We start from the raw sequence: 115343 nt of genomic DNA, 5'->3' as shown, positions 1-115343 counted from the left end.
AAGTTTCATAGAATTAGATGATTTAGAAAATGCTGAAAAAGTTCTAGATACAGTAATCATGGAATTGGATTCTGTAAAACGACAAAAATCAGAGCCTTTAGCGACTTTGGCACAAATTAATATCCTTCAAGAAAATGACAAGCTAGCCATCGAGTATTTAGAGAAGGCATTAAAAGCTGGCCCTACATCTTTAAATAAACTAAGATGGACCTACACTCTGGCCCAGCTCTATGAAAGTGAAAAGGAATACGAAAAAAGTTTAGCGGCTTATCGAAAAATAGAAAAAAGCAATGCTGCTTTTGATATGTATTTTAATGCCAAATTGAGTAGAATCAGAATAACCGAAAATTTAAATGGCAAGGAATTCGATAGAAAATTAGCACTCAACAAATTGCTAAAAGATGATAAAAATGCGGACTTCAAAGACCAGATTTATTACGAAATAGCCGAGGACTATTATGCTGGAAACGATTACGGAAAGGCAGAAGAATTTTACAACTTGTCTGTAAAAAACAGTACTGTAAACAATACTCAAAAAGCCTTGTCATATCTAAAAATTGCTGACTTAAATTTTAAGCACTATAGTGATTATGTAACTGCAAAACTTTACTATGATAGCACTGCCTTGACCCTTCCTAAAACAAACCCGCTGTACAATTCTATTGTCAATAAAGCGCAAAACTTGGCTTATCTTCAAGAAAGATACGAGACGATTAATTTGCAAGATACGTTACAGAAAATAGCACTTCTGTCATCCACTGATAGACCAATTGCTTTAAACAACTATTTTGCTGCGCTAGAAAGTAAAACAGTTACCAACACTAATGCAAGCACTGATGCAGGCACTACTGGCCGAGCAAATGTGAATTACCAATCTCAAACCGGTAGTAGTTTCTATTTCGCTAATTCAAATGCCATTAGCAGAGGTTTTAATGAATTCAAAAGACGCTGGGGTAATAGAAAATTAGCTCCAAACTGGCGACAAAGCACGAAATCGCAACAAAATCAGCCAGACATGACCAGTCCAACAGATGCCGGACCTGGAGCTTTGCCTTCTAACCCAGATGAAGTTGCGGCTACTGCCCCGAAAGCCTCTAATAAAGCTACAGCTTATCTAGATTCGATTCCATTAACTCCTGCACAGCTAGAAGCATCAAACCAAAAAATTATTGGTGCATATTTAGACATGGGTAGTTTTTATCAACAAGTGTTAAATGATAAGCCAGAGGCGATAAAGACGTATCAAACCTTATTAAAAAGATTTCCTAACAACGGAAAACTAGATATGGTTTATTACAGCTTATACTTAGCTTATCGTGGCACAGATAACACCAAAGCTAACGAGTATAAAAACCTGGTATTAAGCAATTTTCCGAATTCTGTTTTTGCAAAAACTATTTTAGACCCTAATTTCTCTGCAAAGCAAAATGAGCTAGAAGCTACTTTAAACAGAGAATACGAAAGCATATTTAATAAATTACAGGATAAAGATTTCAAATCCGTAATTGCTGATGCGACAAGCATTGGTCAGCGTTTCCCTGGACACAACATGGAACCTCAATACGATTACCTGAAAGCTATTGCTGTTGGTAGAACGCAAAATGTAGATTACCTAATAACTGCTTTTAAAGAAATTACTGAAAAACACAAAACCGACCGATTAATTAAGCCCTTGGTAGACCAACATTTGTTATATATCAATGCTCACTTAGCGGAATTTAAAAAGAGAAAAATTGCTCTAATCAGTTACGACCCTAACGAGCTTCCATTTGCAGAAAACAAAACTGGAATAAGACTGAACGAGCCAATAATTGCTAACGTTATTGACCCAACAGGCAAGAAAAAATTTACGCAACCAGCTCCACCACCGGTTAAACAACCTGTTGTAGAAAAGCCTGTTGAAAAACCAATTGAAAAGCCTATCGTTAAAAAACCTGAAGAGAAACCTGTTGTTAAAGAAATCAAGAAAGACACCGTAATTGCTAAAACACCAACAGTTGAGCCTAAAAAAGATACTGTTGTTACACCTCCTATCATTGCAAAAAAGGATTCGGTTATCATTCCTCCTATTGTCAAGAAAGACACAATTGCTAATCCGATAGTTATCAGCAAACCTATAGATACAGTAGCTAAGCCAATCGCCAAACCTGAACCTGTAAAAGAGACCTTGTTTAATCCGGCTTCGTCTAGCAATTATTACTATGTAGTTGCCGTTAATGACGCCTCTTTAAGCGTAAGTACTTCTCGTTTTGGTATCGGACAGTTTAACAGAGCAACTTATGCCGGCACAAACCTCCGCCACCAGCTTAAAGAACTAGACCAAGACCAGCTGATACTAGTTGGAGATTTTGGAAGCGTGTCTGATGTGAAGGAGTACCAGCAAAATATAAAATCACAATTAGGCAGAATTATCAAAATACCTGCCGCTAATTATACTACTTTTGCAATAAGCAAAGAGAACCTCGAAAAAATCACTAACCGTGACACTTTAGAGAGGTATATTAGATATATCAGCAACAATGAACTATAGAAATAAAAACACCAATTCACTACCTTCAGAACTGATTAAAAAATATAACTGGCGCATTTGGAAAGTACTTATTGCGGGCATTATCGCTTTTGCCATATTCATTGTCATGATCAGTTTTGGCATTTTCGGAGAAATACCTTCGTTTAGAGCCATAGAGCATCCTAAAAGTAACGAGGCCACAGAAGTAATTTCTGAAGAAGGTAAGGTGTTGGGTACCTACTTCGTAAAAAATAGATCAAACGTTAACTATAGCGAGATTTCGCCTAACGTAATCAACGCTTTAATCGCTACCGAGGATATACGTTTCCGTTCTCACTCCGGTATAGATTTTAGGCGTACTTTTACTATTTTCCTTTATGCTCTAATTGGCAAGAAACAAGGTGGAAGTACCATTACACAACAACTGGCGTTAAATTTATTTTCTGAGGAAGGAAGAGCAAAGAATTTTTCTAAACGAATTATCCAGAAATTTCAGGAATGGGTTATTGCCATCAAATTAGAACGCAATTATACCAAGGAAGAAATCATCACGATGTATTTAAATACAGTTGATTTTGGAAATAATGCCTATGGAATCAAATCTGCCGCTAGAGTATATTTTAACACTACGCCAGAAAAATTAACGGTACCACAAGCAGCAGTACTTATTGGCCTACAAAAGGGTATCACTCGTTACTCGCCTACCAAAAATCCAGAACGTTCTTTAGACAGAAGAAATACCGTTATGGCTTTGATGGTTAAGGAAGGATATATTACTGAAGACCAGTTTGCAGGAGAGAGAGAAAAACCTTTAAACTTACATTTCAATGCTGCTACAAATAATGATGGTATTGCACCTTACTTTAGAGCTGTATTAAAAACAGAGGTTAAGAAGATTTTAGAAGAACGCTCAATCAACAAAGCAGACGGTACTCCTTACGACCTAGATAGAGATGGATTGAAGATTTATTCGACGATCAATTATGACATGCAGGTTTACGCCGAAGAAGCGCAGAAAGAATACATGAAAACACTGCAGGCGCAATTCACCAAAAGCTGGAAAGGACGAAATCCTTTTAGAGGGATGGAAAAATTGATTGACCAAGGTATAAAAAGATCAGACAGATATAAGGCATTAAAATCGGAAGGCAAATCGGATGACGAAATTACTACCGACTTTAACACTCCTGCGAGGTTAACCATTTTTACTTGGAAAGGAAACATCGACACCTTGATGAAACCTATTGATTCAGTTAAATATTACAAATTGCTATTGCGTAATGCGATGATGGCCATGGATCCGAAGACTGGAAATATCAAAGCTTGGGTAGGTGGAATTAATTTCGAGCATTTCAAGTACGATCAGGTTAAAATGGGTAAAAGACAGGTTGGCTCTACAGCTAAACCTTTCACCTATGCTGTTGCTATAGAAAATGGATATTCGCCTTGCTACGAGGTTTTGAACGAACCGGTAACTATTTCTAGTCCTGGTAGCCCAGATTGGACACCAAGAAATTCTGGCACACCACTTCCTGGAAAAATAACTTTACAAAAAGGCTTAGCTTATTCTCAAAACTATATTGTTGCCTACTTGATGAAACAGGTTGGACCTACAGCAGTAATGAATGAGATCAAGAAAATGGGTATTACCAGCGAGGTGCCTGCTGTACCTTCTATTAGCTTGGGCACTTTTGATGCTTCCGTGTACGATATGGTAGGTGCTTATGGTGTTTTCGCCAACAAAGGTGCGTGGACACAACCTAACTTCATTACTAAAATAGAAGATAAAAACGGAGTGGTACTTTATGAAAGTAGACCGATTATCAAAGTAGCCATGAATGAGGAAGTAGCTTATGTGATGACTCGAATGTTGCGGGGTGTTGTTACAGGGGGAACAGGATCTCGTTTAAGTTACAAATACAAAGTTAATGGCCCAATTGGCGGTAAAACAGGTACCACGCAAAACAACTCCGATGGTTGGTTTATGGCAATTAGCCCAGATTTGGTTGCTGGCGTTTGGACAGGCTGCGAAGACCGTGCCTTCCACTTTACAAGCACACGAGATGGCGAAGGTGCTAATTCGGCGCTACCAATATATGCGGGTTTCATGAAGAGAGTTTATGCCAATCCCAACTTAAAAATGAGCAAGAACGACTTTGAAGCTCCTACTGGCGGTGTGAATATTGTGTATGATTGCAATCAATATCAGCCACAAGAAGAGACCACTTCAGAACTTGATAAGAAATTAGGATTTTAATTCTCCAAATCATTATTAATTAGACCTCGTAAGTTTCGAAAACTTACGAGGTCTAATTTTTTAGTGTAAATTTGTAGCCCCAATGAGCAGTTTCGATTATAAAAAAGCATTAAAGGATATTCCTCACAGACCAGGTGTTTACCAATATTTTGATGTGGATGACAAGCTCATTTATATTGGCAAGGCAAAGGATTTGCGTAACCGCGTGAGTTCGTATTTTGTACAGGATAAACAGCTCAACGGAAAAACTAGGGTACTGGTTTCTAAAATTAGGCGCATCCAATTCACCATTGTTGATACAGAGATTGATGCCTGGCTACTCGAAAATAGCTTAATTAAAAAACATCAGCCTCGCTACAACATTATGCTTAAAGATGACAAGACTTACCCATGGATTGTCATCAAAAAAGAACCATTCCCCAGGGTTTTCTCTACTCGAAGAATGATTAAAGACGGATCAACCTACTTAGGTCCTTACGCTTCTGTGGGTATGATGCATACGATTTTAGACCTTATCAAGGAAACTTATACTTTGCGCACTTGTAATTTGGCATTAACCCAAGAAAACATCAATGCGAACAAGTTCAAAGTATGCCTAGAGTATCAGATTGGTAATTGCAAAGGACCTTGTCAGAATTACCAATCTAAAGATGATTACGAAAACAATATTGCCGAAATTAAAGACATTTTAAATGGCAAAATCGGTAATGTAATTAAAGAAGTAAAACAAGTAGTTAAAACCGCTGCCGAGGAGCTCAACTTCGAACTAGCACACAATTACCAGAAAAAACTCAGCGTACTAGAAAAATATCAAAGTAAATCTACGGTAGTGAGCAGCGCCATTACCAATATTGATGTGGTAAGTATTGCAAGCGATGAACGATACGCTTTTGTCAACTATCTAAAGGTTATGAATGGCGCCATTATCCAAACCCAAACTATAGAAATTAAAAAACGTTTGGATGAAAGCGATGAAGAACTACTCTCTATCGCTATTGCAGAGTTTCGGAGCAGATTTAAAAGCACTTCAAGAGAGATTGTTGTTCCCTTTGAAATTCCATTAGAAGACACCAATCTTAAACTTACCTTGCCTAAGTTAGGCGAGAAAAAAGCTTTGTTAGAACTTTCCCAAAAAAACGTACTGTTCTTCAAAAAAGAAAAGCTAAACCAATACGAGAAGTTAAATCCGGAATTAAAGACAGACCGTGTGTTAACGCAGATGAAAAACGATTTGAGGTTAACGCAATTGCCATATCATATCGAATGTTTCGATAACTCCAATTTTCAAGGAAAATATCCAGTGTCTGCCATTGTGGTATTTAAGGACGCCAAACCTAGCAAAAAAGATTATCGCCATTTCAATGTGAAAACCGTAGAAGGGCCTAACGATTTTGCAACAATGCAGGAAGCCGTTTACAGACGATATAAGCGCATGTTAGATGAAAATCAGCCATTACCTCAGTTGATCATTATTGATGGAGGAAAAGGACAATTGTCATCGGCTGTAAGCAGTTTAAAGAAGCTCGGCATTAATAAGAAGGTTACCGTTATTGGCATTGCCAAAAGATTAGAAGAACTTTATTATCCTAACGACAGTTTGCCACTTTATTTGGACAAGAAATCGGAGACCTTAAAGATCATTCAACATTTAAGAGACGAAGCCCACCGATTCGGAATTACCTTCCACCGTAAAAAACGTGATCAAGGAACATTAAAAACTGAGTTGGAAGAAATAGAAGGCATTGGCAAAAGCACAGCTGACAAACTACTTCAGCATTTTAAATCCGTGAAGAAAATCAAGGAGGCCAGTACTGAAGAATTAGCTAAACTCCTGAATAAAAAACAATTGACTACGCTTGTCAATTACTTCAACAAACTTGAAGGAAATTAAACAAAACGTTCATTTTTACAATTTATATAATGATGAACATATAAAAAGCATATGCTATCAACAAAAAAAGTCCCGATGAAATAACGTCAGGACTTTTTTATAAATTTTTTTTTGAATTAATATTCCCAGAGACCTTGTTCCATATCAGCCATTTTCTTTTTGATACGTTCGCTTTCTAACAAACGTTGTCTCGGATCACCAACTAAATCTTTCACTTTATAATCTCCAGCATTTGTTTGTTTAACTACATGACTAGAAAACAATCTATGAATGAAGAAATCGTCCAAACTTAGAGGAGAAGAATCATTTAAAGGATTGAAAAGTCTTTTCGTAGAGAGAATATCTCTTGCTTCTTCGTAGGCAATCCAAAAAACTGGCTGCCAATCTTTACTTTGATCGTTAAATTTCAAAGGTGCCAAAGCAACGATACGAGGTTCGAAAACACCTCTCTTTCCATCAAAAACCCAATCTTCTTTAACTCTGTATTTTAAAAACAATGCTGGGTTAAATTCTCCAGCTACTTGAGTAACTGTACCTGTTTTGTTGTTGGTTACGTTTACAACGCCGTTTGCCAATCTTATAGCCTCTGTTGTATCTAAAGGAAAATTGAAAGAATCATCATCATCCAAAGTAGTTGGATTCTTTGGATTATAAGCTGTAAGCTCTTCGTTTCTCACATGAGTTAACAGCACATCAATCAATCTCGATTTAGGATAGTTAAGCACACCATTAATGGTATCACGCAAGTCTATATCTCTCCAAACACGCTTGGTATAAACCACATCTTCATCCTTAATTACAGGTAGAAATGCTTTTTCCGAAGCCGTGTCTCTAAGCTCCTTTTCCATCGCATAGCCATCTTTCGGCTTCACCCTGATTTTCTTTTTAGCTACCGTTTTAGTAGTATCTACTTTTGGAGTTTCCGCAACGGCAGTCGAAGTAGTCGGTTTCTTTGCATTGGTTTTTCTAGTATTGCTTTTTTGAGCAAAACTTACCGCAACAACCAACATCATACATACAAACGACAACGCAATCTTTTTCATCTTCAATTATTTTACATTAAACACCAATGCCGGCAACACCTTTTGTCTACCATCAGGGCCCTGAGATACAATATCGCTAAAGATAACCCTTGTTCCAGGAGACACCGCATTAATTGCACTTCTTACTGCTCCTACAAAGTTACCGCCTTGTCCAGATATGGTTATTGCGTCAGAGCGTGGCTTAATCACTGTCAATTCGAAACGAATAATTCTAAATTTCACATCAAAAGGGAAATCATCCAAATCAGCTTCAATTTCAGATTCGCTCTTTAATTGTACCGAAGCAATATCTCCGCCTCCGTAACCACCAACTTTTGCAATTGGAGCAGGAATAGCTTTAACCCTAAACTTAGGAGCTCCCAAGTTTACCGTTTTTCCATTGTTAACACCGCTTACACTGATAGAAACCTCTTTGCCTACCATCGAACCAGGTACGTTGATCATGTATTTACCATTACCGCCAGTTAAAGAACCACCAGTGATAGATGCATTGATACTAGGGAAACCTGCTGCAGAAATAGTAAACGGATTTGGAATACCTGCGTAGATTACATTCAACTTATCAGAAGAAACTGTTGCCGATGGCGCAGCTACTTGATAAGTTTGAGGTTTGGTCTCGTAAGTTTTAATATTTCCGTTTCTCTCTTTAACTCTAATTGTACCTTTCCAAGTAAAAGTACCTACACTTCCTGTACCGCCGGTATAAACACCTTTGCCATTATCAGTTGGGACTTTATTTCCATTTACACTCACATCTGGCGAAGATTTAGAATCACTTGCCGTTAGGTAAATTTCTGCTTTGTATGGCTGTCCTTGAATTACATAAGAAGAAGGAGCTACTGCCACAGCCTCAAATTGATCCAATACTACGATAGGCTTATCAGCTAAGATCTTGTTGATGATATCAGCTTCCATATTCTTAGCATCGTTTTGAAGCATGGTTAAGATAGTTCTAAAAGCGGCCAAGGGAACACCCTCACCGAACATAGAACCAGTCCATGTTTTAGGTTCTCCAGCTTTAGGTTTGGCAGGGTCTAAAGCCTGCAAAACAAACGTTGGTTTACCTTCATCTTCTTGTAAAAGTGAAGCTAATTTTTTCCCTGTTTTATTAATTTCCTCTTGCAACTTCTTACCTTCTTTAGAAGAAGCATCGTTACCCATGATATTTTGACCAATATCTAGGTTGTTCTTTTGCACTAAATCGCCATCTTCGTCTAAACCATCAGCAGCAATTTTAGCTTGAAGCTTATCAATATATTTGATTAAATCTTCACCTACCTTTTGCGCCTCTTTAGCTCTATTTAGCTTTAGCAGGTTATCCCCGCCTTCTTTAGCTTTTGTATTTTCGTAATTTCTCAACAGTTGAGAAATATTACTTTCAACGTTATTTTTAGATGTGTTTAAGCTATCATTAATATTCTTGAAAGCTTTTAACACCAAATCCGAAACGTTAAGGGCAAGCATAGCTAATAGTACCAAATACATGATACCTATCATCTTCTGCCTTGCTGTTTCCTTACCTCCTGCCATATTATCTCAATATTTAATAGTTAATAATATGACTGATTATGCACGTGGTTGATTCATTGCCGTTAACATGTTGCCATAAATAGCATTTAACGACGATAAGTTTTTAGCTAGTTTACCAACTTCTTCTTTGAACTGCTTCGAATCTTCCATAGAATCGTTGAAGTTGTTCATGGTTAAAGCCAAGTTTTGGTAAAATTTATTCATTGATTTTAAGTGAGCGCTAGAATCTTGTAGCTCTAACTCATATACTGCATTTAATGCCGATAAGTTTTTAGCCAAGTTATTTACTTGCTCATGGTAAGCTTTAGAATCAGCATGACTAGCTCCTAATGCAGCCAATTGCTCTGTAGCTTTGCCAAAGGCATTATTCATGTTTCCAAGGCTATCACTAGCACCTTTTACTTTATCTGTAAACTCCGTAGTAGCAATAGAAGCATCTGCTACCTTAGAAATATTTGCAACTTTATCTCCGAAGGTACGTAAACCGTTACCTAAGCTTTCTATCAATTCTGGACCAATTTTTTCATTAACCAATTTATCCAAAGCACCTGTTGCACCAACATTAACTGGAGCAGCCTGCGGAATTGCATCTTGAGGTGTAGGCTTACCATCTTTACGCAATTGCGGATAAACTTTATCCCATTCTACATCTGCGTGTGGTGGAAAGAAACCTCCTAATAAGAATAGAAATGCTTCTACACCTAGTCCCACACCAATCATAATACTTCCCCAAATACCTCCCAAGTGAAGGATTTTAAATAATGCACCAACAATTACGATAGCTGCACCCACAGAGGTTGCAAGGTGTAATTTAGCTTCTTGAGTGGCAAATTTTCCGGCCATAGTTCTTAATAGTTAATTTTAGTTTTTTGGTTTTTATATTATATTTTTTTTGGAAAAAGCTACATTAATCTGTTTCCAGGATAGTGAGATACACATCTGAAACCAATGTAAGATCTTGGCACATTCTGATACTCGTACTGTGCTACAGAATTTTGAAGGAAAAAGCCTATATCTTTCCAAGAACCGCCTTTAACTGTTTTACGGGTTCCTTTTCTAAAAATTGGGTTTCTGTCTTCTGGCAAAGAAGTATTATAAGAGTTTAAAGTCCATTCTGCTACGTTTCCAGCCATGTTATATAAACCGTAATCGTTAGGCAAATAAGCTTTAGCCTCCACAGTATAAAGCGCACCATCATCAGCATAGTTACCTCTACCAACTTTAAAGTTAGCTTGCAAGCAACCTTTCGCATTCATAATGTATGGACCACCCCAAGGATACTTGGTTTGTGTTCTGCCACCACGTGCTGCATATTCAAATTCGGATTCTGTTGGCAAATCGTATTTCAACCTTGAATTGGCAGGAAGTTTTCTTTGACGTGCTACATTTTCGTAGAACTGTGTACGCCAATTGCTAAAAGCTCTAGATTGATCCCAAGTTACACCAACTACAGGATATTTATCATAAGAAGGGTGGTTAAAATAACCCTCAACCATAGGATCATTATAATCGTAGGTATAATCTTTTCTCCAAACCAAGGTATCTGGATAAACCATGATAGAAGGGAATTCATTAATTTTTCCTGGTGTTGGACTATCCGTATAGATATCGTAATCATCGATACGCTGTCTTTCTGCTACACCAGCATTTTCAACTGCTCTATCTAGGTTTTTTTCTACAAAAGCGTATCTCAGTAATTTGATATCAAGATCTTTATCATTTTTACCTTGAGTAAAACTAGATAAATTGTCATTAACGTACATCGTTTTTAATTTTGTTTGTACGTCAGGTTTTTTATTACGCCATAGATTAGAACCATTTCCGACCTTTTTCCAATCAATATTTTTGAATTTGGCTGGACCAGCGGCTGCATTTGCTTTTGGCTTAATGAAATAATCATCAATATTGCCTTTGGTGATTGCTACCGAATCTCTCACCCAATTTACAAATTGTCTATATTCCGCATTTGTAATTTCGGTTTGGTCCATAAAGAAAGGGCTCATAGAAACCATCTTACTTTGTTTGCCCTGATAAAACGTAATATCTTCATCAGTCATTCCCAAAAGGTTTCGACCACCAGGAACATAAACCATTCCCAAAGGGATTGCCGTATTTTTGAATTTTCTGTTATAGGCACCGACCAATTCCCCTTGACCGCCTTTTCCACAGCTCGAAAGCATTAAAGAAAGCAGGGTAACGGCAAGAAAGTATAGTTTCTTCATATTTCGTCTAAGCAATTTTACAGCAATTTTATTAATTAACATTGATATTAACAACTATTCGCACAAAAAAATCCACACTTTTTAAGAGTGATTTTTTTTATTAACATTTCGTTAATCTCAAAACTGAAGGTTTTAAAAGCCAAAACACGAAAAACCGGCTTTATTACTTGACCAACAAACCTACGCTAATCATCAAATAAAACGACTTTATATACCCGTTACCTGATAATCAGTACAGATTAACGTTACAAACCTTACTTTATTGTGAATAAAGCAAAAACATCAATCATTTATAACGCCTTACCAGATAACAGATTGCTTATCAACACCTATAGATGGGTATTTTTATAGAATTACTTGTTAGACTTCTTGATGTAATTCTCTAAAGCCATAATCATAGATGGAGCCTCAGGATTTGGAGCTGCGATATCAACAATTAGCCCATTATCAGCTACTGCTTTTTGAGTATTTAAACCAAAAGTTGCTATCCTTGTATTGTTTTGTAGAAATTTGGGGAAATTTGTATACAGCGACTGAATACTCGAAGGACTGAAGAATGCCAACACATCATAAAATACATCAGCAAGGTCTGACAAATCACTTACTACTGTTCTGAACAATACAGCAGGGGTTACATCGTAACCGTTCTTTTGAAGGAAATTCATGGTATCCTCTGTAGCCACATCCGAACAAGGGTACAAGAATTTTTCAGTAGCATGTTTTTTCAGCACCTCTGCTAAATCGGCAGCAGTTTGCTTACCGAAGAATATTTTACGCTTTCTATATTGAATATACTTTTGCAAGTATAGTGCAGTAGATTCTGAGATACAGAAGTACTTCAAATTAACGGAAACCTCAAACCTCATCTCCTCACAAATCCTGAAGAAATGATCCACGGCGTTTCTACTTGTAAAAACTACAGCAGTAAAATCAGCTAGGTTAATTTTTTCTTTTCTAAAATCTTTAGCAGGAACGCCTTCTACGTGAATAAAAGAGCGGAAATCTATCTTTAGATTATACTTCTTTGCTAAATCAAAATATGGGGACTTTTCAGTTTCTGGCTTAGGCAGGGTTACCAATATGCTTTTTACCTTGCGTAGTCTTTCGTTGTTTTCTTGCATTTTCCTAATTAGCACTTATAACCCTATTGCCTTGATTAATATCAATATAGGGCAAATTTCGAGGGTGCAAAAGTACAAAAATAAATACAATTTAGGAAACCTATATTGTGATAAAATATTTATTGCCGCCCTTATAAACTGAAAAACAAAGATTAGAATTAGTGCAGATACACCCAAGAAGATATAACCAGAGCCATATTCTTTCGCAGAAAGCGCAAAAGCAATGATAATTGGGACAAACAATAAAGAAGTATTAAAATAACTTAAATATAATATTGACACATATTGGTGGAGTGCCCGCTGCACATCAAACACAAATCCGATAAATCGTAAACAAACTATTTTTAGTAGATATAATAAAATCACGATTACCGATATGGTGACGAAAAATGTAAACCCACCTTGATGAACCTGCGGCAAGCCCCGATATTGCGCAGCAAGATAAAAGAACATCCCTATGGTAAAGCCGAACTGGATAAATAACAATAAAAACGACCAGGAAGTAACCAAATTATCTTCCTTATTAAGATTAATGAGCGCCCTATTGCTATAAAAAGATTGTACCACTGCACTGAGTTGCTTACCAAAAGTATTTTTTAGAATTGCAAAAAGCACCAACAAAAAACCGATGATACCTAACACCCAGACATCGCCTTTTGGCAACAAATCTCCATGCTGATACACTACTTTTTCCTGGGAGTTGCCTGCCAATTCAATCCATTTTTTTAATGAGAAAACTTCGAAACCATAACCAGCATTTAAACTATCGAGCCATTTTGCATTGGTTAACGAATCTCTAATCTTCAGAATATCTGGCGTTAGCGTATCTATAGCTACCACATTAGCAGTGTCTATAATGGTTAAACTATCTTGTAAAGGAATGGCATTGTTTAGGGTATCGACCTTTGTTGTTACCTGCGCCTGAGCAGCGACCATCAATACTGTAAAAACAAGAAACAATAAGTTTTTCTTAGCCATTTTAAAATAGTGCGGTTATACCGAAGTGTATTTTTCCTTGGCGCAAATTTAATGGATTATTTTTTTGTTTCCCTAAAGCATAACTCACAGAAAGAATTCCGAGGTTAGTTTCGAAGTTAACGCCAGCCCCAAAACCCAAAGGAAAATCAGCATAATCTAGTTTAGCGGTTTTATGTTGAAGATAAGCTTGGTTGTAAAATGCGAATAAAAATGAATTTTGCTCTAACAAATATCTTATCTCGGCATTACCGATGGTGTAACCTGTTGCCAATATGGATAGTTCGTTAAAACCCCGAAGGCTTCTTTGTCCGCCGATGCGAAAAACCTCATTATCTAACAAATACTTACCACTAAGGAAAGCTGTTTGATTGGATGCAGTAAAAACCAGCTGCTTAGCCAAGGGCACATAATAGTTGATTTGACTGAACCATCGATAAGATGTGCTACTTAGCGGTATCCCTTGGTATAAATTCTCTGGAATGGCCGCATTACGTTTAATCTTCTTACTTCCAACCGCAGCATCAAATGAAATACTGTAACCTTTTTGCGGATTGTACCTGTAATCTAGATTTTCGATATTTAACCCTAAGCCGTAAAAAGTAGTGCTAGCATCTAAAATTGCAGGCAGTATTGTTGCATTTTCGTAAGCTTCTACCGAAGAAAGGCTTGTAGAGCGATTTTCTATAAAAAACTGAAAAGTATTGTTTCCTTTTAGCAAGTAATTGAAGCCTAACTTAGTATCTACATTTAAAAAAGACGAATCTTGCTTGTACAGGTATAAGCTTGGACTTAAACCAAAATCTGTATTGAGCACATGAGGAAAAGCGGCTTTAATATCCAACAATTGGCTCTGTTGTGCCAAACCTTGATAATTAAAATTCAATTGCTCTCCCCTTTTAAAGGCATTTTGCAAATGAAGCTTTAAGTTACCCACCAATTGCGTTTTACCAGAACTTCCATTTTGCTGTAGTCCTAGAATACCGTCAAATTGGTTTGCATTCTTTTTATTTATAAATATTCGAGCCGAAGCTTTTTCTGTAGAGAAAACTATTTCGGTTGGCTTTACAACTTCTAAAAATGGCAATTCCCGTAATCTATTTTCTATTTGAGAGATTGCTTTTTCAGAATAAAGCATCCCGCTTTTGGTATTGAGGTAAGACTGAAGATATTTTTGTGCAATTTGAGCAGTACCTACTACCTGTAATGTATCAAATAGAATTTTTTGATTGGGTTTTACTTCAATTCTTGCTGAGATAGCGCCAGTATCAATCTCAATTTGTTGCAAGCTTACACTAGCGAATGGATATCCGTTATTTTCGTAATGCGTTAATAGTATTTTAAATAGCTGTGTTAAACCTTCAACATCAAAATTTACCCTTTCGTAATTTCTTTCACGAAAACCCACACTCTGCTTAACTGCAGAAGGTAAATTTCCGCTAGAGAGTTTAACCCATTGGTATAACTGGTTTGGCCTAATCGCTAGCGAAACTTCTTTCCCTTGAAAATCTAAAGCAGTAATCTCTGCCAACAAGTACCCTTTAAACTGCAACTGAGAGAGTAATTTATCCGCTTCTTTGTAGACTTCTAGACTATCCTTAATTTCTTTCGGCAATTCAAAATCCTTCGATAGGGACTTAAAATTATCTGGCAATGAAATCTTTAGCCTATAGCCTTGTTGGGCAAAAATACTTCCGCCGCAGAAACAAAATATAAGCCAAATGATAAACCTCATATACTTTCTCAAAAGTAAATAAAAGCATTAGGTTTAACGCAAATACTAATTGTATTTACATAGGTAAGAAACCTGCCCTACCACTTTTACTTTAAAAGAAGAATTTGCGTCTACCTCAAATTTTTCTCCTGCATTAAAGTTTTTCCAGTCAGTTTGCCCATCTAATAAAACTTGCATTGTACCTTCTACAATAATCATGGTTTCGTGGGTAGAAGTTCCAAATTCGTATTCGCCGGCATCAATTACGCCTACGGTAGATTTTCCATTGTTTTCGTAACCTAGAGACTTTACGGCTCCGTCAAAATATTCGTTTACAGTTATCATATTGCTAAAATAGCAACATTGCGCATAAAAATTCTACTTACCAGAAAATTTAGCCCATTAACCCTACCTTTGTGGCAATGGCTGGCATCTATATCCATATTCCTTTTTGCAAAAAGGCTTGTACTTATTGCGATTTTCATTTTACCACCTCTACAAAATATATGAACGAGATGGTGGAAGCAATTTGCAGGGAAATCATCCTTAAGAAAAACAGATTAGAGCACCAACAAATTGGCAGCATCTATTTTGGCGGTGGCACACCTTCAGTTTTACCAACGGCAGCGTTGCAGCAAATTTTGGCAACCATAGAAAAGCATTTCTCTATTTCTTCTGATGCAGAAATCACGATAGAAACCAATCCCGACGATTTAACAGCTTTGAAAATTAGCCAAATTAGAAAACTACCCGTGAATCGTTTCAGCATTGGCACGCAATCTTTTTTTAATGAGGATTTGGTGTGGATGAACAGAGCGCACAACTCGCAAGAAGCTTCGGATTGCATCAAAAGAAGTCAGGATGCAGGCTTTGAAAACTTGACTATTGATTTGATTTACGGCTATCCCCTGCTCACCAACGAAAAGTGGAAAACCAACATACAAACAGCTATCGAACTCCAGATACCACATTTATCTGCTTACTCGCTTACTGTAGAACCGAGAACAGCTTTAGCCCACGCCATTGAAAAAGGCAAACAGCCAGATGTGAGCGACGACCAAAGCGCTGATCAATTTATGATGCTGATTGATACAGTTACGTCAAATGGTTTTGAGCACTACGAAATTTCAAATTACAGCTTGCCCCAAAAATATGCAGTTCACAACACTAATTATTGGAAAGGCGTACCCTATTTAGGAATTGGTCCTTCGGCACACGGCTTTGACGGATACGATAGATATATCAACGTTGCCAACAATGCAAAATACATGGAAAGCCTTGCAAAAGGCCAGTTGCCCGAAACGTTGGAACAGTTGAGTACAACTGATAAGTTTAACGAGTATGTGATGACTTCCCTAAGAACCATGTGGGGCTTAAACCTAGAAAAAGTAGAAAAAGATTTTGGCAGAAGCTATGCAGAACAGACTAAAAAATTAGCTAAACCATTCATTTTCAACGGGAAATTATTTAAAGAAGACGACATTATCAAACTCACTAATAAAGGAAAATTATTTGCAGACGGCATTGCAGCAGAGCTTTTTGCAGAAAACGAATAAAATGTTTTAGTAGTTTTTTGCGTACTTTTGTACAAATTATTCTTTTATGACTTGGGAAAAGCTCATTAGTTTCTCTTTGGAGGTGGCCATTAGATATTTCGTAATTGCAGGCCTTGCTTTCTTAATTTTCTATGTACTGTTCAGCAAAAAACTTGGTGGAAGGAAAATACAAAGCAAAAAACAAAAAGTTTCTGATTACAAGAGAGACATTTTTTACTCTATTATTGCCATTCTAATTTTTGGTGCGCAGCCAGTTATATTTTTAGAAAACGATGCAATAAGACCTTACACCACCTTATACACTGATATTTCACAGTACGGCTGGGTGTATTTCTTCTTGGCTTTTCCAATCATGTTCTTCGTTCACGACACTTATTTTTATTGGACGCACAGAATAATGCACCATCCAAAACTGTTCAAGTGGTTTCACTTAATCCATCATAAAACTACTAATCCTTCACCTTGGACTGCCTATGCTTTCCATCCATTAGAAGCATTGGTTGAAAGTGGAATCTTCATTATTTTCATTTTCTGCATGCCTGTACACGTGGCGCATTTGTCTGTTTTCTTCTTTCTGATGTTTGTTTACAATGTATATGGGCATTTAGGCTACGAACTTTATCCGGCAGGCTTACACAAAACAAAAATTGGCAAGTGGGTAAATACCTCTGTAGCACATAACCAACACCATCAGTTTTTTACGGGCAATTATGGCTTGTATTTTCTTTTTTGGGACAGATGGATGGGAACTTTGAGAGCTAATTACGACGAGAAGTTTGAAAGTAGAGTAATAAAAGCACCAGAGGCCGATACTGTTGTAGAACAAGAACTTGTTGAAACTATTGTTGCCCATGAAAAATAAAGTTGTTTGGATTACAGGAGCTTCTTCAGGAATTGGTGAGGCATTGGTTTATGAATTAAGTGCTGCCGGCGCAAAGCTGATCATTTCTTCACGCAACCGAGATGAACTTTTTCGAGTAAAACAGAACTGCAAAAACCAAATTGACTTACATGTACTCTCTTTGGATTTGGAGGATAGCGAAAACTTGACCACAAAAGCACAAGAAGCAATTCGCATTTATGGTCATATCGATATTTTGATTAACAGCGGTGGTATCAGTCAGCGGGCACTAGCTTTAGAAACTGATTTTGCAACTGAAAAACGTTTCATGGATATCAATTTTTGGGGTACCGTAATTTTAAGCAAGGCGGTACTTCCTCAAATGATAAAACGAAACACGGGTTCTATTGTATGCGTGAGCAGCTTAGTTGGTAAATTTGGTACTAGGTTGCGTTCGGCTTATTCAGCTTCGAAACATGCATTACATGGTTATTTCGAATCTTTAAGAATAGAACTAGACAACCCTAACATCCACATTTTGCTAGCTTGTCCAGGCTTTATTAAGACCAAAGTAACCATTAATGCCTTAACTGAAGATGGAAGCAAGCAAGGCACAATGGATGAAGCACAAGAAAATGGCATGCCAGCCGAAGAATGTGCCAAGCAAATCATCCGGGCTATCGAAAAGAAAAAAGACGAAGTTTATATAGGTGGCAAAGAAGTGAAAGGCGTTTTGTTGAAACGTTTATTCCCTTCTTATTTTGCTAAAATCATTAAAAAAGCAAAAGTTACCTAGGTTTTATAAGTATTAGCCACAGATTATTTACATGTGAAATTGTAAAAAGAAATTTTAAGATTTGTATCCGTACATCTGTGGCCAAAAGAAAGTGATTTAAATCATTTTATTCGCAACTTTTATATAATAGTCATACATCTTAACGTTTTTTATCACAACTTTGTACAGTTTAATTTAGCAGTAAGTTAACCGAAAGTTTATAAATCACACCAAATGAGCTTTAACTTAAAACCCGTAGATACCGTAGAATCTATCACTCCAGAGGACTTCAAAAAGAATTATTTGAAGAAAAAACGTCCTTTGGTAATTAAAGGACTTACCAAAGATTGGCCAGCAAGAGAAAAATGGACTACCGAATACCTTAAGGAAATTGGTGGCGAACTTGAAGTTCCACTTTACGACAACTCGAAAGCAGACCCAAGCAAGCCCATTAATGCGGCTACGGCACACATGAAATTTGGCGAATACCTAGATTTAATTAAGCGTGAGCCTACCGAATTAAGGATATTTTTCTTCAACTTATTCAAGAAAGTACCAAGCTTAATTAACGACATCAAAATCCCTAAAGATTTGATGGGTGGTTTTATAGAAAGTATGCCAGCCATGTTTTTTGGTGGTTCAAACTCAGTAACTTTCTTACATTACGATATCGATTTACCTCATATTTTCCATACCCATTTTGGTGGTCGCAAGCACATTATCTTATTCGATTATAAATGGAAAAAACGTCTTTATTGCTTACCAAATGCCACTTACGCTTTGGAAGATTACAAAGTAGACAATCCAGATTTTGAAAAATTCCCTTCTTTAAATGGCATTGAAGGTTACGAGGTTTTCTTAGAGCACGGTGATACTTTATTTATGCCAACCGGTATGTGGCACTGGATGAAATACGTTGACGGTTCGTTCTCGTTAAGTTTAAGAGCTTGGGACCAATCCATCAGTCGTAAAGCCGCTAGTGTTTGGAGTTTGTTTAGACACGGCGCAGTAGATAGCTTAATCAAAATGGCATTTAAAGAAAAATATGCACATTGGAGAGAGAAGAAAGCCGTAAAAAGGGCAGAGAATGCTTATGCAAAAGGCAAACTTTAAAATATTGTAGAAAAAGCAAATACAGCGGGGCATCGGTTACGATAGCCCCGCTTTCACTTTTATCTTTTTTGTTGACATTACCTCTATCTTGTGTCACACTGAGTTTATCGAAGTGCTTGCAAGTAACAAACAAATCCTTCGACAAGCTCAGGATGACAAGCATCAAAAAAGTATAATCGTTCAATCGGGTTTATTAAACCAAAGCTTACGCAAAACTTCGCATTCTTGGAGTAGCTCTTCTTTACTTTGCGTTAAAATTGAACCGCAAAGGTTTTGGAAGTTTCCGTAAAGAATGCAAAGACTGATTTCTTCAAAAGTTTTCCTTCCCAGCAATTAGACTTATCACAAAAACCTATAAAAACACCCAAATCTCATAAATTCAAATATTTTCGTACTTCGAAAAGCCTTTAGCTAATTTTGCGGTTAATGGAAAAGCAACTTACCGAGAAAGAAAAAATGTTGGCTGGCAAAGCATATCAAGCTGGCGACAATGAATTAGCTAACGACAGGCTAAATGCACGTGAAATTGTTTTCGAATTCAACAATCTGCCTCCAAAACAAATTAAACAGCGCAAGCAGCTCATCAAAAAACTGTTCGGCAAAACTGAAACCATGTTTTACGTAGAACCACCGTTTCGCTGTGATTATGGATATAACATCGAAGTTGGTGACCATTTCTATAGTAATTTCAATCTCACCATTTTAGACTGCGCTAAAGTTTCCATCGGCAGCCACGCTTTTATTGGACCAAATGTGTCTATTTACACTGCTGGTCATCCTTTACACCAACATTTACGCGACCAAGAACATGAATGGGCGCAACCGATTACTATTGGCGATAGCGTTTGGTTGGGTGGAAATGTGGTAATTAATCCAGGTGTTACTATTGGCAGCAATGTGGTTATCGGCTCTGGAAGTGTTGTAACAAAGGATATACCCGATAATGTATTTGCGGCAGGAAATCCATGTAAAGTAATTAGAGAAATTACCGATGCAGACAAAGACTTTTATTACAAGAATTTCAAACTAGGCGAATAACAAAACTTACATCATAAAAATAAGACTTACGAAGTTGATGAAACTTCGTAAGTCTCTCAAAATACCAGCATGATAGAAAAAATAAACCAAGAAGCTGCTCATCTAAAATCTCAAATTGTTAATCACAAAGTATACGCTCAAATTAGTGATTTACCTGCACTTCGTATCTTCATGGAGCATCATATCTACGCCGTTTGGGATTTCATGTCACTTTTGAAAGCATTGCAAATTAATCTTACCTGCACTACGTTGCCTTGGTTTCCAGTAGGCAATTCCAAAACTCGTCAGCTAATTAATGAAATTGTAGCAGGCGAAGAATCGGATTTAGATGCAGATGGCGGTATTAAAAGTCATTTTGAACTTTACTTAGATGCCATGGAGCAAGTTGGTGCAAATACAAAACCCATTTCAACGTTCATAGATACTTTACAAAAAGGAGCTACTTTTCAAGAAGCTTATGCAAAAGCACAGGTTCCATCAGCTGCGCAAAAATTTATGGACAGCACTTTTGCGGTAATTAACGCTGGTAAAAACCATGCTACCGCAGCCGCGTTTACTTTCGGCAGGGAAGATTTGATTCCTAATATGTTCCACACCATGGTAAACGATTTGAATAGTAAACATCCCGCTCAGGTAACTATTTTCAAATATTACCTAGACAGACACATCGAAGTAGATGGCGACCATCACAGTCATTTAGCCTTAACCATGACTAGCGAGTTGTGCGGCACCGAAGATAAAGCTTGGAACGAAGCCTCAGACGTGGTAAAAGAAGCGCTACAGCAACGAATTAACTTGTGGGATGCAGCACTTCTAGAAATTGAACGGCTAAGCGAAACTACAGTTTCACTTCAGGCTTAAATCTTTGACTTCTAACATAATTAGGTTATCTTCATTTTAAGATTAACCTTTTATGCACCAAACCAATTCTAGCAAATCCATCAAAACTGGACTATATGCCGCCGTAGTGGTTTTCTTAGCCTACACCATGATTTTTGGTTTTAGAAAAACTTTCACCGTAGCCACTTTTGATGGTTTAACCATTGCAGGTTATAGCTACAAAACGGTTTTGGTAATTAGCCAAATGTTGGGTTACTTATTGGCTAAGTTCTACGGCATCAAATATATTTCTGAACTAAAGCGAACGGGCAGAGGAAAAATTATTCTGATACTGACAGGCATTTCTTGGTTGAGTTGGTTGTTTTTTGCCGTAGTTCCAATGCCTTATAATATTGTATTTCTATTTATAAACGGTTTCCCGCTGGGTATGCTTTGGGGCGTGGTATTTTCTTATGTAGAAGGTAGGAGAAGTACGGATTTTATTGGTGCAACCTTGGCGGTGAGTTTCATTTTTGCTTCTGGTTTTGTAAAATCTGTAGGGGCTTGGTTAATGTCTAACTTTGGTATTTCCGAGTTTTGGATGCCTTTTTATACGGGCCTAGTTTTTTGTATTCCTCTAGCGGTATTTGTATTTCTGATGGAGAAAATTCCACAACCTGACGAGGAAGACATTAAATTTAGAACCGAACGTGTAGCCATGACTTCCGACGACAGGAAGAAGTTCGTCAAGGAGTTCTTAGGTGGAATTATTGCCTGTATTGTGATTTATTGCTTCGCTACCATCTTTCGAGATCTCAGGGATAATTTTAGCGCCGAAATGTGGAAGGAAATGGGCTTTTTTAACCAACCAGCAATATTCTCAAAAACAGAAACGCCAATTACCATTATAGTGCTAGTTCTTATTGGCAGCATGGTCATGATCAAAAATAACTTTGTTGCCTTAAAAACTGCACATTGGTTTATTGTCATTGGTTTTGTGATAGCGGGAGCTTCCACCTTAGTTTTCAAATTCAATCATATTAGTCCAATTGCTTGGATGACTTTAGTTGGTCTGGGCTTATACATGGTTTACATTCCTTTTAACGCCATCTTTTTCGATCGACTGATTTCTACCTTCAAATACGCAAGCAACGTAGGTTTCCTCATTTACATTGCCGATGCTTTTGGTTACATAGGCAGTATTGGTGTTTTACTAAGCAAAGAGATTTTTAAAGTGAAACTGAATTGGGTGCCTTTCTTTTCGAGCAGTGTGATGATTTTATCGGTAGTTGGTGTAGTACTTACTTTTTATTCGCTGTATTACTTTTCTAGGAAGTATAGGAAGATGATTGAAAATTAAAGGGTATTAATTGCTCTTTGGGATTTACTTTAAAGGCACACCCTACAGGCGTGCGCCAGCGTGGGTTCGACATTACAAATGTCGAACAGCGAGAAAAGAATATAACTAGCTAGCTAATTTTGGATTAAAAATCCAATGTTAATCAAATCGGGATTACAAATCCCGACTAGCGAAAACCAGGAAAACAGGGTACTATAGAAAAGAGATTGCTTCTTCGTTTCTCCTCAAAAGACGTGAATACATGCGTCATTGGTAGTTCACCAAGCAATCTTAAAGCACGCTCTATTCTACTTTTAGTTTTACCACCATACCGCTCTACATTCTAATGCTAAGAACTATGGTCTACCACAACCTTCCACTCCCCACCAATCTTTCTCAACAGCAAAGTAAAATAACCTTTCGGCTCATCTTTTTCTCTTTTCAAATTCCAACTACCCAAAACGAAGGCTTTGTCTTTCGCTAAAAATTCCACTTTCTTAATCCCGAAAGTTAAAAAGCCCATGGCACTCTTATCTGGATAGCCTTTTTTATAATTATCCAAAGTTTTTTGCCAGCCGTAAGTTGGACCGTTTTTGCCGACAAACAAAAGGCTATCACTTTTCCAGTAACCTTGCATATAGTTTTCCATATCACCTTTATTCCAACCTTGGCGTTGATTTTCTAACACCTTTAAAATGGCAGCTTTATCTTGGGTGGTTTGAGCCATCAAAGTATTTGCGCAAATAACTAATAGTAATAATATAATTTTTCTCATCAGCTTCGTTTAATTCAAAATCTAGATTAAATTAGGTTTTTAATACTATCTCACCAAATGGAGAAAAAAGAAAACGCTTTTAGGTTCGATAAAAAGAGCTTCCTTATTGCTGCAGCTATATTTATCATCGAAGTTTTAATTGCACTGTACATTACCGACAACTTTATTCGTCCTTACGTTGGCGATGTTTTGGTGGTGATACTCATTTACTATTTTGTAAAGGCTTTTGTACACATTGGGGTTTGGCCTTTAGCCATTGCTACACTTTTGTTCTCCTATCTGATAGAAACATTACAATATTTTCACATCGTAAAACTGATAGGATTAGGAGATAACAAGTTCGCCAACATTGTAATTGGAAACTCTTTTGCTTGGGAAGATATCATGGCCTACACAATTGGAATAACTATTGTTGTTTTGATAGAAACATATTCTATAAAACGCAAAACCGCCTCCAATGAACGACTTTTATGAAAAATTCAGAAACAGAACCAGTTTTGATGAACATGCTGAGGCAATTTCAGCACACCTAGATGAAAGATACACCTCTGAAGAGCTAACCGTTTTCCACGAAATATTCTCTCCAGATATCCATCTTGATGTTTATTTCGTACAATCTGAAAAACACAACTTCAATATCTTACTTACCGCTGGGATGAGTACACTAGCAATGACCGTTCCCGCAGCTGTAGAAAATCCACAAGATTATCAATTTACAGAGCTGATGTTATTGCTACCAAAATCAGTAACATTTGGCAAGGTAACTGGCGACAACCCTAACGATTGGCTCATTGCGATGCTTAAAGAAGTTGCCCGTTTCCCACATCATTACGATACTTGGTTAGCGATTGGGCACACCTTACAAGCTACAGCAGATATGGAACCTTATGCCGAAAACACCGATTATACAGGTGTGGTCGTTCTACCTTCGGTAACTTTTGATGAAGAGTTTACTTCGGTACAGGCTGGTGAAAACTTAATCAACATTTACTCCATTTTTCCATTGTATGCCGATGAAATGAACTATAAAATAGAAAATGGGTATAATGCGCTGTTAGATAAATTAATAGAAAAAAATGCGCAAGAAATTTTCGACGATAACAGACCCAATTTACTAGTCTAAATTAAATGCAATGGATAAACGAATTGAAAAACTAAAAGAGATTAACATCACCCTTTCGAAGGCGATTTCGAAAAGTAATAAATTTTGGTTCGAACATATTCTGCCCTCTCAATCAGCTACACCTTTATTTGAGGAAGCCGAAAAAGAACTAAACGCCATTTTAAGCGAACGTCCAAACGATGCTAACTTTTGGCGGATGTTGAGCAACGTAAAAACCTACACCATGGACTACGCCGAAGCTATTACTGCCTTGGAAAAAGCCATTGCTCTAGAAAACAAACAGAAAGATAAAACACAGTTGATAGAACTTGCGGCTCATAAAGATGTACAAAAACCTAAGCCAAAGGTTAAGAAAACCAGCAGCGACGTAGCGAAGAGAGACCTGCCTTTTTTCAAATATCACCCAGAACCTACACTTACTGGAGCTTTTGAAACCGATACCGTAGTTACCTGCGACTGCTGTAAAAAACCGACAGATGTTTACTACACTAGTCCATTTTATGCAATTGATGATATTGAAGCGCTCTGTCCTTGGTGCATAGCAGATGGAAAAGCAGCAAAGAAATTTGAAGGCAGCTTTCAAGATGATGTAAGTGTAGATGACGTTAATGACCAACAAAAACTGATAGAACTCACTGAACGTACTCCAGGCTATCGAGGTTTGCAACAAGAGTATTGGCTGGCTCACTGCAACGATTATTGTGCGTTTAAAGGCTATGTGGGTTGGCAAGAAATTGAGCCATTGCTAAGCGAATTTGCCGATATTGAAACAGATTTAGCCAATGCTGGCGGCATATCTCTTGCTGATTTACCAAAATACCTGCAAGACAATGGTTCTTGCCAAGGTTATCTTTTTCAATGCACTTGCTGCAATAAGTATAGGTTGTATTACGATTTTGACTAAACAATTATGAAAAGCAGTTATAAAATTTTGTTAGGAGGTCTGGCTCTTTTTGGTATCATCACATTGGCAACATCGAGTTTGCATTATGATGCCGATGGAGCCGATGAGTACGGTTTTCCTTTTAACTTTTACACCAAAGTGAGTGGTTATAGTTTAATTACAAAACAAGGAAATACAAGTACAGATTTTAGCCCCTTAGCGCTCATTGGCGATATTGCTTTGGCTTTTCTTACCAGTTGGCTCATCCTTAAATTAACCAATAAATTCAACGCAAAAAAAATCCGATCTAAATGAAACCTTTCCTATCCTTTGCTACTCTCCTACTGTTTATTAGTTCCTCTGTTATGGCTCAAACCACTAAAAACGATATCAAAAATCAGTTTAAAAACAAATCGTTAACTGAAGTAAAAGAATATTTAGAAAGGCAAAATAAAGAAATTGAAAAGTTGATTAGACTATCCTCAACTTCCTTAAAAATAACACCTGGAGATGTTGATTTGAAAGAAGTAAAAACTACAGAAAAATTCGATAACTCCCCTAAAGAGCAAATCATCAAACAATTCAACAAAACACTCGATAGGCTATATTTTAGTCCGCAGGTAGTATACCCAAATACCGATTTAAACATTAACTATAGTGCAGGAAGCTTAGTTTATAGTGCCAAAGATTACGATGATTACAAATTCCCAGAACCAGTTTTAAAGCTAAAAAAAGTATATTTCCAAGATGGAAAAACTTCTAATTTTGATAAAGAGATACACGGAAGAAATGATAAAACTACAGATGAAATTAAAGGCACCAAGTGGATTGATAGCATTGAACTAGAAGCAAGCTATCATTATCCAGAAGCTATGCCAGTGATTACTTTAAGTCCAGAAAAACCCCTACAGCAATTTACAGATGGCAAAATTCAGTTAATTTCTGTTAATGATGGCAAAGCCAATTTGAAAGTATCGCCAGCAGTAAAAGAAAAAATAATGAAGGTGGAAGGTATCAACTCAGCTGGCAAATCGATAGAGCAATATGGTTCTTCATCTTCCAGTAATTCGTCTAATTTCTCGGTAGAATTTTTAGCGCAATATTACGAAGCAGGAAAAAGTGTCATCGAAAAAATCGACAAATCGGCTTATAAAGATGTAGATGAACTTACAGAAGATTTGTACTCAAAAATTCCGAAAGAGGATAAGAACAAACCTGAAAATTTGGTAAATGCTACCTACAATTTTAGAGGAAACATTACACAAATCAACGTATTCCTAAAACCAGAGCAAAGTGCCATAAATAACTACAGGTTTGTATTGCAAAACAGCATCAAATATCCTGATGGTTTTGGTGTAGCTTATAACAAAAACGAGCTAGCGGGCATTTTAGATAAAGATGGCAAATGGATAGTACAGCCAGTCCACGATAGGTTATCTCATTACAAAGGCAATTATTTTATGGGCGAGGTAGCAGATGATGGTTACCGCACTGTGCTTTGGCTCGATAAAGCAAACCGCAAATTGGTGCCTTTCAACTATCGTTTTTATCGTGACGAATCTATATTCGATAAATATTATGCGATAGAAGATGGCATAAACGGCCCTAAAGGCTTAATCGACATCAAAACCAACAAAGTGTTAATTGAGCCAACGTTGAATAACATTGTGGTAAAAGGGAACTACATTGTGCTGAGAGATCACAACGAGACCAATACCATTATCAATAAAGATTTAAAAAAGGTGCTAACCGTAGAGGGTTACAACTACAAAATAAACGATGATTTTATATTCATAAGCAAGCCTTATACCTCTAAAGAAAAATTTGCAGACTACTCTGTGCTCAGCAATATAGATGACATTTACAATGCCGAAGGCAAAAAGATAAACAAGGAAGATTATGTTATAGAAACTTTCGACTTTTTTGGAATAGATAGCCTGCTGTTAGTGAAGAATAAATTAGGCAAAAAACTATTCATTAATACCAAAGGCGATGTGGTGATAGATGGCTCGAAGTATAAAGATGTAAGACCTTTTTCTAGTGGACTAGCTCCTGTTAAAAATGCAGAAGGAAACTGGGGTTACATCAATAGCAAGAATGTTTTAGTAATTCCGTTTATGTATAACGAAGCTAAGAATTTCTCAAAAATCAGTGCCATGGTACAAACCAATAAGGGCTACCAACTGATAGATCACAACAACAACGTGATTAAGAAGTTTGATGACGGCTTCAGAAGCTATTCGGTAAAGAAAGATGCTGATAACCTCACTTACTATAACTACAACGGTAATACTTATAATTCTCAAGGAGAAATTCATAAGGGAGACAGGTAAGCACTTTTCGTCACTGCAAAGCAAAATCTTAATTTCGTTATAAAATGTTTCCTGCCTTGCAGATTTAAGTCTTGCATCCTTGCTCTTTACTCTTTATTCCTTTCGGCTCAAAAATGACACACGTCTTAAAATAGTCCATCGTTAAACCTTTACCTTAGTTGTTATGTTAAAAAAGTAATTTGAGCTGCGAGAGATATGAAAGGTTATCAGTTTTCTAAATTTTTACCCAACGAATTGCCCAAAGGCGGTTTTGACGAGTTACTGAAGTTATTTACGCAACTGCTGAACTACACCGCGGGCGATGCCGGCGAAGCCTTGGCCTGGATGAACGAACTGGACAAGCAGTACAAGTTTACCAACAAAGATTACGGCATGGGCGATTTCATTGAGGACCTGAAGGAAAAAGGTTACATTAACGAAGAAAATGGCGAAACGAAAATTACTGCAAAGACGGAACAGACTATTCGTAAATCTGCCTTGGAAGAGATTTTTGGCAAGTTAAAGAAGGCTGGAAAAGGCAATCACAACAGTAATACTTCGGGCATTGGTGAAGAAAAGAATGCAGACAGACGCGAGTTCAGTTTTGGCGACAGCCTTGACCAGATCGATATGACGGCTTCTATCCATAATGCGCAAATTAACCATGGCATTGGCAACTTTACACTTACCGAACGAGATTTGGAAGTAGAAGAAAAAGATTACAAAACTTTAACTTCTACCGTGCTGATGATTGACATTTCGCACTCCATGATTTTATACGGTGAGGATAGGATTACGCCTGCCAAGAAAACGGCAATGGCTTTAGCAGAGCTGATTAAAACAAAATACCCAAAAGACACTTTAGATATTGTGGTTTTTGGTAACGATGCTTGGCCCATCACCATTAAAGATTTGCCTTATCTGCAGGTTGGACCGTACCACACCAATACTTTTGCTGGCTTAGAATTAGCTACTGATTTGTTGCGCAGAAGAAAAACGCATAACAAACAAATCTTCATGATTACGGATGGCAAGCCGACTTGCTTGAAAGAAAACGGCAGATATTACAAAAACAGTGTTGGTTTAGATAGAAAAGTGATTGGCAAAACACTAAATATGGCGGCCCAGTGCAAAAGATTAAACATCCCCATCACTACGTTTATGATTGCCAAAGACCCTTACTTGCAACAATTTGTGAGGCAGTTCACCGAAGTAAACGGTGGAAGGGCATTTTACAGCTCACTTAATGGCTTGGGCGAATACATATTTGAAGATTATATTAAGAATAGAAGAAAAACAGTGAGGTAGTCAGTAAAGCTGATAGTCCGAAAGACGGAAAAGATATTACGCTTTAAACTTACGGACTTCACTGACTTTACAGACTTCCCGACTAAATAAAACATATGCAGGCAAAAACACTAGGCGAATTAAAAGCAACATCATACCAATCTTTAAGCGTTAAAGACGAGCTGAGGAAGAATTTAATTAAACAACTACAAAATAAGGAAGCGGGTTTCGAAGGAATTTTAGGTTACGATGATACGGTAATTCCTGAATTGCAGACAGCGATATTGGCTCGTCACAATGTGCTGTTGTTAGGCTTACGTGGACAAGCGAAAACCCGTATTGCCCGTTTAATGGTAAACTTGCTAGACGAGTACATTCCCTACATTGCTGGAAGCGAAATTTTTGACGACCCATTGAACCCGATTTCGTGGTTCGGTAGAAATGAAATTGAAACCAAAGGCGATAAAACACCTATTGCTTGGCTACACCGCAGCGAACGTTATACTGAAAAACTGGCTACGCCAGATGTAACCGTGGCAGATTTAATTGGTGATGTTGACCCGATTAAAGCAGCAAACCTAAAACTGACTTACAACGATGAACGTGTGATCCACTTTGGTTTAATACCAAGGGCGCACCGCAGCATTTTTGTAATTAACGAATTACCAGATTTACAGGCTCGTATTCAGGTGGCTTTGTTTAACATGTTGCAGGAAAAAGACATCCAAATTAGAGGTTTCAAGTTACGTTTACCTTTGGATATCCAGTTTGTATTTACCGCAAACCCCGAAGATTACACCAACCGTGGTAGTATTGTAACTCCGTTAAAAGACCGTATCGAAAGTCAGATTTTAACGCACTACCCTAAAACAATCGAAATTTCTAGGAAAATCACTTTCCAAGAAGCAAAACTAACGGAAGAACAACGCTTAATAGAAGCGGATGGATTGGTGAAAGATTTGGTAGAGCAAGTTGCTTTCGAAGCACGTAAAAGCGAATACATCGACCAAAAGTCTGGTGTTTCTGCCCGTTTAACTATTTCTGCTTTCGAGAATTTAATTAGTAACGCAGAGCGAAGAATGTTGGTAAGCAGAGAAAAATCTACCTTTGTGCGTATTTCTGATTTTAGTGGAATTATTCCTGCTGTGACTGGGAAGATTGAGTTGGTTTACGAAGGCGAACTAGAAGGTCCGGCGAAGGTAGCGCATACGTTAATTGGAAAAGCGATTAAGCATTTGTTTGCAAGATATTTCCCTGACCCTACGAGAGCGAAGAAAAGCAAAACCGCTAATCCATACACCGAAATTACCGAATGGTTTACCGAAGGCAATACCATTGATGTGGATGATAACCTGACTTTAACGAACTATAAAAAAGAACTGCAAAAGGTAAATGGCTTGGAAGCTTTGGTAAAGAAATTTCATCCTAAATTGAGCGCCAACCAAACGTTGTTATTGATGGAGTTTGTGTTGCATGGTTTATCAGAGTTTTCGCAGCTAAATAAGAATTACCTAAATGGTGGTTTCGGCTTTTCGGATATGTTTGACAGTTTATTCAATGCCGATTTAACGGATGACGACGAGGATTTTGGATAGCTAATAATCCCGTCATTTCGAACGCAGCGCAGCGAGAGAGAAATCTAACTCCTAAACAGCCAATTGCTAGATTTCTCCTCGTTCCTCGTCGAAATGACGGCAGAGCAAAGACTTACGAAATTTTCAAACGGAGAAGCCCTCAACTTTTCCATTAGGAACAACAAAACTTCAAAGTTAAACTTCGTAAGTCTGAAAAAAGTAAACCATGAAACAAATCCCCAAAACAGACATCTAACAAAAACACATTAACTTTACACCCAAACATGGGAAGAACAGGATTTTTAACAATACTGTGTCTAATTGTTATTCTATTAGACATTTACTGCTATAAGGCTATCATTAGCGTTTTCAAAAATTGGAAACCAAGAACAAAGAAAATTTTTACCTACACTTGGTGGACTATTAATTCTCTATTGATTATTGGCGTATTCGCAGCCATCTTTTTAAATCTCTTTTTAAGTGCAAGAGCAGTTATTCTAGTGGCCTTTTTCTTAATTAGTACAGGTAAGATAGTTATGCTACCGTTTTTACTAGTAGACGATTTAAGAAGGTTTGGCATTAAGTTCTTTAGATTGTTAAAACGTAAACAACCTACCGAAGCCGCCAAAGAAACGATAGCAGGCGAACCCATCAGTCGTTCTTCTTTTTTAGTGAAAGCAGGTTTGATTGCAGGTGCCGTACCTTTAAGTTCTTTAAGTTGGGGCATCATTTCTGGTGCTTACGATTATCAAATTAGACGGGTTAATTTGAAACTGCCTAACCTACCGAAAGCTTTTGATGGTATCACTTTAGCACAAGTATCAGATATCCATTCGGGAAGTTTTTACAATAAAACTGCAGTAAAAGGTGGCGTAGATATGTTATTAGCAGAGAAACCTGATTTCGTTTTCTTTACAGGGGATTTGGTAAATAATTTAACGAGCGAACTTAAGGACTATCAAGATATTTTCAGCAAGGTAACCGCACCTTTGGGTGTTTATTCTGTATTGGGCAACCACGATTATGGCGATTATCATTTCGGAAGAGAAACATCCCCCGCAAAGGTGAAGAACCTCCAAGACATGGTAGCTTCTCATAAAATTATGGGTTGGGATTTATTGATGAACGAAAATCGCAGGCTGAAAGTTGGCGGTGAAGAAATTGGAATTGTCGGCATTGAAAACTGGGGCATGGGTCGCTTTCCTAAATACGGAAAAATGGAACTGGCGATGCAAAACACCGAAGATTTACCTGTTAAACTATTACTTTCTCACGATCCATCGCACTGGCGTGGCGAAGTTTTGGAGAAGTACAAAGATATTGATGTTGCCTTTGCTGGTCATACCCATGGAATGCAGTTTGGCGTAAGATTAAAAGACACCCAATGGAGCCCTGTACAATACATCTACAAAGAATGGGCAGGTTTGTACCAAGAACAACAGCAGCAATTGTATGTGAACGTAGGTTATGGCTTTTTAGGCTATCCAGGGCGTGTTGGTATGTTGCCAGAAATTACGATATTTACGTTAAGCAGAAGTTAAAAGTTGCAGGTTGAAAGTTAAAAGTTACAGGTTTGGATTCATAACTAGTAGCTCAAAACCGGTAACTCGCAACTCATAACCAACCCGTAACCCATAAATGTTAAAAAAACTAGGCTTATCTATTCTTGATTTTTTGCTGTTCAGCAATTTTTTTATTGCTATTTGTGCCGTTGCCCAAGGTCTGGTTACCTATCATTTATTGGGAGCAAAACCCAGTGAACATGTGCTGGCTTTCCTGTTTTTCTCTACTTTGCTGATTTATAACTTAGCGGTATTACTGGCTAAGCCTAAAGAACCACAGAAATCACCTTTTAAGCGAGTAAGGTGGATTTTTGCACATCATCGGCTAACGATATCCACCACTTTAATTTCGGTGCTTTGTCTCATTCCTTTAGGCTTGCTCTATCTAAGCTTTGAATCGAAGTTATTGATGATATTCGTAGGCTTATTAGCCATTGCTTACAACATACCATTCCTCACACTCAATAATAAAAAAATAGGTTTACGGAATATTCCTGGAATTAAGCTTTTTCTGATCGCCTTTGTTTGGGCAAGCAGCTGTGTGCTACTGCCCATTGTAGAACTAGAAAGTATGCATCAAATACAGGTACCTTTAAGTGAAACTGTATTATTATTGGCAAAAAGGTTTTTATTTGTTTGTGCCATTACCGTTCCATTCGATATCAGAGATTTATTCCAAGACAAGCTTTACGAACTTAAAACCATACCTGTTGTATTGGGTGAAAAAAAAGCCTGGATTTTCTGCCAGGCCTTATTAGGGATTTATCTCTTACTTTTAGTGTTGTTTACAAAAGGCATCAACATTGATGTAATTGGATTAACCTTAACTGTAATTCTTACGGGATGGTTAATCTTCAAATCAAACATTAAAAGAAACGAGTATTTCTATTTCTTTTACCTAGATGGAACTATGTTGTTGCAATATGCGATATTGGTTTTGTGTAGTTGGATGAGTGTTGCACTTGCTTAACCAAGCTCCTCATTTCGAGCGAAACGAAGTGAAGCCGAGAAATCCTTGAACTTTGTTTTACATCCAAAGATTTAGCTTTGCTGATTTACAATTCTCCGCGAGGCCGAAATGACGAACTTATTAGGTACCAATGCTATGATTAACTCCCTACATTAAACCTATAGCCTACACCTCTTACCGTTTGCAATAACTGCGGATTATCCGGATTAACTTCAATTTTCTTACGCAAACGAACGATGTGCATATCTAATGTACGAGTATTTACATCGGAGTTATAACCCCAAACTTCCAACATCAAATCTTCTCTACTAATTACCTGATTTGGGTTACGCAAGAAGTAAAGCAATATCCTGTTCTCTAAGATAGTCAACTCAATTTTCTTGCCCTCACGAAATAAGGTATGTACGTTTGGATGATGCTCCATATTGCCGAAGCGATGGATTTCTGAGCGTTCTGCATTAAGCAAAAACTTTACTTTGCTTTCTAACATCGCTACCAAAACGTCCATGCTAAATGGCTTGGTTACATAATCAGAAGCACCAAATTGATAAGCATCAATTTTATCTACGTCTTGTGCTTTGGCAGTCATCATAATTACCAAACCTTCAAAACCTTGCTTACGAACTTCTTCGCAAACCTCAGAACCTTCTTTTCCTGGAAGCATCCAGTCTAACAATACGATATCTGGTTTTTCTGTGGTGATGGTTTGGATAGCACTGATGCCATCAGCTTCTTCCAATACTTGGTAGCCTTCCGTTTTCAAACGCATTGCTGCTAAGAAACGTAGGTTTTCATCATCTTCAACAATTAATATTTTGATATCTTTTGACATGTTTTTGAAATTTTGAATGAGTAAACGAGTGAATGAATGAATTACCACTCAAACAAACATCCCCTCACTCCATTAACTTTTATTTAATCATTTAGTCAATTCATCATTCAATCATTCTCTAATTGAATCATTGTATGTACGGTAATACTATTTTAAATTCTGTTCCTTTACCAACAACACTACGAACACTAATTTCACCTTTCATAAAATTAACAAGTTCCTTACAAAAAGCCAAACCTAAGCCTACACTTCCTGCTTGGTTGTATTGGTTTTGTACACGATAAAACTTTTTAAAGATATTGTTTATTTCCGAAGCTGGAATGCCAATACCTGCATCTTTAAAGCGCAACACAATTTTATCTTTAATTAAACGAGCAGTAATGTGCATTTGTTTTTTATCTGGTGGCGAATACTTGTAAGCATTCTCCAACAAATTATCGAATAAGCTTCCTAAAAGCACAGGGTCTGTTGTAAAATGGGTAAGTTCAGTTACTTCATAAGTAAGTTTAAAATCTGGATGTTTTAATTGATGAACATCAATAGTGCTTTCAATAAATTCGGTAATATCTACTCTATCTTCGTTTAGCTTGATGGCTTTATTCTCTATTTGCGTAAATGCCAGCAACTTATTCATCAAACCATTCAGCTTGTCGGCTTCTTCATCCAATATTTTACCATAAAGTTTTTGCTCTCTCTCGGAGATGCTTGCCGCACTTTTAATATTATTTCCGGCAATCTTAATGACACTGACTGGCGTTTTAAACTCATGTGTCAGATTGGTAATGAAATCATACTGTAGCTTAAACATTTTATGGTTGATGTTCAAGTTTCTGTAGATCAGAAATGCAACCAAAAGTAGCAAGCCATAAAAAATCAAAATCAGCGCTGCTATGGGGAAGAAATAGCTAAAAATTTCCTTCTTGATGAAAGACTTAGCTGAAATAAAATACAATTTATAAGCAGAAAAGGGACCTCCTAGAGTAATTTCACCGGTAACATACTCCGAAGAAGTTTCTAAGGGGTCATAAGTTACAGGTTCTATGCGCACAGATTGATAAAGCAGAGGTCTATTGTTCTTGATTTTGATCTTCATCGGATCTAGCTCAAAAGAAAGCATATCTTGTTGATAAACTGGTTCAGTTGGCAATTTAGTGCCAATCATCTGCTTGTACACCTTCAAGTCTTCAAACCTAGGGATATTGAAGTAATCGATTCTATTGGGTTTGATATTCGAGAAATTACTAAACAAATCCTCTTGTGTAGGCACTCTTGTAGTATCTAACTTGTGTACAAACGTATATAACTTCAGCGCTAGTTCATTAAAGTTCTCTAGGGTAGTATTGCTAGGTATTGAATTTTCACCGAAAATCTTTACCGAATCTGCAGAAATATACGTACCAAATTGGTACACACTTTTCATTCCTGCAGAGAAGTTCCCTACGTTTAAGCCGTTCTCTTCGTACCTCGAATTGCGCACCTCAGCATCGAAAAAAACCACTCTTTTGATGAAAGGATATTTCAATAGAATGGTATCAACAAATTTTGCTGCAGTAGTAGAATCTAGGTAACCGTTGTAGTAAGAAATTTCGGGCAGTTTATTTAGGAAGAAATCATTGTAGGGCTTAATACTTTCTTCTAGTACATTTGTTTTTGCCGATACAAAGTCGCCTTCTATCTTTTTCTTGCTAAAATTAAAAGCCAAGAATAGTGAAAGTATAAACAGTGCAGAAATTAAGCCTATGAAAGTTACAATCAGGGAGAAATTCTTGCGGTAACCACTTTCTTTTACAGATTCCTTAGGCATAATTAGCGCTTTCTAAGGTTATCTTGTAAGAAAAGCTCCAAAGCTGCATAAGATTTTTTCCTAGCCTCTTCCCTATTCAATACTGATTTATTATCTTCTTTCTCTAGATAAGTTACTGGCGAATTCAATTTCTTTAGTTCTTTTACAAATTGAACAGCATCGTTTCCGTTAATTCTAGGGTCTTTAGAGTTTTGGGTAATAAATATCGGAATTTTGACTTTATCGGCATGAAAAACTGGCGAAGCTTGTCTCATATATTCTGCGTCTTTATCTGGATTACCAACCATTTCATAAAACATCTGTAAATTAGACGTCAAGAACGGAGGTATTGTTTTCAAATAACTGAAAAGATTAAGCACACCAGCGCTAGAGCCAGCACATTTATACATTTTTGGATTAGCCACAGCACTGTTAATTGCCACTAAACCACCAAAACCATAGCCATAAATTGCCACACGTTGCGGATCAGCAATTTTCTGGTCAATTAACCATTGTACACCTGCGTCTACATCTTTCTGGATTTTCTGCCCCCACTCCTTGAAACCTGCAGCATAAAATTCCTTACCATAGCCCGTAGACCCTCTGTAATTTACCTGCAGCACAGCATAACCTCTGTTAGCTAAAAACTGTACATCAGAATTAAATCCCCAGCTATTTCTTTGCCCAGGCCCATTATGAGGTATTACCACCACTGGCAAATTTTCTGGGTCTACACCTAACGGCAACGTTAAATAACCATCTATTTTAAAACCATCCGTTGTAACATAACTAATTGGCTTCATTTCGCACATTTCATCTTCTTTAATAGAAGTATTAATGTCGCTCAATTTCTTCAATGAATTGTTTTCTGCATAATACAAATAATACGCTCCCGGACTACGGTCTGTAAATGTTCTTACGATGAAATGTTGCTCATTTTTATCATTATGAACAATCCTTGATTCTGCATCCGGAATTAGCTTATCTAAATTCCCGAACAGCTTTTTTGCTTCGTCATTTAAGTAGTGCTTTTCCTTTTTCCAAGTTTCGTACACTACAAAATCCATTTTACCCCTACGCTTGGAATATTGCGCTTCAACTACGTTTAGCGTATCATCAGCAAACAGTACATTTTTTTCTTTACCGTTAATACAATCTATTTCTATTAGCGCATTCTTATCACGGTTAACATTAGAAATAGCGTAAACGATATTTGGTTTATTTTCTGAAAAAGCAACAGGCCAAAGCGTTGTTTTGAAATTATTGGTAATGATTTTTTTGAAAGGCTTGGTTTCATTCTCTCTGTACCAAAAAGATTCATTTACACCATCGCTAGAAATCGCCATGCGTAATTTACCTTTGCTGTCGGTTAGCCAATTGGTAAAGTTACCTGGATTTTTCGCAGCAACAAGCATCTGTCCGTTTCTCACGTTTAATCGGTAAACATCAAAAACGGTAGAATCTCTCTTATTACTTGTTACCAGAAGGAATTTATCTTCAATCAGCTGGTCATCCAAAAGGCGTACTTTGCTTTTTTCGTCAGCATTTAACAGGCGCTCTTCTGTGCCATTTTTGTTAACGATGTATAAATCGGTTTGAAACCTACTGTCGTCTTTCTCTTTGTAGTAGATCAATTCATCGTTGCTTACCCAACAATAGAAATGAATGTTGCGCTCTTCCAATTTAGAAACTTCGGTAGTTTTACCATGTTCTAAATCTTCTACAACTAAATGTTGTTTCTTGTCTTTAAGCGTTAGGTATGATAAGTATTTGCCATTGGGCGATAAACGATACAATGCCCTGTCCTGCGTTTTAAAGAAATCGTTAACAGGAATTTCCCTAACCTCCTTCTTCTGATTGCAGGCAAAAAGCATCACCACCACCAATAACCATATATATTTTTTCACAGCAACCTTCATATCACAAAATTACACAACACTATTACGGTTAAGCTATAAGCATTAACATTGTTACTTATTTCAAATTTTAAGTTAATACCAAATAAAACAAAAAATAGTACTCGTTAAAAATACAACGCGTAACATTTAAAATACAGTGATCTGTAAAACGTTATTTTAATTTGAATACCTAATTATGACTTAAAAAATTTAATTTTAGCAAAGCTGATGGCTGGCTAGACTAATCTCTAACCACTAATAATTGATTTCTGAAACAGATGAAACATTTTTTGCTCCTTCTAATTACTTGTTGCCTATCATCCACTATATGGGCTCAAAACAATACGGACGAGGCATTAGCCTATCAATATTACCAGCAAGCTGATTACGAAAAAGCTGCGGTGCTGTTAGAAAAACTATTTAACGGTACTAGAAATGACGGTTATTTCGACTTATATTATACTTCTCTCCTAAAAATAAAAAAATACGACGAGGCAGAAACTTTAGTTAAAAGATTGATTAAGCAATCGCCACAAAAATTAACCTACCAAATTGCATTGGGAAGAATTTATCAGGAAAGTGGCAAAACTGCCCAAGCTGATAAAATTTATCAGATAGCTATACAAAACATCCCTAAAAACGAGTTTATGTTCAGGGAATTAGCTAATTCTTTCTATAGGTTTGAGGCTTATGATATGGCTGTGAGTACTTTTTTACAAGGCAGAAAGGTATTGAACGATGAACAGGTTTTCGCCTTCGAGTTATTGAGTATCTACCGTTTTAAGAAAGACAAGCCAGCGTTAATTTACGAATATCTAAATGCGCTACCTGCCAATCCTCAACTTTTGCCTCAAGCACAAAGCATACTTGCCAATCTTTTCGAGAGCAACAACGATTATCAAGCGCTACAATCAGCCCTGCTAAAAAAGATTCAAAAAGCTCCGGATAATGAGATTTTCACAGAATTACTCATTTGGCAATTCATACAGCAGCAAGAATATGAAATGGCGCTCCGTCAGCTTATTGCACAAGATAGACGTACCAAAACAGCAGCTAATCTGCTATTTAACACTGCCAATACTTTTGTGGCCAACAAAGCTTATCCTACCGCAATTAAAGCTTACGAATATTTGATTACCAAAGGCCCAGAAAATGAATTATACCTTCCATCAAAGATTCAGTTGATTAATGCAAAATATGAGCTGGCCATGCAAGGCAAAACGGATCAAATAGCTATCAAGGCATTGGCCAATGAGTTTTCGCAAATCATTACGCAATATGGCATCAACAATCAAACAGTTTTTGCACTAAAAAAACTGTCTCACTTACAAGCCTATTACCTTAACGATTTATCTGCCGCCGAAAAAACTCTAGAGCAGGCTTTAAAAGTTCAAGGTTTACCAGCCATGGAAATTGGGCAGTTAAAAATAGATTTGGGCGATATTTATGTACTGAACAAACAACCTTGGGAGGCGGTACTTATTTACGAGCAAGTATCCAAACAGTACGATAATTTACCTGTAGCTAGTGATGCCCGTTATCGTTCGGCAAGGCTTTCATTCTATCAAGGCAACTTCAAATTTGCTAAATCGCAGGCCGATGTATTGAAAGCCTCAACATCTCAGTTAATGGCCAATGATGCCTTAAATTTAAGTCTGTTGATTTCAGACAATCTGCAGAGCAAAAACGACAGTTTAGCGCTAATGATGTATGCAGATGCAGAAATGTTGCAGTTTATCAACAATAATACAGCAGCGTTAAAAAAATTAGACAGCATCGATATTGCCTACCCTAAAAATAGTTTGGCAGATGATATCTTGATGGCGAAAGCAAAAATCTTTATCAAAAACAACGATTTCTCTCAGGCAGAAACCAATCTTAAGCAATTAATTTCTTCGCATTTGACTAGCATTTGGATAGATGATGCCATTTTTACCCTTGCAGAACTGTACGAAAGCAAACTCAACAACACAGAGGAAGCGAAAAAACTATACCAACAACTCATTACTGATTTTCCCGGAAGCATGTTGAATGCCGAAGCTAGAAAAAGATACCGGAACCTACGTGGAGAGACCGTTTAGTAAAGCTACTTTAGTCTTTCCGCTTTAGCCTTTATAGAGTATCTTTGCCACATGTTATTATTTAACGTTACTGTCATTGTAGAAGAAGCTTCAGCAGCAGATTGGTTATCATGGATGAAGGAAGTCCATATCCCTCAGTTAATGGAAACAGAAAGTTTTGTTTCTCATAGACTTTTGAAAATTGTAGACTCTCCAAACGAAGGAGTAAGCTATTGTGTCCAGTTCATTGCTGAAAGTGAAGAAAAACATCAATCTTTTTTGGCTTTACACGAAAAACAGTTTATCGCCGACATATACGCAAAGTACCCCAATAAATTAGTTGTATTTAGTACCTTAATGGAATTTGTAGCATAAATTATGAACTTAATAGAAACACCAATAAACGACCTTTTTGTATTAGAACCTAAAATCTGGAAAGACAGTAGAGGATATTTTTACGAAAGCTTTAGCCAGAGAGTTTTTGACCAAGCAGGCATCGCAGTAAACTTTGTACAAGATAATCAGTCGTTTTCTCAAAAGGGAACTTTGAGAGGATTACATGCACAAGCAAATCCGTTTGCGCAGGGCAAATTAGTAAGGGTAATACAAGGCCGTGTGGTAGATGTTGCTGTAGATATCAGAAAAGATTCTGCAACTTATGGGCAACATTTTGCCATTGAGCTAAGTGGCGAGAACCATAAACAATTATGGGTTCCACCAGGATTTTTGCACGGTTTTTTAACTTTAGAAGATAATACTATCTTCTGCTACAAAGTAACCAATTACTACGATAAAGCTTCAGAGATTGGCATTATGTGGGATGACGCAACCATCAATATCGATTGGGCTTCTTACTTAGACCCTAGTAATTTCTTATTATCAGATAAAGATCTGGTATTAGCTGATTTCGCTTCTTTCGACTCGCCGTTTTAACATGAAAGCCACAGCTATACAAATCAACTTTGTGCAGCTGTGGCTTTTTATTCCTATAAACTTACGAAGTTTAAATTTAACAGTTCAAAAACTTCGTAAGTCTTCAAGCCTCTAGGTTACTGTTTAATCAAATTGTATAGTTCATCCAATTTTGGAGAAAGCACAATTTCAATCCTACGATTTTTGCTTCTACCGTCGGCAGATGTATTTTCTGCCAAAGGTTGAAACTGGCCTTTACCAGTAGCCGTCATTCTTACACTCTCTACTTTTTGTTCTTCTGTAAGAAAACGAACCACAGAAGTAGAACGTAGTACACTCAAATCCCAGTTATCCTTAATTTGCCCCAAATTGCTTATTTTCTGCGAATCAGTATGACCTTCTACCGCAATATTAATATCAGGCTGTTGTTTTAAAACTCCTGCTAATTGCGTTAATGCTTGTTTACCTTTCTCATCGATAATAATACTACCAGAAGGGAACAGTAACTTATCGGTTAATGAAACATAAACCTTTCCATTTTTCACTTCTACAGTTAAACCGCTTTTAGTAAAGCCCAATAATGCCTGCTGTAATTTTGCTCGTAATTGATCGGTAGCCTCATCGCGTTTACGCAATATCTCCTCTACTTCCTTTAAACGTTTTTCACGCTTTGCCAAATCACCTGTTAACTTGTTAATTTCAGAAGAGCTATTGGTTCTTAATTTCGAGTAATTTGCATCTAAATCAGTGTACCTGTCGTTTAGTGCAGCCAATCTGTTGTTTAGCGCTGCAGTATCTGCTTGCAAACGTTTAAGTCGTTGCTCCAAACTTTCATTATTTACCTGCGATGTATTCCATCCTGTATTTAACGAATCTTGTTTGGCTAAAAGCGATTTATATTTCTTGGTAGAAAGCACTACACAAGAACTAAGCGTAGCGGCAACTAGAAAAAGAGCGATAAAAAGGTTCAGTTTTTTCATCTGTGTTAATGTATATGGTTTATTATTGAGATACAGCTTTTCGTAAAAATGTAATGAACGGCTGTACGGCTTTGAAGGCATCCGTCAGCTTATCCACAATATCATTTTTGTAAAATTCTTCTTCTTTTAAAGGATAGATAGCAATGAAGCTCTTCAATCTAAGATACTCAATCATTGGGTGATCCATTTCATAGCCTTTTGGTGCTTTTTTCAAGGTATCATCTTTGCTTAGTGAGAAAATAGCCTTATAGTCCTTGCCATTAATAGCTTCTAAAAATTCATTCCCACTGTAATCTATTTCCTCACGGATACTTTTCACCACTTTACTTTCTGGCATCCAAAAACCTGCACCAAAGAAACAATTATTTGGCTCTAAATGTAGGTAATAACTCGGAGTGGTTGGGCCGTAACCTTTCACATCGAAAGCGATGCCATAGTTTTTCTTATATGGATCTTTGTTCAAACTGAACCGAACATCTCTGTAAATTCTCAGCAGACATTTCTTGGGTTCAGTATCTGCAGAAAACTCTGAATCTATTGCAGCAAGCTCTTTAATCAATGGAGCGGTTAAGGCAAATAAATCTAATTTAGCATCTTCATACAGATGCTTATTTTTAGCAAACCATTCTCGGTTATTATTCTCCGCCAGTTCGCGTAAAAAGTTTAAAGTCGATTTCTTAAGCATAAAATTATCTCATCAGCAATTGCAGCCAATGTAGGAAATTAATAGGTATTTCAATAAATTTTAAAGGTATTTAACAGTAGAATTTAGGCTACGTTTGGTGTGCTTTTCTTACGATAGCTAGTATACCAAACCATTCCTACCACTCCAGCTAATAGAAATGGAGCCGCTAACAAATACAAAACACCGGTGTTTAGCCCCTTAGTTTGTGTATTGCCATTCTTTACACCCATTTCTGCATTTGCAGTACACATCGCACATTGTGCCTTTGCTTCTGGTTGTGCAGCAATCATCACAAAGATGAAAAGTAGAATGGATAGTGCCTTTTTCATGATGTAAAGGTAAGGGAAAAATAGAAAAAATTATTTCATACGTGAGTAAAGTTTCTATTTCTTAAAAAAGAAACCCCTCAACCGAAGTTGAAGGGCTCGAACGTATAATTAACTATTGACTATCTTGTTTATGTTAAAGTATGACTACCTGACTAACTCAATCTTGGTACCTATCAAATATTAGAAATAAAGACAAACCTACCCCTAGTGTCAATTCCAAGTAATTAACAATTTGGAGGCTTGAATTTATGAACAAAGGATATAAACCTATGAGCAGCCAAACCGGTCCCATTAACCAGATTAGTTTTATTCTGTATTTTTTAGTTTTTCTCATTTGGAAAAGTTTTAATAAAACATAGTCGTAATACAGTTAGTTCTTAATCATTCTTCCGTAATAAAAGTTGCTTGGATCACTCACTTTATACAAACCACCTATGTTACTAACAGTAGGATCGCTACTAGGAACCCAATCCATTTTAAATGAAGGACTAGTTGTAAAGTAGTTTTTTATAGCTGTAGTAACCCATCCATTATTCCAGTTTGTATTAGAAACCGAAGGGATATAATTGGATAGCGTAATTACATCGTCAACAATGGTGTAGGTATAAGAAGCATCAGCTAAATATCTGGTAGTACCAGATACGAACCAAACCTCTAACTTGGCAGTTGTAGCATTTATTAATCTAAATTGCATAGACTCCATAGTAACATTATTTAATGCGTAATTTGCAATTTGAGCCGACCATAAAGTGTTCCAGCCAGATGTAATACCTGCCGGAAGTACGCTACCCGTTATCATTATTCCATTATAAGTACCGTTATAAGCAAAAACCGTTTTAAACTCAATTAGTGGAATAGGATTGCTTTTGATAATATATTCCTTACCATTGCTATCAATTAAGATTAAAGTCGCTGCATCTTTCCAAACAAATTTTGTAAAAGTAATACCTTGGTAAACTAAAGGTGCACCTAAGATATCCGCTCCATTAATGGTTAATCCAAATTTCCCAACAGCTGTAGATATCTTTCCATCAGCTAAAGGGCCAGCAAAACTCACCCTTTTACCAGTAGCTAAAGTATTATTAAAGTCAAGAGAAAGACCTACTTTCAACTGCGTGTTTCCAGCAGTATACTCTATGTAAGGGTTTTTTGTAGCAGTGAAAAAATCCTTAAACTTGTCAATCGCAGTTTTATACCCCCCATTTTCATAAGCAGTTTTTTGTGCGGCGGTAGCTTTGACCATTTTCATCACCTGTCCATACTTTTTACCGGTCAAGACTAGCGTGTCAGCAGTCGATTTCGTGAATAAAAACTCTATGTCACTTTTATAACCGGAACCTGCAGCACCGCCAAATACGCCTGGCACAGGATCAACCAGTAGCGAGATATAGTTGAAAGTATCAAAAATTAGTTCTGTACCTAGTACCGCTTTCAATCTGTAGGTAGATGTTGCAGATGTTGAAATAGCCGCAGCATTTAAATCGCCTAACATTTTTACATTTTCAGCAGCATCGAAAGACATGTAAAATCCGTAGCCACCTCCAGCAGAAGTGGGTAAGGTTGCAATCCAACCATTCTGAGCACTGAGCAAAGTAGTTTTTGCTTCACTTACAGATATACTCAACCTTTCCTCAGGTTTTTTATCGAAAACTTCCACATTCGATTTTTTGCAGCTAGCTAAAATGGCCAGCAACGCAACTAGTATTAATATCCTTTTCATGTATTACTTCAGGGTTATAGGTCCATAAAAATAGTTAGTCGGTGTACCTTTCTCATAGAATCCAGCAAATGTTCTATACAAAGGATTTGTTGATGTAATACCTACTGGCAACCAATCTGCTACAAATACTCTATTCACAAAATAAGGCAGCAAATATTGTTCAAAATATGGTTTGAATATTGTAAGCTGACCATTATTGTGTGCCGAAGTGGTACCTTCAGGCATTGTTTTTACAAAAATAACATCTCCAGTTGCCGCATTTACATTAATACTAAAATCATAGTCTGCTGAATTTGCTGCATTAGAAGCATTCAAATAATTTACACGTATTGTCATCGTAGTTGCTGATGTGAAAGTGAATAACAACGATTGAGGGAAACGTCTATTAGCTACTACGCTCTGTGTTTCTACAGCATTTTTAAAATTGGTCCAAGCAGTATTAAAAGTTGTAGAGCTTCCATAAGTAGTGTAGTGTGTTGCTGTTGGGTTAAAGGCCAAAGTACCAACCCTATTGTTTTTCAAATAGTTAGAAAAAGTCTGCGTATTATCCGCAGGGTCAGTAGCACCATAAGTATTTTTCAAGACACTTTGCACCTCTATTTGCAATTGCTTAAAGTCTATATTAAAGTAATCCTTGTAATATGCATAAACCAGTTTTTCTTTTTCACGCAGCTTTGCGGCTGCTGCTGGAGTAGCTGAGACCAAATAGTTATCAAAATACACTTGCCCTTCTACTAAGAGGTGAGCAACCATTTCTGCAAAATCTTCCCCGAATGAACTTCTAGCATACCGAGAAATAAAACCAAGGTCTCTAGATATCTCGGCGGTATTAGCTGATGATGTCCAATCTGCATAATAATCTGCTTTTGAGACTTGCTCAAAGGCTGGAGGAATAACAATGTTTTGGTTCAAAATATGCGTAAACTCATGATGAATGGTTCTTATCTTACGCTTTACATCACCTGCACTCGTAAAATTCAAACTGTTCAATTCGTAAAGAATTACAGTTCTTCCTGCATCTGCAGAGCCTAAAGTTACCGAACCATTGGTATTATAAGATGGAGATCCATATAACACAAATTGTTTAGGCGTATATTTTTTAATAAAGCCTTTACCTGCTAGTTTTTCAAAAGGCTGTAAAAAGCTTACCAATACAGCATTCATCATTGGCTGTACCTTTTCCACAGAAACAGGTGACAAATCTCGGTTCACATCTGTTAAATTTCTTTCGAATCTATAAACAGTGGATATGTTGTAAGGATCTTCTAAATTCGTTTTTAGCCAAGTATCAATTGGTCCTTTAACATAATCATCAGTATTGAATTTTGACAAATCCACTTCTAAATTCTCATTCTTTTTACAAGAGAAGAATAAGACTAGCATCATCAATGCTAAAACTTGATATAATGTCTTTTTCATAATCTAATTTATCTAGGATTTAATTCCACTCCAGCTATTTGAGCCTCTCTCGGAATTTGAAACATTCTTCTGTTATCAGTTGGAGACAGAGTCATAAAAGTTTCTGTACCATCTACAGCTAAAACATTATGTCTAACTGGTAAGTGATGCCTTAAGATATCCATCCATCTCATGCCTTCACTCATCCAACCAATTTGCTTAAACTGCAACACAGTCTTCAAAAGAGCATCTTTATCGTCAGTTACATTAAAGTAAGCCTTAGCTTTATCAATAGTAACGGCATGTGTAGTAGCGTTGTAATTTGCAATCCGTACCGATGCAAAAAGATTTAAATCAGCTAAGCCCTCATTAAATTGGCCTTTTTGGATGTAAGCTTCGGCCCTATTGATCAAACCTTCATCTGTCAAGAAAAGGGGTTGCATAATATAGGGAAAACCTATACCGGCAGCAACATTGGTATAATGAAAATATTCTTTTAATGTGTAAGTAACATAGTTATTATCAGACCATCTTAATCCCTTATTCACAAACCTTGCGCCCGTAACAGTAATACCATTATAAATATTTTGGAATATGGTAGTTCCAAATCCGTAACGGGTAGTACCTCCAACAGTATTTCTTTGATAAGTAGAGTAAGTTTCTCCTAATAAAATATTGTAATTTTTATCAGCTTTCGTTATTTCCGTTCTAAATTCTTCAGAAGTATAGTTTTGTAAAGTAGTATTCCATGGACGTTGATTGTTTACGTAATTTCCATTAGCAACAACCAAGTTTGAATGTCCAATTACCTTGTCCCAGTCACCTTTAAACAAGTAAAACCTTGAAGCAAAAGCATTGGCTGCCGCTGGAGTAAAGTGATATTTAGGCACTTGCCATGTACCACCTGATAACAAAGGTAGACCTTCTGTTAAATCTTTCTCTATTTGAGCATAAACCGAAGCAACCGTACCTCTCGAATACTGAGGCAATGTAGTTGTTTCTGGCTTTAACATGTAAGGTATTCCAGGCGAATCATTAGCTGCACCTATAGTATATTCCTTCGCAAAAAAGGTAACCAACATAAAATGAGCATAAGCCCTTGCTATTAAAGCTTCTCCTTTATATTGATTAGCACTAGTACCAAAATTATTTTTTTCAATGGCATCTAACGCTTGGTTAGCATTATTTATAGCCTCGTAACATCCATTCCAATATTGAGTTGGAGTATTATTGCCAGTATCTTCAATATCTTTCCAATTATACAGACTTACAAATGGTTCATTAAGATGGCCAACGCCGAAGCCTTTATCCACCACATTATCTGAATAGGTTTCCGTCATCGCTAAATAATTGTATTTAGGGTATGCAGAAACTATTAGTTGTCCAACTTTCTCAACCGTGTTAATTTCGGCTCTCATGTCAGGATTTTGATCTAAGTATTTCTTACAAGAAGAAAATAATAAACCAGCTCCAACAAGTGCTATTATATATTTTTTATCAAATCTCATGTTTCAAATAATTAAAATCCAACTTTTAATGAAAGAGTATATTGTCTAGGGATAGGCATTGCAACGCCTCCATTGTTGAAAAACTCTGGATCAGCGCCATTTAAAGCTTTATCAGAATACAACAATGCTATATTATTACCTACAAAAGATATTTGAGCGTTAGATAAACCCAGTTTTGACGAAAACTTTGCAGGTACCTGATAAGCCAAGCTAATATTCTTCAACCTTACAAAATCACCTTTTGCTACTCTTTGATCTGAATAGTTATATGCATTATAAGGATATACCGCATTTACTACTGTACCATCTGGTCTAGTAACTTTTGCTGCTGCAGTAAATCTATCCAATATAGCTGGTATGTTGGTAAATTGCTCGTCTCCAGGCATCAACCATCTATTTAAAATATCTCGAGACATCGCTGTCATGTCATTATATGTCGCTGTAACTGTAGGCTGCATCCTTACATAATTTCCCATCGAAAATGTAAATAATGCAGAAAAAGTAAAGTTCTTATAAGAGACCTGATTCCAAAAACCTCCCGTGAAAGTCGGATCAACTGGACCATGGTAAACCAAACTTTCCACGTTAGTATCCTGCAATTGAATTTGGGTTTCATTTCTACGTCCATTAAGACCTACAAATGTTGGATAACCGTATTGAGGATTTAAGCCATCAAACTGAATAGAAAACAGTCCTCTTTGCGGATATCCTTGTTTTGGAGCACCTTCGGCTCTAACTAAACTCCAAATATTTTGATTTACGTCTAAGCGTGTTACCTCATTTTTATTTAAACCAAAGTTGAACTGAGTTCTCCATCTAAAAGCAGCAGTTTTAATCGGGTTCCCAGCTATAGTTAGCTCTACACCATTAGCTTTCATTTCGCCATAGTTAGCAAACTTAGTAAACTGGCCTCCAATACCTGAGGTCCTGATAGGTCCAATAAGGTCAAAGATATTGCGTTTATAGTAATCGAATGTCAGGTTAATTTTGTTGTTAAAAAAGGTCAAATCCGTACCTATATTCAACTCATAAAGTTTCTCCCAGGTTAACTCAGAATTCTCTAAGCTAGAAGTATAAATTTGCGACTCTTTTTCATTTTCATAAGGCCTATAGGTAACCCTATTATAAAAAACAGATGTTGAATTTGTAGCTGCACCTAGACTTCCCACTAGTCCATAGGTTGCTCTCAACCTAGCTCCAGAAACATAAGGCTTAATGCCTTCAAAAAAACTTTCTTGGTCTACATCCCACGCTCCAGATACATTCCATGTTGGCAACCAACGTGCAACTTTTGATTTACCCATTAAATTAGAACCATCATTACGTACAGTAGAGTTAAAGCTGTATCTGTCTTTATATGAATAGGCTACTCTACCCATCATTGCCAAAAATCTATCATATCCTAACCCCATACCAAAATATGGATTACCACCTTCTATAGCTTTCTTAAAGTATCTATAATTAGGATTAACTAGTCCTCCGTTATCATACTGATAACCAACACCATCAAAATTACTGTTTTGACGATCTGTGTATCGCATTTCGTAAGATGCAAATACGTTTAGACGGTGATCTTCTCCGAACTTAGAGTCGTATTCTAGGTTATTTCTTAAATAATAGTTTAAAATATTATTATTACTAGCATTAAAAAATCCACCTTCAGGCAATATTACTACTGCAGGCTCATTCGGATGATCTGGATCTTTATATAGTAATATGTTGGCATCATTTACAGCTGGATTCGGATTAGCTCTGAATGCCATTGCCATATTTGAGTTACTTGTAACGTAATGTTGTCTTTCTGAACGAGCATAACGATATGCACCATCAACAGAATATGTTAGTTTTGGCAATATTTTATACTTCACCCCTCCTTGCACTTTGATATCAAGCATTTTTAGCGACAAGTAGTTATTATCTAATTCATTTAAAATATTAAATGGAGCATAAGTTCTTGTAAAGTACTCCAAGTTTCCATCAGCATCATAAGGAGTTAATACTCTACTAGTGTTTAGTGCATAAGAATATGGATTAATATCAAAATCTCTAGAATATTGACCAAAAACGGGATCAGACTGCCTGGTAAGTGTACCAGGAGATTTTTGATCACGAATTGAAGCATTAGCCAACAACTCCACACTTAACTTTTCATTTAACTGAACAGTACTTCGAAGGTTTGCAGTAAAACGTTTTACATTATCTCCTAAAGTTTGTCCGCCATCGTGAGTGTAGCTTGTCGAAAAATAATTTTGCACTTTTGCGGTTCCACTATTAACGCTTAAAGAATGCTCTTGTAATAGAGAGTTTTTAAACAACACATCAAACCAATCAGTGTTAGCTCTAGCATATCGGTCTAAAAAGTTCAATCGACTTTGCAAATTATTTTTCAAACCGAATGTATCGGTATTCGGATCATATTCATACATCTGGTTATACATTTTGTTAAATACACCACCATTTGCAGAATTGGCCAATGAACTATGTGAGTAGTACCCTTTATTTTCCATCTCCAACAACACCGACATTTGCTCAGCCGAATTCATAATATCGAAATTATCGTATGTTGGCTTAAGATAAGTGGTAAATGTTCCTGAGTAATTGATATTAGCTTTACCTTCGGTATTTCGGCCTTTTTTAGTCGTTACAACAATAACACCATTCATCGCCCTAGCACCATACATAGCCGTTGCCGCCGCATCTTTAAGAATTGTAAATGATTCTATATCATCTGGATTTAGACCAGCTACTGAAGAGCCTATAAGTGTATTTGCATCACCAGTTGATAACGCTTCATTGGAGATATTTACCACATCCTCCAAGATAATACCGTCAACAACCCATAAAGGCTTATTATCACCAGATAAAGAAGTAGCTCCACGAACACGGATTTTAGGCGCTGCTCCAAATGTACCTGAAACGTTTTGAACAGATACACCTGCAGCCTGCCCTTCTAGCATTCTCGAAATATCAGGCACACCACTTCTTTCTGAATCCTTCGCACTAATTTTAGTAGTTGATCCAGTAAATAACTTTCTATCTAAATTTTGATAACCCGTAGAAACAATATTTACCTCTTTTAGCTGAGAAGCATCCTCCTCTATAGAAACGTCTATTTTCGTTCTACCATTAACTCCCAGTTCTACCGTTTTATGCCCAATATATCTAAACACCAATACCGCATCCTCTGGTGCTGTAATTTGATATTCGCCTTTTTCATTGGTAATTACGGTAGTGTTAGTACCTTTAATCGTAACACTAACACCTGGCATTGGTAAACCATCTCCCTTGCTTTTTACGACACCTGCTACTTTTACTGCAGCAAAATAATCTATAATCTTATCAATAAATGACTTTTCTTTCTGCTTTACAAGAATTGTCATATCCTCAATAATATACGTAAGGTCTTTACCTTCTAACACTTTGTTCATCACATCCTGAACCGATTTGTTCTGGAATCCTGCATTTACTAAAGTGCTACTCTTGATTTTGTTAGTAGATAGCAATACGTCGTAACCGGCTTGCTTTTTTATCTCTTTAATGATTTTTTCGAGCGTAACCTTTTTATCTTTTATAGTTACCGATTGACCAAACGAAGCAGCACTCACTTGCACAAAAGACACAAGTAAAATAACTGTTACTAACTTCATCATAAGCAATAATTTTGGTACATAACCAGGGTGGTTACATAGAAGTTTGGTATATTTTCTATACATTTGATAGTCTGTTTTTTACGCGAAATACAACTTTGTTTAAGTTCTAAATTGCATCTCGCAGTTAATCCAATAAAAATTGATTTCCAAATCGATTTCCGGTTAAACCGGAGGGCAAACAGATAACGAAAAGGGGTGTTCCAGCATCCCTTTTCTGTTTACTGCAGAATGCAGTATTTAAGTAATTGTTTTATTCTTCTTCATTCTTAATAGTTTTTGGTTAGTTGATAAATAATTGTTAGTTCTTTTTTAACTAAAAGTTGGTTAATCTTCTAGTTTGCATTCTTTTCTTTAAATACGATGACTTTATTTTTTATAATTTCAAATCTCACTTCTCCAGTTTGCTCGAATTTCCTCAAGACTTTAGATATATTGTCGAAACGGCTAATACTGCCGTAATAAGTTACATCCTTCGCCTCTTGATCGGCGTATTCAATTTGCACATTGTACCATCTAGCAATTTTCCTCATGATACTTTCCTGCTTCTCATTGTTAAACATGAAGTATCCGTTTTTCCAATCAATTGCCTCATCTACATCAACTTCTTTCACATCAAAAGCTTTTTCTGTTAATATAGATTGTTGCCCAGGCTTTAAAATTTCACTTCTATTTCCATTAGAGAATAAGTTCACCCTCACGCTTCCTTCTAAAAGGGTCGTTTTTACAGCAGTTTCATCTGCGTAAGAGTTGATGTTAAAATGTGTACCCAAAACTTCAACTTCTTGTTTTCTGGTTTTTACCACAAATGGGTGAAGTTTATCTTCGGCTACCTCAAAATAAGCTTCGCCTTTAAGCTCTACTACTCGCTTTTGCCCCTTAGAAAAAGAAAGTGGATAAGTAAGAGAGGAGGCTGCGTTTAGCCATACATTAGAACCATCTGGTAATTTTATTCGCCACATGCCTCCTTTTGGAGTTTCAATTGTGTTTACGGCATTGTCATCTTCATTGGTTTGCCCAGTTTCAGAAACGGTATACACTAATTGCCCATCAGCTGTTTTCGTGATTGAAAGTCCCGCTTCTTTGGCCACATCGCCGTTATTAATATCAGTTAATGAAACTTTACGCCCATTTGCCAGTACCAACACAGCCTTATTGCTACCAGGTAAAGCATCAGAGGCATAAGTATGTGTTTTTGCCCCGCTTAGGGTTTCAGTATTCTTATAGAAATAAATAGAAGAAGCAACGACCAAAATGACTGCAGCGGCGGCAGACCAACGTAAAAATGAAAATTTAATAGTTTTCTTTGAACCATCCTTATCTTCAAAAGATAAACGCTTTTGAAATCTTGCGACGGCTGCATGCTCATCAAACGAATCAAGTACACTAGATTGACTAGACAACAACCAAACCTTCTCTATTTCTTTAAAGAAAGCTTCATTTTTAATCGATTGCGATCTAAAATCATCTACAGAAGACTTTAATTGTAAATCTTCTGGGTTATTTAGATACATAGCAATCAATTCCAGTATTTCTGGTTTGCCTGTCATTTTGTTTGTTTAGTTATATCCCTAAGACAAACGTGATTCAAAAAACCCCTAGTTATTTTTCACTTTTTCCTTAAAAAAAGAAAAAAACCTTTAAAACATTTAAATGAGACGATTTAAAATTGCTTTCTTTATTGCTCAACATCGCCTCTCGTAAGATTTTAAGTGCATTTGAAATGTGATTTTCAACAGTCCTTTCAGAAATATTAAGCTTTAGGGCTATCTCTCTATATTTCAGTTTTTCGAATCTATTTAACTTAAAAATTTCTTTGCATTTTGGTGGCAACTTCTCTATTTCATCAAATAGCATTACAATTAATTCATTCTCCTGATCAATTTCTTCAGTTTCTGTTTCGCTAAAATCTCTAACTATTTTTTGATGATGATACTCTAAACTTTTCTGTCTATTTACATAATTAATAGACTGGTTAATCACCGATCGATAGAGATATGACTTAATCGACTGAATATTATTTAAATCTGCTGAGCGTTCCCAAATCTTCACGAAAACATCTTGGACGATTTCTTCGGCGACTTGTATATCTTTTACATATTTATCACTTTCGATAAGAAGTTTCTTAAAAAACAGCGTATAGAAATTGGTGAAGGTAGTAATATTACCTACGCCCAGCATTTTTTTTGCCTCTTCTATGTTCCCGTTTCCCTGCACTTAGAAATTATTTGCTTGTTAGTAATTCTAAGATAAGAATTATAGCAACTTTAGCACAGAAATTTTACAAAAATACGTAAAAAGTGCAGAGGATTAAGTTGTAGCTAAAAATGGGTGTATACTAATTAGCGTAATAAGGCGAAATCATTAAGTAAACAATAACACCAGTTACTGCTACATATAACCACATTGGAAAAGCAATTCTGGCAATTTTTCTATGTTTATCAAATCTTTGCGACAACGCTTTTACATAGGTAATTAGCACAAATGGAATAATGATGATTGACAATAAGATATGAGTGATTAAGATCAAATAGTAGATGTATTTGATAGCGCCCTCTCCTCCAAACTTAGTAGAATCTGAAGTCATATGATAAGCTACATACATCCCTAAAAAAAGTACCGACAAAACGATGGCAAACTTCATTAGGTTTTCGTGTAGTTTACGTTTACCATTTTTGATGGCCCAAACAGCGGTAACTAGTACTACAGCGGTTACGCCATTAATTGCGGCGTAAATTGGAGGCAAAAAGCTTAATGGCTGTACGTCGTAACCTAGCTTCCTTAAGTTCACACCAAACAAAACAGCAACCACTACTGGAATGGCTATGGAAAGAATCCAAATCCACTTGTTATATTTTTGTTCTATGGTATTTTCTAGTTTGCTATTTATATTTTCCATCTTTATTAAAGTTGATTAGGCTATATTCAGCCTGAGAGCGGTTAACTGAGAGCTGTTAATTGAAAACTCTAAACTATCTACCGTCTTTAATATTCCTTAACTCTTCGGCAATTTGCACTTTAATTTCATCATCTAGCTTAGAGAGCGCTTCTTTATTACTCGCTTCGTAAAAACCTCTAATTCGATGTTTTGTATCTAATAGAACGATTTTATTGCTATAAATAAATTTACGTTCGTTGGGGGTACTTTGATTGACCGCATCTAGCAGTAAGGAATTTTTAACCAACTTACGTACATCACTTGTATCGCCTTTTAGAATATCCCATTTTTTTGATTCTGCCGACCACGTTTTAGCAAAATCGGCTAGGTCATTAGTGTTATCTTTGTCGTCGATACTGATGCTAGCCAAATGTACCATGTCGTTCTTCTGATAAAGTTCGTTAAACTGATGCATTGCTTTCAAAGCCAATTTAGAACCGTCTGAATTTACCTTGCTATAAAAAAGATTCAAAACAACTACTTTACCTTTCCAACTGTTTAATGTAACAGTATCTCCCACTTGATTAGTCAGTGAGAAATCATCCACAATGTGATAAATTGTATCTGGAATTTGCTTCCCTCTCACGGAGTGGAAAGTAGAGGATACTACCTTAGGGCCAAAAATCGGCAAAGGTCTGTACCTATTTTTGCCTTGATCCTGTAGTAAATAATATAAAAATCCCGGCATAACTAGTATAGCTGCCAGGATCAATATAGTTGAAATCTTTTTCTTGTTAGAACTTCCGTTCATTATTATTTATTTGGATAAACAGGGTGTTCTTGAAGATGGTTTAACAAATAACCGCCTTCTATTAACATCAATACAATGAAATAAATAATGAATATGAATACAATTGAACAACAGATGATGAAGCTCTTTTTTTCAAACTTTAAGTGCATGAAGAATGCAACAATATAATAAGCTTTAATTAGCGTAAGTACAACGTAAAATGCATATAAAGCTGGTCCTTTTACTACAAGCTGCCAGTGGTGTACAAAGCCTAAAGCTACTAAGAACTCAATTGCTGTGATGAACAAAAGGATACCGAATACTTGCCAAATGCGCTTTACTCCCATGCCTTCGCCGTGTGCGTGAGCGTCATGAGAATCTAATGTATGATCGTGGTTTGCCATTATCTTTAAATAAATATGATTAGGTAATTAGATTAAATAGAAGAAGGTAAATACAAATACCCACACTAAATCTACAAAGTGCCAGTAAAGACCTACTTTTTCAATCATCAAATATGATCCTCTTTTCTCAAAAGTATTATTCAATACCATAAACAAAATGATGATATTTAAAATGATACCTACCGTTACGTGGAAACCGTGGAAACCTGTAATGGTAAAGAATAAGTTAGAGAACTGCAATGCCGCTGTATACGAAATATCGTTGGTAAAATACGGTTGTAATGCTGCAGATATAGCCGCTGGATCAGTTAAACCTGTAGCTGGGTTAGTGCCAAACCAAAAGCCCATGTGGTGCAAGTGAGTCCACTCTAATGCCTGACAGCCAACGAAAGCAATACCGCCTAAGATGGTCCATATCATCCATTTTACCACTTCTTTTTTAGAATTACGATGACCTGCCTCTACTGCCAATACCATGGTAACTGAAGACATAATCAAAATAAATGTCATGATACCTACAAAAACCAAAGGTTGTCCGTGATCTGCAATGCCTGGGATAGATTGGAATATTTTATCCGCATCAATCCATGTTGGCTGAGCAAATTTTTGAGCACCGTAGTAAATCAAAAATGATGAAAATGTAAATGCGTCTGACACAAGGAAAAACCACATCATTATTTTACCATATTCTATCGACCATGGTTCACGACCACCGCTCCACGGTGTGGTTTTAACTTCGTCTAATTTTGATAATGAATCCATTTAATAATTAGTATAATAGTTTGTTAAAAAATTAACTGTTCAAAAGTAAAAAAACATATAGATAAATCCATAATATATCTATAAAATGCCAAAATATAGAGGTAATATCTTGGCGATATTCTGCAACATCTTGGGTTATATTTTTGTAGCTACCAATTAAGCTGCTCAATACAAATCCTAAACCTGCAACAATGTGTAACAAGTGAAAACCTGATACTACATAAATCATTGAGATTGCAGCATTATTATTTACCAATACCGCACCTGTTTGATATAAGCTAGTCCAACCTTGAAATTGCATTACGCCGAAAACAATTCCTAAAATGAAAGTAACCCATAAAAACATGCGTTGCTTACTTCTATTACCACTTTTTAAAGCTCTTGCTGCTAGAAACAGACAAACGCTGCTAATTAGCAATGCACCTGTACTATAGGTAAAAACTTCAGGCAACACCAAACCGTGACCTTTGCCTTTAGATGCCATGAAAACCAGGTAATAACTGGTCCAACCACCAAACATAATGGTTGATGATACCACGAACAACCAAACTAAGAATTTCTTAGCTTTAAAGTTCACTGGTATATTTTCTTGTTGTAATGTACTCACCATCTTATACTACTAAATCAAACAATAAAATTAATTGTACCAAAGGGATGTAAAAGAAAGAACAGAACATCACTTTTTTGGCACTTGCTGTATCCATTTTTACTACCAATTGATAAGCATACCAACTAAATAATAAGCCCAATACTATGGAAGCTCCAGCTACGTAATAACCTCCAAATCCGTAGAAAGTAGGCAATAAGCTCACCGGAATTAAAATTAAAGTGCCCACAAAAGTGAAAATTGCACTTGTCTTATCTTTTTTCTTGGTAGGCAACAACCTAAATCCAGCTTTACTATAATCCTCATCCAACACCCAAGCAATTGACCAAAAGTGTGGAAACTGCCATACAAATTGTATCGAAAATAGAATGATGGCAATTAGATAATCCATAGGCACGTAACCTACAGGAGAATGACCAATTGCTGCGATATAACCAATCAATGGAGGAAACGCACCTGGTAATGCCCCAACGAAAACCGCTATTGGAGATTTTCTCTTCAGCGGCGTATAGGCAAATGCGTAAAGTAAAATCGAAAAAACAGAAATCAACCCAGTTTCTAAATTCAACTTCCCAAGTAACCAAGTTCCGGCAATACCCATTACTAAACCGGAAACCAATCCTTGTCCAGTAGTCATTCTACCAGCTGGCATAGGTCTATCCTTGGTCCTAGTCATCAACTTATCTAAATCAACTTCAATAATCTCATTAAAGCAATTTGCTGCACCTGTAACTAAGAAACCTCCAACAATTAGAATTAGCCAGTTCATCCAGTTAATTTCATCGATGATAGCACGTTCCACCTGTATTTTCGAGCCTATTAAGAATGCAATAGATGCCGAAAATACCACTGTAAAAGTTAAGCGGAATTTGATGAGCTTCGAGAAATCAGAGAAAAACTGTTTCAATCTTTAATTTTTAAGTTGTTTTATAGGTTGCTGTTCTATAAACCAACAGGTATAAATAATATTGCAGGCTAAACATAATTGTAGAAAACAAGATATGTATCGCTTGTGCATAAGGTGGCAGTCCTAAATAAGATAGCAAAAAGCCCGAAGCAATTTGTACCAAAAGTACGACCATCAAATAATTTGCAGTAATTAACGGCCAAGCTTTTCCGCTGAACCTATCAATCACCATTTTGTAAACAATAAAATTGCTAATACCTACCAAAATAGCTAAATCTCTATGGTAAGAAAACACGCTTCCTATTTTAGAAATCCAAGTATTACGTCCATTATATTGCAATGATTTGGCAATACTATCTACCGCTTCCCTCACTTCAGTTCCTAAAATAATTTGTAAAATAGAAATGATGATGGTAAACAATAGAAAACCTTTCAACCAGAGGATACGGTACATAATTACCGAGGGCTCTTTATGTAATTGCTTTGCATAGTTATAGGTATATATTGCAATTCCTAAAATCACCAATGCCAAGAGCATGTGCACTGTAACTACCCATTGCGTTAAATTGGTAGAAACAACTATAGAACCTAACCAGGCTTGATAACCTACTACAATGATATTTAACCAACTTAATACAATAATTCGCTTTGCGCTTTTCTTGTAAGCAAATGAATAAATAGCAGTAAGTAGCAAAAATATACCGAGAATAGCTCCGGTAAGCCTATTTACATATTCTGTCCAGGTTTTTGCGGCATTAAACTCTTCATGCACTAAAATCGACTTGTCTTTTCTAAGACTATCTGCCAATTGGTGCTTGCCCATACTTTCCAAGTATTTGGCGAACTTCTCGTTTTTCTTCTTTCTGCCTGCTACGTATTTGCTTTCGTAATCTGCTGGAAGTTGACTAGCGGAAGTAGGTGGAATATATTGATCGAAACATTTAGGCCAGTCTGGACATCCCATTCCCGAACCTGTACTACGAACAACGCCCCCCGCCAAAATCACCACCAAAGTGGCAATAATGGTTATTAAATTTATTCTAATAAATCTACTTTCAGATTTAGCAATCATTGATATGTGATAGATTTATAAAAATAAGGTACCTGTAAGTGTTTAAACAATTGCAGATACCTTATTACATATTTTCGACAAAGTCTGCGGCAGTACTACTCTTGTACTGGCTTATTCTTTGCTTCCCACTCTTTTTGGATACGCTCAGCTTCTTCGTTACCTTCAAAATCATGAGGTAAGTTAGAGCTCATTGTCTCAGAAAATGGAGTTGTTTGAAGGATAAAGTCTTGATCTGCTCCTGGTTTGCTATAATCATACGGCCAACGGTATACAGCTGGAATCTCTCCTGGCCAGTTACCATGTAAGTGCTCAACTGGAGTAGTCCACTCTAAAGTATTTGCTTCCCAAGGGTTTTGAGTTGCCTTTTTACCTCTAAAGATAGAATAGAAGAAGTTAAACAAGAACGCTACTTGAGCTAAAGCTGCAATGATAGCAGACCAAGTTACAAATACGTTAACGGTCAACCATTTGTTCATGAATTCAAACTCAGTAAATGCATAGTAACGACGAGGTACACCATCTAAACCTAAGAAGTGAAGAGGGAAGAATACCAAGTAAGCACAGATGAAAGTCAACCAAAAGTGTAAATAAGCTAACTTAGGATTCATCATTCTACCGAACATTTTAGGGAACCAGTGGTAAACACCAGCAAGCATACCAAAAATAGCTGCAGAACCCATTACCAAGTGGAAGTGAGCTACTACGAAATAAGTATCGTGTAAGTTAATATCTAAAGAAGCATTACCTAAGAAGATACCGGTTAAACCACCAGAGATAAAAAAAGATACTAAACCAATTGCAAATAACATTGCTGGTGTAAATCTGATATTACCTCTCCATAGGGTTGCTAAATAGTTAAATGTTTTTACCGCCGATGGTACCGCAATGATCAATGTGGTAATCATAAATACACCACCTAACAGCGGGTTCATACCAGTAACGAACATATGGTGACCCCAAACGATAAACGATAATACCGTAATACCGATTAGAGAGTAAACCATTGCATGGTAACCGAAGATTGGCTTTCTTGAGTTTACTGAAATAATCTCAGAAGAAATACCTAAAGCTGGCATAATTACGATATATACCTCTGGGTGACCTAAGAACCAGAATAAGTGTTGCCATAAGATTGGAGAACCACCTTCGTTTGGCAAAATCTCAGTACCGAATACTAAATCTGATAAGTAGAAACTTGTTCCAAAACTACGGTCGAAGATTAACAATACCACACCTGAAACTAATACAGGGAATGACAAGATACCTAAGATTGCAGTTAAGAATAAAGCCCAGATGGTCAAAGGCATTTTCCAAAGGTCCATACCTTTAGTACGCATATTCAAGATTGTACTTACGTAGTTAAGGGAACCAATTAGCGATGAAGCTACGAAAATCACCATACTGATTAACCATAAAGTCATACCTAGTTGAGAACCTGGCATTGCTTTAGGAACTGCAGAAAGCGGAGGATAAATGGTCCATCCACCACTAGCAGGGCCAGTTTGAATAAAGAAGGAACTCATCATGATGATACAAGCTACTAGGAAAAACCAGTAAGATAGCATGTTCATGAATGGAGAAGCCATATCTCTAGCTCCAATTTGTAAAGGGATTAAAAGGTTACTGAAAGTACCACTTAAACCAGCTGTTAATACGAAGAATACCATGATGGTACCGTGTATGGTTACTAACGCTAAGAAAAAGTCAGGTTTAATTCTACCTCCTTCAGCCCATTTTCCTAAAAATGTTTCTAATAAAGGAAAAGTTTTATCTGGCCACGCAAGCTGAAGTCTAAATAAAATAGATAAAAGCATTGCGATAACTGCCATAATGATACCAGTTATTAAAAACTGCTTGGCAATCATTTTATGGTCCTGACTAAATACGTATTTAGTTAAGAACGTTTCATGGTGATGGCCATGTCCATGATCGTCGTGGTGTGTATCGTGTAATGATATTGTTGACATAATAAGGTTTTTCCAGTATTATTATTTTTTTAAAGCTATTTGGTTCTTCACATCTAATTTTACCGCTGCTGCAGTAGCTGTAGTATCAGCTGCTTGCGCTTCTTCTGTAGCTGCTGGAGTTGCCTCTACCGGGATTGGTAAATTAAATGCCTTTCTTAAGTCGTTAGTTAAGTAAGGAGTTTGTGCAGCTAACCACTCTTTGTATTCTGCATCGCTAACTATTCTAACATTTTTCTGCATGTTAAAGTGGTTGGTTCCACAAATTTTAGCACATAGTAAAATGTAGTTAAACTTAGGATCGTTAGTTTTAGTTCTCATCTCCTCAGTGGTAACCGTAGGTGTAAACTCGAAGTAAGAAACCATACCAGGTACAGTATTTAATTGTACTCTGAAGTGAGGCATATAAAAACTATGGATAACATCTTTACTAGCTAATGTAAAACGAACTGGTTTGCCTACAGGTAGTACAATTTCATCAGCGATTAAATCATCTAAACTGTTTTTATCGTTGAAATCGATACCTAAACCGTTGATAGCAGTAGTTAACTTATAGTTTCTTTTACCTACAATAGCATCTGGTCCTGGATAACGGATATCCCATAAGAATTGAGAAGAAGTTACCTCAATATTGATAGGTCTGTTATTTGCATCTTCAGCTTTGTAAAAGATAGATCTCCAAGTTAAGAAACCTTTCAATACCAATAAAGTCAACACTAAAGCTGGTACAATAGTCCAAATTTTCTCGATAGTGTTGTTATGAGGATAGTAATAAGCTTTTCTTTTATCAGAACTTCTGTAGATGTAAGCAAATACAAAAAGTACAATGTGAGTAAGAATAAATACAATTGTAGTGATGATCAACGTTAAGTTAAACATCTCATCAATTCTAACTCCGTGTTCTGAAGCTGCCTCTGGCAAAATCATACTACCGTGTACTGTATATTCCCAATAAACGCCATATAAACCTACTATTAAAAATAGGGCAAATAAAACTGCGTTCACAGTGTTCCAGTTTATTCCTTCTGACTTGCCTTGCGTTTCGCGGGTTAATTCATAAACTTTTAATGCTTTACCTACAATTGCAATAAATAAACATAAAAGCAAGAACAACAATACATAAAAAGCTGCTGTTTTATGTATTGGCCCCATATCTACAGGTTTAGCCGTAGCGGCTGCTGCTGCTTCTTGAGCAAAGGCATTAGCGCTAGAGAATACGGTAAATATCACCGCTAGTGCTGCCATTGTTTTATTAACTATTAATCTTCTTAAACTCATTTTCTTTAAAAGTAGTACTACGTACTGTTTTATATTAATGTTTATTGTAATCGCAGTGATTATAATTGGTGGTGTAAACTCTCTTGTAAAAACGGATGGTTTTTTGCCACCAATGGCTTTTTGCTCAATGCACTTAATGTAGTATAGGTAAACAAACCTACGAAACCTGCTGCAATACCAATTTCCAAAATTCCGAAACCGCTACCATCTTTAGGACCAAATTCAAATACACCTGGCATAATCATTTGGTAGTAATCTACCCAGTGACCACATACTACGATGATAGACACAGTCAATAAGATGTTTACACTTCTCTTGTTATCACGATCCATTAATAATAATAACGGCGATAAGAAGTTCAGTACCAAGTTAAGGTAAAACCAGAACTCGTAGCTGTTGAAACGTTTGTGGAAGTATACCGTTTCCTCAGACATATTCGCATAGTAGATCAATAAGAATTGAGCGAACCATACGTAAGTCCAGAAAATGGAGAAACCGAAAATAAACTGTCCCAGATTATGTAAGTGGCTATTGTTAACCCAGCTCATATAACCAGCTTTCTTCAATAAGATGATCACGATAGCAATGATAGCTAAAGTACTCACCCACATAGAAGCGAAGTTATACCAACCGAACATAGTTGAGAACCAGTGTGCTTCTAACGACATGATCGTATCGAAAGCGAAAACTGGTGTAGTAAATCCGTAGATTACTAAGAACACACATGAGTATTTGAAACTCTTGCGATACGATTCCAAACCTCCAGATAAATCTTCATTGTAAGACCATTTGGTAACAAAGTACGAGAAGATTGAATACGATCCTAAGAACAAGAACTGTCTTGTTAAAAAGAAAGGGATATTCAAAAATGCCGATTTACCATCAATAAGTTTGTCGTAGCTATCGCTGCCTTTATCTAGTAACGCTGGATCAGCCCAGTGGTGATAAAGGTTGTGCGTAAACAAACCAGCTGAAATAATTGCAATCAGAATTATAGCTGCTAAAGGTAAGTTTTTTGCCATTGCTTGAGGTACACGCAATATAGATGCTGACCATCCTGCTTGTGCAACAAACTGCACTGCCAAGAAGAAGGTAGCAGACATACATACGCAAGCGAAGTAATAACCCATCAATAATAGATTGGCATAGGTACGCTCGTGCATTGCATGTGCATGCTCGTGATTAAAAAACAAGCCGTAAGCGATTGTTAAAATACCAATTACGATACCAACAATACTCAGGGTTTTTGCTTTTCCAGTAAACTCAAATTGTTCACTTAAATTATAATGATGAGTTCCCATTTATATCTGCTTTTCTTATTGTATTTTTTGTAATTGTTGAACATACATCACTACTTTCCATCTTTCTTCAGGACTAAGTTGTGAAGCATGAGATCCCATTGCATTTAAACCATACATAATGGTATGATAAACTTTTCCGGCTGGCATATCTTTCATTAAACCACCACGAGATGAGTTTGCGTCAGCTCCATGATAAGCAGGTACACCTGAGATACCTTTATCTAATTTAACGATATGACCTTGGCCATCACCTTTCTCGCCGTGGCAAGGAGCACAGAAAACAGTATAAAAATGCTTTCCTTCTGTAAGGTTCTTTTCTGTTAATGCCAATGGATTTACCAATGCTACAGATGCTTCATATCCTTCTTTAGTATTAGGATATTCATATCTGATATAATCAACAGGGTTCGTATTTGGAGGTGGCGTTTGTGACGTTGCTCCGTTAGCAAAATTTTTATTTGGTTGATCTTGATTGTAAGCAATCGGATCATACATATTTCTTGCGTATTCTAAACCTGTACTTTTGTTATCGTTACAAGCCGAAAGCATCGCTACAGAAGCCAGTAAGCTAAATGCTCCTAAAACAATTCTATTCTTATTCATAGCTAAGATACTTCCTTTCATTATGTTTAACTTCTAAAGCACCTGCTCCTTTTAAAAGTTCGTCAATTTTTTCGTGTTCAGTATTTTGCTTTGCATCAATCGCAATGATGAAACGATCATCAGTTGCACGTAAATCCATTACTCTTGGTGCTCTTCCTGGAAACAAGTGGGTAGAGGCATAATAAGAACCTACTAAACCAAAAGCACAGAATAGAATTGTTAACTCGAAAGTAATTGGAATAAAATCTGGCAAAGCAAAGTGCGTTTTACCACCAATATTTACTGGCCAATCTACTGCTGTAGCTAAGTAAACTCCGGTAAGCATGGTAATTGTACCTGTAATTCCGAAAAAGAAAGCGGCTACATCTAACCTAGATCTTTTAACGCCTAATTTTGCTTCGATACCGTGAATAGGCATTGGGGTATAAACATCGTAAATAGCGATGTTATTTTCCTGCAATTTCTCGATGCCGTGTAGCATCTCATCAGGATCACCGAAACTGCCTAAAATATATTTGATATTACTCATTGTTATATTTTTGCGTAATCTTCTTGTTTAACACTATCAAATTTCTCTAAAGACTCTACGTATTCAGCTACGTGTTCTTTATCTAAATGACCTTCTTTGATCAATTTCATTTTAGACTGCTCACTTGCAGTTTTCAATATCATTTTAACCTCTGCAATTGCGATAGAAGGTAATACTCTTAAGAACAATAGGAATAACGTAAAGAATACACCTATTGAGCCAACAAACACGCCCACATCTACCCAAGATGGATAGAACATCGTCCAACTTGATGGCAAGTAATCTCTGTGTAATGAAGTTACGATAATTACGAAACGCTCAAACCACATACCGATGTTTACTACGATAGATAAAATCCAAGTAGCAGGAATGCTTAAACGAACCTTTTTGAACCACAACAACTGCGGAGAGATTACGTTACAAGTCATCATCATCCAGTAAGCCCACCAGTATGGTCCAGTTGCACGGTTAATGAAAGCATATTGCTCATATTGTGAACCTGAATACCAAGCGATGAAGAACTCTGTTAAGTAAGCCACACCCACGATAGAACCAGTTAAGATGATAATCTTGTTCATTGACTCGATGTGGAACATGGTGATATAATTCTCCAGGCCTAATACTTTACGTACTACCAACATTAGGGTTAATACCATCGCGAAACCTGAGAAAATCGCACCAGCAACGAAGTAAGGAGGGAAAATTGTAGTGTGCCATCCTGGAATTACTGAAGTTGCAAAGTCCATTGATACAATAGTGTGTACCGAAAGTACTAGTGGCGTTGAGATACCCGCTAAGATTAACGAAACGGCCTCAAAACGTTGCCAAGTTTTCACGCTACCACTCCATCCGAAAGAGAAGATAGTATAGATTTTTTTACGAACGCCTGTTGCTCTATCTCTAATTGTTGCGATATCTGGTAATAAACCTGTGTACCAGAATAATAATGATACAGAGAAATAAGTTGAGATCGCAAACATATCCCATACCAATGGTGAGTTAAAGTTTACCCAAAGTGATCCAAATTGATTTGGTAAAGGTAGTACCCAATAAGCTAACCATGGACGGCCCATGTGTGATACAACGTATGTAGCGGCACAAATAACGGCGAAAATTGTCATCGCCTCTGCCGAACGGTTGATGGAGTTACGCCAGTTCTGACGGAAGAGTAATAGTACTGCTGAAATTAGTGTTCCAGCGTGACCAATACCTACCCACCATACGAAACCGGTGATATCCCAAGCCCAACCTACTGTTTTATTTAATCCCCAAGCACCAATACCAAACCAGAAGGTGTAACCTACAGAAACGATCCATAGGGTAGCGCCACATAGTGCAAGGATAAATCCAATCCACCATGCCTTGTTAGGTTTGTTTTCTACCGGTGATAGAATTTCTTCCGTAATTTGAGCATACGTGATATTCTGGCCGGTAATTAACGGTTCTCTTAAAATTGATTCGCTATGTCCTGACATAATTTATATTGCTGTAAGTAAAGCCTAAGCGTGTACTTCTTTTGTTGTTGAATCTATATTTCTAATCTTAGTCATGTAGCCAATTCCTGGCTCAACGTTGATCTCTTCTAATACGTAGTAAGTACGCTCGCTACGTAGGGCTTTAGAAACTTCCGAGTTAGGGTCGTTTTTATCACCGAAGATAATTGCGTTTGCAGAACAAGCTTCTTGACAAGCCATTTTGATATCGCCATCTTTCAATGCACGTTTCTCTAATTTGGCAGTTAACTTACCAGCTTGGATACGTTGGATACACATTGAACATTTCTCCATTACACCACGTGAACGTGTAGTAACATCTGGGTTCAATACTAATTGTGTAAACTCATTGTTCAAGTAGTTATCAAAACGTGAATCATTCCAGTAGTTGAACCAGTTGAAACGACGAACTTTGTATGGACAGTTGTTTGCACAATAACGAGTACCAACGCAACGGTTATAAGCCATATGGTTTAAGCCGTCTGATGAGTGTACCGTTGCCAATACTGGACATACAGTTTCGCAAGGAGCGTGATCACAATGTTGACATAACATTGGTTGGTGCACTACAGAAACGTTCTCTAAGTTATCTAAGTGAGCAATTTCTTTCTCCTCAGTTACCGCACCATGTTGCTCATCATTGAAGCTATAGTAACGGTCAATACGTAACCAGTGCATTTCACGACGACGGCGAACCTCATCTTTACCTACAACTGGGATATTGTTCTCTACGTTACAAGCAACAATACATGAACCGCAACCAGTACAAGCATTCAAATCGATTGCCATTACCCAGTTGTTACCCAACATTTCGTGCTTATCAGTAGTCCACAAGTCATAAACTTTATGTTTATGGTGGTTACCCGAACCAGCCATTGGATCTTTTAAGAAATCCTTAAAGCTAGCTTCGCGAACGATATTTCTACCCTCGAAAGAATAGTGAGTTTGTGTTTGTGCTAACTCTTCCCAACGACCTGTACCTGTTAAAGTAGCGGTAGTTGCATATTTTAAAGTACCGTTAGTATAAGTTACAAATGGGAAGGCATTTTTACCTACGTTGTTACCAGCTTTACCAACTTTAGTACGACCGTAACCTAAAGCTACAGAAGCTGTACCCATTGCTTGTCCTGGCTGGAACAATACTGGCAAATCTACAGTATAACCGTTTTCAGCTTTGATGCTTACTACATCAAATTCTTTATAACCTAACTTCTCCGCTTGGCGAGGATTCAGGGCTACATAGTTATCCCAAGTTACTTTGGTAATTGGACAAGGAAACTCTTGCAAGAATGCATTGTTGGCCTGTTTACCATCACGCATTGGAATGCTTTCAAAAATTTGAAGCTCGATATCTTTCTTTAACGCTTTGCTGCTTGCTACGATAGCCGCTGCTACTGCATCTAAAGATAAAGTGAAACCATAGCTACCTGCTGCTTTCGGCGCATTAGCGATTACACCTGTTTGTAATACATCATTCCAAGATTTACCTGCTGCTGGTAAAATATTTTTCTCCCAGAAGTTACGTACATATTGGTAGTAATCTTGTACCGGAGCATCAGCCCAAGTCAATAAGCTTTGCTCAGCTTGACGAGAGTTGAAAACTGGATTAATAGTAGGTTGAACGATTGTATAGTAACCTTCGTAAGTGTTGGCATCACCCCATGACTCTAAATAGTTAGGCGTAATAGCAACAACATCAGAAAGATCCGCAGTTTCATCTTCTCTATCAGAGAAAGAAACTTTCAAAGCAACTTTAGCTAAACCTTCAGTAAATGCTTTTGCGTTGATTGCATCGTAAGCAGGGTTTGAATTTAAGAAGAATACAGCACCTACTTCACCTTTGTTCATTTCGTCAACTAATAATGCAAATTCAGCATCATTACCTTCGTAACGTTTACAAGGGTTATCTAAATCGATAGTAGTACCGTAGCTACCAATAGCAACGTTGATAGCGTTAACCAAAGTTTGAACAGAAACATCGTTAGAACCAGCTACTACAACTGCTTTACCTTTGTTCTGTAATAATTCTTTAGCAACTAATTTAAGGGCTTTATCAGCATTTGCATTATCTGGCAAGCCAGCGCCTGGCAAACTAGCACCAGTAATTGCATTGTATAAAGCGATTAATGCAGGTCCTTCTTCCGATAATTTTAAAGCAATACGAGTATCAGCGTTTGTACCTGTTAAACTCATACCAGCTTCAAACTGGAAGTGACGAGACATTTTCTTTTTCTCTAACGATTTGTAATCTCTGTTAGAAGTATATTGAGCAGTAAATTCTTCGCCGCTGATCCAAGTTCCTAAGAAATCGGCTGCAAAGCTTACAATTAAATCTGCTTTTTCGAAGTTGTATTTTGGTAACACTGCTTTACCAAAGCTGTTTTGATTGGCTTGGATAATACCAGTGTAAGAAATTGGATCGTATTGAACCAATTTAGTAGTAGGATACTTCGCAGTAAACTCAGTAACTACCGCTTTAGCTGATGGGCTGTTCAAAGAACTAGCTACCACACGGATTTGCTTACCCGAAGCTTGTACTTTGTTCAATTCGCCTTTAACGAATTTGTCCAAATCAGCCCAAGTCGTCTCCTCTTTCTTTAATAAAGGAGTTTTAAGTTTAGATACATCGTACAAATCTAAAACCGAAGCCTGCGCTTGTGCATCAGTACCGCAGTTAAACGTTCCTGCATTAGGATTAGCCTCAATTTTAATTGGACGACCTACTACAGTTTTAACCATTACACTGTTTCCTTTGAAACTAGAAACATAAAAGTTAGGGATACCTGGAGTTACCTCTTCTGGTCTAACTAAGTAAGGAATTGATTTGTGTACCGGTGCTTTTTGACATGCAGCTAAAGTTACAGCTCCTAAACCAAAACCTAGTGCCTTTAAAAAGTCACGGCGTGGGGTAACTGTACTTAATCCTGCTTCACTTAAAACATCTTCTATTGGAAGCGGCTCGGCAAATTCGCTTTTGTTGTTTTCAACAAACTCGGGAGTTTTGTTCAACTCCTCCAAACCTTTCCAGTATTTTTTGTTGCTTTCCATTTAAGCTATATTACTGTTTATCGAACGTTCTTAAAAAACTCTATTAATTAATAGTGGCACTTACCACACTCTAAACCACCTAACAATGCTGGTGTAATTTTCTCACCTTTTTTGATTTTCTCGTGCGCAGCAATTACGTTAGCATAGAAAGCATCGTTTTTCTTACCAGAGATATCAGCATCTTTGTGACAGTTGATACACCATTTCATGGTTAATGGAGAATATTGATAAACTTCTTCCATAGTATTAACTGGACCGTGACAAGCGAAACAAACTGGATCTGTAGGTTTCAAACCTGCTTCTTTACGAATAGCTTCCTCACCTACTACTACGTGTTGAGAGTGGTTAAAGTAAGCGAAATCTGGCAAGTTGTGTACACGTACCCACTCCACTGGCTTCTCTTTAGTCTTGTCGTAAGTTTGAGTATCTGGGTTATAACCCAAAGCGTTATAGATTTTTTGAATTTCTGGAGAAATCAAACCATCATCTGTTCTTGCTTGTACGTTTTTATGACAGTTCATACAAACGTTTAACGAAGGAATAGTTGAGTTTTTAGATTTGAATGCACCAGTGTGACAGTACTGACAATCGATTTGATTGATACCAGCGTGTAACTCGTGAGAGAATTTGATTGGTTGCGTTGGCTGATATCCTGTGTGAACACCAGTCTCCCACATACCCATCCAACCGAATGAACCTAGAACCATAACCAAACACAATACAGTAAAGAATACAAATTTCTTGTTTTTGAACAAGCCTTTAACGCCAGCAACTAAAGAAACGTTTTCTTCTTCAACGATATCAATTCCTTGTTTCTCAAGAATTAAACGCTCCAACATTTTAACTGCTCTACCTAAAACTACCAATACTACGATTGACAGCACGATAATCGCAATTACACCAGCGATAGAAAGACCAGAAACGCCTTCATCTTTAACACCTGTTAAAGTAGGGTCCTCAGCTTTCTTAGGCTCGCCTTCTTTTGCATAAGCAATGATGTTTTTAATTTGATCGTCAGTTAATGTAGGGAAAGCTGTCATCTCTGAAGGAGAGAATTTAGCTGCCTCAATAGCTTGCGCATTACCTGATGCTCTTAATTCCACGTTGTTTCTAATCCAAGGAATCAGATAAGACTCCTCCAACGAATTCACTTTAGGAGTTAAGGCTGGGCCAGTACCATCGTGATCTAAGGCGTGACAAGAAGCACACTTAGACTTGAATAATGTTCTTCCCTCTGCAACATCTTGCGCTTTCGATACATTTACAATTAAAAAAGATAGCACAGCTAATAAAAAGGTCGCTTTTCTAAATTTTTTAAGTCCGAATGAGATATTCCTCATAATGAGTATTTTATGCTTTATTTTGAAATAAAATTGTTAATCTAAGTGATGAATGGTGATTTACCTCTCAGAAATAATGGGACAAAAGTAAGCTTTATTAGCATACCAATGACATATTAATGACAGTGAAATACAATTTATAATCATTCTAAACTATTGCCATTTTACCTACTAGAACCAAATAAATCAGCGATTTTTCGCAAAATCGCTGATACAATTAGTGTGACTTTCACACCTTGATATTTTGAATTTAAATTATTGTTTTAAAATCCAAGCAAACATTAATGGTGCTACGATTGTTGCGTCACTTTCTACGATGAATTTCGGGGTATTGATATCTAACTTGCCCCAAGTAATCTTCTCATTAGGAACAGCTCCAGAGTAAGAACCATATGAGGTGGTAGAATCTGAGATCTGGCAGAAATAGCTCCAAAATGGAATATTTTCCATCTCCATATCTTGGTAAAGCATAGGTACTACACAGATAGGGAAATCACCTGCAATACCACCACCAATTTGGAAGAAACCGATACCCTTACCGCCAGAATTAGCAATATACCAGTCAGCTAACCAACCCATATATTCGATACCGCTTTTCATAGTAGATGCATTCATTTCTTTTTTCATCACATAAGAAGCGAAAATATTACCCATGGTACTGTCTTCCCATCCTGGAACAACGATTGGCAAGTTTTTCTCAGCCGCAGCTAACATCCAAGAGTTTTTAGGATCGATCTCATAATACTGCTCTAGCACACCACTCAATAACATTTTGTACATAAACTCATGCGGAAAATAACGCTCACCTTTATCATCAGCATCTTTCCAGATGGCATGGATGTGTTTTTGCAAACGGCGGAAAGCCTCTTCTTCTGGAATACAAGTATCAGTTACACGGTTGTAGTGGTTTTCTAACAAATCCCACTCGTCTTGTGGACTTAAATCGCGGTAGTTAGGCACTCTTTTATAGTGTGAATGAGCAACAAGGTTCATGATATCCTCTTCTAAGTTGGCTCCGGTACAAGAAATAATCGAAACTTTATCTTGTCTAATCATTTCTGCCAACGAAATACCCAATTCAGCTGTACTCATCGCACCAGCAAGGGTAATCATCATTTTACCGCCCTCATCTAAATGCGTTTCGTAACCTTTAGCCGCATCCATCATTGCTGCAGCATTAAAGTGGAGATAATTAGTCTCCATGAATTTCGATATTGGTCCTCTGTTAATACTCATTTATATATTCATTTTGTTTTCGCCGCAAAAATACAAATGATTTATGATTTTAGGTTTACGATTTGATATAAAATCAAACCAATGAAACACATAGACACATAGGCTTCGGTTAAAAATGGCTTACTATTAATCATTTAAACTAGATACACAAGCAAGGCAACTATGTTTCTATGTGGTTAATTTAACCGAATTAAAGCTTACAACCGCAGCAGCAATAAAATACTTAGCTTTGCATAAACCATTCGTCATTATGAACTCAAACCCTTCAGACTTTAGCAAAACGAACGCAACCGTATTCCCAATTTTATTTGCTTTAAGTTTTTCGCACTTACTTAACGACACTATCCAATCTTTAATTCCAGCGATCTACCCTCTGGTTAAAGATTCTTATCACCTTACTTTTTCACAGATTGGGTTAATCACACTTACCTTTCAACTGGCAGCATCGCTATTTCAGCCATTTGTTGGTTTATATACAGACAAAAAGCCTCAACCCTACTCTTTAGCTATCGGCATGGGCTTTACCTTGATTGGACTTATCACTTTATCGCTATCAAACAGCTTTTACGTTATTCTATTTTCGGTTGCCTTGGTGGGCACAGGCTCATCAATCTTCCATCCGGAAGCATCGAGAATGGCACATGCTGCATCTGGCGGAAAAAAAGGTCTGGCGCAATCTGTATTTCAATTAGGAGGAAATGCAGGAAGTTCAATTGGCCCACTTCTAGCCGCTTGGATTATCGTACCAAAGGGACAGTTTAGCGTAATTTGGTTTTCGGTGATTGCACTATTGGCTATCATGGTATTGAGCTATGTAGGGAAGTGGTATAAAGGCTACATCATGAATCGCGAAGCTAAAAAAAGTGCCGCAGCTACAGAAGGTCATCAACTTTCTAAAAGAACCGTCATTTCTGCTATCGTGATCTTATTGGTTCTGATTTTTTCAAAATACTTTTACATGGCTAGCCTAACCAGTTACTTCACTTTTTACCTGATTGATAAATTCCATGTATCAGTACAAACCTCACAGATTTATCTATTTGTATTTCTGTTTTCGGTAGCCGCTGGAACTTTATTAGGCGGACCAATTGGAGACAGAATCGGTCGCAAATATGTGATTTGGGTATCGATTTTAGGCGCTGCTCCTTTTGCTTTGCTATTACCTCATGCCAACTTATTTTGGACAGGCATTTTAATTGTTCCTATTGGGATGATCTTAGCTTCTGCATTTTCGGCAATTTTAGTATACGCACAAGAATTGATCCCAGGAAAAGTTGGGCTCGTTGCAGGGCTTTTCTTCGGCTTTGCTTTTGGTATGGGTGGATTAGGCTCTGCGCTGATTGGAAATCTAGCTGACAAGACGAGCATCAACTATGTTTTCTCGATTTGCGCATATCTGCCATTAATAGGCTTAATTACCATGTTTTTACCAAACATTAGCACGACTAGGAAAGCAAAATAAAATCAGGAAATACAAGATTTAGCAAAGCACTGGCTCATCACCAGTGCTTTTTTTATTCTCTCCTTTTATTTCTGCTGGGCATCCTCGTAAGTTGGACCATAAAGTCCAGGAGGCTTGTTACCCGTACTACGCAAATACACTACCATTTCTCCTCTGTGGTGATAAACGTGATTATACAAAAAACTTCGCACTACCGCTGCTCTTGGCAAAGGACCAAGTACCGTCTTCTCACCGATCTTCATCGTCCACGGTTTTTGCAAGTCTTCTTCACTCACAGACTTTAGGACCTTTAGCGCTTTCTCAGTATTTTTTTCAAAAAGCTCAAGTGTAGCACCGATATCATCGGGACTCCCCCTTTCTAAACTATCGGTAGCCATATCGTAAACATCTTGGGTAAATACACCAACATACCAATAATAAATTGTCGCAATATGCTGAGCCAATTCGCCCATAGTCCACGAAACTGGAGAAGGCCTGAATCTTAAATCTTTTTCGGGCACAGCATGCAATAACTTACGCGTACTTTCTACCTCATATTCAAATTCAGCGATTAAGGATTGGAGAATCATAGTTTTAGGATTTATCACTAAAACATTGAAACGAAGAAAGTGTTTTAGAACGCGTTAAAATGTAAGAAGGACAAAAAAATTAGTAAAAACAAAAAAGCCCCGCTAGTAAAACTAACAAGGCTTGATGTGGAAAATGAGGGATTCGAACCCCCGACCCTCCCGATAAAATCGGGATGCTAAGAACTAGCTGAGCTGATTAGCTTTTCTATTGCTGTCCTGCTCTTCCAAGATTTAATTTGCTTTTCTCGTTTCGACGCTTGTTCCTTTAGTTCAAATGTTTCTGCGTATACAATTTTCCTATCTCCAGTCTTACCCGTGAAACCCTTGTGATTTGTATTATGTTTTGCCAATCGCTTTACCAAATCTGAGGTAGAGCCAATGTAATATTTGTTCCGAGAAGCCGAATAAAGAATATAGGTAGTGAACATATCTTAAATTTAGATATTTCGCCAAAAACAAAAAAGCCCCGCTAGTAAAACTAACAAGGCTTGATGTGGAAAATGAGGGATTCGAACCCCCGACCCCCTCGGTGTAAACGAGGTGCTCTGAACCAGCTGAGCTAATTTTCCAGTATTTTAATATTTCAACTCCTTTCTAACCCGACCCTCCCGATAAAAATCGGGATGCTCTGAACCAGCTGAGCTAATTTTCTAGTATTTTAATATTTCAACTCCTTTCTAACCCGACCCTCCCGATAAAAATCGGGATGCTCTGAACCAGCTGAACTAATTTTCTAGTATTTATCTATGTCGTTTACTATCCTGTAAACTTATTAAGTGGAAAATGAGGGATTCGAACCCCCGACCCCCTCGGTGTAAACGAGGTGCTCTGAACCAGCTGAGCTAATTTTCCAATATTTCAATTTCCTTACTTATTTCCGGACATCTATCCGTTTTCGTTTGGGAATGCAAATATAGTGTTATATTATTTCTTTACAATTCTTTTTTTCTTTTTTTTAAGAAAGCACCTCTTCTAAAATCTGATGTGACTTAACCTGACCAAAAGAAGCGGTATGCAACTGATAGTAAATCAATATTTTATCCAACAGCAACCTCCTGTAGCTATTAGGAAATTTTATTTCAGTATTTTTTTCAAAAGAAGTATTCAAAAGCTGCATTAACGAATTTCCTTCTTCCGCACTAGTAAAATATGGATGTATTGGAGATAAAGAAGTGAAGTTTCCATCTTGCAAATCGAAATACTTTTGGTCAACCCTCGCTTGGGGCTGTGGTGCAAAGCCTAAAAACCGCGTTAACTTCATTAAGAAAGACAAATGGAAATTCACATTTAGTCCTTCAGTTTCATCAAACCAAGAGATGGCATTATATAGGTATTCGAACAACTGTTCATCCACATGCTGCTGCCTGATGCTTTTATACAACACTTCATTTAGAAATTGGATAATGGTATTTTTAATGACATCGTAGGGAATGCTTTTGAACATTGGCATGGGCCTAGCCTCCTGCACCCTTTGTATTTGTGTATTCTGTTTATGGTAAACTACCATATCTAATAAATGCAATGGCTGTAATACATTCATTGGGATTTTCGCCTTTGGCTTTTTAACACCATTAATAAGGTAGGATTGGATGCCGAATTTCTCCGTAAACACCTGTACCACCACGCTACTTTCGCTATAGGTAGTAGTTCTTAATACAATCCCTCTGGTTTTATGCAGCATTTAAAAGATTTTAGGCACAAAAATAATCAAACCTACAACCAAACTCATTAAAGCAACAATTAAAACTGCCGCAGCAGCAATATCTTTAACCAAACCAGCTTTTGGATTAAACTCTGGAGAAACTAAATTCACCAGCACCTCAATAGCAGTATTGAATAGTTCTGTAGCCAAAACCGCACTTATACAAACAATTAATGCAATCCATTCTAAAAAAGAAACCTCGAAACACCAACCTGCAAGCACCACTACTACGACCGAAAATAGATGAACTTTAAAATTGAGCTCGCTTTTAAAGGCTTCTTTTAAACCGTTTGATGCAAATCTGAAACTCTTGAAAAACCGTAACATTTCGATTTAATTTTATCTGTTTAAAGTTAAACTAATTGTCACAACAATTAACTGAAAACCTTGTTTATAAAGGCAACGTTAACGAATATTTAACTTATCAGATTTTGCATTCCATCAATTTTATGCGTTCTTTACATTTTTTCAAAGATTTATATGTGGGTAAAACTATCTAATGCTATATTAAAAAACCGCGTTCTCCTTATCGTTTTATTTGTCGCTATTACCATATTCATGGGATGGCAAGCGAAAAACATCAAGCTTTCTTACTCTGGAGCCAAAATACTACCACTAACAGATTCAGTTTTTGTAAAATACAATGCCTTTAAAAAGCAATTTGGAGAAGACGGCAGCATTGTTGTGATTGGCGTAAAGAGCGAGAAAATCTTCCAAAAAGACACCTATAACAAATGGGCACAGCTTTCTAACGACCTACGAAAACTTAACGGTATTAAAGGGGTACTATCAATCGGAAAATTCTTTGAATTGCAAAAAGACACCACCAACCAAAAATTTACCGTTAAGCCCCTGCCAGGAAAAGTACTAGCTACTGATGCAGAAATGGACTCGTTGAAGAGCAAACTCAATCAACTGCCATTTTACAAAGGCTTACTTTACAATACGGAGAGCAACGCCACCTTGATGGCAGTAACTTTCGACCAGAAGATTTTAAATTCGGCCGCCAGAAATCCAATCCTTAAAGAAATTGAGGGAAAAGCACTGGCTTTTGGCAAAAGCGAGGGCATAGATGTTCATCTGTCTGGCCTACCTTATATCAGAACTGCAACCAGCAAGTTAGTGTCAAATGAATTTATCCTTTTCTTAGGTTTATCCATTTTAGTTTCCGCCCTGATTTTAGTGATATTCTTCCGTAGTTTCTCTGCAGTTTTCTATCCTATTTTAGTAGTGATTATGGGTGTAGTGTGGAGCATTGGAACTTTGGTTTTATTCGGTTACGAAATCACCATTTTAACAGGATTAATTCCACCGCTTATTGTAATCATTGGTATTCCGAACAGTATTCTATTGCTTAATAAATACCACAACGAACTCAAAAAACATGGCGACAAGGATAAAGCTTGGCAAGTTACTGTAGAACGAATTTCGGTGACTACTTTAATTGCTAATATAACTGCCGCTATTGGTTTTGGCGTATTATATTTTACGGGAAGCGAGCTATTGATGCAGTTCGGTAGTGTAGCCGCACTAAACGTGATGTTCACTTGGCTGATGAGTTTATGTTTAATTCCTGCGATTTTTAGCTACTTGCCCGCACCTAAAAATAAAACCAACGGTGTGCATGAGCCAAACTTCCTAGATAGACTCCTAATTAAAACCGACACATTAGTACAACACAAAAGCACTACGATTTACATTGTCACTATTATATTAACCGTAATTTCTATCATTGGCGTTTACCGCATCAATGTGAATGGCTATGTGGTGGACGACTTACCGAAAAGTTCTAAAATCCTTACCGACTTGAAATTTTTTGAGAAGAATTTTGAAGGAATTTTACCTTTGGAGATTAGTGTAGACACGAAGCGTAAAAATGGCGTATTGAGTATATCAACGCTTAATAAGATTGATAAAATGGAGGAAATGATTTCGGCCTATCCGGAGTTTTCTCGTTCTATCTCCCTAAATACTGGGTTAAAATATGCTACTCAAGTGTTCTACAATAGTGACACCAGCTTCTATCGCTTGCCAACTGATTTTGAGAAAAATTTCATCTTGATCTATGCTGCAAACTCTGGTAAGGGCAATGGCAACATGCTCACCAATTTTGTAGACAAGCAAAAGCAAACAGCTCGCATCAGTTTTCAAATGGCTGACATTGGTTCGAAGCGTTTAGACGAAGTTCTGGAAGAATTGAAACCGAAAATAGATTCTATTCTTTCGCCGAAACGCTTCAATGTTACTTTAACGGGCTCGAGTATCATTTTCGCCAAAGGCACCGATTATTTATTAGAGCATTTATTTGAAAGCATTGGCTTGGCTATCGTTTTGATTTCGTTGTTACGCTTAGCACAGTTCAAGAGTTTAGGCATCATGTTTATTTCGCTGTTGCCAAATATCGTTCCTTTGGTAATTACAGCAGGGCTGATGGGTTTCTTCGGCATTCCATTAAAGCCATCTACTATTTTGATTTTCACCATTGCTTTTGGTTTGGCATCCGACCAAACGATTTACTTCCTAACGAGGTATCAGCAAGAATTGAACTTGACCAACTATAGCGTGAGTAAAGTAATTACCGACACCATTACTGAAACTGGCGTGAGCATGACACATATTGCTTTGATATTATTCTTTGGTTTCGGAATTTTCACAGCTTCTACTTTTGGCGGAACGGTAATTTTAGGATTTTTGCTTTCTATTACCTTGATAGTAGCTTTGGTTTTTAACCTTACTTTATTGCCTGCATTAATGTTATGGTTGGATAAAAACAAAAAACGAAAGAAAATATCTGAAGCAGAAGTAGCTAAGAATTTAGAAAATTTAGACGACCATTAGAAATTAGTCATTTTCAAACCTGCAAGGTCTTGAAGACCTTACAGGTTAACCGACTACACCATGAACTTCCTTAACATCGAATATCTAAAAATAGGCAACACCAAGCAGCGATCAGCCTACCAAACGCTCGTTAACCTTCAAATATTAGAAAAACTTAAAGCTTATAAGCCCATTTTAACAGGTACTATTCCAATCAATATTGACATCGAAAACAGCGACCTCGACATTATTTGCTTTTGGGAAAACAAGCAAGAATTTTCAGCTACACTAACCAATTTATTTGGCGAAAAGAAAGAATTCAAAATTAGAGAAGGGAAAACAGGGGAACAAGAAATTGTGGTGTGCAATTTCAAATTAGATGATTTTGAAATGGAGATTTTTGGTCAAAACATTCCATCCGAACAACAGAACGCCTATCTACACATGCTGATAGAGCATCAAATCCTGCAAGAAAGAGGAGAAGGTTTTCGGTTAAAGATTATCGAACTTAAGCGTAGTGGATATAAAACAGAGCCCGCTTTTGCCAAATTATTGCGATTAGATGGAGACCCTTACGAAGCTTTATTAAGTTATTACATCCAGAAGTAAGTTATAATTTACACGAACTTATCAAGCAGATTCTTCCTCTATAACTGGCTCTTTGGACACAGGCTTTAACTCTACTACTTCTCCTTCGTTATCTGCTTTCTTAGCAAACACTATCGGATATAAGAACATTAGTGCTCCGGCAATAAAAAACACTCCAGAAAAGGCTAGCAAAATTTGATTGCCATCCACTCTGTTAGCTTCCATAATTTTTGCAGCAATCAATGCCACAATACCTAAAGCAATTGCTACAACAGCTTTAGTTAGCTTCAGATCCTTAATCATACTTATCGAATTTGATCTCGTCTTCGTTTTAATATACTGATGATAACAAAGACGAGCCCGATAAGTTCTAATATCATGCTTAAAAAAAGTACAGCTAGCGTCACATTTTCATTAATGCCCTTAAGCAACATCGCGGCTGGCATCAGTAAAACAGCTGCCAGCATGCAAAAAAGCCCTCTTTTAATAAATTTATCCATAAAACTATTTCAGGCGCAAAACTACCATTATTCATTCTAAAACCTTAACTTTGCAACCTTTAATTTTTGAGATACTTGATTGATGTATAGGGAATTTAAAACTTTAGAACTAGCTAAAATAGGAGAAGAAATACTAGCATTTTGGAAAGCACAAAATATCTTTGATAAAAGTATTGATAGCAGACCAAAATCAAAACCTTTTACTTTTTACGAGGGACCACCATCGGCAAACGGTATGCCTGGTATTCACCACGTAATGGCTCGTGCTATTAAAGATATTTTCTGTCGCTATAAAACCCTAAAAGGATATCAAGTTAAACGCAAAGGCGGATGGGACACCCACGGTTTACCTATCGAACTTGCGGTGGAGAAGAAATTAGGTATCGTTAAGGAAGATATCGGAAAGAAAATCTCGGTAGACGAATACAACGCAGCTTGTAAAGAAGAGGTAATGCGTTATACCGACGTTTGGAACGACCTTACCGAGAAAATGGGCTACTGGGTTGATTTGAAAAACCCTTACGTAACCTACGAAAACGAATACATTGAAACCCTTTGGTGGATTTTACAACAATTGTACAACAAAGGACTTTTATACAAAGGTTACACCATCCAACCTTACTCGCCAGCTGCTGGTACAGGCTTAAGCTCACATGAGCTAAACCAACCGGGCACTTACCGCGATGTAAGCGATACGACTATTGTAGCCCAATTTAAAGCAGTTGCAGAAACTTTACCTTTGTTTTTACAAGGTTTTGGAGAAGTGAATTTCCTAGCTTGGACAACCACACCTTGGACTTTACCAAGCAACACCGCTTTGACCGTTGGTCCTAAAATCGACTATGTATTGGTAAAAACTTTTAACCAGTACACCTTCGAGCCAGCTAATGTAATATTGGCAAAACCACTAGTAGGCAAACAATTTGGCGGCAAGTTTTTCCTAGCGGAAGATGAGGAAGCTTTTGCCAACTACAAAGCCGAAGACAAGAAAATTCCTTACCAAATTTTAGCCCAGTTTGTTGGTGCTGATTTGGTGAACATCAAATACGAGCAACTTTTACCGTTAGCATTACCTTACCAAAATGCAGAAAATGCTTTCCGTGTAATCAGTGGTGATTTCGTAACTACAGAAGATGGTACAGGTATCGTTCACACGGCTCCTACTTTTGGTGCCGATGATGCTCGTGTTGCTAAACTGGCTACACCAGAAGTGCCACCGTTGTTGATTTTGGACGATAAAGGCAATGCTGTTCCTTTAGTAAACCTACAAGGTAAATTTGTAGACTCGTTAGGAGAATTTGGCGGCAAATACGTTAAAAACGAATATTACATTGAAGGTGAAGCTCCTGAAAAATCGGTAGATGTAGAAATTGCTATCCGTTTAAAAGAAGAAAACAAAGCCTTTAAGGTAGAAAAATATGTACACAGCTACCCGCACTGCTGGAGAACTGACAAGCCTGTTTTATATTACCCATTAGATAGTTGGTTCATCAAAACTACAGCTGTTAAAGAAAAGATGGCTGATTTGAACAAAACCATCAACTGGAAACCTGAAGCAACTGGAACTGGTCGCTTTGGAAACTGGTTAGAAAACCTGGTAGACTGGAACCTTTCTCGTTCTCGCTATTGGGGCACACCTCTTCCAATTTGGCGTACCGCCGATGGTTTGGAAGAGAAATGTATTGGTTCTATCGAAGAATTAAACAAAGAAATCACCAAAGCAATTGAAGCTGGATTGATGCCTGCAGGCTTTGAACTAAAAGATATGCACCGCCCTTATGTAGATGATGTATTTTTAGTATCAGCCAAAGGCGAAAAAATGACCCGAGAAACCGACCTAATTGACGTTTGGTTTGATAGCGGTGCCATGCCTTATGCACAATGGCACTTTCCTTTTGAGAACAAGGAAGAATTTGAGAATGCTTATCCTGCAGATTTCATTGCAGAAGGTGTTGACCAAACTCGTGGTTGGTTCTTTACTTTACATGCCATTGCGGTAATGTTGAGCGAAAGCAGTGACGAAATCAAAGCCATCAACGAGCGTGTAAACAATCCTGGTGTTGCCTTTAAAAATGTGGTATCAAACGGATTGGTATTGGATAAAAACGGCAACAAAATGTCTAAACGTTTAGGCAATGCTGTTGATCCATTTAGCACTATCGATACTTACAGTGCCGACGCTACCCGTTGGTACATGATTTCAAATGCATCGCCTTGGGATAACCTGAAATTTAGTTTAGATGGGTTAGATGAAGTACGCCGTAAATTCTTCGGAACTTTGTACAACACCTACTCTTTCTTCGCATTATATGCTAACATCGATAAGTTTGAGATTGACTTGAATAATCAAACGCCTGTTGCGCAACGCAGCGAATTAGACCGTTGGATTTTATCGTTATTGCAAAACTTGATTGCCGAGGTTGATGAGGCTTACAATACTTACGAGCCTACCAAAGCTGCAAGAGCTATCCAAAACTTTGTTGACGAACATTTAAGTAACTGGTACATCCGTTTATCTCGTCGTCGTTTCTGGAAAGGCGAAATGACCGAGGATAAAAAAGCAGCCTACGAAACTTTATACACTTGCTTGGTAAATATCGCACAGCTGATGTCGCCAGTGGCACCGTTCTTCTCAGATTGGTTGTATCAAAACTTAACGGAGATATTACCAGCTGATGCAAAATCAGAATCGGTACATTTAACCACATTGCCAGACACAGATCAATCATTAGTGGATAATGAGTTGAACGAGCGTATGGAATTGGCGCAGAACATTTCTTCAATGGTGTTATCACTTCGTAAGAAAATGGGCATCAATGTTCGTCAGCCATTGGCAAAAGTATTGATTCCAGTTTTGGATGATAACTTTAAAGACAAGGTAGAATTAGTGAAAGATTTAATCCTTTCAGAAACCAACATTAAAGAAATTTCCTACATTACCGACACCGCTGGTTTCATCAAGAAAAAGGTAAAACCAAACTTTAAGGCTTTGGGTGCTAAAGTTGGAAAAGACATGAAGTTGGTTACCGAAGTCATCAATAAAATGAGCCAAGAAGAACTAGCTCAATTTGAAAAAGAAGGCAACTTCTCGATACCTGATACTAGTTACTCGATACTTTTATCTGATGTAGAAATCATTGCAGAAGATATTCCAGGATGGCAAGTAACCAACATGGGCAACCTAACAGTAGCCTTGGATATCAATATCACTACCGAGCTTAAACAAGAAGGCTTATCTCGTGAATTGATTAATCGTATCCAAAACTTAAGGAAAGAATTAAACTTTGAAGTTACCGATAGGATAACGGTAAGTTTACAGCAACATAATTTAATTGCAGATGCGGTAGCACAAAACAAACACTACATTTGCAACGAAATTTTAGCTAATGATATTTTGTTAACAGAAAGTCCGCTTAATGGAAACAAAATCATCATAGAAGATGTTGAATTGGATATTTTGATTGCCAAATTATAAACCATATGGGATAATCTTGGTTTAAAATCAGATAAAAACCATATATAGCTTCATACCACTAAATTAATTTAAGAGATGGAAAAGACTGAAAAAACACGTTACTCTGATAGCGAATTACAAGAATTTAAAGAGCTTATTCAAGAAAAATTAAAAAGCTCTAGAGAAGAATTACAATCGTTGACCTCATCGTTAAGTAATCCTAATTCTAACGGAACAGAAGATACTTCTGGTGCTTACAAAACCCTAGAAGATGGTTCTGCTACTTTAGAAAAAGAGCAAATCAATCAGCTGGCAGCCCGCCAGAAGAAATTTATAGATAACCTTGAAGCAGCTTTAGTGCGCATCGAGAACAAAACTTATGGTATTTGTAGAGAAACTGGTAAACTAATTCAAAAAGAACGTTTACGTGCAGTGCCTCACGCTACTTTAAGTATGGAAGCTAAATTGAAACAGAGTTAATGAAAGGCTATACAAAACCTTTACTTTTAATATTCCTAGTACTGCTGGCAGACCAAGCTTCAAAAACTTGGATTAAGACCAACATGTACCTTGGTCAAGAGTTTAAAATCTTGGGCGATTGGTTCATTATTCACTTTACAGAGAATAACGGAATGGCTTTCGGCCTAGAATTTGGCGGAGAGTTCGGAAAACTGGCACTTTCGTTATTTAGAATATTGGCAGTTGGAGGTATCGGTTATGCTTTGCATTACATGATTCAACGTAAATATCACCGTGGCTTAATTTTAAACGTAGCCCTGATATTTGCCGGAGCTTTGGGTAACATTATCGACTCTGTTTTTTACGGATTGATTTACAAATACGAGACTTTGTTTCATGGCCGTGTGGTAGACATGCTCTACTTTCCTATTTTCAAAGGAACTTTCCCTACTTGGTTTCCAGTTTGGGGAGGTGAACCATTTGAGTTCTTTAGACCTGTTTTCAACCTAGCTGACGCAGCTATTTCTGTAGGTGTAATTACCATTTTAATCTTCCAAAAAACCTATTTTAAGGAAGAAGTGAAAGATGAAATTGGCATTAACAACGAAAGTGTAGAAGACTAGGCATTGATAATTGTAGAATTACGATTTTAGATTTAAAACATAAAGTTAAAAACCTCGTAGCGTTTGTTGCGAGTTTTTTTGTTTTGCTTCCGTCATCTCGACTGAAGCGCAGCGAAATGGAGAGATCTTTGAATTTGGCGTTGTATGTTTCTACTTAAAGATTTCTCCACAAGGTCGAAATGACGACAACAACAATTTGTCTAATATCTAAATTTACCCGCAATTTAATTACATTTGATAAAATACCAAATTGTATGTTCAGTAAAAAACTCCTTTCTATCTATTTACTATTAATCAGTGTGAATTATGCAGCTAATGCCCAAAAAAGCATCAGTTTATTTAATGGTAAAGATTTAACAGGGTGGCATGCCGATGTTCCTGGTAAAGATAAAAACCCAGATACTGCAGCTTCTTTTATGGTTAGAGATGGTAAATTGGTAAGCATGGGTGATCCACGTGGGCACCTGATAACAGATGCTAGCTATGCAGATTACAGGTTGGATGTTGAATATCGCTTTGCTGGAAAACCTGGTAACTGTGGTGTCTTGGTACATGCTTCTATCCCAAGAGTGCTCTATAAAATGTTTCCAAAATCTTTAGAAGTACAAATGCAGCACCAAGATGCTGGCGATTTTTGGTGTATTGAAGAAGACATTACTGTACCTAACATGGAAGAAAGACGCGGACCAAAAGAAAAATGGGGAGCTAGTGCAGGAAAAGAAAGACGCATTAAAAACCTAACCGATGATTCTGAAAAGCCTTTGGGCGAATGGAATACCATGCGTATTGAATGTTTAAAGGATAAGGTTAGAGTTTGGGTAAACGGTATTTTAGTTAATGACGGCTACAATTGTACCGCAACTAAAGGTCAGATAGCGCTACAAGCCGAAGGTAGCGAAGTTGAATTTAGAAAATTGCAGCTAACACCAATTAAAAACCTGAGCAAGTAAGATGAGAGATCGGATAGCCCTAAGATATTTCTGCATTTACAACTTTATGACAATTAAACGATTAAGCATTTAACCAAAATCCAACCTTTCAAAACAATCCAACAAATTATTCGTATCTTTGCGCATCTTCAAAACATCCCAACGTAAATTGTTGGCTCAGGCACTGTCTTAAGATTAAATTATCGATAACGCTCCATTACCGGCAATAATGCCAATAACTATCCAATGTGCCTATCTGGATAAAAAACGAAATAATTAAATATGGCTAAATCTCAAGCAACTTTTAGTAAAAAAGAAAACGAGAAAAAACGATTAAAAAAGAGAAACGACAAGTTAGAAAAACGTGAGGAGCGTCAAGCTAATAAAAAAAGCATGAGCCTAGAGGACATGATGGCTTACGTAGATGAAAATGGTAACATCACTTCTACTCCACCAGATCCAAACAAAAAGAAAAAAGTAATCAATTCGGAAGATATTCAAATTTCTACTGCAAGACAGGAAGACATTATTGACGAAGATCCAATCAAAAAAGGTGTTGTTACTTTCTTCAACGACTCTAAAGGTTACGGTTTCATTAGAAATACAGAAACCCAAGAGAGTGTTTTTGTACACGTAAATGGCTTAAAGACACAAATTAAAGAAGGTGATAAAGTTACTTTCGAAGTTGAAAAAGGTCAAAAAGGACCAACTGCCGTTAGAGTTTCTGCTGTTAAATAACCTTTATATAACTGAAATAAATTCAATGGGACAATTTGGATTTATTTCAGACTTTAATTAGAGAACCTTTCTCTTTGTTATTTTTTAGCAGCATTTTCTGTTGTTAACAAACCTGATTGGAACGGCAGCTCCCGATTTTACATCGGGACTAAAGTGTAAAGCACGACTATATTCTACTAGTACCACTGCCCCATCTTTTCCAAAAAATAAAAAATAATCTACTCATTATTTGGCGTTTGGCTTAATTTTAGCTGACTGCATGAAAAATGTTTATGGATTTGTATGGATATTTACATCTGATTTATAAACACACATAAAAACATACAATATGAAACGTTTATTTGCAATAGCTATAGTGGCTTTATTTAGTTTAAATGCCGTAGCGCAACAAGTTGATTTAAGAAAGAAAATTACCGTTAGTGGTACTGCAGAAACTGAAATCACTCCAGACATTATCTATATCAATATTTCCTTAAAAGAATATTTGAAAGATGGAAACAGCAAGAAAAAGGTAGATATTACTACTTTGGAGACTCAGCTATTTAACGCTGTACAAAAAGCAGGTATCGCAAAAGAAAACCTAACAATTAACAATTTAAGTAGCTGGAACTATCAAACTACTAAAAAGAAAGACCCAGACTTTTTAGCGAGCAAACAATACCGCTTAAAAGTTACCGACTTAAACAAATTCAACTTGATTTTAGAGGCTATTGATGCTAAAGGAATTGCTAGTACTAACATTGACAGCTACGATTACAGCAAAATTGAGGTATTGAAAAAAGAGTTAAAAGTGAAAGCTTTATTAGCTGCGAAAGAAAAAGCTGCTTACATGGTAGAGGCCTTGGGAGATAAATTAGGTAGCGTTTTAGATATTCAAGATTTGGGTGATAACAACGGTGGCATGATGGTTCCTCAATACAGAAACTATGCAATGAAGGCAGAAATGGCGATGGATGCTTCTCAAGCTCCAGAAATTGACTTTAAAAAGATAAAATTGAGCTTTACAGTGAACACTGTTTTCGAGATTAAATAATTTATTTTGATAATTTTGTGAACCTATCAGCGTAATGTTGATAGGTTCTTTTATTTTATAACCAGTGCATACGCAAAGCTACCATGGCTTCGTAAATACTAAAAAGATATTACACAAATGAAAAAACTACTCTACACTTTAATCTTAGTTTTCACACTTTCGACTGCCGTTAATGCCAAATCGATTGTTAACGACAATCCTAAAACGGAACTTACTGCCGAGCAAAAGGCAGAGCTGGAGAGCATTACCAAACGTGTAGAAGAGATTAAATCTATGGATAGATCTTCTCTCACAAAAACTGAAAGAAAAGCTTTGAGAAAAGAGGTTAAGGAACTAAAAAAACGTGCTGATTTCTTAAATCAGAATGTGACACTTTCTTTGGGTGCTATCATCATCATTTTATTGTTGTTGATCATTATTCTTTAATTTTTAGATTCTTCTTGTTTGCGATAGAACAATTCACCCATGCGTTTGTTATTGGTGTTGAGTTATACACGGGCTCAAATAAAAATCGATAACAAAATTTAGATGAAACCGTTATGATTTCAAGATAAAATCAAGACAGCTTCAGCTCATTAAAAAAACAAATTTTAAACACATGAAAAAAATTATCTATCCTTTAATGTTATTGGTAACCTTAACATTTAACTTAAACTTTGCTGCTGCAGCAGACAACAAGCCAAAAACTGAATTAACAGCAGAACAACGTTTAGAGCTTAACCGCATTACTTCTAGAGTAGAAGAAATTAAGGCAATGGACAAATCTAATCTTAGCAGAGAAGAGCGAAAGGAATTGCGCAAAGAGCTAAAGGAAATGAAGAAAAAGGCAAGAGCAATGGGTGGAGGTGTTTACTTATCGGTTGGAGCCATTATCATTATCATATTATTATTGATTCTTATTTTATAAAAAAAATCAATAATTGAGAGCCAGGCACATGTGTCTGGCTTTTTTTGTGACTTTAATCACGGGCTTTATAAGCAGCATCATTTTATGAAATGAGTAGCATCAGGCTCGCACCTCTCAATTAGGCTGACCTTTATAGTATAAAAATTAAATGCTATGAAGACTTTTAAATCATTCTGGATTGTCTTAGCCGTCCTTCCGTTTTTTGCCTTAAATGGCAACGCACAAACCGCTAAATTAAGCTTAAAAGAAAGATCTATTATTGTTAAAGGCACCTCGTCGTTACACGACTGGCGCTGTAAGACCGAGCAAATAAGTGGTGATATTTCTTACGCCGCAAATGCACTTACTTTAAAAGATATTACTGTCGCTAACTTAGAAATGGTAGTGAAATCGATGAGAAGTATCAAAGAAAATGGGAATTACTACGAATCGGGCATGGACAAAAACATGTACAAAGCCTTAAACGCAGACAAGAATCCGAAAATCACTTTTGTACTTACAGATATTAGCAGCTTAAAAGCAAGCGCAGGCAAAGCCGATTTCATAGTCAAAGGAAATTTGACCATTGCCGGTAGCCAAAAACCAATCAGTTTTCCAGTAAATGCTACACTAACTGCTAACGGCATCACCTTTAAAGGAAGTACAACTTTTAAAATGACCACTTTCGGTGTAACGCCTCCAAAAGCTTTATTAGGCACCATCAAAACTGGAGATGAAATCACCATTGTGTTCAATACTTCTTTTAAAAACGATTAATCCGCTCACCATTCAAATTTTAACAATATGAAACGAATTTTACTTGCCGCAGTTTTTGTTACAGTAGCGGGGACTGCGTTTGCCCAACAGCCAAAAATCCAAAACTTTAGACCTTACGATAAATCTGGTATCAACGTTTTTGAAACTCCTAAAACCGACACCGTACCTTTTGATGATGTGAAAGTGAGAATTGGTGCAGGTTTTACACAACAGTTTCAAGCTTTGAAACACAGTAACAACTCTACAGGTACTACGCCTCTATATAACTTACGCAGTGGTTTTAATTTGGCTACGGCTAACTTAAATATCGATGCACAATTGGCTAAAGGGATTAGATTAAACTTGATTTCTTACTTATCTGCCCGTCACCACCAAGAAACTTGGGTAAAAGGAGGTTTTGCTCAAATTGATGCCTCACCTATTAATTCTCCGGTACTTGATGAACTATTTAAATACGTAACCGTTAAAATCGGTCACTACGAAGTGAATTACGGTGATGCGCACTTTCGCAGAACTGACAATGGGCACTCATTGTACAATCCATTCATTGGCAACTACATTTTAGATGGCTTTACCACAGAGATTGGTGCTGAAATTGATTTCCAAAAAGATGGTTTCTTAGCGGTAGTTGCTGTTCACAATGGTGAAATTAAAGGAGAAATTTCTGATGCTCCAACCCGTAATCCATCATTTATAGGAAAACTAGGTTTCGATAAGCAATTAAACAATGATTTAAGAGTACGTTTAACAGGATCAGTTTATCACAACAATGGCGCAGCTAGCAATACTTTGTATACTGGCGATAGAGGTGGCTCTAGATACTACATGGTTTTAGAGCCAAAAGCCACTGGTGTAACTGCAATCACCAACGCTTGGTCTGGTAGTGTACGCCCAGGATTTAGTCGCCAAGTAACTGCATTTATGATTAACCCTTTCATCAAATATCAAGGTTTAGAATTGTTCGGAACATTTGAAATGGCAAAAGGTAGATCAATTACCGAAATAGATAAAAGAGATGTAAGTCAGATGGCGGTAGAAGGTATTTATCGATTTGCTAAAAACGAAAATTTATTTGTCGGCATGCGATACAATACTGTTAAGGCCGAACTTGCAGGTATTGCGCAAGATGTAAAGGTAAATCGTATACAAGCAAGTGCCGGTTGGTTTGTAACCAAAAACATGGTGTTAAAAGGAGAATATGTACATCAAAAATACAATGACTACCCTAGCTCAAACATCTTAGCAGATGGCAAATTCAAAGGATGGATGTTGGAAGCAAGTGTAGGCTTTTAAAGATTAGTTAGTAATAGTTGAATAGTTATGGTTTGAGCCGCTCTTTATCTCGTTTAAGGGGCGGCTTTTTTGATAAACCATTAAGAAGTTAAGATCAATTAAGTCTTCATTCTTCTTAATGCCTTAATGTTTCGATTTAAAAATGAATACATTTCCCCATCAATTGCTAGGTATTTTTTTCCTTCTGTTCATCAAATTTGTTGATGCACAAGAATATCAGCTAAACATCCTTGCAGAAAGCAGTATTTTACTTAGAGGCAATTCTAACGTAAACAAATTCACTTTCACGTACGAGAAGGCTCTCAAATTAGGAAGCAGTTCGGTAAGAGCAATTGCCTCCAAAAACACGCTGAATATCAAAAATGCGAAGCTAGATGCAGAAGTAACAGCTTTTAGTTCGGGCAGTAATTTGATGGATAGAGATTATCGCAACATGATGAATTATCGCGTTCATCCGAACATCAGCATTGCATTAAATCAAATTAACTTTGTGAAAAATTACAGTGATGATAACGGAACGGCTTTAGCTACGGTAGACATTACCATTGCTGGAGAGAAACGCACCGATACGCTGCAGTTCAATTACAACAAATCAAAAGGGATTTACCGTTGCAGCAGTTCACATCAAATTTCGCTGAGGGATTACAAAATAAAGCCCCTCAAAAAAATGATGGGGCTTATTTCATTGAAAGACCAGTTGACCGTAGACATGATTATCTACCTTAAAGTCGATTAATCGATGATATCGAAACCTGTATATTTCACCAAGGCTTCAGGTATTTTAATTCCTTTATCTGTTTGATAATTTTCTAGGATAGAAGCTACAATACGAGGTAATGCCAAAGCACTTCCATTTAAACTGTGCGCCAACTGTGTCTTTCCTTCCTTGCCTTTAAACCTTAATTTTAAACGGTTACTTTGGTAAGTTTCGAAGTTAGAGACAGAAGAAACTTCTAACCAACGTTGTTGCGCTGCACTCCACACTTCCATATCATAAGTCATGGCAGAGGTAAAGCCCATATCGCCGCCGCATAAACGCAACACACGATAGTGCAAACCTAGCTCTTGCAATAATGATTGTACATATTGACTCATGTCTTCCAAAGTTTCGTAAGATTGGTCAGGATGTGTAATTTGTACAACCTCTACTTTATCGAACTGATGCAAACGGTTCAAACCACGTACATGCGCACCATAAGAACCAGCTTCTCTACGGAAACAAGGTGTATAAGCGGTATTTTTAATCGGAAGGTCTTCTTCCTTCAAAATCACATCACGATATAAATTCGTTACTGGCACTTCTGCCGTTGGGATTAAGTATAAATCGTCGATAGTAGAATGGTACATCTGTCCTTCCTTATCTGGCAATTGGCCTGTACCAAAACCCGAAGCAGCATTTACCAAATGTGGCACTTGCATTTCTTTATAACCCGCAGCAGTAGCATGGTCTAAAAAGAAATTGATTAAAGCACGTTGCAGCTTCGCTCCTTTTCCCTTGTAAACAGGAAAACCAGCACCGGTAATTTTCACACCTAACTCAAAATCGATGATATCATATTTCGCAGCCAATTCCCAATGTGGCAAAGCATTTTCTGGCAAAGCCGATGGCTCACCATGTGTATAAACTACTTCATTGTCATCAGCTGTGCTACCTGTTTTTACCAAATGATAAGGCAAATTTGGCAACTGTACAATTAACGATTGTTGCTTTTCTTCTAAAGCTGTTAATTGCTCGTTCTGTTCTTTAATTTTCTCCTTGTGAGATGCAGTATTGGCTTTAATTGCTTCGGCTTCTTCTTTTTTGCCACTGCGCATCAACTCCCCAATTTGTTTGGCTGCTGTATTAGCTTCCGCCTGCAAATTATCCAAAGAGGACTGCGTAGAGCGGCGTTCTTCATCTACAGCGATGATTTCATCTACCAATTCTACCTGTTTAAAGTTACGAACGCTCAATCGCTCTAAAACTTTCTCTCTATTTTCACGGATATAGTTAACTTGCAGCATTATTTATAATTTTTGACAAAGATAGCAAGAGTTTTCAGTTTTTAGTTTGCAGTTTTCAATAGCAACTGCACAATCTTGATACTTGATACTCGATACTCGATACTATGACTGGAAAACTTTACATCGTACCTACACCTATCGGTAACTTAGAAGATATGACTTTTAGGGCTATCCGGATTTTAAAAGAGGTGGATTTGATTTTGGCAGAAGATACACGTACCAGCGCACCTTTGTTAAAGCATTTTGGTATCGATAAACGAGTTTTTGCACACCATCAGCATAACGAACATAAGGCAACAGCCGAAATTATCAAGTTCCTGAAAGAAGGACAAAAAATTGCCTTAATTTCTGATGCAGGTACACCAGCCATTTCTGATCCAGGTTTTTTCTTAGTTCGTGAAGCGATTAAGCATGAAATTGAAATCACTTGCTTGCCTGGCGCTACTGCTTTTGTTCCTGCCTTGGTTAACTCGGGTTTACCTAACGACCAATTTGTTTTCGAAGGATTTCTTCCTGTAAAGAAAGGCCGACAAACGAGATTAAAGCAACTTGCGGAAGAAGAAAGGACGATGATTTTTTACGAAAGTCCGCACCGTTTATTGAAAACATTAACAGAATTTGCCGAGTTTTTTGGTGAAGACAGACCAGTTTGTGTGAGCAGGGAATTAAGCAAACTGTACGAAGAAAATGTTCGTGGCACAGTTATAGAAGTAAAATCACATTTCGAAAACAATATTTTAAAAGGAGAATTCGTAATTTGTGTTGGCGGAAATGAGAACAAGGATAAAAGAGCAAAGAACAAAGACAAATACGGAATAAAAGAAAACAATGATTAACATCGATAGATTTTTGGCTGACGAGCAAGACCCGAAAGCCGTAGAAAAAGTAGCTGGTAAATTAAATGACTTGCTAACCACCGGAGAAGAAATTTTATACCTAGCGGTACAGAAAAAACCAGCGGTAAATTTGTTACCAGACTGCATCGCGATCAGCAACAAAAGGATATTCTATTGTTCGCCCAGCAACTTAGGTTTAACAATGAACTTCAAAGATATTTCTTGGAAGAACATTAAAGAAGTCTCCTTTAAGGAAGGTTTGTTAGGTTCTAAATTTATTTGCGTACCACAATCGGGAGAGAATATCGTAACTGATTTCATTCCGAAAGTGCAGGTTCGTAAATTACACCAAGCGGCAAACCAACAATTGGAAGAGTATAAAGAATTGTTGAGACAGCAAAAGTTGGAAGAGAACCGAGCAACCGCATCTACATTTAATATTCCTGCAACCACTCCACAAATCATTGATTTGCCAATTGAGGAAGCTGTGGTTATTCCAGAGATTGCACCTGTTGTTGAAGTGAGTAAAGAAGATGAGATTGAGCAAAAACTCATCAAACTAAAAACTTTATACGACAAGCAGTTGATTACCCGTGAGGAGTATGAACATAAAAAAGCTGCGATTTTAGATAGCATGTAGGCAACTTTAACGTCATTGCGAGGCACGAAGTAATCTTAAAGCATAACTAAGAGATTATTTAATGCCCCATTATGACAACTTATTGGAATAGGTAGTTCAAAAAGCAAATTAATGGAACTTGGAGGTTGTGTTTATATCCTATCTAATTACAATCATAGGGTGCTATACGTTGGAGTTACTTCAGATTTATTATTTAGGATAAAAGAGCATAAAGAAAAGTGCACCTTGATTCTTTTACTGCCAAATATAACTGCAACATCCTAGTTTATTATGAACAATTCCCTAGTATAGAAGAAGCGATAAATAAAGAAAAACAGCTAAAGAACTGGAAGAGACAATGGAAATTGAATTTAATTAATGACTTTAATCCAAATTGGGAAGACCTTTTTCACAAACTAGACGAAGAACTCTAACTTAAATAGCCGTCATCCTGAATTTATTTCAGGATCTACCATGCTAAAAAGATGCTGAAATAAATTCAGCAGGACGACATAGGAAAGCTAATGCAAATGACAAAAAACCTAAATTCGAAGACCTTTTAACAAACTAGACGAAGAAACCCTAACTTAAATAGCACGTCATCCTGAATTTATTTCAGGATCTATCATGCTAAAAAGATGCTGAAATAAATTCAGCAGGACGACATAGGAAAGCTAATGCAAATGACAAAAAACCTAAATTCGAAGACCTTTTAACAAACTAGACGAAGAAACCCTAACTTAAATAGCACGTCATCCTGAATTTATTTCAGGATCTATCATGCTAAAAAGATGCTGAAATAAATTCAGCAGGACGACATAGGAAAGCTATTGCAAATGACAAAAAAAAACACCCTCTTATCGCTACTTAGTGCTTTTATCATGTGGTTGGCTTGGCCACCGCACAATTGGCTGGCTCCATTACTTTTTATAGGTTTAGTGCCTTTACTAATTGCATTAAAGCAAATCACAAGTACTTCAGATAAAAAGACAGGCAAAAAGGTTTTCCTTACTGCTGGCTTAACTTTCTTGATTTGGAACACTGCCTCTATTTACTGGGTTTTCAACTCTATTAATGCCGTTAATACAGGTGTTGTTGGCACCATCGTTTCATTATTAGTTTCGCTTATCCCTTACGGATTAGGCGCACTCTTAATGACTTTTGCTTTTTGGATGTATTATCGTTTAAGTACTTACACCACCAAAATTATTTCCTATGCAGGGCTGATTGGATTTTACATCAGCATGGAATATTTGCACCAAGCTTGGGATTTAGCATTCCCATGGATGACTTTAGGTAATGGCTTTGCAGGAATGCATCAAATTGTACAGTGGTATGAATTTACAGGTGTTTATGGTGGCTCACTTTGGATTTTAATTAGTAATATACTAGCCTTCGAAGCTTACCAACAAATCAAATCTCAGAAGCAATATAAGTTGGCTGGAATTTGGGCTTTGCTTATTCTTTTACCTATTGGATTTTCTATTTACCAATACAAAAACTACGAAGAGAAAAGTGTACCTGTAAATGTGGTTACCGTACAACCCAATATCGACCCTTACGAGAAGTACGGTAGTACGTCTGCCAATGAGCAATTAAGCATTTTAACCAAACTTTCTGATTCTGTAGCACAACCAAATACAGAATATTTCATTTGGCCAGAAACAGCTATTCCGAATTATGCAGATGAAGATAGGATAAGAAGTAATCCAGACTTTTTGCAGGCGCAACATTTCTTGTCAAAATATAAAAACGGCACTTTAATTACAGGAATAGAAAGCGTAAGATTTTACAATGATAAAAAGACGATTTCTGCAAAGGAAAATCCTAATGGTGGCTTTTATGATAACTATAATGCAGCGATGCAGGTAGAAAATTCTGCAAGTGTTTCTTTTTATCATAAATCGAAATTAGTTCCAGGCGTTGAAAAAATGCCTTTCCCGAAAGTATTTTCTTTCTTGGCTCCCGTTTTCAGTAAGTTGGGGGGTAGCGTCTCTGGTTGGGGCTGGCAAGAGGAACCTGGTGTTTTCTATGCACAAAGCGGCATTGGCGTAGCTCCTACAATCTGTTACGAATCTATTTGGGGCGACTGGGTAGCTGGCTCGGTTAAACAAGGCGCTCAGTTCATCGCTGTAATTACCAATGATGGTTGGTGGGGTAACACTTCTGGTAAAGACCAGCACTTACTGTATGCTAAACTCCGTTCTATCGAAACCAGAAGATATGTGGTACGTTCGGCGAATACAGGAATTTCAGGGTTTATTAATCAACGTGGAGATGTTGTACAGCAATCTAAATGGTGGACACGCACCGCCTTAAAAGCTGACATCAACCTTAATGATGAAATTACCTTTTACGTTAACTATGGTGATTTGATAGCAAAAATTGGCATTGTACTAGGATTACTTGGTGCAGCGTTTATTGTGATAAGCAAGATAAAAGACAAAAGAACAAAGAGCAAGGATTAATCGCTCTTTTTATAGCTATTTATATGAAGAAACAATCAATAAAATTCGCTTTTCTCTTAATTATTGTCGCATTAAACTTAGGTTGCGACCAGTTTTCTAAGGTTATTGCCAGAAAAAACATAGCTCCTTACGAGCAAATTGATATCATAAAAGACCGTTTCACATTAACATTAGTAGAAAACACAGGAGCTTTTTTGAGTGCTGGTAGTAACTTGCCAAACTTTGTGAGAATCATTGTGCTAACCATTTTACCCATCATCGTTTTGGGTTATGGTTTATGGTTTCTTTACTCCAATAAACATATCCCTCGTTTAATGCAAGTTGGTATTTGTTTTTTAATTGGCGGCGGCATCGGAAATATCTACGATAGGATTGTTTATGGTTCGGTAACCGATTTCCTACACATGGATTTTGTGCTATTTAGAACGGGTATTTTCAACATGGCCGATGTTTCGATTATGGTTGGTATTGGATTATTACTGTTGCAAAATTTAACTGCTGCTAGAATCAAAAAACAAGAAGCTACGCAGGAAGAAGTTTCTGCTTAAGGATAGTTTAGACTTACGAAGTTTTCAAAACTTTGTAGGTCTGCTTCTTGAAATCGAAATGAAGTGTTATCTTCTTACTTCTCAAAAATAGCCCTGATTGGCGTGGAAATACTTTTTGTTTTTATAGCTGCGAAGGGATCCAACCATCTTGCTTATTAGATCCCTCGAAACTCGGGATAACAAAATGCCCAACAAAAAGATTGGAACAAAAAGCAGGACTACCATTTAATAAGAGTACTGCAATTGCGCTTCTAAAAGCTTGAAATTAAATCGTAATTCGTCAATCTACAATCGTAAATTTCCTAGTCCATATACTTGCCTACAATTGGCATACGTCGGCCCATTCCAAAAGCCTTTGGCGATACTCTTAAAATCGGTGGAGTTTGATAACGTTTGAATTCCGCCAAGTTTACCATTCTCAAAATTCGCTTTACCAAAGCCTCATCAAAACCTTGGGCAATAATCGCTTTAGAACCTTTTTTTAGTTCAATGTGCTGATACAAAATAGCATCCAACTCATCATATTCTGGCAACGAATCCGAATCTTTTTGGTCTGGGCGTAACTCTGCCGATGGTGGTTTCACGATGGTATTAATCGGAATAATTTCTTCGTCTTTATTAATGTACTTCGCCAAATTGAAAACCTGTGTTTTATACACATCGCCAATTACACTGATGGCACCGCACATATCGCCATACAACGTTCCGTAGCCCACAGCACATTCACTTTTATTGGAAGTATTCAGCAAGATATAACCAAACTTGTTCGACATCGCCATGACTACAATTCCGCGAGAACGAGCTTGAATATTCTCTTCGGCTAAATTGAAAGGCAATCCCTGAAAAGGCTTTTCTAACATACTATCAAATGCATCAGCAGCTTCTTTGATTGGGATAATTTCGTGCTTACAGCCAATGTTATTCACTAAATCCAATGCATCTTGTACCGAATGGTCTGATGAATATTTGGAAGGCATTAATACTGCCATCACATTTTCGGCGCCCAAAGCTTTACATGCCAAAGCACAAACTACTGCCGAATCGATCCCTCCAGACAAGCCCAAAACAGCTTTTTTGAAACCAGATTTGGCAAAATAATCCTTAATGCCCAAAATCAAAGCATCATGAATTTGTTCGATGTCCGAAGTTCTTTCAGCTGCCGGATATTTATTTTTTACGTTCTGCACTTCCTCCAAATCAAAAACCTGCAAATCCTCTTCAAAGTACTTCATCTCCGCCTTTAATAAACCTTCTTCATCAAATACCAAAGAACCACCATCAAAAATAATTTCGGTTTGTGCACCAACTTGGTTCACATAAAACAATGGCAGTTGGTATTTCTTGGCATTATCCGACAGTACTTTAATGCGGTCTTCATCGTGTCCGTAATCAAACGGAGAAGCAGCGATGTTAATCATCAAATCTGGTTGCTGCTTTATCAGTTCATCCATTGGAGAAGAAACATACAGCGGATTATCGTTGATGTTCCATAGGTCCTCGCAAATGGTTAGTGCAATTTTTTTGCCTTTGTAATCTACACAATCAAAAACCGTATTTGGCTCGAAATAACGATATTCATCGAACACATCGTAAGTAGGCAACAATGCTTTTTTAACGATTTGTTTCACTTCGCCATCGGCAATAAAATAAGCAGCATTAAACAAATCCTTACCTTCTATTACCGGATTTTTAATTGGCAAGCCAACAATGCAGGCAATGTCCGTGGTGTGCTTTGCAATTTCTTGTGCTGCCTGTTCGCAAAGCGATATAAAATCTTCAAACTCTAGAAAATCTCGTGGCGGATATCCACAAATAGCCAGCTCGGCAAATACAACAATATCTGCTCCTTTAGCTTTTGCCAATGCTAATTGAGAAATAATTTTTTGTGTATTGCTTTCGAAATTCCCGATGTGGTAGTTGAGTTGTGCTAATGCTATTTTCATGATTGTTTCTGAGCTATAAATATAAAAAAAACAAGCCTTGAATAAGGCTTGTTTCGCTAAAATCTAAATAATTTCTGGATACTTAAAAGAATACGCCAATATTAAGTCCCACATAATGATTCTTGATTGACTGTCCGTTTTTGGCAATATTTGTTAAACCGTTGTTGTAAGTTAAACCCGTTAATAAACTCGTTTTTCCACTTAAGCGATATTCTAATCCACCACCAATAATCATCCCTGCTCTAAGAAATTTGGTTTGATCAGTAGCTTTGATATCACTTGCCAAAGTGTTGTTCCCCGACTTCACATCTTGTTTCGCTCCAATACGAAAGTTAGTGGTTAAACCAAATTGTCCGTACCATTTCATATCATTCGTTTCATCTGTCTTTAACTTGATAGACAAAGGAATTTCGATGTACTGCATCTTAAACTTTACATCATATTCTGCGGAATTTGTAGAACCAGATGCAGCATAGTATGGCAAATAATTTAAAACCGCACCTTTACCATTGATAGTAGTAATGGTTAAACCTGTTGCAAAACTGTAGTTTTCTGCAAATTCAAAATCGCTCATCAAGCCATAAGAAAAACCAGTGCTTAAACCACTTCCCTTTCCGTTTTCAATCTTTAAAAACCCAAAAGTAGGATGAGCAGTAAGACCTAATCTAACTTGTGAAGCATTTTGCGCAAAAGAGATAGTTGCAATGCTTAAAAATAATAATGTTGCTAATGTTTTTTTCATTCGGATGTATTTATTTAGTGATATCAATCTACTCCCAAACTCTCTATTTTTTTAATATTATCGAGCTTTCATATTAACGACAGTTCACATTCGTTTTATATATTTGTTAGCAATGATATACAAATCAAAATTTCGCCAAAGTTATCTATTTTTTCTATGCACTGCGCTTTTTTTTTCATGTAGCAAGAGCAAAAAGCCTGATGTTAGCGGCATTAAGCTAGATATTAAAGTAGAAAGATTCGACAAAGACCTTTATCAACAGAGAGATAAAAACGTGCTGCTTAGCGACAGTTTATTACATCAAAAATATGGTGCTTTTTATGAAGACTTCATTTTCAAAATGGTAGGTAACGATAGTTATACCAGCCAAGAAGTTTTACAAGGTTTATACCAAGACACGGCTTATACCGACCTTAACCATGAAGTAGATAGTGTATTTCCAAATTTGAACAAAGTGGAAACAGAGCTTACGCAAAGTTTTAAATACATCAAATATTATTATCCGAAGGCTCAAATTCCCCGTTTTATTGGCTTCTTATCAGGATTTTCTTATCAAACTCCAATTGGCGATAATTACGTTGGCATTGGATTGGATATGTTTTTGGGGCAAAACAGTAAGTTTTATGGGGCTTTAGTTCATAGCATTCCTCTTTATCTTTCTAAAAGATTTACGCCAGAATATATCGTACCACGTGTGAGTGAGTACTATGTAAGGGAAAACCTTTTTAAAGAACGTGATGAAGACCGTAGCTTATTGGCAAAAATGGTTTACAACGGAAAAGTGCTTTACTTCATGGACCAAATTATGCCGGATGCTATGCCTGATAGTATCAAAATTGGCTATACTGACAAACAACTAGCGTGGTGTAAAACTTATGAAGCCGAAATATGGGGCTTTTATCTAGAAAGTAACTTGCTTTACGAAACAGACTATCCCAAAATACAGGTTTACTTAAGTGAAGGACCATTTACGCCAGGCTTAGGAGAAAAGAATTCATCCGCTCCTAAATTAGGTATTTGGACAGGTTGGCAAATTGTGAGAAAGTATATGGAAGAAAATCCCGATGTGACTTTACAACAGCTCATGGCAGAAACCGATGCGCAGAAAATTTTAACAAAATCGAAGTATAAGCCTAAGCTGATGAAATGATAAGCAGATGCGATAATTAGCTAATCATCACATCTCTCAAATCATCAAATCTATTAATTATCACATTCTCAAATCAAAAAATCATCACATCAAAAAACATGAAAATCGGTATCGTATTAAGCGGCGGTGGAATTAGAGGGATTGCTCATTTAGGTGTATTGAAAGCACTTCAAAAAACGGGCATTCAATTTAGTCAAATTGTAGGCACAAGTGCGGGTTCCATTGCTGGCTCTTTTTATGCTGCTGGCGTAGACCCAGAAGATGCTTTCAATATTTTCATGAGAACAAAATTGATGAAGTTTGTTCGACCAGCTTTGGGCTCACTTGGCCTAATTAATATCGAACGCACTGGAGATATTTTTAGAGAATATTTACCTGCACACATCGAGGATTTAGAAATTCCGATGACGATTTGCACCACCAATTTTAGCGAAGGCAATGTCGCTTATTTTACCAAAGGTCCGCTAGTTAGGGCTATACATGCTTCTTGCTGCATTCCTGGTGTATTTAAACCTATCATGATCCACGACCAAATGTATGTAGATGGTGGAGTATTGAACAATTTCCCTGTAGAGCCTTTGTTAAATAATTGTGATTACATTATCGGCTCTACCTGTAACCACCTTAAACCTGTAGACAAAATTGTAGGGATTACCAGATTAATGCAACGAGCGGGGATTATGTCTATCAATCATGACATGGAAAGGAAATCGAAGTTCTGCAACTTGATGATCGAACCGAAAGGTATGGGCGAAATTAATACGTTCGACACCAAAAAAGCGGAGATTATTTACTGGATAGCATATGAGGAAGCTTTGAAAACGATTAAAAGTAGCGAGAGTTTTAAGGAGTTAATTGCTGCACAGCAGCAAAAATAACTATCGTCTTTATTTTTTGGTATTTTAGGTTTATCTATTATGAAAACTTATGCCAAAACAATTTAACAGACGGAGTATTAGACTAAAAGGATATGATTATTCGAAGGAAGGATTATATTTCGTAACGATTTGCTGCCAAGACCGAGCTTATAGATTTGGTAAAGTGGTTAATGGACAAATGGCGTTAAATGCAGCGGGGCTGATGGTTGATAAATGGATTCAAGAAATCCAGAATAAATTCCCTGATATCCAAATTGAAGAATACGTAATTATGCCAAATCATATACATATTATCATTGAAAATAATGGCATTGCGATGAATAATGGCGCCGTACGGGTCGACCTATGTGTCGACCCTAATGATGATAATAATGATGATATTAAACGCCCAGCAGGGGGCGAACACACAGGTTCGCCGCTACACCGTGTCGTTCAATGGTTTAAAACGATGACCACAAACTCATATATACAGGGTGTGAAAACTTCGGGCTGGGAACCTTTCAATAAAAAAATCTGGCACCGCAACTATTATGAACATATTATTCGCGACGATAGGGTGTATCACAATATCGCTCAATACATCCAAAACAATCCATTAAAGTGGGAAGCGGATAAATTTTATTGATAACTAAACAGGCAGTTTCACCAAATACTCACCTTCCAACACTGGAATAGTTTTACAAACATCAACCTTCAAACAAAACTGTACGTCTTCTTCAATATTCAATTTGATTAAACGATGGCTATGTGAAGATTTTTTAAGGTATTCGCGTAAATTGCCTTTGGCTAATTGGTACATATCTAAAGCTGCTACACTAGAATCATCTCCTACTGAGAAGTCTTTTTGGAGTTGCTCTACTACAGCGCCGGCAAATAAAGTATCTTCTAAATTGAAGTTGTCTTTCCAACCCGCACAAAGTAAGAGCACATCTTTATTTTCCTTTTTCAAATAATTGCAAACTGAAGTTAGGTTAAGAAAAGAACCTACAATCACTTGATGCGCTCTTTCTTGAGCCAAATGCATTGCTTTGGTGCCGTTTGTAGTAGTCAGTACAATTGTTTTTCCAGCTACTTTTTCAGCAGTGTAAGAAAATGGCGAATTACCAAAATCATAACCAGCTACCACTTCTCCGTTGCGCTCCGCAGCTAGCAAGTAACCTTTGTCAGCGTAGTTCAAGCAATCTTCCACATTCATTACTGGGATAATTGCTTCTGCACCATTTTCTATGCCGTAAGTGATAGACGAAGTTGCTCTCAAAATATCAATAACAACAACTATACTACTCTCTATAGCATATAAATCTAACAAGGCAGGCGTTAAACAAACTTCTATTTTAGGCATTTACTTGAGTATTGAGTAATAAGTATCGAGTATCGAGACCAGCGAAATCTTGATACTCGATACTAAATACTTGTAATCTATTTTTTAAGAAAAGGGAACTTAACTATTTTAGCTTTTACTTTATTATTTCTAATGTCGATGAAGATTTCTGTACCTTCTTTGGCAAACTCTTTAGCTACATAAGCAATACCGATAGCTTTTTGTAACGATGGCGATTGTGTTCCAGACGTTACTTTACCTATTTGGTTTCCTTCGGCATCAACCACTATATAATCGTGGCGAGGAATACCTCTATCAATCATTTCGAAACCTACCAATTTACGAGTTACGCCAGCTTCTTTCTGTGCTAATAATGCAGCAGAGTTGGTAAATTCTTTAGTGAATTTAGTAACCCAACCTAAACCTGCTTCAATTGGCGAAGTCGTATCATCGATATCATTTCCGTACAGACAGAAACCCATTTCTAAACGCAAGGTATCACGAGCACCTAAACCGATCGGCTTAATACCAAACTCGGCGCCAGCTTTAAATATAGCATCCCAAATTTGGTCGGCGTATTGGTTTTCGAAATAAACCTCGAAACCACCAGCACCAGTATAACCTGTAGCCGACACCAACACATTATCTACACCAGCAAATTTGCCTTTCTTGAAAGAATAATATTCCATCGAAGCCAAATCCATATCAGTTAACGATTGCAATGCGTCTGCTGCTTTTGGTCCTTGAACGGCTAACAAAGAAGTCTGATCAGAAATGTTGTGCATCTCCACATCTTTGTCATTGAATTTCTGAATCCAATTCCAATCTTTCTCAATATTAGATGCATTTACCACCAACATATAAGTTTTTTCGTCTATACGATAAACCAGTAAATCATCTACAATACCACCATTTTCGTTAGGCAAACACGAATATTGAATTTTACCATCGTAAAGTTTCGAAGCATCGTTACTGGTTACACGCTGAATTAAGTCCAGAGCATTTTCTCCTTTAAGGATAAATTCGCCCATATGACTTACATCAAAAACACCTACCGCATTACGTACTGTAGCATGTTCTGCATTAATTCCTTCGTATTGCACTGGCATATTGTAACCAGCAAAAGGAACCATCTTAGCTCCAAGTGATATATGTTTTTCTGTTAACGCTGTATTCTTCATTTTTATAATAAGTTATAATCAGGAATATATTGGTTTTATACGCGGGCAAAAGTACTAAGAAAAAGCCAGTTTTTTGTTGTCAATCCCTTTTAAAGGTATATTTGGATGATAAATCTCGACTATGACTTATTCAGTTAAAAGAACCGCTTCTACCGATTCAGATTTTATTGAATTGGTTAACCGATTAGATGCAGAACTAGCCAAAATCAACGGCAATGAAGAAGCGTTCTATTCACAATTCAATAAAATTGACAAAATCAATCACGTAGTTTTAGTTTACGAAAACCAGATTCCAATAGCATGTGGTGCTATCAAACAGTTTTCTACCACCGAAATGGAAGTAAAACGGATGTTCACCCTACCAGATTACAGAGGAAAAGGTGCAGCTAGCATTCTATTGAAAGATTTAGAGAAATGGGCTAAAGAAATGAACTACGAAAAATGCGTGCTAGAAACCAGTAAACGCCAACCAGATGCCTTAGCACTTTATGAGAAAAATGGCTATCAGGTTATTCCTAATTACGGACAATATATAGGAATTGAGAACAGTATTTGCTTCGAGAAAAACTTACAATACGCATAAAATTAATTTTATGCGTATATTTACTCTATGAAAGCAAGGGTAAATTTAACAATTGAGCACGACGTACTGGAAAAAGCGAAATCTTATGCTTCTAAAATGGGAGCTAGCGTTTCTGAATTGGTCGAAGAATATTTAAGAAAGATAACCGAATCAAAAGAGATCAAAACAGATCTATTTGAAATGGTAAGAAACCTACCTAAAGTCGAATATCCAGAAGATTACGATTTCAAAAGAGAATATTACGAAGAAAGAAAGAAAAAATATGGGTTTTAACGTATTTCTTGATGCTAATTTTTTACTGGACTTTTTACTAAACCGTAAGGGATATGATATCGCTTTGCAACTTTTACTTCTAGCAAAAAAAAGAAAATTAATCGCTTTTACTAATCCATCAATCATTCAAACCGTTTCTTTTTATATTCAAAAAGATTTTAACGTCACAACTTCGAAAGCGCTGCTAAAAGAACTACTAAAAGTAGTTAATCTTATAGAAACCTGCCCAGAAGCCGTCTATAATGCTTTAAATTCTTCCATTAAAGATATTGAAGATGCCATCCATTACTATACAGCTATTGAACATCAAATGGATTACATCATCACCAATGATATTAATTTCCTAAAACTCAACGGAACCGCCTTAAACATAAAAACACCTGAGCAATTTTTACAATTATTACAAGCTTAAGTCGTTTTTAAAACCAACTTCACAAAATTTCAGATAAAAATTTAAAATTTTTCACACAAACATTTGTTATTACAAAAAATAATATCCTTATTTGTAATGTAAAAAATACACAACACGTAAAGCAATGATTTTTAACTCTTCAATTATTACCACAATTATTATTACCGGCGGCGAAGCTATCGGGAGCAACCTTGTGTAAGATTGAAAAAACATAAAAACACAGAAAGCGTCCCGATGTAAGTCGGGACGCTTTTTTTTTAAACCGTAAACAGAAAATAAACAATAAACGATGAAAGTCCTAAAATTTGGTGGTACATCCGTAGGTACGACCGAAAACATTAAAACCCTTTTAAAGCTAGTACAAGAAGAAAGAAAAAATGCCAATCCGGTGGTTGTATTATCGGCGATGAGCGGAGTAACCAATCTTCTTCTAGAAATGGCGGAACTAGCCGAAAAAGGTGAAAGCTATACTGAACAGTTAAAAAGCATCGAGCAAAAACACTTTGATGTGGTGAAGGTATTATTGCCAGCAGCTGCTCAAAATCCAATCTTAACCAAACTAAAAATCCATTTCAATGAGTTGGAAGATGCTTTACAAGCAGTTTCTAGTTTGAAAGAATTGAGCTTACGCACCAAAGATTTCATTGTGAGCTTTGGCGAAAGATGTTCGAACAGCATGGTAGCACATGTTGCCACACAGTATTTCGATAACTCATTATATGTTGATGGTTCTAAATTAATCAAAACCGACAGCGAATTCGGCAATGCTCGTGTAGATTTTGAGTTGACGGATGCTTTAATCAAAGAGTTTCACGAAGAAAACAGCGACAAAGTTTTGTTCGTTACAGGTTACATTGCAAGCAATGCAGCAAACCAAATCACTACGCTTGGTCGTGGCGGTTCTGATTATACTGCAGCTATTTGGGGCGCAGCTTTAGATGTAGAAGAAATCGAAATTTGGACTGACGTAAATGGGATGATGACTGCCGACCCTCGCATCGTTAAAAAGGCTTTTTCGTTAGATGAATTAAGTTACATCGAGGCAATGGAATTGAGTTACTTCGGGGCAAAAGTAATTTATCCGCCAACCATGGTTCCCGCTTTTGCGAAGAAAATACCATTGGTAATCAAAAACACTTTTGAACCAGAGTTTGCGGGAACTTTCATCCGCAGCAATATCAAACCATCAGAATTACCTATCAAAGGCATTTCATCAATCAATCAAATCAGCATCATTAATTTGAGCGGCAGTGGTATGGTTGGTAAAGCAGGTTTTAGCGGAAGGTTGTTTTCTTTACTTTCAAGAGAGCAAATCAACATCATTTTAATTACTCAATCATCCTCTGAACATAGTATCACTTTTGCGGTTAATCCATCGGATGCAGCGAGAGCGGTAACCATCATCAACAAAGAATTTGAACTAGAACTAGCAGCCGGAAAATTAGCTTACCCAGAAGTGGAAGGTGATTTGGCAGTATTAGCTATCGTTGGTGAAAACATGAAACGTACCCCAGGCATGAGTGGTCGTCTGTTCAACGCTTTAGGCAGAAATGGTATCAACGTTAGAGCTATTGCGCAAGGTTCTTCAGAATATAATATCTCGGTAATTATCGGCAAAGATGATTTAGCAAAATCGCTAAATGCGGTGCACGACGCCTTCTATACGGATTTAAAACGTACTTTGAACGTGTATTGTTTAGGCACTGGAAACATCGGCAAAACGATGTTCAAGCAGATCAAAGAACAAACACAATTCTTGGCAGAGAAAAACGACCTACAAGTAAAAGTTGTTGGTATTGCCAATACACGCAAAATGGTTTTTGATGCCAATGGAATTGATTTAGATACTTGGGAAAGTACTTTAGAAGAAAAAGGCGAGCAAGCCAATTTATCTGAGTTTGTTGGCAAGATGAATACATTAAATCTAGCAAACAGCGTTTTTGTAGACAATACAGCAAGTGAGGCTCCAATTCCTTTCTATAAGCAAGTTTTCGAGAGCAGTGTTTCCATTGTTGCTTGTAACAAAAAAGGTAATTCTGCCGAGTTTGAACAATATAATTTATTTAAGGATACCGCTAAAAAACACGGTGTAGATTTCTATTACGAGACTAACGTAGGTGCAGGTTTACCAATCATCGGTACATTAAAAAATCTGATGATGAGCGGCGACAGAATTGATAGGATTGAAGCCATCTTATCAGGAACAATTTCATTCATCTTCAATAGTTTTAAAGGCGATAAAGAGTTTTACGACATTGTAAAAGAAGCACAAGATTTAGGTTATACAGAGCCAGACCCTCGTGACGACTTAAATGGCAAAGATTTTATGCGTAAAATGTTGATTTTAGCTAGAGATGCAGGTTATCCTTTGGAAGCGTCGGATGTGAAGATTGACAATATTTTGCCAGATGCTTGTTTGAAAGCCGCAAGTGTGGAAGAATTTTATGCAGAGCTGAAAAACAATTCTGCTTATTTCGAGAATTTGAAAAACACAGCGGCAAACGATAAAAAAGTACTTCGTTACATTGGAAAACTAGAAGCTGGCAAGGTAGAAATCACTTTGGAAATGGTTGGCGAAGACCATCCTTTCTATGCACTTTCTGGCGCTGATAATATCATCTCTTTCGTAACTGACAGGTATAAATTCCGCCCAATGGTAGTGAAAGGCCCAGGTGCTGGCGCAGAAGTTACCGCAGCAGGTGTGTTTGCAGATATTATTAATGTAGCTACTCCTTAACCAACCTGTGACTATTAAAAGAAAACAAAATGTCAAACAATACAAATACACTTGTAGAACCTAAAAAAGTGGCTTTAAAGGAAATCAAAGTCTTTGCACCAGCAACTGTTGCCAACGTAGTATGCGGTTTCGACGTGCTCGGCTTTGCAGTAAACGCTCCAGGGGACGAGGTGGTGATGCGCTTGGTTGAAGAGCCTGGTGTTCGCTTGCTAAAAATCACTGGCGATGATGGCAAACTTCCCTTAAATAGCGATAAAAACACCGTAAGTGCTTCGGTAAAGCATTACCTAAGCCATATCAAACGTGAGGAGGTTGGAGTAGAAATTGAACTGCATAAGAAAATGCCAATTGGCAGTGGTTTAGGCTCTAGCTCAGCAAGTACGGTGGCAGGTTTGTACGCCATTAACCAACTGATGGGAAATTTACTGACTGCTAAAGAATTGGTTCCTTTTGCCATGAAAGGCGAAGAAATTGCTTGTGGTTACGGTCATGCAGACAATGTGGCTCCGGCTATTATGGGCGGCTTTGTATTAGTCCGTAGTTACGAGCCTTTAGATGTGATTTCGCTTCCCGTTCCTGATGGCATGTTTGCGGCAATTGTTTATCCAGAGGTAGATGTCCCTACTAAAGATGCACGCCAAATGATACGTGCCAAAGTAGCTTTAAAAGATGCCGTTACCCAATGGGGAAATGTAGCTGGCTTAGTGAGCGGCCTGTTCTTAAATGACATGGATTTGGTAGGTCGAAGCATGAAAGATGTCTTGGTAGAGCCAACTCGTTCTATCCTTATTCCAGATTTTGAAGTGCTACGTAAACTAGCGATGGAAAATGGCGCAGTTGGTTTTGGAATTTCAGGTTCTGGCCCATCGGTTTTTGCCTTAACAAAGGATGAGGAAAGTGCCAAAAAAATCACCAAAGCACAGCAAATGCACTTGCATCAAATTAATATCAATAGTCAAGCTTACGTTTCTGAGGTAAATACTGAAGGACCGAGAACGTTGTAAAATTGTTACGAGTTGCGAGTTGAATGTTACGGGACTAGATATCTAAACCTGTAACTCGCAACACATAACCCATAACCCAAACCCAATGCAATTCTATTCAACCAACAATAAAGATTTACGTGTTTCCTTTAAAGAAGCCGTTTTTAATAGCATGCCTTTAGATAAAGGACTGTACATGCCTGAGGAAATCCCTCAATTACCTGCTGATTTTATCAATAATATTGAAAAGTATTCCCTAACGGAGATTGCTTATGAAGTAGCATCAGCTTTACTAAAAGATGAAATCCCTGCCGAAGATTTGAAAGCTTTGGTAGAAGAAGCGGCGAATTTTGATGCACCTGTTGTTCCTTTGAACGAAAATACTTTCGTTTTGGAACTTTTCCACGGACCATCGTTAGCATTTAAAGATTTTGGTGCTCGTTTCATGAGCCGTGTGATGGGTTATTACCTTAAAGATGGCGAGCAATTACTGGATGTTTTGGTAGCAACTTCCGGTGATACTGGTGGTGCTGTAGCTTTAGGTTTCCTAGGTGTAGCTAATACCAGAGTAACTATTCTTTATCCGAAAGGGAAAGTGAGCCCAATACAGGAACAACAATTGACCACTTTAGGACAAACCATTAGAGCTATAGAAATTGATGGCACTTTTGACGATTGTCAAGCCCTAGTGAAACAAGCATTTGCTGATGAAGAACTGAACAAAAAGTTCCGTCTAACCTCGGCTAACTCCATCAATATTTCACGTTTAATTCCGCAGACTTTTTACTACTTCAATGCTTATGCACAATTGAAAAGAAAAGGTTTTAAAGAAGTGGTTTTTTCTGTACCTAGCGGAAATTTCGGCAATATTGGTGCTGGTTTGTTGGCTTACAAAATGGGCTTGCCAGTGAAACAATTTATCGCCGCAACAAATGTGAATGATACCGTTCCTCGCTTCTTGGAAACTGGTGTTTACGAAACTAAGCCTTCAGTCCAAACTTATGCTAACGCGATGGATGTTGGTGCGCCAAGTAACTGGGTTCGCATCATGGATTTGTTTTCAGGCGATGCAGATGCGTTGAAAGAAAAAGTAAGCGCTGCTCGTTTTACAGATGAAGAAACTTTTGCTGGTATTAAGAAAATTGATGCAGATTTTGATTACATCGCTTGTCCACATACAGCAATTGCCTATTTAGCCGTAGAAAAATACAGAAATGAAACTGGCTATAATGGTGCTGCCGTATTTTTATCAACTGCACATGCCTGTAAATTTCCTGATATTTTCCCTGCCGAATTAGCTGCTAAAATTGAAATTCCAGCTTCGGTAAAAGAATTGGAAGGCAGAGCTAAACAAGCTGACGAATTAGGTGTAGATTTTGAAGGCTTTAAAAGCTGGTTGGAGGAAAAGAACTAATTACACTCACCAACATAAATAGTCCGTCATTTCGACTGGAACGCAGTGGAATGGAGAAATCTTTGAAAATGTATTATGGAGTTCAAAGATTTAGCTTCAATGATTTTCAATTCTCAACTACAGTGGAAATGACGGACTAATTTTATAAAACTATTACCTCTCTCCTTCACTCTCGTTACAAATACAGCCCATAGAAGTAACCTTAGTTATTCGTTTAGAAATGTCAGCGAAGTAAATAGTATGGCAATTATATCAACATCTGGCCGTTAAATTTTAAAGCCCTAGCCTATTTACCTATATTTGGACGATATATGACCGTTGCCGAAGATTTCTTAGTAAAAGCCGATGAAAAGGCTTTCGATATGCCACATCGTAATATTATTAACCACAATATTGGTAAGTATAATGTAGCGGTTGAGCGTGGCTTGTCGAAATTTGAAAACTTGGAGGCTTCTAAACGCAAAGCACACGTGGTTAAGTGGCGTGTGATGGAAAACTTAGACAAGCTCTTACCAGAGTTCGAATCTAATTTCCAAAAACGTGGTGGTAAGGTAATTTGGGCAAATGATGCTGCCGAAGCTCAGAAGGAAATTCTGCAAATTATTCAACGAGCAGAAGGCAAAAGCGTCATCAAATCTAAATCAATGACTACCGAAGAGATTCATTTAAATGAGTTTCTAGAAAAAAACGGCATCGAATCTTTAGAAAGTGATTTGGGCGAGTACATTGTGCAGTTGTTAGGGCAAGCTCCCTACCATATTGTTACACCTGCCATGCACCTAAGCAAAGAAGATATCGCCAAGCTTTTTAATGAGAAGTTCGGTACACCGATAGATGCTACTCCTGAGCAGTTGACTCAAAAAGCTAGAGAATTGCTTCGTGATAAATATTTAAAAGCAGATATCGGAATCACCGGCGGAAATTTCTTGATTGCCGATAGCGGAAGCATTGCACTTACCGAAAACGAAGGCAACGCTAGGTTAACCACTACTTTCCCGAAAATCCATATTGCTATTGTTGGCATAGAAAAGTTAATTCCTTCTATTACCGATTTAGATTTATTTTGGCCTTTGCTTTCTAGTCACGGAACGGGACAAAATCTAACAGTTTACAATACTATTTTGAGCGGTCCACGCCAAGCACACGAAACAGATGGACCAGAAGAAATGTACGTGATCTTACTTGATAACGGACGTACGAACTTATTGGCTCAGAAAGACCAACGCCAAGCACTATATTGTATTCGTTGTGGAGCTTGTTTAAATGCTTGTCCTGTTTACAAAAACATCGGCGGACATACCTACAGCACGACTTACAGCGGTCCAATTGGTTCTATCATTACTCCTCATTTTAAAGGGATGAAAGATTTCAAACATTTGAGCTATGCTTCTAGCCTTTGCGGAAAATGTTCTGAAGTATGTCCTGTAAAAATTGACATCCACAAAATGCTGCTGTTAAACCGTAGAGATGCGGCTACTGCAAACGAAAATACAGCTACTGAAAACATTGGTTGGAATCTTTGGAAAAAAGGAATGAAAAAACGCTCAATGATGGATTTTTTTGGCGGAAAAATGAAAAACTTCTTTCTAAAAACCTTCTTTAAAAAAGGCTGGGGCAAATACCGCGAAATGCCCGAAGTAGCACCTAAATCTTTCGCTAAACGCTGGGAAGAACACCAAAAGAAAAAAGAGATAGATTAGACTAAGGGCTTGACCTAACTGGTTTCGTTACTCGTTAAGATATCAACTTATATCACATCATTTTAATAAATGACAAAGACTAATGTAAACGATTAGAGCTTACTTCAAAATGGTTTATCAAAAATAAAAGTGGTTCTACAATAACAAGACCTCGAGGTTTCTTACAACCCCTTCTAACTCGGTATTTTTTTTAAAAAATTAGAGAATTTTTCCTTCACTCCATTTTGCCGTAAATATTTACATCCAAAAGCAATATTTTTCATCAAATTAATGCCTCTACAAAAAGATGTATTATTCCAATAAGCTCTAAAAATAATTCAGTAAAACAACTATAAAAATCTAGTCATTTTATTAAGAACTTATGGCTCTCTTCCATGGGGAATATTGTGGCGTAAAATGACTTTTTAACATGATTAGCTATGGCTTTTCTCCCATTAAATAAATGATTTTCCTTTATCAGATCCATAGTTAAAAAGAAGTTTAAGCAATAGTACGCCGCAAACATATTCACAACTAAAAGCTCTTTCTTTTTTACGCAACATACTCATAACAAGACAATTATTAACAATCACAGAAGTATATTTGCATCTTATAATCAAATGAAAAACATTATGAAAATTAAACTTCTACTTATTCCGCTACTATTTTCATGTATTATAAAAATAAGCTTAGCGGCAAACCCTACATCTTCTTTGCATACTAAAAAGACCAGTAGCCTAGACAAAAAGACTAGCTCTAATACAACTAGAGGTTCAGTAAACGATGGCTGGCCTGATGTACTACACAACACAAATAGCAGTACGGATAAAGGCTGGTTTCTTACCAATAGAAGTTCTGGCACTACAGCCTATCGCAACACGGCTCCAGTGTTAACCCTCTCGGCTGGCAACACCACCTATACGCTTGGAAGCGTTGCAATAGATGGGGGGCTTACGTCAACAGATGCAGATAATACGACTTTAGCTTCTGCTACCATAAGTATTACCAATGGCTTCTCTCCTGGAGATGTACTTTTATTCTCTCCATTTGCAGTTTCGTATGGCAATATAACCTCTGCTTATGACCCTACGACAGGCGTATTAACGCTTACTTCTGCTGGCGCCACCGCCACCATGGCCAACTGGCAAGCCTTACTGCGCAACATAAGACTCAGCGCAACAAGCAACGGTAATACCAGAGACGTTAGTTTTGTAATTTCCGATGGCACCCTCAGCAGTGCTACAGTCACAAAAACAATTGACATTCCAGCTTTACTAACTTCTAGAGGCAGTACCCCTTATATGGCTGGGGGTGTTGTGGCAGATGACATGGTCTCCATCACAAACGCAAACAGTACAGGCGTAACTACCGCAACGGTAAGCATTACCGCCAATCGTAATGCTGCAGATGTATTAGCCTTCATTGCTGATGCCGCTTACGGAAATATTACCTCTAATTATAATAGCACCTCAGGTGAATTAACATTGAGCTCTGCAGGTAATACCGCTACTGTAGCACAATGGCAAGCTGCACTGCGCTCAGTTAAATTTATTGCGGCAACCAATGGTGCAGTAAGAACTCTTACTTTTAAAATTAATGGCACCGCCACGGCCACTAAATCTGTTAAATCAACTTTAGACTTTATCACCGTTTGGGACATGAGCAAACCTGGTAGTCCGGCAAACGAGATTAGTTTTAGACTCGCGGGCTCGAGTACAGTAGGTTTTACCTGGACTACCATACCTGCGAGTTCTTTTAGTGGAAGCGGAAACATTACAGTCAGCAGTAGCTTAGCAACCAAAACAATTACCAACTCCTTTCCTAAAGATGCCATCATCCAATTAAGTTTTGACGGTGGAAGCATACGAGGCTTTTCTATAAGAGATGGCGTCAATGCAGGTCAGCGAGACAAAGCAAGATTTATAGACATTAAGGCATGGGGGTCTGCACCGTGGACAAACTTAAGTGGAGTAGCCTATCAGGCTCCAAACTTTAATCTGACAGCTAAAGATGCCCCTGTTTTAACAGGAAACCCTAGTTTTCTGTATGCTTTTACAGACTGTACTAGTTTTACTGGGGAAGACAGTGATCTAAGTGCTTGGAATACCTCAAACTTAACCAATCTTGGATATGCATTTAGAGGCGCTACACTTTTCAATCATAACATTAGCTCATGGAATGTATCCAACGTGACTAGTTTGGACAATACATTTACTAACGCTAGCTCTTTTAACCAAAATTTAGGCTCTTGGAACCTAAATGCCGGCGTAAATCTATCTGGCACATTAGTCAATTCTGGCTTAGACTGCGTCAATTATTCGAGTACATTAGTTGGCTGGAGCCAAGGTTCGGCAACAGGGAGAGCTCTTGGTGCTGCAGGCTTAAAATATGGTCTTAACGCAACAGCAGCTCGTAACATATTAACTACACCTGTTATTGATGGCGGTAAAGGATGGACCATTACAGACGACGTTGTCAGCAGTTTCAACTGCCCTAATAGCTCCCCTATCGTAACTACCGGTACGGATCACACCGCTTACATATCCAATGCAGTAGTGATAGATAATACACTCACACTCACAGATGCAGACCATGCTACTTTGGCTAGCGCCAAGATAAGCATAGCCAATAACCACACAACAGGAGATGTTTTGGCATTTACTGCTGATGCTGCGTATGGCAATATTACTGCCAATTACAATACTACTACTGGCGTATTAACACTTAACTCTGTAAATGCTACAGCAACCCTAGCCGAATGGCAAGCAGCTTTACGCTCCGTGACTTTTCAAAAAAGCACAAGCAATACCAACAACAACAGAACCATTAGCTTTACTGCTTCTGACGGTGACATCTATGGCCCTGCTGCCTCAAAGATTATAGATATACATTCATACTTTATTACCACTTGGGACTTAAGTAAAGCAGGTAATAGCCCTACTCAAATTCGATTTAATTCGACAGTAACAGGAGGAGGTGCAAACTATACTTGGACCACGATACCTGCTGGCGCTAGCGGCAGTGGTACCATTCCGGATGGAACCGCTGCTGCTAGCATTATTAGCGGCTTGCCTGCAGGCGCTATCATCGAACTGAGCATTGAGCCTAACAACTTCAAAACTTTTGCAATAGCTAATGGTAGCGACAGACGACGTCTTATCGATGTAAAAGCATGGGGAACTGGAAACTGGATAAGCATGCAAGATGCATTTTACGGAGCTAGTAACTTAACTATTACCGCCACAGATGTTCCTAATTTAACTGGAGTAACATCAATGGATAATATGTTTAGAGATTGTACCAATCTAAACGGACCAGCCAACATCGGTGCTTGGAATACGTCCAATGTAACCACTATGAATGGTACGTTCTATAATGCCGCAGCCTTTAACCAAAACATTTCAAATTGGAATATCGGCAATGTAACGAATACGAGTTCTATGTTCCGTAGTGCCCTAGCATTCAACCAAAATATTAAAAACTGGAATATCGCTTCGGTAACAGAAATGGGATATATGTTTAATGGAGCTACCCAATTCAATATGGATCTAGGTAACTGGGCATTAAATCCAAATGTAAATTTAATTAATACGCTAAACAACGCAGGCATATCATGTAGTAACTACTCTAAAACGCTCATTGCATGGAGTAATCTATCAGTAACTGGACGTAACTTAGGTGCTGTAGGACTAAGATATGGTACGAATGCGACTACTTCGCATACCACTTTAACAACGCCTATTGGTAGTGGTGGTAAAGGCTGGACAATCAGCGATGCAGGTACCAGCGGCTCTAATTGCGACAACGCAATTCCTGTAATAACTACTAGTGCTGGCAACACTACCTATAACAATACTGCCGGTATTGTGGTAGACAATGCCTTGGTGATCACAGACGCTGATAATACTACTCTAGCAAGTGCTACAGTAAAAATTTCCAACAACCCTACGACGGAAAATACTTTGGCATTCACCCCTAGCTCTACTTATGGCAACATTAGCTCAACTTACAACAATGCTACTGGCGTCTTAGCACTTACTTCTACCGGTGCCACTGCTACCTTAGCACAATGGGAAGCCGCATTACGCTCAATTGTTTTTAGTACCACGAGCCCTGCAAATATAAATACTATTAACTTCGAGGTATATGATGGCAATGCTTACAGTGTGGTTGCTAATAAAACAATCACAATTCCAGCTTTTGTAACCACTTGGGATTTGGGCAAAGGCACCACAGGAACTAACAAAATTAGATTTAAAGCTACGGTAACAGGAGGAGGCGCAAACTATACCTGGAATACCGTACCTGCAGCTATTAGTGGTAGCGGCACAATTCCAGATGTAAACAATGCGCTTGTTACTATCCCAAACTTACCAGCAGATTGGGTGATAGAGCTAAGCATTGAGCCGGGTAATCTCAAAGCGTTTACCATAGACAATGGAGCTGATAGAACGCTTATCACAGATGTAAAAGCATGGGGAGGCGGTAGCTGGACAAACCTGTCTCGTGCATTTCTAGGGGCTAACAACTTGAATATAACTGCTACCGA

At 37.3% G+C, this 115343-nt stretch carries 100 protein-coding genes and 3 tRNA genes (2 of these 103 cut by a window edge); 53 read left to right on the top strand and 50 right to left on the bottom strand.

Annotation, left to right across the window (positions count from 1 at the left end):
- From porW to uvrC, 3 genes are all read left to right on the top strand, one after another.
- On the top strand, nt 1–2530 hold the 3' portion of the coding sequence (porW, locus tag CRO54_RS20595; RefSeq protein WP_138765870.1) for a type IX secretion system periplasmic lipoprotein PorW/SprE. 482 nt of this gene lie to the left of the window's left edge; only the last 2530 of its 3012 coding nucleotides appear in the window; its start codon lies beyond the left edge, outside the window; the stop codon is at nt 2528–2530.
- Nucleotides 2520–4766: a penicillin-binding protein 1A gene (locus tag CRO54_RS20590; protein ID WP_097133996.1), complete on the top strand. Its 2247-nt coding sequence runs from the start codon at nt 2520–2522 to the stop codon at nt 4764–4766. The genes porW and CRO54_RS20590 overlap by 11 nt, the downstream gene beginning before the upstream one ends.
- Before the next feature lie 82 nt (nt 4767–4848).
- Entirely contained in the window at nt 4849–6657 is a 1809-nt protein-coding gene (gene uvrC / locus CRO54_RS20585) for an excinuclease ABC subunit UvrC (RefSeq protein WP_097133995.1), read from the top strand.
- A gap of 116 nt (nt 6658–6773) precedes the next feature.
- On the opposite strand, the gene porN is transcribed toward uvrC, so the two are convergent.
- From porN to ppnP, 8 genes are all read right to left on the bottom strand, one after another.
- Nucleotides 6774–7700: a type IX secretion system ring subunit PorN/GldN gene (gene porN, locus CRO54_RS20580; protein WP_097133994.1), complete on the bottom strand. Its 927-nt coding sequence runs from the start codon at nt 7698–7700 to the stop codon at nt 6774–6776.
- Nucleotides 7701–7706: 6 nt separating this feature from the next.
- Nucleotides 7707–9230 carry a type IX secretion system motor protein PorM/GldM gene (porM, locus tag CRO54_RS20575; protein ID WP_097133993.1) on the bottom strand — a complete coding sequence of 508 codons (1524 nt, stop codon included), beginning with the start codon at nt 9228–9230 and terminating at the stop codon, nt 7707–7709.
- 36 nt (nt 9231–9266) lie between these two features.
- Nucleotides 9267–10073, bottom strand: a complete 807-nt coding sequence (porL, locus tag CRO54_RS20570) for a type IX secretion system motor protein PorL/GldL (protein ID WP_097133992.1) — start codon at nt 10071–10073, stop codon at nt 9267–9269.
- Nucleotides 10074–10132: 59 nt separating this feature from the next.
- Nucleotides 10133–11452 carry a T9SS ring complex lipoprotein PorK/GldK gene (porK, locus tag CRO54_RS20565; RefSeq protein WP_097134067.1) on the bottom strand — a complete coding sequence of 440 codons (1320 nt, stop codon included), beginning with the start codon at nt 11450–11452 and terminating at the stop codon, nt 10133–10135.
- 353 nt (nt 11453–11805) lie between these two features.
- A complete protein-coding gene (locus CRO54_RS20560; protein ID WP_097133991.1) occupies nt 11806–12573 on the bottom strand; it encodes a uroporphyrinogen-III synthase in 768 nt (255 codons plus the stop codon).
- A gap of 15 nt (nt 12574–12588) precedes the next feature.
- Nucleotides 12589–13551: a DUF4271 domain-containing protein gene (locus CRO54_RS20555; protein WP_097133990.1), complete on the bottom strand. Its 963-nt coding sequence runs from the start codon at nt 13549–13551 to the stop codon at nt 12589–12591.
- A gap of 1 nt (nt 13552) precedes the next feature.
- A complete protein-coding gene (locus tag CRO54_RS20550; protein WP_097133989.1) occupies nt 13553–15283 on the bottom strand; it encodes a BamA/TamA family outer membrane protein in 1731 nt (576 codons plus the stop codon).
- 45 nt (nt 15284–15328) lie between these two features.
- Nucleotides 15329–15607, bottom strand: coding sequence for a pyrimidine/purine nucleoside phosphorylase (gene ppnP / locus CRO54_RS20545; RefSeq protein ID WP_097133988.1), 279 nt, complete (start codon nt 15605–15607; stop codon nt 15329–15331).
- A 77-nt stretch (nt 15608–15684) separates the two neighbouring features.
- On the opposite strand from ppnP, the gene hemW reads away from it, so the two are divergent.
- The 7 genes from hemW (at nt 15685) to CRO54_RS20510 (ending at nt 22764) form a co-directional block, all read left to right on the top strand.
- Entirely contained in the window at nt 15685–16818 is a 1134-nt protein-coding gene (hemW, locus tag CRO54_RS20540; protein WP_097133987.1) for a radical SAM family heme chaperone HemW, read from the top strand.
- A 46-nt stretch (nt 16819–16864) separates the two neighbouring features.
- On the top strand, nt 16865–17680 hold the full coding sequence (locus tag CRO54_RS20535) for a sterol desaturase family protein (RefSeq protein WP_097133986.1): 816 nt from the start codon (nt 16865–16867) through the stop codon (nt 17678–17680).
- The gene (locus tag CRO54_RS20530) at nt 17670–18455 is read left to right on the top strand and encodes an SDR family oxidoreductase (protein WP_097133985.1); all 786 of its coding nucleotides are present in this window, start codon (nt 17670–17672) and stop codon (nt 18453–18455) included. The genes CRO54_RS20535 and CRO54_RS20530 overlap by 11 nt, the downstream gene beginning before the upstream one ends.
- Nucleotides 18456–18668: 213 nt before the next feature.
- Nucleotides 18669–19547, top strand: coding sequence for a cupin-like domain-containing protein (locus tag CRO54_RS20525; RefSeq protein ID WP_097133984.1), 879 nt, complete (start codon nt 18669–18671; stop codon nt 19545–19547).
- Nucleotides 19548–19973: 426 nt separating this feature from the next.
- The gene (locus CRO54_RS20520; protein WP_097133983.1) at nt 19974–20585 is read left to right on the top strand and encodes a sugar O-acetyltransferase; all 612 of its coding nucleotides are present in this window, start codon (nt 19974–19976) and stop codon (nt 20583–20585) included.
- Between the two features lie 69 nt (nt 20586–20654).
- Complete coding sequence (locus CRO54_RS20515) at nt 20655–21446, top strand: DUF3050 domain-containing protein (protein ID WP_097133982.1); 792 nt, start codon at nt 20655–20657, stop codon at nt 21444–21446.
- A gap of 52 nt (nt 21447–21498) precedes the next feature.
- Nucleotides 21499–22764, top strand: a complete 1266-nt coding sequence (locus CRO54_RS20510; RefSeq protein ID WP_097133981.1) for a DUF5690 family protein — start codon at nt 21499–21501, stop codon at nt 22762–22764.
- A 328-nt stretch (nt 22765–23092) separates the two neighbouring features.
- Here the strand turns inward: CRO54_RS20510 and CRO54_RS20505 are convergent, their stop codons facing one another.
- Nucleotides 23093–23518, bottom strand: a complete 426-nt coding sequence (locus tag CRO54_RS20505) for a YybH family protein (RefSeq protein ID WP_097133980.1) — start codon at nt 23516–23518, stop codon at nt 23093–23095.
- A gap of 57 nt (nt 23519–23575) precedes the next feature.
- On the opposite strand from CRO54_RS20505, the gene CRO54_RS20500 reads away from it, so the two are divergent.
- The 9 genes from CRO54_RS20500 (at nt 23576) to CRO54_RS20460 (ending at nt 33229) form a co-directional block, all read left to right on the top strand.
- Nucleotides 23576–23992, top strand: a complete 417-nt coding sequence (locus CRO54_RS20500) for a ribosomal maturation YjgA family protein (protein WP_097133979.1) — start codon at nt 23576–23578, stop codon at nt 23990–23992.
- Nucleotides 23976–24641 (top strand): suppressor of fused domain protein, encoded by a 666-nt coding sequence (locus tag CRO54_RS20495; RefSeq protein WP_097133978.1) that lies wholly within the window; start codon nt 23976–23978, stop codon nt 24639–24641. Before CRO54_RS20500 ends, CRO54_RS20495 begins: the two co-directional genes overlap by 17 nt.
- Nucleotides 24642–24651: 10 nt before the next feature.
- Nucleotides 24652–25545, top strand: a complete 894-nt coding sequence (locus tag CRO54_RS20490; protein ID WP_205944034.1) for a CbrC family protein — start codon at nt 24652–24654, stop codon at nt 25543–25545.
- 6 nt (nt 25546–25551) lie between these two features.
- Nucleotides 25552–25839, top strand: coding sequence for a hypothetical protein (locus CRO54_RS20485; RefSeq protein ID WP_097133977.1), 288 nt, complete (start codon nt 25552–25554; stop codon nt 25837–25839).
- 50 nt (nt 25840–25889) lie between these two features.
- Nucleotides 25890–27857 carry a WG repeat-containing protein gene (locus CRO54_RS20480; RefSeq protein ID WP_171047971.1) on the top strand — a complete coding sequence of 656 codons (1968 nt, stop codon included), beginning with the start codon at nt 25890–25892 and terminating at the stop codon, nt 27855–27857.
- A 195-nt stretch (nt 27858–28052) separates the two neighbouring features.
- On the top strand, nt 28053–29144 hold the full coding sequence (locus CRO54_RS20475; RefSeq protein WP_097133975.1) for a vWA domain-containing protein: 1092 nt from the start codon (nt 28053–28055) through the stop codon (nt 29142–29144).
- Between the two features lie 95 nt (nt 29145–29239).
- A complete protein-coding gene (locus CRO54_RS20470; protein ID WP_097133974.1) occupies nt 29240–30718 on the top strand; it encodes a P-loop NTPase family protein in 1479 nt (492 codons plus the stop codon).
- A 263-nt stretch (nt 30719–30981) separates the two neighbouring features.
- Nucleotides 30982–32238: a metallophosphoesterase gene (locus CRO54_RS20465; protein ID WP_097133973.1), complete on the top strand. Its 1257-nt coding sequence runs from the start codon at nt 30982–30984 to the stop codon at nt 32236–32238.
- Between the two features lie 97 nt (nt 32239–32335).
- Nucleotides 32336–33229: a UbiA prenyltransferase family protein gene (locus CRO54_RS20460; protein WP_097133972.1), complete on the top strand. Its 894-nt coding sequence runs from the start codon at nt 32336–32338 to the stop codon at nt 33227–33229.
- A 139-nt stretch (nt 33230–33368) separates the two neighbouring features.
- Here the strand turns inward: CRO54_RS20460 and CRO54_RS20455 are convergent, their stop codons facing one another.
- The 3 genes from CRO54_RS20455 to CRO54_RS20445 all read right to left on the bottom strand — a co-directional run bounded on the left by CRO54_RS20455 (nt 33369) and on the right by CRO54_RS20445 (nt 37751).
- Nucleotides 33369–34061, bottom strand: coding sequence for a response regulator transcription factor (locus CRO54_RS20455; protein ID WP_097133971.1), 693 nt, complete (start codon nt 34059–34061; stop codon nt 33369–33371).
- A 127-nt stretch (nt 34062–34188) separates the two neighbouring features.
- Nucleotides 34189–35865, bottom strand: coding sequence for a sensor histidine kinase (locus CRO54_RS20450; RefSeq protein ID WP_097133970.1), 1677 nt, complete (start codon nt 35863–35865; stop codon nt 34189–34191).
- Between the two features lie 2 nt (nt 35866–35867).
- Nucleotides 35868–37751 (bottom strand): S9 family peptidase, encoded by a 1884-nt coding sequence (locus CRO54_RS20445; RefSeq protein WP_240775173.1) that lies wholly within the window; start codon nt 37749–37751, stop codon nt 35868–35870.
- Between the two features lie 269 nt (nt 37752–38020).
- On the opposite strand from CRO54_RS20445, the gene CRO54_RS20440 reads away from it, so the two are divergent.
- The 3 genes from CRO54_RS20440 to rfbC are packed head-to-tail and all read left to right on the top strand — an operon-like array spanning nt 38021 to nt 40735.
- A complete protein-coding gene (locus CRO54_RS20440) occupies nt 38021–39823 on the top strand; it encodes a tetratricopeptide repeat protein (RefSeq protein WP_097133968.1) in 1803 nt (600 codons plus the stop codon).
- Nucleotides 39824–39874: 51 nt separating this feature from the next.
- The gene (locus CRO54_RS20435) at nt 39875–40177 is read left to right on the top strand and encodes a DUF4286 family protein (protein WP_097133967.1); all 303 of its coding nucleotides are present in this window, start codon (nt 39875–39877) and stop codon (nt 40175–40177) included.
- Nucleotides 40178–40180: 3 nt separating this feature from the next.
- On the top strand, nt 40181–40735 hold the full coding sequence (gene rfbC, locus CRO54_RS20430) for a dTDP-4-dehydrorhamnose 3,5-epimerase (protein WP_097133966.1): 555 nt from the start codon (nt 40181–40183) through the stop codon (nt 40733–40735).
- A 116-nt stretch (nt 40736–40851) separates the two neighbouring features.
- Here rfbC and CRO54_RS20425 read toward each other — a convergent pair whose 3' ends face one another.
- The 25 genes from CRO54_RS20425 to CRO54_RS20305 all read right to left on the bottom strand — a co-directional run bounded on the left by CRO54_RS20425 (nt 40852) and on the right by CRO54_RS20305 (nt 71193).
- Nucleotides 40852–41694: an OmpA/MotB family protein gene (locus CRO54_RS20425; RefSeq protein ID WP_097133965.1), complete on the bottom strand. Its 843-nt coding sequence runs from the start codon at nt 41692–41694 to the stop codon at nt 40852–40854.
- 22 nt (nt 41695–41716) lie between these two features.
- Nucleotides 41717–42379 (bottom strand): DUF2461 domain-containing protein, encoded by a 663-nt coding sequence (locus CRO54_RS20420; RefSeq protein ID WP_097133964.1) that lies wholly within the window; start codon nt 42377–42379, stop codon nt 41717–41719.
- 83 nt (nt 42380–42462) lie between these two features.
- Entirely contained in the window at nt 42463–42708 is a 246-nt protein-coding gene (locus tag CRO54_RS20415) for a hypothetical protein (protein WP_097133963.1), read from the bottom strand.
- Between the two features lie 370 nt (nt 42709–43078).
- Complete coding sequence (locus CRO54_RS20410; RefSeq protein ID WP_097133962.1) at nt 43079–44428, bottom strand: DUF4302 domain-containing protein; 1350 nt, start codon at nt 44426–44428, stop codon at nt 43079–43081.
- 3 nt (nt 44429–44431) lie between these two features.
- A complete protein-coding gene (locus CRO54_RS20405; RefSeq protein ID WP_097133961.1) occupies nt 44432–45847 on the bottom strand; it encodes a substrate import-associated zinc metallohydrolase lipoprotein in 1416 nt (471 codons plus the stop codon).
- 8 nt (nt 45848–45855) lie between these two features.
- Nucleotides 45856–47334, bottom strand: a complete 1479-nt coding sequence (locus CRO54_RS20400; RefSeq protein WP_097133960.1) for a RagB/SusD family nutrient uptake outer membrane protein — start codon at nt 47332–47334, stop codon at nt 45856–45858.
- 11 nt (nt 47335–47345) lie between these two features.
- Complete coding sequence (locus CRO54_RS20395; RefSeq protein ID WP_244904303.1) at nt 47346–50981, bottom strand: SusC/RagA family TonB-linked outer membrane protein; 3636 nt, start codon at nt 50979–50981, stop codon at nt 47346–47348.
- A 335-nt stretch (nt 50982–51316) separates the two neighbouring features.
- Entirely contained in the window at nt 51317–52531 is a 1215-nt protein-coding gene (locus CRO54_RS20390) for a FecR family protein (RefSeq protein WP_097133959.1), read from the bottom strand.
- 70 nt (nt 52532–52601) lie between these two features.
- On the bottom strand, nt 52602–53198 hold the full coding sequence (locus CRO54_RS20385) for an RNA polymerase sigma-70 factor (RefSeq protein ID WP_097133958.1): 597 nt from the start codon (nt 53196–53198) through the stop codon (nt 52602–52604).
- A 121-nt stretch (nt 53199–53319) separates the two neighbouring features.
- Nucleotides 53320–53880: a DUF420 domain-containing protein gene (locus tag CRO54_RS20380; RefSeq protein ID WP_097133957.1), complete on the bottom strand. Its 561-nt coding sequence runs from the start codon at nt 53878–53880 to the stop codon at nt 53320–53322.
- Nucleotides 53881–53953: 73 nt separating this feature from the next.
- Entirely contained in the window at nt 53954–54607 is a 654-nt protein-coding gene (locus CRO54_RS20375) for an SCO family protein (RefSeq protein WP_244904302.1), read from the bottom strand.
- Nucleotides 54608–54672: 65 nt separating this feature from the next.
- Nucleotides 54673–55053 carry a cytochrome C oxidase subunit IV family protein gene (locus CRO54_RS20370; protein ID WP_097133955.1) on the bottom strand — a complete coding sequence of 127 codons (381 nt, stop codon included), beginning with the start codon at nt 55051–55053 and terminating at the stop codon, nt 54673–54675.
- A gap of 27 nt (nt 55054–55080) precedes the next feature.
- Nucleotides 55081–55815, bottom strand: coding sequence for a cytochrome c oxidase subunit 3 (locus CRO54_RS20365; RefSeq protein WP_097133954.1), 735 nt, complete (start codon nt 55813–55815; stop codon nt 55081–55083).
- Between the two features lie 31 nt (nt 55816–55846).
- On the bottom strand, nt 55847–56425 hold the full coding sequence (locus CRO54_RS20360; protein ID WP_097133953.1) for a cytochrome c oxidase subunit 3: 579 nt from the start codon (nt 56423–56425) through the stop codon (nt 55847–55849).
- A gap of 1 nt (nt 56426) precedes the next feature.
- Nucleotides 56427–57329, bottom strand: coding sequence for a heme o synthase (gene cyoE / locus CRO54_RS20355; RefSeq protein WP_097133952.1), 903 nt, complete (start codon nt 57327–57329; stop codon nt 56427–56429).
- A gap of 10 nt (nt 57330–57339) precedes the next feature.
- Nucleotides 57340–58401: a COX15/CtaA family protein gene (locus CRO54_RS20350; RefSeq protein ID WP_097133951.1), complete on the bottom strand. Its 1062-nt coding sequence runs from the start codon at nt 58399–58401 to the stop codon at nt 57340–57342.
- A 95-nt stretch (nt 58402–58496) separates the two neighbouring features.
- Nucleotides 58497–60368 (bottom strand): cytochrome c oxidase subunit I, encoded by a 1872-nt coding sequence (locus CRO54_RS20345; RefSeq protein WP_171047970.1) that lies wholly within the window; start codon nt 60366–60368, stop codon nt 58497–58499.
- A gap of 21 nt (nt 60369–60389) precedes the next feature.
- Entirely contained in the window at nt 60390–61610 is a 1221-nt protein-coding gene (locus CRO54_RS20340; protein ID WP_244904301.1) for a cytochrome c oxidase subunit II, read from the bottom strand.
- A gap of 92 nt (nt 61611–61702) precedes the next feature.
- Nucleotides 61703–62944 (bottom strand): quinol:cytochrome C oxidoreductase, encoded by a 1242-nt coding sequence (locus CRO54_RS20335; RefSeq protein WP_097133948.1) that lies wholly within the window; start codon nt 62942–62944, stop codon nt 61703–61705.
- 15 nt (nt 62945–62959) lie between these two features.
- A complete protein-coding gene (locus tag CRO54_RS20330) occupies nt 62960–63568 on the bottom strand; it encodes a c-type cytochrome (RefSeq protein ID WP_097133947.1) in 609 nt (202 codons plus the stop codon).
- The gene (locus tag CRO54_RS20325) at nt 63540–64076 is read right to left on the bottom strand and encodes a DUF3341 domain-containing protein (protein WP_097133946.1); all 537 of its coding nucleotides are present in this window, start codon (nt 64074–64076) and stop codon (nt 63540–63542) included. Before CRO54_RS20325 ends, CRO54_RS20330 begins: the two co-directional genes overlap by 29 nt.
- A gap of 2 nt (nt 64077–64078) precedes the next feature.
- Complete coding sequence (nrfD, locus tag CRO54_RS20320; protein WP_097133945.1) at nt 64079–65551, bottom strand: NrfD/PsrC family molybdoenzyme membrane anchor subunit; 1473 nt, start codon at nt 65549–65551, stop codon at nt 64079–64081.
- A 24-nt stretch (nt 65552–65575) separates the two neighbouring features.
- The gene (locus CRO54_RS20315) at nt 65576–68617 is read right to left on the bottom strand and encodes a TAT-variant-translocated molybdopterin oxidoreductase (RefSeq protein ID WP_097133944.1); all 3042 of its coding nucleotides are present in this window, start codon (nt 68615–68617) and stop codon (nt 65576–65578) included.
- 47 nt (nt 68618–68664) lie between these two features.
- Nucleotides 68665–69957, bottom strand: coding sequence for a c-type cytochrome (locus tag CRO54_RS20310; protein WP_097133943.1), 1293 nt, complete (start codon nt 69955–69957; stop codon nt 68665–68667).
- A 255-nt stretch (nt 69958–70212) separates the two neighbouring features.
- Nucleotides 70213–71193: a deoxyhypusine synthase family protein gene (locus tag CRO54_RS20305; RefSeq protein ID WP_097133942.1), complete on the bottom strand. Its 981-nt coding sequence runs from the start codon at nt 71191–71193 to the stop codon at nt 70213–70215.
- A 250-nt stretch (nt 71194–71443) separates the two neighbouring features.
- Between CRO54_RS20305 and CRO54_RS20300 the strand changes: the two genes are divergently transcribed.
- The gene (locus CRO54_RS20300) at nt 71444–72655 is read left to right on the top strand and encodes an MFS transporter (protein WP_097133941.1); all 1212 of its coding nucleotides are present in this window, start codon (nt 71444–71446) and stop codon (nt 72653–72655) included.
- 65 nt (nt 72656–72720) lie between these two features.
- Here CRO54_RS20300 and CRO54_RS20295 read toward each other — a convergent pair whose 3' ends face one another.
- From CRO54_RS20295 to CRO54_RS20265, 7 genes are all read right to left on the bottom strand, one after another.
- A complete protein-coding gene (locus CRO54_RS20295; RefSeq protein WP_097133940.1) occupies nt 72721–73224 on the bottom strand; it encodes a DinB family protein in 504 nt (167 codons plus the stop codon).
- A gap of 127 nt (nt 73225–73351) precedes the next feature.
- Nucleotides 73352–73430 (bottom strand) — tRNA-Lys (locus CRO54_RS20290).
- Nucleotides 73401–73652: a GIY-YIG nuclease family protein gene (locus tag CRO54_RS20285; protein ID WP_097133939.1), complete on the bottom strand. Its 252-nt coding sequence runs from the start codon at nt 73650–73652 to the stop codon at nt 73401–73403. Before CRO54_RS20285 ends, CRO54_RS20290 begins: the two co-directional genes overlap by 30 nt.
- Before the next feature lie 66 nt (nt 73653–73718).
- A tRNA-Val gene (locus CRO54_RS20280) sits at nt 73719–73793 on the bottom strand.
- A 208-nt stretch (nt 73794–74001) separates the two neighbouring features.
- Nucleotides 74002–74076, bottom strand: a tRNA-Val gene (locus CRO54_RS20275).
- Nucleotides 74077–74179: 103 nt separating this feature from the next.
- The gene (gene recO / locus CRO54_RS20270; RefSeq protein WP_097133938.1) at nt 74180–74905 is read right to left on the bottom strand and encodes a DNA repair protein RecO; all 726 of its coding nucleotides are present in this window, start codon (nt 74903–74905) and stop codon (nt 74180–74182) included.
- A complete protein-coding gene (locus tag CRO54_RS20265) occupies nt 74906–75253 on the bottom strand; it encodes a diacylglycerol kinase family protein (protein WP_097133937.1) in 348 nt (115 codons plus the stop codon). It abuts the gene before it with no gap.
- A gap of 153 nt (nt 75254–75406) precedes the next feature.
- On the opposite strand from CRO54_RS20265, the gene CRO54_RS20260 reads away from it, so the two are divergent.
- Together CRO54_RS20260 and CRO54_RS20255 are read left to right on the top strand one after the other, a co-directional pair.
- Entirely contained in the window at nt 75407–77764 is a 2358-nt protein-coding gene (locus CRO54_RS20260; RefSeq protein WP_097133936.1) for an efflux RND transporter permease subunit, read from the top strand.
- Between the two features lie 60 nt (nt 77765–77824).
- Complete coding sequence (locus CRO54_RS20255) at nt 77825–78352, top strand: DUF4269 domain-containing protein (protein WP_097133935.1); 528 nt, start codon at nt 77825–77827, stop codon at nt 78350–78352.
- 21 nt (nt 78353–78373) lie between these two features.
- Here the strand turns inward: CRO54_RS20255 and CRO54_RS20250 are convergent, their stop codons facing one another.
- Complete coding sequence (locus CRO54_RS20250; protein ID WP_097133934.1) at nt 78374–78634, bottom strand: isoleucyl-tRNA synthetase; 261 nt, start codon at nt 78632–78634, stop codon at nt 78374–78376.
- A gap of 279 nt (nt 78635–78913) precedes the next feature.
- On the opposite strand from CRO54_RS20250, the gene ileS reads away from it, so the two are divergent.
- The 11 genes from ileS (at nt 78914) to CRO54_RS20190 (ending at nt 89759) form a co-directional block, all read left to right on the top strand.
- On the top strand, nt 78914–82306 hold the full coding sequence (gene ileS, locus CRO54_RS20240; protein ID WP_097133932.1) for an isoleucine--tRNA ligase: 3393 nt from the start codon (nt 78914–78916) through the stop codon (nt 82304–82306).
- 75 nt (nt 82307–82381) lie between these two features.
- Nucleotides 82382–82765, top strand: a complete 384-nt coding sequence (locus CRO54_RS20235) for a TraR/DksA family transcriptional regulator (RefSeq protein ID WP_097133931.1) — start codon at nt 82382–82384, stop codon at nt 82763–82765.
- The gene (locus CRO54_RS20230; protein WP_097133930.1) at nt 82765–83367 is read left to right on the top strand and encodes a lipoprotein signal peptidase; all 603 of its coding nucleotides are present in this window, start codon (nt 82765–82767) and stop codon (nt 83365–83367) included. Before CRO54_RS20235 ends, CRO54_RS20230 begins: the two co-directional genes overlap by 1 nt.
- 254 nt (nt 83368–83621) lie before the next feature.
- A complete protein-coding gene (locus tag CRO54_RS20225; RefSeq protein WP_097133929.1) occupies nt 83622–84317 on the top strand; it encodes a 3-keto-disaccharide hydrolase in 696 nt (231 codons plus the stop codon).
- A 261-nt stretch (nt 84318–84578) separates the two neighbouring features.
- Nucleotides 84579–85034, top strand: a complete 456-nt coding sequence (locus tag CRO54_RS21645; RefSeq protein ID WP_097133928.1) for a cold-shock protein — start codon at nt 84579–84581, stop codon at nt 85032–85034.
- Nucleotides 85035–85362: 328 nt separating this feature from the next.
- The gene (locus tag CRO54_RS20215) at nt 85363–86067 is read left to right on the top strand and encodes an SIMPL domain-containing protein (RefSeq protein ID WP_097133927.1); all 705 of its coding nucleotides are present in this window, start codon (nt 85363–85365) and stop codon (nt 86065–86067) included.
- Nucleotides 86068–86184: 117 nt separating this feature from the next.
- Nucleotides 86185–86493 (top strand): hypothetical protein, encoded by a 309-nt coding sequence (locus CRO54_RS20210; protein ID WP_097133926.1) that lies wholly within the window; start codon nt 86185–86187, stop codon nt 86491–86493.
- 172 nt (nt 86494–86665) lie between these two features.
- Nucleotides 86666–86974 carry a hypothetical protein gene (locus CRO54_RS20205; RefSeq protein WP_097133925.1) on the top strand — a complete coding sequence of 103 codons (309 nt, stop codon included), beginning with the start codon at nt 86666–86668 and terminating at the stop codon, nt 86972–86974.
- A gap of 153 nt (nt 86975–87127) precedes the next feature.
- Nucleotides 87128–87730, top strand: coding sequence for a YceI family protein (locus CRO54_RS20200; RefSeq protein WP_097133924.1), 603 nt, complete (start codon nt 87128–87130; stop codon nt 87728–87730).
- Between the two features lie 27 nt (nt 87731–87757).
- The gene (locus tag CRO54_RS21300; RefSeq protein ID WP_097133923.1) at nt 87758–89023 is read left to right on the top strand and encodes a hypothetical protein; all 1266 of its coding nucleotides are present in this window, start codon (nt 87758–87760) and stop codon (nt 89021–89023) included.
- A 142-nt stretch (nt 89024–89165) separates the two neighbouring features.
- Complete coding sequence (locus CRO54_RS20190; protein WP_097133922.1) at nt 89166–89759, top strand: YceI family protein; 594 nt, start codon at nt 89166–89168, stop codon at nt 89757–89759.
- Here CRO54_RS20190 and serS read toward each other — a convergent pair.
- Nucleotides 89756–91027 carry a serine--tRNA ligase gene (gene serS / locus CRO54_RS20185; RefSeq protein WP_097133921.1) on the bottom strand — a complete coding sequence of 424 codons (1272 nt, stop codon included), beginning with the start codon at nt 91025–91027 and terminating at the stop codon, nt 89756–89758. The two genes, CRO54_RS20190 and serS, sit on opposite strands and share 4 nt — an antisense overlap.
- A gap of 104 nt (nt 91028–91131) precedes the next feature.
- On the opposite strand from serS, the gene rsmI reads away from it, so the two are divergent.
- The 6 genes from rsmI to lspA all read left to right on the top strand — a co-directional run bounded on the left by rsmI (nt 91132) and on the right by lspA (nt 95498).
- Complete coding sequence (rsmI, locus tag CRO54_RS20180; RefSeq protein WP_097133920.1) at nt 91132–91863, top strand: 16S rRNA (cytidine(1402)-2'-O)-methyltransferase; 732 nt, start codon at nt 91132–91134, stop codon at nt 91861–91863.
- Complete coding sequence (locus CRO54_RS20175; RefSeq protein ID WP_097133919.1) at nt 91856–92503, top strand: PH domain-containing protein; 648 nt, start codon at nt 91856–91858, stop codon at nt 92501–92503. Before rsmI ends, CRO54_RS20175 begins: the two co-directional genes overlap by 8 nt.
- A 111-nt stretch (nt 92504–92614) precedes the next feature.
- Nucleotides 92615–92767, top strand: coding sequence for a GIY-YIG nuclease family protein (locus CRO54_RS21770; protein WP_420812696.1), 153 nt, complete (start codon nt 92615–92617; stop codon nt 92765–92767).
- Complete coding sequence (locus tag CRO54_RS21665; protein WP_338065632.1) at nt 92722–92916, top strand: GIY-YIG nuclease family protein; 195 nt, start codon at nt 92722–92724, stop codon at nt 92914–92916. Before CRO54_RS21770 ends, CRO54_RS21665 begins: the two co-directional genes overlap by 46 nt.
- Nucleotides 92917–93318: 402 nt before the next feature.
- On the top strand, nt 93319–94950 hold the full coding sequence (gene lnt, locus CRO54_RS20165) for an apolipoprotein N-acyltransferase (protein WP_097133918.1): 1632 nt from the start codon (nt 93319–93321) through the stop codon (nt 94948–94950).
- Nucleotides 94951–94973: 23 nt separating this feature from the next.
- The gene (gene lspA / locus CRO54_RS20160) at nt 94974–95498 is read left to right on the top strand and encodes a signal peptidase II (RefSeq protein ID WP_097133917.1); all 525 of its coding nucleotides are present in this window, start codon (nt 94974–94976) and stop codon (nt 95496–95498) included.
- 302 nt (nt 95499–95800) lie between these two features.
- Here the strand turns inward: lspA and CRO54_RS20155 are convergent, their stop codons facing one another.
- Both CRO54_RS20155 and CRO54_RS20150 read right to left on the bottom strand, forming a co-directional pair.
- Nucleotides 95801–97441 carry an NAD+ synthase gene (locus tag CRO54_RS20155; protein ID WP_097133916.1) on the bottom strand — a complete coding sequence of 547 codons (1641 nt, stop codon included), beginning with the start codon at nt 97439–97441 and terminating at the stop codon, nt 95801–95803.
- 82 nt (nt 97442–97523) lie between these two features.
- The gene (locus tag CRO54_RS20150; protein ID WP_097133915.1) at nt 97524–98183 is read right to left on the bottom strand and encodes a porin family protein; all 660 of its coding nucleotides are present in this window, start codon (nt 98181–98183) and stop codon (nt 97524–97526) included.
- A 112-nt stretch (nt 98184–98295) separates the two neighbouring features.
- Here CRO54_RS20150 and gldB point away from each other — a divergent pair, with 112 nt between their 5' ends.
- The 3 genes from gldB (at nt 98296) to CRO54_RS20135 (ending at nt 100836) form a co-directional block, all read left to right on the top strand.
- On the top strand, nt 98296–99333 hold the full coding sequence (gene gldB, locus CRO54_RS20145; RefSeq protein ID WP_097133914.1) for a gliding motility lipoprotein GldB: 1038 nt from the start codon (nt 98296–98298) through the stop codon (nt 99331–99333).
- 98 nt (nt 99334–99431) lie between these two features.
- The gene (locus CRO54_RS20140; RefSeq protein WP_097133913.1) at nt 99432–100211 is read left to right on the top strand and encodes a patatin-like phospholipase family protein; all 780 of its coding nucleotides are present in this window, start codon (nt 99432–99434) and stop codon (nt 100209–100211) included.
- A gap of 49 nt (nt 100212–100260) precedes the next feature.
- Nucleotides 100261–100836: a transposase gene (locus CRO54_RS20135; protein WP_097133912.1), complete on the top strand. Its 576-nt coding sequence runs from the start codon at nt 100261–100263 to the stop codon at nt 100834–100836.
- Nucleotides 100837–100839: 3 nt separating this feature from the next.
- On the opposite strand, the gene CRO54_RS20130 is transcribed toward CRO54_RS20135, so the two are convergent.
- Together CRO54_RS20130 and gcvT are read right to left on the bottom strand one after the other, a co-directional pair.
- Nucleotides 100840–101553, bottom strand: a complete 714-nt coding sequence (locus CRO54_RS20130; RefSeq protein ID WP_097133911.1) for a 2-phosphosulfolactate phosphatase — start codon at nt 101551–101553, stop codon at nt 100840–100842.
- A 77-nt stretch (nt 101554–101630) separates the two neighbouring features.
- Nucleotides 101631–102713, bottom strand: a complete 1083-nt coding sequence (gene gcvT, locus CRO54_RS20125; RefSeq protein ID WP_097133910.1) for a glycine cleavage system aminomethyltransferase GcvT — start codon at nt 102711–102713, stop codon at nt 101631–101633.
- A gap of 121 nt (nt 102714–102834) precedes the next feature.
- Here gcvT and CRO54_RS20120 point away from each other — a divergent pair, with 121 nt between their 5' ends.
- The 8 genes from CRO54_RS20120 to CRO54_RS20085 all read left to right on the top strand — a co-directional run.
- Entirely contained in the window at nt 102835–103296 is a 462-nt protein-coding gene (locus CRO54_RS20120; protein WP_097133909.1) for a GNAT family N-acetyltransferase, read from the top strand.
- Nucleotides 103297–103323: 27 nt separating this feature from the next.
- On the top strand, nt 103324–103569 hold the full coding sequence (locus CRO54_RS20115; protein ID WP_097133908.1) for a DUF6364 family protein: 246 nt from the start codon (nt 103324–103326) through the stop codon (nt 103567–103569).
- Complete coding sequence (locus CRO54_RS20110) at nt 103559–103981, top strand: type II toxin-antitoxin system VapC family toxin (RefSeq protein ID WP_097133907.1); 423 nt, start codon at nt 103559–103561, stop codon at nt 103979–103981. The genes CRO54_RS20115 and CRO54_RS20110 overlap by 11 nt, the downstream gene beginning before the upstream one ends.
- Nucleotides 103982–104270: 289 nt before the next feature.
- Complete coding sequence (gene thrA / locus CRO54_RS20105; RefSeq protein WP_097133906.1) at nt 104271–106718, top strand: bifunctional aspartate kinase/homoserine dehydrogenase I; 2448 nt, start codon at nt 104271–104273, stop codon at nt 106716–106718.
- Nucleotides 106719–106747: 29 nt separating this feature from the next.
- Entirely contained in the window at nt 106748–107722 is a 975-nt protein-coding gene (locus CRO54_RS20100) for a homoserine kinase (protein WP_097133905.1), read from the top strand.
- Between the two features lie 85 nt (nt 107723–107807).
- Nucleotides 107808–109115: a threonine synthase gene (gene thrC / locus CRO54_RS20095; RefSeq protein ID WP_097133904.1), complete on the top strand. Its 1308-nt coding sequence runs from the start codon at nt 107808–107810 to the stop codon at nt 109113–109115.
- Nucleotides 109116–109426: 311 nt separating this feature from the next.
- Complete coding sequence (locus CRO54_RS20090; RefSeq protein ID WP_097133903.1) at nt 109427–110815, top strand: LutB/LldF family L-lactate oxidation iron-sulfur protein; 1389 nt, start codon at nt 109427–109429, stop codon at nt 110813–110815.
- 611 nt (nt 110816–111426) lie between these two features.
- On the top strand, nt 111427–115343 hold the 5' portion of the coding sequence (locus CRO54_RS20085; protein ID WP_171047978.1) for a BspA family leucine-rich repeat surface protein. 2188 nt of this gene lie beyond the right edge of the window; 3917 of the gene's 6105 nt are visible here — the first part of the coding sequence; it begins with the start codon at nt 111427–111429; its stop codon lies off the right edge, out of view.

The sequence above is a fragment of the Pedobacter xixiisoli genome, assembly GCF_900215335.1.
GTDB classification, from domain to species: domain Bacteria; phylum Bacteroidota; class Bacteroidia; order Sphingobacteriales; family Sphingobacteriaceae; genus Pedobacter; species Pedobacter xixiisoli.
This window is presented reverse-complemented; position numbering and strand designations above follow the sequence as displayed.

Coding starts and splice junctions, on each gene's coding strand:
- CRO54_RS20420 (WP_097133964.1), bottom strand. CDS start 42,379: ATGCTTAAGAAATCGACTTTAAACTTTTTACGCGAACTGGCGGAGAAT.
- CRO54_RS20450 (WP_097133970.1), bottom strand. CDS start 35,865: ATGCCTAAGGAATCTGTAAAAGAAAGTGGTTACCGCAAGAATTTCTCC.
- CRO54_RS20425 (WP_097133965.1), bottom strand. CDS start 41,694: ATGAAAAAACTGAACCTTTTTATCGCTCTTTTTCTAGTTGCCGCTACG.
- thrA (WP_097133906.1), top strand. CDS start 104,271: ATGAAAGTCCTAAAATTTGGTGGTACATCCGTAGGTACGACCGAAAAC.
- CRO54_RS20485 (WP_097133977.1), top strand. CDS start 25,552: ATGAAAAGCAGTTATAAAATTTTGTTAGGAGGTCTGGCTCTTTTTGGT.
- uvrC (WP_097133995.1), top strand. CDS start 4,849: ATGAGCAGTTTCGATTATAAAAAAGCATTAAAGGATATTCCTCACAGA.
- CRO54_RS20140 (WP_097133913.1), top strand. CDS start 99,432: ATGAAAATCGGTATCGTATTAAGCGGCGGTGGAATTAGAGGGATTGCT.
- CRO54_RS20345 (WP_171047970.1), bottom strand. CDS start 60,368: ATGTCAACAATATCATTACACGATACACACCACGACGATCATGGACAT.
- CRO54_RS20175 (WP_097133919.1), top strand. CDS start 91,856: ATGATTAACATCGATAGATTTTTGGCTGACGAGCAAGACCCGAAAGCC.
- serS (WP_097133921.1), bottom strand. CDS start 91,027: ATGCTGCAAGTTAACTATATCCGTGAAAATAGAGAGAAAGTTTTAGAG.
- nrfD (WP_097133945.1), bottom strand. CDS start 65,551: ATGTCAGGACATAGCGAATCAATTTTAAGAGAACCGTTAATTACCGGC.
- CRO54_RS20360 (WP_097133953.1), bottom strand. CDS start 56,425: ATGGTGAGTACATTACAACAAGAAAATATACCAGTGAACTTTAAAGCT.
- CRO54_RS20340 (WP_244904301.1), bottom strand. CDS start 61,610: ATGGCAGCACTAGCGGTGATATTTACCGTATTCTCTAGCGCTAATGCC.
- CRO54_RS20535 (WP_097133986.1), top strand. CDS start 16,865: ATGACTTGGGAAAAGCTCATTAGTTTCTCTTTGGAGGTGGCCATTAGA.
- CRO54_RS20590 (WP_097133996.1), top strand. CDS start 2,520: ATGAACTATAGAAATAAAAACACCAATTCACTACCTTCAGAACTGATT.
- porN (WP_097133994.1), bottom strand. CDS start 7,700: ATGAAAAAGATTGCGTTGTCGTTTGTATGTATGATGTTGGTTGTTGCG.
- CRO54_RS20495 (WP_097133978.1), top strand. CDS start 23,976: ATGAACGACTTTTATGAAAAATTCAGAAACAGAACCAGTTTTGATGAA.
- porM (WP_097133993.1), bottom strand. CDS start 9,230: ATGGCAGGAGGTAAGGAAACAGCAAGGCAGAAGATGATAGGTATCATG.
- CRO54_RS20555 (WP_097133990.1), bottom strand. CDS start 13,551: ATGGCTAAGAAAAACTTATTGTTTCTTGTTTTTACAGTATTGATGGTC.
- rfbC (WP_097133966.1), top strand. CDS start 40,181: ATGAACTTAATAGAAACACCAATAAACGACCTTTTTGTATTAGAACCT.
- CRO54_RS20190 (WP_097133922.1), top strand. CDS start 89,166: ATGAATACATTTCCCCATCAATTGCTAGGTATTTTTTTCCTTCTGTTC.
- thrC (WP_097133904.1), top strand. CDS start 107,808: ATGCAATTCTATTCAACCAACAATAAAGATTTACGTGTTTCCTTTAAA.
- CRO54_RS20460 (WP_097133972.1), top strand. CDS start 32,336: ATGTTAAAAAAACTAGGCTTATCTATTCTTGATTTTTTGCTGTTCAGC.
- CRO54_RS20300 (WP_097133941.1), top strand. CDS start 71,444: ATGAACTCAAACCCTTCAGACTTTAGCAAAACGAACGCAACCGTATTC.
- CRO54_RS20465 (WP_097133973.1), top strand. CDS start 30,982: ATGGGAAGAACAGGATTTTTAACAATACTGTGTCTAATTGTTATTCTA.
- rsmI (WP_097133920.1), top strand. CDS start 91,132: ATGACTGGAAAACTTTACATCGTACCTACACCTATCGGTAACTTAGAA.
- CRO54_RS20330 (WP_097133947.1), bottom strand. CDS start 63,568: ATGAAAGGAAGTATCTTAGCTATGAATAAGAATAGAATTGTTTTAGGA.
- CRO54_RS21300 (WP_097133923.1), top strand. CDS start 87,758: ATGAAACGAATTTTACTTGCCGCAGTTTTTGTTACAGTAGCGGGGACT.
- CRO54_RS20390 (WP_097133959.1), bottom strand. CDS start 52,531: ATGACAGGCAAACCAGAAATACTGGAATTGATTGCTATGTATCTAAAT.
- CRO54_RS20310 (WP_097133943.1), bottom strand. CDS start 69,957: ATGAGGAATATCTCATTCGGACTTAAAAAATTTAGAAAAGCGACCTTT.
- ppnP (WP_097133988.1), bottom strand. CDS start 15,607: ATGATAACTGTAAACGAATATTTTGACGGAGCCGTAAAGTCTCTAGGT.
- CRO54_RS20455 (WP_097133971.1), bottom strand. CDS start 34,061: ATGTCAAAAGATATCAAAATATTAATTGTTGAAGATGATGAAAACCTA.
- CRO54_RS20200 (WP_097133924.1), top strand. CDS start 87,128: ATGAAGACTTTTAAATCATTCTGGATTGTCTTAGCCGTCCTTCCGTTT.
- CRO54_RS20520 (WP_097133983.1), top strand. CDS start 19,974: ATGGAAAAGCAACTTACCGAGAAAGAAAAAATGTTGGCTGGCAAAGCA.
- CRO54_RS20400 (WP_097133960.1), bottom strand. CDS start 47,334: ATGAGATTTGATAAAAAATATATAATAGCACTTGTTGGAGCTGGTTTA.
- CRO54_RS20395 (WP_244904303.1), bottom strand. CDS start 50,981: ATGAAGTTAGTAACAGTTATTTTACTTGTGTCTTTTGTGCAAGTGAGT.
- CRO54_RS20435 (WP_097133967.1), top strand. CDS start 39,875: ATGTTATTATTTAACGTTACTGTCATTGTAGAAGAAGCTTCAGCAGCA.
- CRO54_RS20295 (WP_097133940.1), bottom strand. CDS start 73,224: ATGATTCTCCAATCCTTAATCGCTGAATTTGAATATGAGGTAGAAAGT.
- CRO54_RS20155 (WP_097133916.1), bottom strand. CDS start 97,441: ATGAAAATAGCATTAGCACAACTCAACTACCACATCGGGAATTTCGAA.
- hemW (WP_097133987.1), top strand. CDS start 15,685: ATGGCTGGCATCTATATCCATATTCCTTTTTGCAAAAAGGCTTGTACT.
- CRO54_RS20250 (WP_097133934.1), bottom strand. CDS start 78,634: ATGATTAAGGATCTGAAGCTAACTAAAGCTGTTGTAGCAATTGCTTTA.
- CRO54_RS20150 (WP_097133915.1), bottom strand. CDS start 98,183: ATGAAAAAAACATTAGCAACATTATTATTTTTAAGCATTGCAACTATC.
- CRO54_RS20500 (WP_097133979.1), top strand. CDS start 23,576: ATGGAGAAAAAAGAAAACGCTTTTAGGTTCGATAAAAAGAGCTTCCTT.
- CRO54_RS20325 (WP_097133946.1), bottom strand. CDS start 64,076: ATGAGTAATATCAAATATATTTTAGGCAGTTTCGGTGATCCTGATGAG.
- CRO54_RS20410 (WP_097133962.1), bottom strand. CDS start 44,428: ATGAAAAGGATATTAATACTAGTTGCGTTGCTGGCCATTTTAGCTAGC.
- CRO54_RS20375 (WP_244904302.1), bottom strand. CDS start 54,607: ATGCCGGGATTTTTATATTATTTACTACAGGATCAAGGCAAAAATAGG.
- CRO54_RS20090 (WP_097133903.1), top strand. CDS start 109,427: ATGACCGTTGCCGAAGATTTCTTAGTAAAAGCCGATGAAAAGGCTTTC.
- CRO54_RS20350 (WP_097133951.1), bottom strand. CDS start 58,401: ATGATTGCTAAATCTGAAAGTAGATTTATTAGAATAAATTTAATAACC.
- ileS (WP_097133932.1), top strand. CDS start 78,914: ATGTATAGGGAATTTAAAACTTTAGAACTAGCTAAAATAGGAGAAGAA.
- porL (WP_097133992.1), bottom strand. CDS start 10,073: ATGGCCGGAAAATTTGCCACTCAAGAAGCTAAATTACACCTTGCAACC.
- CRO54_RS20315 (WP_097133944.1), bottom strand. CDS start 68,617: ATGGAAAGCAACAAAAAATACTGGAAAGGTTTGGAGGAGTTGAACAAA.
- CRO54_RS20470 (WP_097133974.1), top strand. CDS start 29,240: ATGCAGGCAAAAACACTAGGCGAATTAAAAGCAACATCATACCAATCT.
- CRO54_RS20515 (WP_097133982.1), top strand. CDS start 20,655: ATGATAGAAAAAATAAACCAAGAAGCTGCTCATCTAAAATCTCAAATT.
- CRO54_RS20260 (WP_097133936.1), top strand. CDS start 75,407: ATGTGGGTAAAACTATCTAATGCTATATTAAAAAACCGCGTTCTCCTT.
- CRO54_RS20135 (WP_097133912.1), top strand. CDS start 100,261: ATGCCAAAACAATTTAACAGACGGAGTATTAGACTAAAAGGATATGAT.
- CRO54_RS20255 (WP_097133935.1), top strand. CDS start 77,825: ATGAACTTCCTTAACATCGAATATCTAAAAATAGGCAACACCAAGCAG.
- CRO54_RS20210 (WP_097133926.1), top strand. CDS start 86,185: ATGAAAAAACTACTCTACACTTTAATCTTAGTTTTCACACTTTCGACT.
- CRO54_RS20440 (WP_097133968.1), top strand. CDS start 38,021: ATGAAACATTTTTTGCTCCTTCTAATTACTTGTTGCCTATCATCCACT.
- CRO54_RS21770 (WP_420812696.1), top strand. CDS start 92,615: ATGGAACTTGGAGGTTGTGTTTATATCCTATCTAATTACAATCATAGG.
- CRO54_RS20365 (WP_097133954.1), bottom strand. CDS start 55,815: ATGGATTCATTATCAAAATTAGACGAAGTTAAAACCACACCGTGGAGC.
- CRO54_RS20415 (WP_097133963.1), bottom strand. CDS start 42,708: ATGAAAAAGGCACTATCCATTCTACTTTTCATCTTTGTGATGATTGCT.
- CRO54_RS20505 (WP_097133980.1), bottom strand. CDS start 23,518: ATGAGAAAAATTATATTATTACTATTAGTTATTTGCGCAAATACTTTG.
- CRO54_RS20130 (WP_097133911.1), bottom strand. CDS start 101,553: ATGCCTAAAATAGAAGTTTGTTTAACGCCTGCCTTGTTAGATTTATAT.
- CRO54_RS21645 (WP_097133928.1), top strand. CDS start 84,579: ATGGCTAAATCTCAAGCAACTTTTAGTAAAAAAGAAAACGAGAAAAAA.
- porK (WP_097134067.1), bottom strand. CDS start 11,452: ATGAAGAAACTATACTTTCTTGCCGTTACCCTGCTTTCTTTAATGCTT.
- CRO54_RS20405 (WP_097133961.1), bottom strand. CDS start 45,847: ATGAAAAAGACATTATATCAAGTTTTAGCATTGATGATGCTAGTCTTA.
- CRO54_RS20380 (WP_097133957.1), bottom strand. CDS start 53,880: ATGGAAAATATAAATAGCAAACTAGAAAATACCATAGAACAAAAATAT.
- CRO54_RS20550 (WP_097133989.1), bottom strand. CDS start 15,283: ATGAGGTTTATCATTTGGCTTATATTTTGTTTCTGCGGCGGAAGTATT.
- CRO54_RS20230 (WP_097133930.1), top strand. CDS start 82,765: ATGAAAGGCTATACAAAACCTTTACTTTTAATATTCCTAGTACTGCTG.
- CRO54_RS20490 (WP_205944034.1), top strand. CDS start 24,652: ATGGATAAACGAATTGAAAAACTAAAAGAGATTAACATCACCCTTTCG.
- CRO54_RS20370 (WP_097133955.1), bottom strand. CDS start 55,053: ATGGCAAACCACGATCATACATTAGATTCTCATGACGCTCACGCACAC.
- CRO54_RS20530 (WP_097133985.1), top strand. CDS start 17,670: ATGAAAAATAAAGTTGTTTGGATTACAGGAGCTTCTTCAGGAATTGGT.
- CRO54_RS20480 (WP_171047971.1), top strand. CDS start 25,890: ATGGCTCAAACCACTAAAAACGATATCAAAAATCAGTTTAAAAACAAA.
- CRO54_RS20100 (WP_097133905.1), top strand. CDS start 106,748: ATGTCAAACAATACAAATACACTTGTAGAACCTAAAAAAGTGGCTTTA.
- lspA (WP_097133917.1), top strand. CDS start 94,974: ATGAAGAAACAATCAATAAAATTCGCTTTTCTCTTAATTATTGTCGCA.
- CRO54_RS20475 (WP_097133975.1), top strand. CDS start 28,053: ATGAAAGGTTATCAGTTTTCTAAATTTTTACCCAACGAATTGCCCAAA.
- CRO54_RS20305 (WP_097133942.1), bottom strand. CDS start 71,193: ATGAGTATTAACAGAGGACCAATATCGAAATTCATGGAGACTAATTAT.
- CRO54_RS20120 (WP_097133909.1), top strand. CDS start 102,835: ATGACTTATTCAGTTAAAAGAACCGCTTCTACCGATTCAGATTTTATT.
- CRO54_RS20215 (WP_097133927.1), top strand. CDS start 85,363: ATGAAACGTTTATTTGCAATAGCTATAGTGGCTTTATTTAGTTTAAAT.
- CRO54_RS20110 (WP_097133907.1), top strand. CDS start 103,559: ATGGGTTTTAACGTATTTCTTGATGCTAATTTTTTACTGGACTTTTTA.
- CRO54_RS20525 (WP_097133984.1), top strand. CDS start 18,669: ATGAGCTTTAACTTAAAACCCGTAGATACCGTAGAATCTATCACTCCA.
- CRO54_RS20285 (WP_097133939.1), bottom strand. CDS start 73,652: ATGTTCACTACCTATATTCTTTATTCGGCTTCTCGGAACAAATATTAC.
- CRO54_RS20560 (WP_097133991.1), bottom strand. CDS start 12,573: ATGCAAGAAAACAACGAAAGACTACGCAAGGTAAAAAGCATATTGGTA.
- CRO54_RS20225 (WP_097133929.1), top strand. CDS start 83,622: ATGTTCAGTAAAAAACTCCTTTCTATCTATTTACTATTAATCAGTGTG.
- CRO54_RS20205 (WP_097133925.1), top strand. CDS start 86,666: ATGAAAAAAATTATCTATCCTTTAATGTTATTGGTAACCTTAACATTT.
- CRO54_RS20265 (WP_097133937.1), bottom strand. CDS start 75,253: ATGTTACGGTTTTTCAAGAGTTTCAGATTTGCATCAAACGGTTTAAAA.
- gldB (WP_097133914.1), top strand. CDS start 98,296: ATGATATACAAATCAAAATTTCGCCAAAGTTATCTATTTTTTCTATGC.
- CRO54_RS20510 (WP_097133981.1), top strand. CDS start 21,499: ATGCACCAAACCAATTCTAGCAAATCCATCAAAACTGGACTATATGCC.
- lnt (WP_097133918.1), top strand. CDS start 93,319: ATGACAAAAAAAAACACCCTCTTATCGCTACTTAGTGCTTTTATCATG.
- recO (WP_097133938.1), bottom strand. CDS start 74,905: ATGCTGCATAAAACCAGAGGGATTGTATTAAGAACTACTACCTATAGC.
- CRO54_RS20115 (WP_097133908.1), top strand. CDS start 103,324: ATGAAAGCAAGGGTAAATTTAACAATTGAGCACGACGTACTGGAAAAA.
- gcvT (WP_097133910.1), bottom strand. CDS start 102,713: ATGAAGAATACAGCGTTAACAGAAAAACATATATCACTTGGAGCTAAG.
- CRO54_RS20335 (WP_097133948.1), bottom strand. CDS start 62,944: ATGGGAACTCATCATTATAATTTAAGTGAACAATTTGAGTTTACTGGA.
- CRO54_RS20235 (WP_097133931.1), top strand. CDS start 82,382: ATGGAAAAGACTGAAAAAACACGTTACTCTGATAGCGAATTACAAGAA.